Here is a 112,135-nt window from a genome sequence, read left to right as displayed (position 1 = left end):
CTCGAATTCGCCTGGCGCTATCCCTTCGTGCTTGGCGGCGTGTTCGGCGTGCTCGGCGTATGGTTGCGCCGCTGGTTGAGCGAGACGCCAGTCTTCCTGGCCCTGCGCGAACGCCGGACGCCGCCCGTGGCGTTCCCGCTGCGCAGCGTGTTGACCGAGCACCGACGTTCGCTGATCCCGGCGGCGCTGCTGACCTGCGTGCTGACCTCGGCGGTGGTGGTGCTGGTGGTGATTACCCCCACCGTGATGCAGCAGCGCTTTGGCATCGATGCCGGGCGAACTTTCGCCTTGAGCAGCGTCGGGATCGTCTTTCTCAATATCGGCTGCGTGCTGGCCGGACTGCTGGTCGACCGCATCGGCGCTTGGCGCGCGCTGATGCTCTACAGCCTGGTCCTGCCGCTGGGCATTGGCCTCTTGTATGCGAGCCTTATGGGGCAGTGGGGCTGGAGTTGGCTGGCCTACGCGCTGGCGGGTCTGAGCTGCGGCGTGGTGGGCGTGGTGCCGTCGGTGATGGTCGGACTGTTCCCGGCGCAGATCCGCGTGTCCGGGATCTCCTTCACCTACAACCTGGCCTATGCGCTGTGGGCCAGTACCACGCCCTTGGCGTTGATCGCCCTGATGCCGTGGAGCCCCTGGGTGTGCGTAGGCTTCTGCCTGATCATGGGCGTTGTGGGCGCCGTGACCGGTGCCGTCTACGGTCAGCGCGCACCTCTGTGTGTCGAAGAGCGCGCTGTGGGCTACTGAGTCGGGGTCAGGACTTGAAGCGTCCGACCAGGCCGTTGAGCTCTTCCGACAACTGCGACAACCGCCCGGAGTCCGATTGTGCCGAGCTGGCCAGACCCTCGACCAGGCGCGCCTCGTCGTAGATCTGCTGGATATGCCGGTTGATCTCCTCGGCCACGCTGTGCTGTTCCTCGGCTGCGGCGGAAATCTGCAGGTTCTGGTCGCGGATCTCGTTGACCGACAATTGGATGCCCTCGAAGCTGTCGCGCGCGCTTTCGATCGATGACACGCTGGCGCGCGACAGGTCCAGGCAACTGTCCATCTTCTGCGACACTTCTTGAGTCTTGTTGCCCAGCGCGTTGAGCAACTGATCGATTTCACCCGTGGAGTCGGCGGTGCGTTTGGCCAGTGCCCGCACTTCGTCGGCGACCACCGCGAAGCCACGGCCCTGATCGCCAGCGCGGGCGGCCTCGATCGCTGCGTTCAACGCCAGCAGGTTGGTCTGTTCGGCGATGGCGCGGATGGTGCCGAGAATCTGGTTGATGTTGCGGCTGCCTTCTTCGAGTTCGATCATCGCCTGCGACGATTCGCTCAGGCGCGTGCCCAGGCGGTTGACGTTGTCGGTGGTCTGTTCGATCTGCTGCTTGCCCTCGGCCACCCGACGATGTCCGTTCTCCGCAGCGCCCGCCGCACTGCTGCACGAGCGGGCCACTTCGTTGGCGGTGGCGACCATCTCGTTGAAGGCGGTGGAGACCAGTTCCACGGCTTCGCGCTGGCGACCGGCGGCTTCATTCATGCTGCCGGCCAGCTCGCTGTTGGCGCGAGAGGCTTCATGCAAGTTACCGGACGCGGCGCCGATGTGCTGGATCAGCTGGCGGATCGCGGCGAGGAACTTGTTGAACCAGCCGGCCAACTCGGCGGTTTCGTCCTTGCCTTGCACCACCAGGTCGCGGCGCAGGTCGCCCTCACCTTGGGCTATTTGCTGCAGGCCGGTACTCACTTGGCCGATGGGTTTGACGATGACTCGCGAGAACGCGGCGGCGATCAATGCGAAGACCAGCGCCAATACCAGCACGATGACGATCGTGAGGTAGGTCATGGAGGTGGCGGCGCCCATCACTTCGCTGTATTCGATCAGGCCGACGAAGCGCCAGCCGAGCACCGGCGAGGTCCAGACGTTGGCCATGTAGCGCACCCCGTCGATCACCACCTCGGTCGAGCCCTGTTCGGTGGCCGCCAGTTGCGCATAAGGCGCACCGAGGTCCTTGAGCTGCTTGAAACCGTGGCTGGCATCGCGCGGATCGACCAGCACCGTACCGTTCTCGATCAGCATCACATAGCCGCTGTCGCCCAGCTTGATGCTCTTGATCAGCTCGGTGAGATTCTTGAGTGACACGCTGACCACGAACACGCCCTTAGGCTTGCCGGCAGCGTCGTTGAGGGTGCGGGCCGTGCCGACCAGGGCGACGTCATCCTTGTCGTAGTAGTACGCCGCCGTGCGCACGGTCTTGCCCGGTGCAGCCATGGCGGCCTTGTACCAGGGGCGGGTACGGGGGTCATAGCTGGCGAGCTTGGGGTCGTCTGGCCATTTGGCGTAGGTGCCGTCTTCCAGGCCGATGGAGAGGATCGCGGCGGCCGGATGGGTGGTGCCGTAGCGGGCGAAGGCGTCGATGACCTGTTGAGCGGAGGCGGGGAGTGGGCGGCTGGCGGCGTCGGCCGCGGTGTAGTCCTTCAGGGTGCTGACCGAGGTGTAGAAGGGGTCGGTCGCCATCTGCTCGACGTTCTGCAGGGTCCCGTCGAAGAACTGGCGCATGTTGCCGTCGATCTGACGAATTTCACGGGTGCTGCCATCGATGAACTGATCGACGGCCTCGGTGCGAATGTTCAGCACGGAGATGGCGCCGACCAAGGCCACCGGGATAAATGCCACCAGAACGAACGCAATCACCAGCTTATTTTTTATCTTCATCGGGACGAACCATTCGTGGGAAAACACGCAGGGCGTGGCCCGCCGTAACACTGGCCACATGCTATCTACCCTGTTTCGGCGCGTACCTGGCAAAGCTTTAGGGCGATTTAGTGTACAAAAACGTCCTCGATTGTTTTTAGAGCGTTTTCGGCCCGCCAGAAATGAAAAACCCGGCGCAGGCGCCGGGTGTAAGCAATTCGGTGAGGCTCAAGCCTGGCGGATCTTCTCCACTCGGCTTTCCTCCAGCTCCTTGCAGGCCTTCTGGATCATCTGCTCGGTGATCGGAATTTCGCGGCCTTGGGCATCGATGATCGAGCCGCACACCTGATGTTGAGTGTGCTGGGCGTTCTTAACGGTGTCGCTGCTATGTTGCAAGCTCATTTCCTGTCTCCTCTTCAGGTTGCAAGCTCAGACTAAACGCTCGCCGTGACTGACCTGTGACAGTTCCCTCGGTATCACGACACGCACAGTCCAACAGAAAGCACGATAAAGCTCCAGTGCCCCAATTAGATCGATGAGCTATAGGCACTGTGCTCACTCGGCATGCGATCCCACTGAGCCTTCGAGAGTTCCAACAGGATGAACAAGCGGCGTTGCATGCTTTCCACAGGCAACAAAAAACCCGCACGAGGCGGGCTTTTCGAAGGATTTGGTCGGAGAGACAGGATTCGAACCTGCGGCCTTCTCGTCCCGAACGAGACGCGCTACCTGGCTGCGCTACACTCCGATGGGCAAAATCCTACTGCATCGCATTTTTTAACGCAAGCCCTTGTTGTGTAAAGGGCCTTTGCCTCAAAAGCGGTGCGAATCAGAGCTCTTTGACAGTCCGCACCTGGTCTTTGTTGATGCGTGCACGCTTGCCGTCGAGCTGCTCGAATTCATAGAAGCCGGAGTCTTCGTCGTAGGAAGGTTTGTCCACGGCTTGAATCTCGCGGCCATCGTTCAGCGTGATGACGGTGGGCGATGCGCAACCGGCGACGGCAGCCAGGCCCAGGGCAAGCAGGAAGGCGGGGAGGGTCCGTTGGATCATCGTGTGTCTCCATTTCGATGGTGCATGATGTGCCTCTGACGCTGCCTGAGCATGCAAAGTTCCTCGTGGCGTGCAGTGCAAGGACAATCGCGTGGATACCGATCCAGGACGGAGGCGGCCTTGTGCTATAACGGGCGCTTTACTTCCCGCATGACGGATTCCCATGAAAGCCAAGGCAGATACTCCCTTCGTGCCGCTGAACATCGCTGTGCTGACGGTCAGTGACACCCGTGCGTTCGACACCGACACTTCTGGCCAACTGTTCGTCGACCGGCTCACCGCTGCCGGGCACCGGCTGGCTGAGCGTGTGCTGCTCAAGGACGACCTGTACAAGATTCGCGCCCAGGTCGCCACCTGGATTGCCGATGACCTTGTGCAGGTCGTACTGATCACCGGCGGGACCGGCTTCACCGGTCGCGACAGTACGCCGGAAGCCGTCGCGTGCCTGCTGGACAAGCAGGTCGATGGCTTCGGTGAGCTGTTCCGCCAGATATCGGTGCCGGATATCGGCACGTCCACCGTGCAGTCCCGTGCGCTGGCAGGTTTGGCCAACGGTACCCTGGTATGCTGCCTGCCCGGTTCGACCAATGCGGTGCGTACGGGTTGGGACGGCATTCTCGCCGAGCAACTCGACGCCCGTCATCGTCCGTGCAATTTCGTCGCTCACTTGAAGCAGGCACCGGCCTGTGAAAGTCGTGGCTGAGGTGGCTGCGAGCCGGCCCTTGATGCCGGTGGAGCAGGCCTTGGAGCGCCTGCTGGCGCTGGCCGAGGCGGCGCCTATCGAGGAAGTCGAGGAGGTCGCCCTGGGCGAGGCCGAGGGGCGCGTGCTGGCCCAGGCGCTGGTTGCCACCCTTGACTTGCCGCCTTGGCCGAACAGCGCCATGGACGGCTACGCCGTACGCCTGGAGGACCTGCACGATCAGCCTCTGGCGGTCAGCCAACGCATCTTCGCCGGCCATGCGCCGGCGGCTTTGCAAGCGGGCACCTGTGCGCGGATCTTCACCGGGGCACCGCTGCCCGAAGGCGCCGATTGCATAGAGATGCAGGAAAACACCGAGGTGCTCGCAGACGGCCGGGTGCGTTTCCTGCACCCGCTTGTCGCCCAGCAGAACGTGCGGCCCCAAGGCCAGGAAACCCGTGCCGGCGAACAGATCATGGCCGCGGGCACCCGTTTGGGGCCGATCGAGCTGGGTCTGGCTGCGACCCTGGGGCATGCCACGGTTCAGGTGCTTCGACGCCCGCGCGTCGCGGTGTTGTCGACCGGCGACGAACTGGTCGAGCCCGGACTGTCCCTGGGGCCCGGACAGATCTACAACAGCAATCGTCGACTGCTGGTCAGTTGGTTACAGCGCATGGGCTGCCAAGTGATCGACGCCGGGATCCTCGCCGACGATCTGACGCTGACCCGCCAATGCCTGGAGCATCTGGGCGAAGTCGATTTGATCCTCTCCACCGGCGGCGTTTCCGTGGGCGAGGCCGACTACTTGGGCATGGCGCTGCGCGAGGCGGGCGAGCTGGCACTCTGGAAGCTTGCAATCAAGCCTGGCAAGCCGCTGACTTGCGGGCAATGGCGGGGTGTGCCGGTGATCGGACTGCCTGGCAACCCGGCCTCCACCTTGGTCACCTTCGCCTTGCTGGCGCGACCTTACCTGCTGCGTCGGCTTGGCGTCAGCGAGGTGGCACCGTTGCGCTTCTCGGTCCCGGCAGGCTTCGACTGGCCAAAGCCTGGCAGTCGCCGCGAGTATCTACGGGCACGTATCGAGGACGGCCAGGTGTGCCTTTATCCCAACCAGAGCTCTGGCGTGTTGCGCAGTGCAGTCTGGGCACAAGGGCTGGTCGAGGTGCACGAAGGTCGCACCGTGGCCATGGGCGACAGTGTCCCGTTCATCCCTTTCAGCGAATTGCTCGATTAGCGTCCGACCTCAAGCAACTAAACCCATCCGGCAGGGATTAGCGCAGATTCGATCGACGGCGTGCAGCATTCGTCGATCTTCGGTGGTCGAGATTGCAATTGGCGTCTATCGGGAGAGTTTCGGATGCACGGGCACAAGGCGATGTTGATCCTGCACGGCAAGCAGGCGCTGAACGAAGAGGTACGCGAGGCGGTAGGGGCCGTGCGTGAACGTGGCCAGCATCTGGACGTGCGCTTGACCTGGGAAGCCGGCGATGCCCGGCGCCTGGTCGAGGAGGCGTTGAGCGCCGGCTACACGCAAATCGTGGCGGGAGGCGGGGACGGCACCTTGCGCGATATCGCCGAGGCCATTGCCCAATCCGATGGTCAAGCCAGCCTGGTGCTGCTGCCGCTTGGCACCGCCAACGATTTCGCCCGCGCGGCGGGGGTTCCGCTGGAGCCGGCAGCCGCATTGGCATTGCTTCATGTGCCCGCGCGGGCAGTGGACCTTGGGCGTGTCGGCGAGCAAATGTTCCTGAACATGGCCACCGGTGGTTTCGGCAGTCAAGTGACGGCCAGCACCTCGGAGGATCTGAAGAAAGTGCTCGGCGGGGCGGCCTATCTGTTCACCGGTTTGTCACGTTTCAGCGAGCTGCAGGTGGCTTCGGCCACCTTGCACGGCCCGGACTTCCATTGGCAGGGCGAGTTGTTGGCGCTGGCGGTCGGCAATGGTCGTCAGGCGGGCGGAGGTCATGTGCTGTGCCCTGAGGCCCTGGCTGACGATGGACTGCTGGAGGTCGCCATTCTGCCCGCGCCTCAAGCCATGGTTGGGGCACTGCGCGACTTGCTCAGTGGTGAGGAACTGTTCGTGCGGGCGCGGCTGCCTTGGGTGGAGATCGGCCAGGCTGAAGGGCTGGCGCTGAATCTCGACGGCGAACCGTTGAAAGAGGGCAGTCTGCGCTTCGAAGCCGTGCCGGGGGCACTGCGCGTGCACCTGCCCAGCGACTCCCCCTTGCTCAGTCATCCAGGCTGATGATGCCTTCGCGCACGGCGAACAGCACCAGGCCCGCCACATCGTAGATCTGCAGGCGTTTCATGATCTGCGAGCGGTGGGTCTCGACGGTCTTTATCGATAATCCCAACCCGTTGGCGATCTCCCGGGTGGATTTGCCGCGCACGATCAGGCGCAGGATTTCCAATTGCCGGGCCGTCAGGTGGTGCCGGTCGCTGGAAGACGGCCTGCTGCTCTGGGCGCGCAGCAGGGCTTGATTGATCACCGTGTGGGCGATGGCTGGGCTCAGGTAACGTTCGCCGCTGCACAAGGCACCTAAGGCGTGCTCCAGTTCGCTGGCGCTGGTGTCTTTCAGCAGATAGCCGTGTGCGCCGCTTTCCAGCGCGCGCATGATCAAGTCCGGCTCGGTGTGCATCGACAGGATCAGTACTTTGCACGCGCAGCCGCTGTCGCGCAGTTGGGTTAAGGCATCCAGGCCGTTGGTCGAGCGCATGGAAATGTCCAGCAGGACGATGTCCGGGCTCAAGCTTTGTACCCTCTCCAGAAGGTGCTGGCCGTCATCGGCTTCGCCCACCACTTCATACCCGACGAGGTCGGTGACCAGCGCACGCACGCCGGCTCGAATCAGTGAATGATCATCGATCAGCAGCAGCCTAATCATCGCAATGTGCCGTGCTGGCTCGTTCTTCGCGGCGTGCAGGCCAAGGGAACAAGACTTCGATGCGGGTACCTTGACCGGGCTGGCTGATCACCTCCAGGCGGCCTTGCAGCGCGGCTATCCGCTCCTGCATGCCGGCCATGCCGCCGTGGCCGCGCAGCCCTGTGACGTGGGTCGGCTCAAAGCCGATGCCATCGTCCTTGATGGACAGGCGCAGACCTTCAGGCGTGCGCTTTAGGCGAATCAACAGGTTGTGTGCACGGGCGTGGCGCAGCACGTTGGTGACTGCCTCCTGGGTGATGCGAAAAGCTGCCATGGTCACCGCTTCGCCGATACCACCCAGGCGCTGCTGGCATTCCAGGCTCCAATGCACGTCGCTGTTTTCCAGCGCTCGCAGTAGGTGAGCCCGCAAGCTTGCCTCCAGGCCCTGACTGTTCAGTTGTCGCGGATTGAGCAGCGCGGACACATCGCGCACGCTGTCCAAGGTGGTGTCGAGCGTGTCGCGCAAGATGTCGCAGTGCGGGAGCAGCGTGGTCGGCATCCGACGCCGTAGCCAGTCGAGCTGGAGCTTCGCGGCGGTGAGCGACTGCCCGATGTCGTCATGCAGTTCGCGGCTCAGGCGCTGGCGTTCGCCCTCCTGGACTTCGAGCATGCGCTCTGCCAGTTCCTCGGGCTGCAGATGAATCGCGCCCCTGCAGCGGCACAGTTGCCACGCGACGGCGAGCAGGGCGATCAATTGCAGGATGAGCGCCGCCGTCGACAAGCGTTGAGCGCTGGCATAGGCGACCACGCTGGCGATCAAGGAGGCCGCACAGAGCAACGCAGTCGCCGCAGGCAGCCAGGTGACGCGCGGGCGGCAATGCAGAGGAATCTTCAAGCGTGAAAGCATAGATTGGAAAGCCACTGGATAATTGCCGGCGCAGGTCGCGAAACACGCCTTGGCGCTGTGAATGACCTGCTTATTCAATCAACAATGAACACGCTGATTAGTGTGGAACCAGCGTGTGGTGGGTGTTGTTTAGTGCGCATGGTATCACTTCGAATCGATTTGGTCGCGGCTGCTTAGTTGCTCTGAGCCGAGTTAATACGGGGCGCGCAGAGGTTAAGTGAACCCTGGAGAAAATGGCCATGCGCTATTATCTCTACAGAATCAGAAACTTCTTGAATAACTAAGCTAATGCGCTATCACGGCCCTGACATTACTTGACCTATCCAACAAGTTACCGAGTGTTGATGGGGCAACACTTTGACTCGTTAGTGGGAATGGTCTCTTCACTCATTCAGGGAACGCGTTGCCGACGCGGGGGAGGGGCAAGGTTGGTCAAGGGCACTGGCCAAGGCGCCGACGAGCAATTGCTGCTCCGTGCCGTCCAAATGCAGTTGGCCTGTGTGTGGATCGACCAACTCCAGTTGCCAATCCAGCAGATCAAGACACTCCGCCAGCGCCGAAAGCGCGCCAGACGGTAACCGACAACCCTCGCAACTGGGCTGGAGTAACTGCCGCAGCACGGTTGAGTAACAGGATATTTCGCGCATCCCCGATGCGCTCGCGCCTTGGGCCAGGGTGTGCAGACATTCGTCCAGGCAGCGGCAGGCGTCGGGGTCGTTGCCGATCAGTGCCAGATGCTGCAAGCACTCCTGGGCGCGTTTGAGCAAGGCTTGCGCATCTGGCATAAATTCCCGCAACACGGCGGAGTTAGAGGGCCCGCGTTCCATCGTCAGCCTCCGCTGCGCGACGAGCAAGCAGGGGGTAACCACATCCAGATGTTCGCTGACAAAAGCCTGACTCCGTCCATGCACTGAGAATGGCGTCACATTAATGGCTAAAGGATATCGCGAATATCAGGTTGCTCCCGATTGAACCTAAGGGTTTCCCTGATGAGGTGTTTGCGAGGCGGCGCTAGGGCTTTGAAGTAGGTGGCAGCAGTTAAGCATGATGGTAAAGTGATATCAATCGCCGTTCGGGGATTTTGTCGCGTGCATCAAGCTCTGGCCAATTGTGCCGATACAGGTCAGATGCATCCAATATTTTCGCTTCAAAGCCTGGGGGTTGTGCAATGGCTGGCATTCTCGACACGGTAGATCAACGCACGCAATTGGTGGGCGAGAACCGCCTGGAAATCCTCATGTTTCACCTGGCCGGTCGACAGTTGTTCGCGATCAACGTGTTCAAGGTCCAGGAAGTGCTGCAGTTGCCCAAGCTGACGCTCATGCCGCAGCGCCACACCTTCGTATGCGGCGTGGTCAACCTGCGTGGGCAGACCCTGCCGGTGATCGACCTGTCCCAGGCGATCGGCATGCGTCCCCTGCAACCGGGGCCTGACAGCACCATCATCGTCACCGAGTACAACCGCTCGGTGCAGGCGTTTCTGGTCGGCGGCGTGGACCGCATCGTCAACATGAACTGGGAGTCCATCATGCCGCCGCCCACCAGCGCCGGCCGCCAGCATTACCTGACAGCCATCACCAAGGTCGATGACAAGCTGGTCGAGATCATCGACGTGGAAAAGGTTCTGGCCGAGATCGTGCCGTATAGCGCCAAGGTCTCGCGCGACAAACTCGAAGATCCGGTACTGGCCCGTGCTCGTGGTCGCGAAGTGCTGCTGGTCGACGACTCCAGCGTGGCCCTGGCGCAACTGCGCGACACCCTGTCGCAACTGGGGATGAAGCTGCACGTCGCCAGCGACGGTCTCAAGGCGCTGCGCCTGCTCAAAAGCTGGGCCGATGCTGGGGAGGATGTCTGCGAGAAATTGCTGATGATCTTCACCGATGCGGAAATGCCCGAGATGGATGGTTATCGCCTGACCACCGAGATCCGCAACGAACCTCGGCTGCGTGGGCTGTACGTCGTACTGCACACTTCATTGTCGGGTAGTTTCAACGAATCCATGGTGAAGAAAGTAGGTTGCGACAACTTCCTGTCCAAGTTCCAGCCAGACCGGTTGGTGGAAGTGGTGCGCGAGCGCCTGTCGCTCGATCACGCTGCGGTCTGAGCCCTGCACGCGACGTGCAGCGGGTATAAGCTTGGGCTTTGACGAGCGTGAGGCGGTTGGCATGTTTCTGAGTGCGTTGTACCGGTATCCGGTGAAATCAGGCCAGGCGCAGTGCCTGGCCGAATCGGCGCTCGACGCTCTTGGCCTGGACGGCGACCGACGCTGGATGGTGGTCGAGCAGGACACGGGTCGGTTTCTGACCCAGCGCGCCTGGCCGCAGCTTGGGCGGCTCAAGGCCTGCCCCGATGAAGACGGCGCTTTGTTGCTGGAGGCGCTGGGGCATTCGCCGTTGCAGGTGCGGGTGCCGGAAGCCGACGAAAATCTGCGAGGGGTCACTCTGTGGCGCGACACCTTGCGCGTGCCCGACGCTGGAGAGGCCGCCGCACAGTGGCTCAGCCAACTGCTGGACAAGCCCGTGCGCCTGGTGCATTGCCCACGCCAGCGGGCACGCTACTTGCCCAGCGGCTATGGGCTGGACACCGATCGAGCTGCCTTTCCCGACGGTTTTCCCTTTTTGCTGATCGGTCAGTCGTCGCTCGATGAGCTCAATCGACGCATCGGTCGTCCCCTGCAGATGTTGCGTTTTCGCCCTAACCTGGTGGTCGAAGGCGCCGAGCCCTTTGCCGAGGATGGTTGGAAGCGTATCCGTATCGGTGAACTGACCTTTCGCGTACTCAAACCGAGCGTGCGCTGCATCCTGACCACCCTTGACCCGGACACGGGCGAGCGCAGCGCCGATCGGGAGCCGTTGACCACGTTGAAGACATTCCGCGAGCGCGACGGCGATGTGCTGTTCGGGCAGAACCTGGCCGTCGATGGCCGCGGGCGTCTCGAGGTGGGCATGCCGGTGGAGGTGTTGGAGTAGCAGCTTGGGGGAGGCGACGGCAGGCGCTTGTCGCGCCATAATCGGCCCTTAATCGCACCCTGTTGCACTGCGCGTCCCATACCCGGAGATTCCCTTAAATGCATGTTCTGCTCTGCGAGGATGACGATCTGATCGCCAGCGGCATCTGCGCCGGACTGGCGGCTCAGGGGCTGACGATCGATCGGGTGGCCAGCGCCTCGGCGGCGCGGGCATTGCTGCAGGCAGCGCAGTTCGATGTGATGATTCTCGATCTGGGGCTGCCTGACGAAGACGGTCTCAAACTGCTGCGTCGTCTACGTCAGCAGGGCGAATTGCTGCCGGTGCTGGTGCTGACGGCCCGCGACGCCGTCACTGATCGTGTCGAGGGGCTTCAGGCGGGGGCCGATGATTACCTGCTCAAACCGTTCGACCTGCGCGAGCTCGCCGCGCGTCTGCACACCCTGCTGCGGCGCGTGGCCGGGCGTGCGGTCAATGTCATCGAGCATGGACCTTTGTGCTACAACCCCAGCAGCTGCGAAGCGACGCTGGCTGGGCGGCCCGTGGATCTGTCGCGGCGCGAACAGGCGCTGCTCCAGGCGTTTCTGCAGAATCCTGGTCGAGTGCTGTCCGGCGAGCAGCTCAAGGATTGCGTATACGGCTTCAGCGACGAGGTCGAAAGCAACGCTCTCAACGTCCATATCCATCACCTGCGGCGCAAGCTTGGCAACAGCATCGTCGAAACCGTGCGTGGCCTGGGCTACCGTCTCGGTCCAGCGCAGGTCAACGAGGAGCGCGCGCCATGAGCTTGCGCGTGCGCCTGTCACTGATTCTCGGCAGTGCCTTCATCCTGATCTGGATTCTGGCGGCGGCCTGGATGCTGCGCGACTTGCGCCAACAGATGATGTTTTCCCTCGACCAGCGCCTGGTGGCCTCCGCGCGCATGGTGGCGGGACTTGTCGATCAACTGCCTCAGCCGCTGACCGGCAAGGACCGTGAAGCGCACTTTGCCGCCGACCAGTTCAGCGTTCCAGACGGCATGGCCTGCCAGGTCAGCTCCCTGCGTGGTGAGATTCTGGCCAGCAACCATAAGCACGACGGCAGCATGGACGACCAGCGCAGCGGCTTTCGCGATCAGACCATCGATGGCAGTGCCTGGCGTACCTTTACCTACAACCACGGTGATGTGCGTATCACCACGGCCGATAGGCATCAGGAGCGCGAGGCGCTCAATCGCTCGATTTTGCTGGCGGCCTCGGCGCCGGTGTTGATGGCCCTGCTCGGCAGCCTGGGCCTGCTGTGGATCGGTCTAGGCAAGGGTCTGGAGCCGCTCAACCGCATGCGCGATGCCTTGCGCCGGCGCCGCGCCGACAGCGTCGAGCCGCTGCAGGTGGCGGGTATGCCCAGCGAGTTGCAGCCGCTGCTGGAAACCCAGAACCAGTTGTTCCTGCGCATCGCTCAGACGCTGGAGCGCGAGCGGCGTCTGACCGACGATGCCGCGCACGAGCTGCGCAGCCCCCTGACCGCGATCAAGACCCATCTGCAGGTGGCGCGCATGACCGACGGCCAGGTGCGCGAGCAGGCGCTGGAGCATGCCGAGCAAGGCACCGATCGCATGCACCGCACCTTGGAGCAGTTGCTGATGCTGGCGCGGGTCGAGGGCAGCTTGTCGTTCGACGATGGGGTGCAGTGCAGCGCCGAGCAGGTCGCACGCCTGGCGATGCAGGATGCCAGTGGTGGAGATAACCGGCGCATCGCGCTGCATTTGCCGCAGGAAGCGGCGCGCGTTTACCTGGGCATGCCGGCGCCACTGGCAGTAGCGGCATTGCGCAATCTGCTGGATAACGCGCTGCGCCACGGTGGCAGCGAGGCGGTGGAGTTGGAGGTGCAGATGGCCGAAGGCCAGGTGGGGTTCGTGGTGCGCGACCACGGTCCGGGTATCGCCGATGAAGATCTGGAGCATTTGACCGAGCGGTTCTGGCGCAACAGCAAGAGTCTGGGCAGCGGGCTGGGCTTGGCGATCGTGCAGGCGATCGTGCAGCGTTGCGCCGGCAGCTTGAAATTCGACAGTCGCAGCGATGGTCTGCGGGTGTGCCTGCAGGTGCCGGTGCGCGAGCTGACTTGAAGTAAGAAGCGGGCTAAATCCCCGCCTGGCTCAAGCGTTTCACAAGCAATGACTTCCCGGCACTCTCTGCGCTGACAGGCGCGTGACGGGCGTCTCTACTTGCTTGCGAGGGTTCGCCGATGTCGACCGTTTCCCGTCTCGCCCAGGCGCTGCCTGCCTGCGTGCCAGAGACCCTGTATACGTTTCGTGAGTCACCCCTGCTATTGCGTCAACAGCAGCAGGAGTCCAATGCGCGCAGCTATCCGCGGCGTATTCCGCTGGCACTCAAGCGCGCCCGTGGCATCCATGTGGAAGATGTCGAGGGGCGACAGTTCATCGACTGCCTCGCTGGCGCGGGCACCCTGGCATTGGGGCACAACCATCCGGTTGTGGTGGAGGCGATCCAGCGGGTGTTGGCTGACGAGTTACCGCTGCACACCCTTGACCTGACTACGCCGGTCAAGGATCAATTCGTTCAGGACTTGTTCGCTGTGCTGCCGGAGTCCTTGCGGCGGGATGCGAAGATCCAGTTCTGCGGGCCAACGGGCACCGACGCGGTGGAAGCTGCATTGAAGCTGGTGCGCACGGCCACCGGGCGCAGCACTGTGCTCGCTTTCCAGGGTGGCTACCATGGCATGACTCAGGGCGCGTTGAGCCTGATGGGCAGTCTGGGGCCGAAGAAAGCACTGGGGGCGCTACTGAGCAGCGGCGTGCAGTTCATGCCTTATCCGTATGATTACCGATGCCCGTTCGGCCTCGGCGGCGAAGCTGGCGTGCGGGCCAATCTGCATTATCTGGAAAATCTCTTGCTCGACCCCGAGGCGGGTGTGCAGTTGCCTGCTGCGGTCATCCTGGAGGTGGTGCAAGGTGAGGGTGGTGTCATTCCAGCGGACATCGAGTGGTTGCGTGGTGTGCGCCGAATCACCGAAAAAGCCGGAGTGGCGTTGATCGTTGACGAAATCCAGAGCGGCTTTGCCCGCACAGGGCGGATGTTCGCCTTCGAACATGCCGGCATCGTGCCAGACGTGGTCACCCTGTCCAAGGCCATTGGTGGCAGCCTGCCGCTTGCCGTGGTGGTCTACCGTGATTGGCTGGATACCTGGGCCCCGGGCGCTCACGCGGGCACCTTCCGCGGTAATCAGATGGCCATGGCGGCGGGTTCTGCGGTGATCGACTATCTGGTGGAACACCGCTTGGACGAACATGCGCATGCCATGGGGCAGCGGCTGCGCGGCCATTTGCAGCACCTGCAGCGTGATTATCCGCAGTTGGGCGATATCCGTGGGCGGGGTTTGATGCTAGGTGTGGAGTTGGTCGATCCGCAGGGTGCGCGGGATGCGCTCGGTCATCCGCTCGCCTCGCCGGAGCTGGCGCCCAAGGTGCAGCGCGAATGCCTGAGGCGCGGGCTGATTCTTGAGCTCGGCGGTCGGCATGGTGCGGTGGTGCGGTTCCTGCCACCACTGATCATCAGTGCCGAGCAGATCGATGAGGTCGCCGAGCGCTTCGCGCGTGCGGTACAGGCGGCGGTCGCCTCGGACTGAGTGAGCAGCCGTCTGTTCAGTTGGGCGATGGCTTAGAAGAAAGGCACCTTTTCAGGTGCCTTTCTTTATAGGGTGCCTCAGCCGTGCAGCTCTTCTGCTGCGTAGAGGGTGTTCTCCAGCAGGCAGGCGCGGGTCATGGGACCGACGCCGCCTGGAACTGGCGTGATCCATCCTGCACGCGGCAGGGCAGTTTCATACACGACATCGCCGACCAGCTTGCCGGCGTCCTGACGATTGATGCCGACGTCAATGACGATGGCGCCTTCCTTGATCCATTCCCCCTTCACCAAGCCGGGCTTGCCCGCCGCCACCACGACCAGATCGGCGCGGCCGACATGGCCTGCCAGATCCTGCGTGAAGCGGTGGCAGACGGTCACGGTGCAGCCAGCCAGGAGCAGTTCCATGGCCATGGGGCGGCCAACGATGTTCGAGGCACCCACGATCACGGCGTTCATGCCGTAAAGCTCCTGACCGGTGCTGTGCAGCAGGGTCATGATGCCTTTCGGTGTGCACGGGCGCAGCAGTGGAATGCGCTGGGCCAGACGGCCGACGTTATAGGGGTGGAAACCGTCGACATCCTTGTCTGGACGAATGCGCTCGAGCAGCAGCGAAGCGTCCAGGTGAGCAGGCAGTGGCAGTTGCAGCAGAATGCCGTCGACGGCTGGGTCGTCGTTGAGGCGGTCGATCAGATCGGATAGGGCTTGCTGCGTGGTATCGCTGGGCAGGTCGAACGCCTGGGAGATGAAGCCGACTTCTTCACAGTCTTTGCGCTTGTGCGAAACGTAGACTTGGGAGGCCGGATCGGTGCCGACCAGGATCACCGCCAGGCCCGGGGTACGCAGGCCCTGCTGGCGGCGTTGCGCGACACGTTGGGCGATCTGCTGGCGCAGGTTGGCGGCGATCGCCTTGCCATCGATAAGGTGTGCAGTCATAGACGCGTGATTAACCATCGAGAAGGGAACAATAAAGAGGGCGCATTCTCGCACGACCGCAGCCGAGGGCAAAGGCGCGTGGTCGGGCAAATCTTCTAAGCCCTTCAATAATTTAAATTTTTTTGAGAAAGGTGTTGACGCTAATACAAGGTGCCTATTAAGATTCGCCGCACTTGTCGGGCACAGCCTAGCACTGGTTGGTGAAGTCGGGCAGAATGGGTGGTTTTCTGATCGCTTGTTCGGTTTGGCATCAGCTCTTGCGCCCGTAGCTCAGCTGGATAGAGCATCCGCCTTCTAAGCGGATGGTCGCAGGTTCGAGTCCTGCCGGGTGCGCCATTAGGCAGCTTGGGCAAGCAAGTCGGTCTGTAAAGCGATATGGTGGGCGTAGCTCAGTTGGTAGAGCGCTGGATTGTGATTCCAGTTGTCGTGGGTTCGATTCCCATCGTCCACCCCATATTTTGCGAAGGCGCCTTGATGGTAAATCCGGCGCCTTTGTCTTGAGCGTCATGCGGACGTGGTGAAATTGGTAGACACACTGGATTTAGGTTCCAGCGGCGCAAGCTGTAAGAGTTCGAGTCTCTTCGTCCGCACCATGTTTCTCTAAGTTGTACGGTAACACTGCATTCTGGTGGGCGTAGCTCAGTTGGTAGAGCGCTGGATTGTGATTCCAGTTGTCGTGGGTTCGATTCCCATCGTCCACCCCATATTCATTCGAGGGCGCCTTGATCTTGCGATCGGGCGCCTTTGTCGTTTCTGCTCGGGTTGTTGCGGTGCTTGAGGCGTGTCTGTTTTGCCGCTCGCGCGAGTCTACTGGTGGCGCGAGCCTGGAAGCTGATAGATTTCAACCGGTTGAGAAGCGGGTCGTGGCCGGTGGAGGGCTTACCGATGATTGCAAAAGAAGCACGTCAGGCTTTGGCATTGCAGCGCTTCTGCCAAAGCCATCCGCAACTGCTCGAAGAGATTCGTGAGCTTGAGCCGCGCGAGCAGGCGCAGCAAATCGAATGGGCGTTCGAGGACGCGGCTCAGGAGCAGGGTGTCGAGCCCTGGGAGTTGGCGTTGCAACTGATTGCAGAAACGCCGGAGCAGTTGCAGGCCATGCGCCTGGAGACCCATCGCGAGGTCGCAGATGCGCTGGGTATGTCGTGGCAAGAATACTGCGGTTTCAATGACATCGAGCCGTCTTGAGCGACTTTGCGGCCAGCGTCGAGCGAGTGAGTTCCAGGGTGCCTGGGTGATCGCCCTCCAGGCCGCAATTAATGAGGCCTCAAGCGTTTCGTTACAGGTTTATCAAGGAAAACGACCGTCGTAGCGTTCGGTATTCTGGGTGGGGTGACTTCTGGTGTCTGAATCACTAGAATATTCGCCCTTGATTCTGGAGTCGGGCTATCGCCGGCTAACGTCTGTGCAACGAGGAATATCCATGCAAGTTTCTGTTGAAAACACTTCCGCTCTCGAGCGCCGCATGACCATCGCCGTTCCGGCCGAGCGCGTCGAGAACGAAGTCAACAAGCGTCTGCAACAGACTGCCCGTCGTGCCAAGGTCCCGGGCTTCCGTCCAGGCAAGGTTCCGATGAGCGTTATTCGTCAGCGTTACGAAGACGCGGCCCGTCAGGAAGCCTTCGGTGACCTGGTGCAGGCCTCCTTCTACGAAGCCGTGGTCGAGCAGAAGCTCAACCCTGCGGGTTCGCCGGCCGTCGAGCCGAAGTCGTTCGAAAAAGGCAAGGATCTCGAGTTCGTTGCCATCTTCGAAGTATTCCCCGAGTTCACCGTCGCCGGTTTCGAATCGATCAACGTCGAGCGCCTGAGCGCCGAAGTGGCGGATGCCGATCTGGACACCATGCTCGAAGTGCTGCGCAAGCAAAACGTGCGTTTCGAAGCGGTAGAGCGCGCGGCCGAGAAAGACGATCAGGTCAACATCGACTTCGTCGGTAAGATCGATGGCGAAGCCTTCGCGGGCGGCTCGGCCCAAAACACCCCGTTGGTATTGGGCTCCGGTCGTATGATTCCGGGCTTCGAAGACGGCCTGGTCGGCGCCAAAGCCGGCGAAGAGCGCGTGGTCAACGTGACCTTCCCAGAGGATTATCAGAACCTGGACCTGGCCAACAAGGCCGCCGAGTTCACCATCACCGTGAACAGCGTTTCTGCGCCGGTACTGCCTGAGTTGAACGAAGCGTTCTTCGCCCAGTTCGGTATCAAGGAATCGTCCCTGGAAGGTTTCCGCACCGAAGTTCGCAAGAACATGGAGCGCGAACTGCGCCAGGCCATCAAGACCAAGGTCAAGAATCAGGTCATGGATGGTCTGCTGGCCGCCAACCCGGTCGACGTACCGAAGGCGCTGCTGGAAAATGAAGTCAATCGTCTGCGCGTCCAGGCTGTTCAGCAGTTCGGCGGCAACATCAAGCCTGATCAACTGCCAGCCGAGCTGTTCGAAGAGCAAGCCAAGCGTCGCGTGGTGCTGGGCCTGATCGTTGCCGAGGTGGTCAAGCAGTTCGACCTCAAGCCGGACGACGCCAAGGTTCGTGAGATGATCGAGGAGATGGCGTCCGCTTACCAGGAGCCTGAACAGGTCATCGCTTGGTACTACAAGAATGACCAGCAAATGAACGAAGTGCGTTCGGTTGTGCTGGAAGAGCAAGTTGTAGATACTGTCCTGCAGAAAGCGACTGTGACCGACAAGTCGGTCTCGTACGAAGAGGCTGTCAAGCCAGCACAGGCTCCTGCCGAAGCTGAGTGATTTGCTACTTTGTAGGAAACCCCACAAGCCAGCCTTCGGGCTGGCTTGTGCGTTATTAAAGCCATGACTATTTGGGAGTGAGTGCAGGACATGTCCCGCAATTCTTATATTCAGCAGAGCTCTGACATCCAGGCCGCAGGCGGTCTGGTCCCGATGGTTATCGAGCAGTCCGCCCGTGGCGAACGTGCCTACGACATCTACTCGCGCCTGTTGAAGGAGCGTGTGATCTTCCTAGTCGGGCCTGTAGAGGACTACATGGCCAACCTGGTCGTGGCGCAGCTGCTGTTCCTTGAGGCGGAAAACCCCGACAAGGATATCCATCTCTACATCAACTCGCCGGGCGGTTCGGTGACCGCTGGCATGTCGATCTACGACACCATGCAGTTCATCAAGCCCGACGTTTCCACTATCTGCATCGGCCAGGCCTGCAGCATGGGTGCGTTCCTGCTGGCTGCAGGTGCCGCGGGCAAGCGTCATTGCCTGCCCAACTCGCGAGTGATGATTCACCAGCCGCTGGGCGGCTTCCAGGGCCAGGCGACCGATATCGAGATCCATGCCCAGGAAATCCTCAGCATCAAAGCCCGCTTGAACGAGCTGTTGGCTTTCCACACCGGCCAGGATCTGGAAACCATCAAGCGCGATACCGAGCGCGACAACTTCATGAGCGCCTCGCGCGCGGCCGAGTATGGTTTGGTCGACTCGGTCTACGACAAGCGGCAACTGGTGTCCTGAGCCCAGGCGCCAGAGCGGGCGGGCGCCCAAGGCGCCTGCCTGCGGACTTGAAAAAGCCCGCAATTGCCTTCATCTTGTGTTGCAAGCCTACCGGATTGGATCGATCGAATGACTGACACCCGTAACGGCGAGGACAACGGCAAATTGCTCTATTGCTCCTTCTGCGGCAAAAGCCAGCACGAAGTGCGCAAATTGATTGCCGGGCCCTCGGTATTTATCTGCGACGAGTGCGTCGACCTGTGCAATGACATCATCCGCGAGGAGGTGCAGGAAGCCCAGGCCGAAAGCAGCGCGCACAAATTGCCTTCGCCGAAAGAAATCAGCGGCATTCTTGACCAGTATGTGATTGGTCAGGAACGTGCCAAGAAGGTGCTCGCCGTAGCGGTGTACAACCACTACAAGCGCCTCAATCAGCGTGACAAGAAAGGCGACGAAGTCGAGCTGGGCAAGAGCAACATCCTGCTGATCGGCCCGACTGGCTCGGGTAAGACCCTGCTCGCCGAAACCCTCGCTCGCCTGCTGAACGTACCCTTCACCATCGCTGACGCCACCACCCTGACCGAAGCCGGTTATGTCGGTGAGGACGTCGAGAACATCATTCAGAAACTGCTGCAGAAGTGCGACTACGATGTGGACAAGGCCCAGATGGGTATCGTCTACATCGACGAGATCGACAAGATTTCGCGCAAGTCGGACAACCCGTCCATCACCCGTGACGTTTCGGGCGAGGGCGTGCAGCAGGCGCTTTTGAAGCTGATCGAAGGCACCGTCGCCTCCGTACCGCCGCAGGGCGGTCGCAAGCACCCGCAGCAGGAGTTCCTGCAGGTCGATACCCGCAACATCCTGTTCATTTGCGGCGGGGCATTCTCGGGCCTGGAGAAGGTCATCCAGAATCGCTCCACCAAGGGCGGCATCGGCTTTAGCGCGCAAGTGCGCAGCCAGCAGGAAGGCAAGAAGGTGGGTGAGTCGCTGCGCGAGGTCGAGCCGGACGATTTGGTCAAGTTCGGCCTGATCCCTGAGTTCGTGGGTCGCCTGCCGGTATTGGCGACGCTCGACGAACTGGATGAGGCTGCACTGATGCAGATCCTCACCGAGCCGAAGAACGCCTTGACCAAGCAGTACGCCAAGCTGTTCGAGATGGAAAGTGTGGATCTGGAGTTCCGCAGCGACGCGCTCAAGGCCGTTGCCCGCAAGGCGCTGGAGCGCAAGACTGGTGCGCGCGGTCTACGTTCGATCCTCGAAGGCGTTCTGCTCGACACCATGTACGAGATTCCTTCGCAGAAGGAAGTCAGCAAGGTGGTCATCGACGAGAGCGTCATCGAAGGTGCCTCGCAGCCGCTGCTCATCTATGAGAACAGTGAGCCGCAAGCCAAAGCCGCACCTGACGCCTGAGTCGGACGCGGCGTGAGTGAAGTCTGAAGGGGCCTACGGGCCCTTTCTGCTTTTCTGGCGCCAGCGCTTGTATTTTTGCCTACCTACCCCCACATTAGCCCCAAGCACTATTTCCACCGGTTTCCGGCCGACAGGCCGCTGTAGAGGCGAAATCATGAAGACCACTCTCGACTTGCCTCTTTTGCCATTGCGCGATGTCGTCGTTTATCCGCATATGGTTATCCCGCTGTTCGTGGGACGCGAGAAGTCCATCGAAGCACTTGAGGCTGCGATGATGGGTGAAAAGCAGATTCTCCTGCTCGCCCAGAAAAACCCAGCCGATGACGACCCGGGTGAAGATGCCCTGTACCGTGTCGGCACGGTCGCTACTGTCCTGCAATTGCTCAAACTGCCCGATGGCACCGTCAAGGTGCTGGTCGAGGGTGAGCAGCGGGGTGCGGTCGAACGCTTCAGCGAGATCGATGGGCATATTCGTGCCGAGGTCAGCCTGATCGACGAAGTCGAGACGGCGGAGCGTGAGTCCGAAGTCTTCGTACGTACGCTGCTATCGCAGTTCGAGCAGTACGTGCAGTTGGGCAAGAAAGTGCCGGCAGAAGTGTTGTCGTCGCTCAACAGCATCGAAGAGCCTGGACGCCTGGTCGATACCATGGCGGCCCACATGGCATTGAAGATCGAGCAGAAGCAGGAAATCCTCGAGATCATCGAGTTGTCGGCGCGTGTCGAGCATGTACTGGCGCTGCTGGATGCCGAAATCGACCTGTTGCAGGTCGAAAAGCGTATTCGCGGCCGGGTCAAAAAACAGATGGAGCGCAGTCAGCGCGAGTACTACTTGAATGAGCAGATGAAAGCCATTCAGAAGGAGCTTGGCGACGGCGATGAAGGTCACAATGAAATCGAGGAGCTGAAGAAGCGCATCGATGCCGCGGGTCTTCCCAAAGATGCATTCTCCAAGGCTCAAGCCGAGCTGAACAAGCTCAAGCAGATGTCCCCGATGTCTGCCGAGGCCACCGTTGTGCGCTCATACCTCGACTGGCTGGTCCAGGTGCCGTGGAAAGCCCAGAGCAAAGTGCGGCTGGACCTGACCAAGGCCGAAGAGATTCTGGACGCCGACCATTACGGCCTGGAAGAGGTCAAGGAGCGCATTCTCGAATACCTCGCTGTGCAGAAGCGGGTGAAGAAAATTCGCGGACCGGTGCTGTGCCTGGTCGGCCCGCCTGGGGTGGGCAAAACCTCGCTGGCTGAGTCGATCGCCGCTGCCACCAACCGCAAGTTCGTGCGCATGGCGCTGGGTGGCGTACGTGACGAAGCTGAGATTCGCGGACACCGCCGCACCTACATTGGCTCGATGCCGGGTCGTCTGATTCAGAAAATGACCAAGGTGGGCGTGCGCAACCCACTGTTCCTGCTCGACGAAATCGACAAAATGGGCAGCGACATGCGCGGCGATCCTGCTTCCGCGCTGCTCGAAGTGCTCGACCCCGAGCAGAACCACAATTTCAACGATCATTATCTGGAAGTCGATTACGATCTCTCGGATGTGATGTTCCTGTGCACCTCGAACTCAATGAACATCCCGCCGGCGCTGCTCGACCGGATGGAAATCATCCGTCTGCCCGGCTACACCGAGGACGAGAAGATCAACATCGCGGTCAAGTACCTGGTGCCCAAGCAGGTCAAGGCCAATGGTTTGAAGAAGGACGAACTTGAGGTCGATGTTTCGGCGATCCGCGACATCATCCGCTACTACACCCGCGAAGCCGGGGTGCGCGGTCTGGAGCGTCAAATCGCCAAGGTGTGCCGCAAGGTGGTCAAGGAGCACACTGGCCTGAAGCAGGTGAAAGTCAAGGTCACGGGCGATCAACTGGAGCATCTGCTCGGTGTGCGCAAGTTCCGCTACGGCCTGGCCGAAACCCAGGATCAGATCGGCCAAGTCACCGGCCTTGCCTGGACTCAGGTCGGTGGCGAGTTGCTGACCATCGAGGCTGTGGTCATTCCGGGCAAAGGCCAACTGATCAAGACCGGCTCGCTTGGCGATGTCATGGTCGAGTCGATCACCGCCGCGCAGACCGTGGTTCGCAGTCGTGCACGCAGCCTCGGCATCGCTGCCGATTTTCACGAGAAGCACGATGTGCACATTCACATGCCCGAGGGCGCTACGCCCAAGGACGGTCCTAGTGCCGGTATCGGCATGTGCACCGCGTTGGTTTCGGCGCTGACCCAGATTCCAGTGCGTGCCGATGTCGCCATGACTGGCGAGATCACCTTGCGTGGGCAGGTGCTGGCCATCGGTGGATTGAAGGAAAAACTGCTGGCGGCGCATCGCGGTGGGATCAAGACCGTGATCATTCCCGAAGAGAATGTGCGCGATCTCAAGGAGATTCCGGAAAATATCAAACAGGATCTGCAGATCAAACCGGTTAAATGGATTGACGAGGTCCTGCAAATTGCGCTGCAATACGCCCCGGAACCCTTGCCAGATGTGGCTCCGGAGATTGTCGCGAAAGAAGAGAAGCGCGACAGCGATGCCAAGGAAAGAATGAGCACGCACTAGTTCGTATCTCATTGGGGGGTTGATTGACACGCTTTCGTCGCCTCGCGCTGAAGCGCAGCGCCAGTGTCACCGAGCCACCCAATGATCGTTTCATGCGGTTTATTACATACTTAGAAACATACTCATTAGAGAGATAAGGGGACTTAGAGTGAACAAGTCGGAACTGATTGACGCTGTTGCTGCTTCTGCTGATATCCCGAAAGCTGTTGCTGGCCGTGCTCTGGACGCAGTAATCGAGTCCGTGACCAATGCTCTGAAAGAAGGTGACAGTGTGGTCCTGGTTGGCTTCGGCACCTTCGCTGTCAAAGAGCGCGCCGAGCGCACTGGCCGCAACCCGCAAACCGGTAAGCCGATCAAGATCGCAGCTGCCAAGACGCCAGGCTTCAAAGCTGGCAAAGGCCTGAAAGACGCCGTCAACTAAGTCGTCTCTTCAGCCGGATCCGGCCAAGTCGGTTCCGAGCACGTCGCGGCGGGGGCCGCAAACGTTCCCGCCGCCACGTTTGCTAAGAAAAGGCGCATCCTCGGATGCGCCTTTCTTTTATCAGGATTCTACCCACTCTCCGCGGTTGTCGATGCAGTGGTACGACCGTTTTTGGGGGACGCATGCTGCAGAATATCAGGGACAATTCACAGGGTTGGATTGCCAAGACCATCATCGGTCTCATCGTTGTGCTTATGGCACTTACCGGTTTTGAGGCCATCTTCCAGGCTGCCAGTCATAGCCAGGACGCTGCCAAGATCAACGGTCAAACCATCAGTCAGGCCGAACTGAGCCAGGCAGTGGACATGGGCCGCCGTCAAATCATGCAACGGATGGGCAAGGACTTCGACCCGGCAAGGCTGGACGAAAAAGTGCTGCGCGAGGCTGCACTGAAGCAGCTGATAGACCGCAAGCTGTTGCTGCAGGGTGCCGAGGATGCCAAGTTCGCCTTCCCGGAAACCGCGCTGGATCAGCTTATCCTGCAGATGCCACAGTTCCAGGTTGCTGGCGCCTTCAGTGCCGAGCGTTTCGACGGCGAAATTCGTCAGTTGGGCTATAACCGGATGCAGTTCCGCGAGGCGCTCAGCCAGGACATGCTGATCAATCAACTGCGTAACGGCATAGGCGGTAGCAGCTTCGTGACAGATCAGCAGGTCGATGCCTTCGCTCGTCTGGAAAATCAGACCCGCGACATCGCCACCATGACCTTCAAGGCCAACCCGGCAGCGGTGCAGGTGAGCGATGCAGAGATCAAGGCTCACTATGATCAGCACGCAAAGGAATTCATGACGCCCGATCAGGTGGTCATCGATTACATCGAGCTGAAGAAAGCAGCCTTCTTCGACCAGGTCTCGGTCAGCGACGATCAACTCCAGGCTGAATACCAGAAGGAAATCGCTAATCTTGCCGAGCAGCGCGATGCTGCGCATATTCTGATCGAAGTCAACGATAAGACTGACGACGCTCAGGCCAAGGCTCGAATCGAAGAGATCCAACAACGCCTGGCTAAAGGTGAAGATTTCGCCAAGCTAGCCAAGGAGTTCTCTCAGGATCCAGGGTCTGCTGCCAATGGTGGCGATCTGGGGCTGGCCGGCCCCGGTGTGTATGACCCGGCATTCGAAGCGGCGCTGTACAAGCTGAACAAAGATCAGGTATCCGCTCCGGTTCGTACCGAATACGGCTATCACCTGATCAAGCTGCTCGGCATTGAGGCGCCTCAGGTTCCGACCTTTGCCAGCCTCAAGGACAAGCTGACCCACGAGCTGAAAACTCAGCAGGTGGAGCAGAAGTTCGTCGAAGTCACCAAGCAGTTGGAGGACTCTGCCTTCGAAGCCTCGGACCTCGCCCAGCCTGCGCAGGAACTGGGCCTGAAAGTGCATACCTCGGCGCCGTTCGGTCGTGAGGGTGGGGAAGGTATCACTGCCAATCGCGCGGTCATCCAGGCAGCCTTCAGCGAAGAAGTGCTGAATGAAGGCGCCAATAGCAATGGCTTGGAGCTCGATCCGGAAACAGTGGTGGTCGTACGGGTCAAAGAGCACCGCAAACCTGAACAACTGGCCTTGGAAGCGGTGTCGTCCACCATCCGTGAGCATCTGGCCAAGGAGAAAGCCACTGCAGAGCTCAAGGTCAAGGCCGACAAGCTGATCGCCGGGCTGCGCGACGGCTCCATTGTGCCGGGCACCGCGCAGGAGGGTCAGCAATGGAAGGTCCTCGAGGCGGTGACTCGCGACCAGGAAGGCGTAGATCCTACCGAGTTGCAGGCGGCCTTCCGCATGGCCAAGCCTGAGTCCAAGGACAAGTCCGTCTACGCCAGCGTGGTGCTCAAGGATGGCAGCCTTGCGGTGTTGCAACTCAAGGGCGTCAACGAGGGTGCAGCAGCGTCCGAACTGGAGAAGCAGCAAATTCGTCAATACCTGGCCTCGCGCACGGGGCAGGCAGACTTCGCGGCTTATCTGAAACACCTGGAAGACACGGCAGACATCACTCGCTACTGAGGGACGCCTTGCTATTGAAACAGGCCGCTTTAGCGGCCTGTTTCATTTCAATACGCACACGTGTTCGCAGCGCCCTACCGGCAGATCAGCCATTGTGCGGGCCGTTGAGCAACGCTCGTTCAGCGTTTCTGTGCTTCGTGCCCGTCGAGTGTATCGCGCGCGATTTCCCGCCCCAGCGCGATGAGTTCGGGCGCCTTGTAGAACTCGAAAAAACGGCACACCCGCTTGGGCACGTTGATCAGCACGTCTGGTGGATAACCTGCAATCTTGTACTGGGCTAATGAGGTTTGCATGACTTCGAAGCTTTGGTTGATCAGATCGAGTAGGGAAGCAGGTCCGACGTTGTCGATGATGAACGACCCGGTCGCCGACTTGGGCGCCCCTTCACGCTCTGGCGCTGCGGCCGGCTGCCCCTGTTGGTCGGTCGGGTCGCTCAACCATGGGTTGCTCTGGCTCATGCGCTCGGCGACGATTTCCTGCTCGATGCGCATCAACTGCTCCGCAGGCTTGCGCCTGAATGGCATGCGCGAACCCAGCGAACTGATCACTGATTCGAAACGCATCCGAAAAGCCGCCGGGCGTTCGACGACCGGCAACTGATACTGTTTCTGATTGGTAGCGTTGAGGTTGACCGCGATGATCAGGTCGCAGTGACTGGAAACCACAGGCACGATCGGCAGTGGGTTCAAGATGCCGCCATCGACCAGCATGCGATTGCCCTGCATCACTGGGGTGAATAGGCTGGGGATCGCTGCGGACGCACGCATGGCCTGATGCAGGCATCCCTCCTGAAACCAGATTTCCTGCTGGTTTGTCAGATCGGCTGCCACAGCAGTGTAGGGGATACGAAGTTGCTCAATATTCATTTCCCCCACGATCTTGCGGATTTGTCCGAATACCTTGTCACCGCGGATGGCCCCCAGGCGAAAGCTCACGTCGACCAGGCGCAGCACATCCAGATAGTCGAGGCTCTCGATCCAGCGCCGATACTCATCGAGTTTGCCAGCAGCGTAGATACCGCCCACCACTGCGCCCATCGAGCAGCCGGCGATACAGGCGATCTCATAGCCGCGGCGTTCGATTTCCTCGATCACACCAATGTGCGCGTACCCTCGGGCGCCGCCCGAGCCAAGTACCAGTGCGACACGTTTGCTCATAGTTTTCCCCACGAGAGTCGGCGATGATCGCCACAATGCACGCTTTGGCGGTCGGGCTTCAATGGCGCTGTGCGCTGTGTCAGGGTCGACGGGCACTTTTCACCGTGCCGACCGTCGAAACAGCGACTGTTGTCCCTTCTTGAGGTATCACCCGATGAAAGCGTGGATCTTCGTTCCCTTGATGGCGCTGGCGGTAGCCGGTTGTGCAGGCAAAACGGCTTACCGCGACAGTTGCGCGACGCAACTCGATGCCGCCTGGAAAGAGCTCGATCTAGCCAAGGCCGAGGGGTTCGCCGGCACCGTTAGCTACTCCAAGGCGCTGTCCCTTCTGACTGGAGCCAAAACCCAGCAGCAGTTCGAAGCGTTCGAAGGGTGCAGCACCAAAGCCGAGCGTGCGCGCTTCTACATCCGTGAGTCCCGTGCCGGTCGATGACCGAGGAGAGTGGAAATGTCCGCGATGATGGATCATGTGGTTGCCCAGGTGCTGGCCCTGCACGTCCGTCTGCTCGCTTGTCGTGAGCGCCTGGCTGCTGATACCGACAGCGAGCCACTGCATGACCTGCGCACCAGTCTGCGACGCCTGCGCAGCCTGCTGCGGCCCCTGCGTGGCCTGCCTGGGATCGAGCAGCTCGAAGAAGCGGCACGGTCCCTGGGCACGTTGACCACGCCCTTGCGAGACCGCGAAGTGCTTGCTGCGCAGTTGATCGCCAGTGGACACCCCGAGCCTGGCCAGCGGCGACTGCAGGGCAGGGCGGCCACCTTTGCCAGCGTTGCTGCCAGCGCACAATTAAGGCGTGTCCTGGCCATTCTCGATACATTCCCGCTGTTCCTGCGCGCCGCCGATCGCGAAGGTTTGGCCCACGAACTGCGTACCCGGGTCGATAAGCGGCTAGGCAAGCAATGGCGCAAACTCCAGGCCGGCATTGACGACCCGGCGCATGATCGTCATCGCCTGCGTCTGTTGATCAAGCGGGTGCGCTACGGCGATGAGGCTTATCCGCAGTTGCGCCATGCGAAGAAGCCGCTGCAGCGCCTGCTCAAGCAGGCACAGGCGGATCTTGGCGACTGGCATGATCGTCTCCAGTGGCTGCTGCAGGTACGTGAGCATGCCGATTTGGCGCCCTGCGCCGAAATGTGGGAGCTGCAGTTGCAGCAAGCCGAGCGTCATTGCGATGTCACGCTCAAGTCGCTGCGCAAGGCGCTGTCACACCGATAGTCCCTGTAAATGACCGATATGTAGGCTGTCACCGATCTGTGCGCTGGATACTCTGCAGCCTGGTTGCACTACGAACGAACAGGGCTGTGAGCGCCATGAATCTAGATGAACTGCTGGTTGCCGTGCGTAACCACCCCGAGAACCTGAGCATTCCAGCCAGTTGGGGCCAAGGCCGCGCGTGTTTTGGTGGTCTGATGGCGGCTCTGGTGCATGAAACGATGTGTTTGAAAGTCGGCGGTGACAGACCGGTACGGTCGCTGGCCATCACGTTCGTGGGCCCTGCGGTGCCCGAGATGCCGATTCGCTTCGACGCCGAGGTGCTGCGAGAGGGCAAGGCCGTGACCACCGTCCTGGGCAGGGCCGTTCAGGCGGGTCAGGTGGTGACGTTAGTGCAAGGCAGTTTCGGTGAAAGCCGTGCGTCTGAGGTGCAGGTGGGGGCCGGCTCGGCGACGCCTATCAAGCCTCTCGCAGAAGCGACGCCAGAGTTACCCTACATCGCTGGCGTCACTCCGGCGTTCATGCGCCACGTTTCGTTGCGTTGGGCACTGGGTGGTCTGCCATTCAGCGGTAATGACTCACGAGAAATGGGCGGCTGGGTGCGCTTGCGCGATGTGGCGAAGGCGCCTCTGAGCGTCGGACACCTGTTGGCGCTGGTAGACGCCTGGCCGCCCAGCGTGCTGCCAATACTGAGCAAGCCGGCTGCCGGTAGCACGTTGTCATGGACCATTGAATTCGTTCAGCCCATACCCGAGGTCAGCACTTCGGATTGGTGCCAGTACCGAGTCGAGACTGAGCATGCCAGAGACGGCTATGGCCACGCTGCCGCCAGGTTATCCTCGGCTGACGGCAGGTTACTTGCACTGAGTCGTCAAACGGTGACCGTCTTCGCCTGAACGGGCCACGTCAGCGCCGGAGTCTGTGGCGCTCACGCCAGGCGCGCAACCATCCACCTGAAAGCACAAAGCGCGGAAAGGTCACGAACTGTTCGGTCAGCAGACGTCTGAAAGCATCGCTTCTATCGCTGAACGGTTCGGGCTGCTCAGCCTCCAGTCGATGACCCTGACGTTGCATGCCAAGCGCTGCGATCAGCGCAAGAGCGCCCACCGCCAATTGAGTGAGGTCCATCGCGAACAGGCCCGAAAGCAGCAGTAGAAACGCCAGGATGAACAAAGGGACGGCGATCAAGTGCAGCACCAGATTGGCCGGATGGCGGTGGTGATGATGATAGCCGCGCCATTGCCAGGCGGGCAGGTTGGGTAGACGCTTGCTCATGGACATCTCCTCTCGGTCATGTCCAAAGCTTAGTGCGGCCCCTGGATCGGGGCCAATCGATGCCCTTTATGGGGGCTATAGCTTGAGCTGGCCGATGGCTTTGTTCAGCTCGCCGGCCAGCGTTGCCAGCTCGTTGCTGGTGGTAGCCGAGCCCACGGTCTGCTGTACGGTTTGCTCGGTGACGTCGCGGATGCTGACCACCGCCCGGTTCATCTCTTCGGCCACTTGACTCTGCTGCTCTGCAGCCACCGCGATTTGGGTGTTGCTTTCGCGCATTTGAGCCACTGCCTGGGTGATCTCGGCGAGGGCGTCACCCGCTTCACGTGCCTGCTGCACGCAATCGTCGGCTTTGAAGGAACTCTCCTGCATGAAGTCCACTGCATCGCGGGTCCCATCCTGCAGTGCCGAGACCATGGTGGTGATCTCGTCCGTGGAACTTTGTACCCGCTTGGCCAGGTTGCGCACCTCATCGGCGACCACCGCGAAGCCCCGACCCAAGTCCCCCGCCCGCGCTGCTTCGATAGCCGCGTTGAGTGCCAGCAGGTTGGTCTGTTCGGCAATGCTGTGGATCACGCTGACCACACTGTTGATCTTCTGGCTGTCGTCGGCCAGTTGGCGAATCATCTCGGCAGTCTGCTGTACGCCGCTGGACAGGCCAGAGATGGAGTCCTGGACGCGGGTCACCACTGCCTGTCCACTGCCGGCAAGGGTATCGGCGCTCTGCGATAAATCGCGAGTAGCGCCTGCATGCTGGGCAATGTGGTGGACCGTGGCGGACATCTCGTTGATGGCGGTGGCAGCCTGGTCGGTCTCGCTCTGTTGGCCGATCATGCCGTGGCGCACTTCGTTCATGCTGGTCGCCAAGCGTGCGGCACCTGCGTCGAGCTGTGCGGCCGTTCGCGCCACGGTGCTCACCACGCGGTGGTAAGTGGTCTGCATGGCATTGAAGGCACCGGCCATCTGGCCCACCTCGTCGCCGCAGGCCAGCGGCACCCGGGCCGACAGGTCGCCGGTGCGTTCGACATGCAGCATCACGTCCTTGAGCATGTTGAGCTGACTCAGCAGGAAGCGGATGAGCAATTGCGAGGCGCAGAGCATCGCCAGCATGAGGATCAGCACGCACAGCGCATATTGGGTGAAGCGGTCAAAAAATACCTGGCGCAGGCTGGGTGACTGCGCCAGCACGGCAATGTGCTGGTCGCCCAGGCGTAGTACCTGGGCGCCGCGCAGGGGATCGGTGCCGAGCAACCAAGCTGCCGGTAGATCGACCCAGCCTTGCGCCTCGCGCAGTGACTCGAGGGACTGCCCTGCGAACGTAGGGTTTTGGCCGGTTTGCCAAGTGATGATCTGAGCCAGGGGAGGAAGGGGCTGGTTGGCGGGCCATCTGGCCAGCACCTCAGCTTGAGCCAGGGCCTGCGCGTGTGCCGCCTCGGCACGGGCCTGTTGCTCGAGATTGACGGCGTAAAGTACCAGCAGCAAGGTCGTGACAAAGGCCACCGCATTGACGGCCCAAAACTTGTACTTCAAGGAAATATTGCTAAGCCAGGCACCCATGGAAGGTCTTCTCTGAGTTGAGCGGAAACATTATTGGCAAGGTGCCATCATTGTGCGCGCTCGATGAGTCGACTGTCATGATGTGCATCAAGGGAGTTTGAAGAAAGCCTTTGCCGTCGCCGTCGTGTGTTCAGCGCACTGCTCGACGCTCTCGTTACGGTGCATGGCAACCTCGCGCAGTACGTAGGGTAGGTAGGCGGGTTCGTTGCGTCCACTTTTGGGCTTGGGGCGCAGGCTGCGTGGGAGAAGATAGGGCGCGTCGGTTTCCAGCATCAGTCGGCCCTGGGCAATGTCGCCGACCAGCGGATGCAAATGCGTACCACGGCGTTCGTCGCAGATCCAACCTGTGATGCCGATGTGCAGGTCCATGTCCAGATAGGCGAACAAGGCGTCGCGTTCTCCGGTAAAGCAGTGCACCACTGCAGCGCTCAGATGGTCGCGGTAGTCCTTGAGAATGGCCAGCAGACGTTGACTGGCGTCACGTTCGTGCAGAAACACCGGCAACTGCAGTTCAGCTGCCAGCGCTAACTGCGCGTGCAGGGCACTTTCCTGCAGGGGACGAGGAGAGAAGTCGCGGTTGAAATCCAATCCGCATTCACCCACCGCTCGCACGCGTGGCGCTTTCAGCAGTTCGCGCAGACGGCGCTCGCTTTCTCCACTCCAGGTGCTGGCCTCATGGGGGTGGACGCCGGCCGTGGCGAATAGGCACTGACCCTGCGCATCGAGTTGCTGACACAGCTCAAGTGCTTGCTCGCTCACGTCCAGGTTGGTGCCGGTAACCACCATCTGCGCCACGCCGGCCTCACGGGCGCGTTCGATGATTGCCGCTTCATGTTGATGGAAGCTGCTGTTGGTCAGATTGACGCCGATATCGATCAGTTGCATGGTGCTGTCTCATGCTGCGGGACGGCCACGATAGCAAAGTCCGCCATTTCGCGGGAAAACCAAGAACTTCGCACAAGATTGGTGGTCTTTTGCCATCATCTCTTGGCCGTTCCCGGATGTACTTCCCATGCTGCGATTGTTGCTGACGACTCTGCTGTTGCTCGGCCTGCTCAACGTGGTGCCTGCCTTCGCGCGTGAAGCCGGTCCGGTGCAGCACGCGCCAGCTTCTCAGGTTCGTGACCTGCCGCAGATCCGCGCCAGCAAGGTGCTGAGGGTGCTGGTCAATCAGAGCCGTAACAGCTCAGGTGAGGTCAAGGGTGAGCCGGTCGGCGTCGAGTACTACCGCTTGCGAGCACTGGAGCATGCACTCAACGCACGGATGGATGAAGGACAGCGAATAACCTTCAAGGTCGTTCCCAGAGCCAAGGAGCAGCTCATTGGCGCATTGCGTCGCGGCGAAGGCGATTTGGCAGCGCCTGGTGAGCTGCTCGATGCGGCGCTGGTACATGAAGTGGGCGTCAGTGCACCCGTGGTCGATCAGGTAGCACTCGTGCTGGTCGGGCGCAAAGGTGATCGGTCTTTCAGTCGGATCGAACAGTTGTCTGGACGCACGATTGCGTTGACCACAGCCAGTGCGGCGGGACCTGTGATCGAGCAGATCAATCAGCAACTGGCGCTGCGCAAGCGTGCGCCGGTGAGGATCGAGTGGGTAGACCCGACCCTGGCGGTGGAGGATGTGCTGGAAATGGTTCAGGCCGGCATCTATCACCTGACCGTGGTAGAGCGTCCCATTGCCCAACGTTGGGCGCGTGTGATGTCCAAACTGCGGCTAGACACGCGCTTGCACCTTGGCCAGCCACAGGCCATGCGTTGGTATGTGCGCAAGGATGCCACGCAGTTGCTCAGCAGCATCGACCGCTTTCTGGCGAGCTATCGTGCCCCAGATAACCAGGATGCCGCGTTTGAGCGAATCTATCGACGTCAGTACCGCGTCCATGATCCACTGGCTCGGCAAGATCGCCGGCGCTTGGTATCGGTGCGTGCGGTATTGCAGAAGCATGCGGCCGAGCAACAGATCGATTGGCTCAACCTGGCCGCCCTGGCCTTCAAGGAGTCGAGCCTTGACCCCAAGGCGCGTGGCGTGGGTGGTGCTCACGGCCTGATGCAGATCACTCCCTCTGCTGCTCAGCGAGTGGGCGTGAGCGATACCTCGACGGTCGATGGCAATGTTCAGGCGAGCGCGCGCTATCTGGCCATGATTCGTCGCAAGTTCTTTTCCAGCCCCCAACTCAATGAGCGTGAGCGCATGGCCTTTGTACTCGCGGCTTACAACCTTGGTCCCGAGCGGGTTCAGGCCATGCGGGCGCAGGCGCGTCGGCGCGGGCTGAACGCCAATCAGTGGTTTTTTCAGACTGAGCGAATCGCGATGGAGCAGGTGGGGATGGGAACAGTCAACTTCGTCAACAGCGTCAACAAGTACTTCCTGGCATTCAACCGTGAGCGATCGGGACTTGAACAGGGGATAGGGCGGCAATAGGTTCTAATTAATCGATAGGTGGGTTCGGTTATTTGCGGTTTCCGTATCTTTAAAATCGATTAATATCGCGCTCATTCCCCACATCCGTTCAAGGAAACTGCAAGATGAGCCCTACCATCAAAGCCCTCCTTTCCACCCGCGCCGGTTTTGGCGTCAGCTTGTTGCGTGTTCTGATTGGTTTTATATTCATGGCGCACGGCGCACAAAAGCTCTTCGGTTGGTTCGGCGGCTACGGCCTTGAGGGGACCGGCCAGTGGATGGAAAGCATCGGACTGGCACCTGGTTATCTGATGGCCATGCTTTCCGGCAGTGCCGAGTTCTTCGGCGGGCTGGGTTTACTGCTCGGGCTGCTGGCGCGTCCCGCGGCGCTGGTGCTGAGTGCAACGTTGGTCGTGGCAATTTTCACTGTGCACATTAGCAACGGCTTGTTTATGGCCAACAATGGCTATGAGTTCGCGCTTGCGTTGATGGCCGGCACCCTCGCCATTCTCTTAGAAGGCGCCGGTCGGGTGTCGTTGGATCGCCTGATAGCCCGCTGACATATGCCTGCAAACCGTTAACGGCAAACTGCAAGTGAGCAGCCACTTGCAGCTTGCCATCAGACGCTCTAGGATAACGCTTGCGCCGATTTAAACAGCTACTTGCGGGGCGCAGGAAAGGTCTGCAAGGCCATCCGAAATACCGCTAAAGCGCTGGTTCGGTGACGCCTCCCACCGCTGCCCAGCGGGATCTGCGAGGCGGAGAGATACTCCATGAGTTGCCCACGTACCAGCGTCTGCTTGACTCCACTGCCAGCCGATCAGGCCGCACGCACGCCTCGCATCCTTTTAGGTGGTCAGCACCAACCCACACTGCTGCGCAATCTCGATGGATTTTCCCGCCGCAAGGGTCAAGCCCGCGCCTTCCTCATCCAGTTCGCCGAAAACGCCTGCGACCTTGCCCGGTACGCCAGTGACCGCTTTGATCTGGCAGTCATCCAGGCACCGACGGGCGAACACGCTGGCGAAATCATCGGTCACCTTACCCGCATTGCTCGCCAGGGATTGATTACGCGCGGCTGATTCTCTGGCAGATGTCGTGCGCTGTGTTTTTTCGTTAAGCTCCCAGCCCCGCCAGGCCGATGTCGCCTGCGCAGGTAGTCGTGAGGAGAGCGAGCGGTTTGAGCACCAATATCATCACCATCGAAGGCCATGAGGCGCTCAAGAAGGAGCTGGATCATTTGTGGCGCGTCTACCGTCCGGAGATCACGCAGAAGGTGACGTGGGCGGCGTCTTTGGGCGATCGCAGCGAGAACGCTGATTATCAGTACAACAAGAAGCTGCTGCGCGAGATCGATCGTCGGGTCCGCTATCTGCGCAAACGTCTCGAGGACGTCAAAGTGGTGAGTTATTCGCCACAACAGGAGGGGCGCGTGTTCTTTGGCGCCTGGGTCGAGATCGAGAATGACGAGGGGCAGACCCTGGCGTTTCGTATCGTCGGCTACGACGAGATCCATGGCCGCAACGACTATATTTCCATCGATTCGCCCATGGCCCGTGCTTTGCTTAAAAAGGAGGAGGGCGACGAGGTCCGAGTGCATACCCCAACCGGTGATGCGACCTGGTACATCAATCGCATCCACTATGGCGCGACCTGAGCACGCCATGGCGGATGGTGGTCAGGTGTCTCGCAACACGCTCAAGGGTGATGCATTGAGCGCACGCCGGGTGCCGAAGACGCCGGCGGCGCCCACCAGCAGTGCGCCGATCAGTGGCAGCACCAGTAGCCACGGATGCGGTGCCCATTGCAGGTTAAAGGCGTAGCGGTACAGCCCCCAACTGATCAGCTCGCAGCCCAGTGCTGCCAATACACCGCTGGCCGCGCCGAGCAGGCCGAACTCGATGCGCCGGGCCTTGACCAGTAGAGCGCGTCCGGCACCGAGTGCGCGCAGCAGGGCGCCTTGGCGAATGCGCTCGTCCAGAGTGGCCTGTAATCCAGCGAGCAGTACCGTCACACCCGCCGCCAATACGAACAGCAGAACGTACTCTACAGCCAGGGTGACCTGGGCCAGGATGCTGCGCAGTTGCCCCAGCAGTGCATCGACCTGCAGCAGGGTCACGGCCGGGAAGGCGCGTGACAGTGCGACCACTTCAGCATCGTGGCCTGGCGCGAGGTAGAAGCTGGTCAGGTAGGTGGCTGGCAGTCCTTGCAGCGTACCCGGCTGGAAGATCATGTAGAAATTGGGCTGGAAGCTGTCCCAATGTACGGTCCGCAGGCTGGTGACCTGTGCCTGACGCTGCTCGCCCCCGATATCGAAGGTCAACAGGTCGTTAAGTTCCAGGCCCAGGCTGGCAGCTAGATCGGCTTCGACCGACACGCCGGGAGGCCTGTTATCGGGGGGTGATGATTGCCACCAAGTGCCGTCGACTATGGCATTGCCCTGGGGCAGATTGGCGGCCCAAGTCAAGCTCAGATCACGCTGTACGGCCCGCTCCCCAGCAGAGTCCTTGCTCACCCGTTGCTGGACCGATTGCCCGTTGATCTGCGTGAGCCGGCCTGGCATGACGGGATACAACGGGGCGGACGTGGCGTTGAGTTCGCGTAACCGCTGAGTAAACGGCTCGCGGTCGTCCGGCAGAATGTTGAGGGCGAAGTGATTGGGCGCGTTTTTGGGCAACTGGGCCTGCCAGTTGTCGAGGAGCTCCGCGCGCAGCAGTGCGATCAGCGCCATGGCCAGCAGTATCAGGCCGAAGGCGAGTGCCTGTCCGGCGGCGGCCAGCGGGTGACGCAGCAGTTGACCCAGGCCCAGTCGCCAGGCAAGCGGGGCGGCGGACAGCATTCGCCTCAGGCTGCGCAGGGCCAGCAGCAAAAGGCCGGCGAGCAGGGCTGCGGCCACGATCCCGCCGCCGAGCAGGGCGAATGTCAGGATCAGGTCGAGGCTCAGCCGCCACATGATCAGCCCCAGAGCAAACAGTGCGGCGCCGTACACCAGCCAACTGCTGGGCGGGGTGGGTAGCAGGTCGCGGCGAAGGACGCGCAGAGGCGGGACCCGTCCCAGCGCGGCCAAAGGTGGCAGAGCGAAGCCGGCCAGCGCGACCAGTCCGGTGCCGATGCCGGCCAGCGCCGGCGCAAGATTGCCGGAAGGGACCGCACTGGGCAGTAGCCCTTGCAGCAACGCGAACAGCCCAAGTTGTGCCAGCCAGCCCACCCATGCACCGCTCAGCGATGCGACCAGGCCCAACACGGTCAACTGCAGTGAAAAAAGGCCCAGTGCCTGGTGGCGTGACAAGCCCAGGCAGCGAAGCAGGGCACTGGCATCGAGACGGCGAGCGGCGTAGCGGCTGGCTGACAGCGCCACTGCCACGCCGGCCAACAACACCGCCACCAGGCTGGCCATGTTCAAGTAACGCTCGGCGCGACCAAGAGCGCCACCGATCTGACGATTGCCATCACGGGTATCGAGCAATCGCTGGTTGGCGGCTAACTGCTGCTCAATTGCCTGCCGATAGCTTTCCAGCGCTTGGGGCTCGCCGCGCCAGAGGTCGCGATAGGTAACCCGGCTGCCCGGTTGGATCACTCCAGTGGCCTCCAGATCGGCCATGTTCATCAGTACGCGCGGGGTAAGGCTGTAGAAATTGCCGGCACGATCCGGCTCGTACGTGAGCACACGGGTCATGCGCAGGGGTTTCATGCCCACGTCGATGCTATCGCCGAGTGACAGCCCCAGCGCCGTCAACAGGCGCGCTTCTACCCACGCCTCACCCGGCGCAGGGCTACCTCCTGGGCTTTCGCTGCCGTAAGACGTGGCTGCGCTGCGCAGCTCGCCGCGCAACGGGTAGGCCGAGTCGACAGCCTTGATGCTGGAGAGCTGGATGCCTGCGTCGGCGGCCACCACACTGCTGAACTCAACCACGCGGGCGTGCTGAAGACCGCGTGATGTACCCGCGTCGAGTTGCTCGATTCGGATGGGGGAGGAGCCTTGCAGCACCAGGTCGGCTGCGAGGAATTCGCTGGCCCGCAGTTGCATGGCGCTGTTGAGGCGAGCGCCGAAGTAAGCGATGGCGGTGCTGGCTGCTACTGCCACCAGCACCGCCAAGAACAGCACTCGCACTTCGCTCGCGCGAGCATCGCGCAGCAGTTGGCGCAGGGCCAGCGCGCACAAGTGCTTGACCGACAGGCGCGTCATTGAGGCGCCTGCGGCGCGACGAGGCGACCGGCCTCGAGGTGGATCAAGCGGCGGCACCGCTTGGCCAAGCGCTCGTCATGGGTCACCAGGACCAGGGTGGTACCACGCTCGCGGTTCAGCTCGAACAGCAGATCACTGATGCGCTCGCCGGTCTGGCTGTCGAGGTTTCCGGTGGGCTCGTCAGCGAACAGTACCGCCGGATGTGCAGCAAAAGCCCGTGCAATCGCCACCCGTTGCTGTTCACCGCCGGACAGTTGCCGAGGTGTGTGACTCATTCGATGGCCCAGGCCGACCCGATCGAGCAAGGCGCGCGCTTGTTCGCGTGCGTCGCGGCGACCGTCGAGCTCCAGGGGTAGCATCACGTTTTCCAGGGCGTTGAGGCTGTCCAGAAGCTGAAATGACTGGAACACGAAGCCGACATGCTCGGCGCGCACCTGGGCGCACTGGTCCTCGTCCAGTGCGCCGAGGTCGTGGCCGGCCAGCAGTACATTGCCCCCGCTGGGCCGATCAAGACCGGCGAGCAATCCGAGCAGGGTCGACTTGCCGGAGCCGGACGCGCCAACGATCGCCAGGCTGTCCCCTTGGCTGAGATCCAGCGACAGGGGGTGGAGGATGGTAAGGTCGCCTTCCGCGCTGGAGACCACTTTGCTAAGGTTCTGCGCAACGAGAATGCTGGGGCTCATGGAGAATCCAATGCGAATGTGGTGGTTGAGCGCCGGTCTGGCCCTGTGCGGCCTGGCTCAAGGCGCGGCGGCGGGGACGGTGCTGATTGTCGGCGATAGTATCAGCGCAGGTTTTGGCCTGGATACCCGCCAGGGCTGGGTCACGCTGCTGCAGCAGCGCCTGCATGACGAGGGATTCGCTGATCAAGTGGTCAACGCGTCGATCAGTGGTGACACCAGTGCCGGGGGGCAGGCGCGGCTACCGGCGCTGCTTGCGGCGCACAAGCCGGATCTGGTGGTGCTCGAGTTGGGCGGTAACGATGGGCTGCGGGGACAGCCGCCGCAGCAATTGCAACAAAATCTTGCATCAATGATCGATCGCTCGCGGGCCGCGGGTGCCAAGGTGGTATTGCTGGGCATGCGTCTGCCACCCAATTATGGTGTTCGCTATACCTCCGCATTCGCTCAGGTCTATGAGCAGTTGGCTAGCGACAAGAAGGTGCCCTTGGTGCCGTTTTTCCTCGAGGGCGTCGGTGGCGTCCCGGCGTTGATGCAGGCCGACGGTATCCATCCGGCCGAAGGCGCCCAGCAGCGCCTGCTGGACAATGCATGGCCGACGATAAAACCCATGCTCTGACGCTTTCAACGGGGAACGCTTTCGGCTAATGTTGCGCCCCCCGTTTCGAGTGCCCCCGATGCCCCGCCCCGCCTGGTCCCTGTACGCCTATCAACTGATCGAGCCCGACGAGCAATTGGATCTGTTCGCGTGTCAGGAGGTGCGTGTTCATCTCGCCGCGCGTCAACTCGAACTGGGTGCTCCAGCCGACCGCACCTTGTGTGGCGGATTGCTGCCAGCGCAGCCGCGCTGGTCTTCGGTGCAGCGTACGGTCTATCGCGATGAGCGCCTTTGCCCTTTGTGCCGCGCAATCCTCGATGCCCAGCGGCGGGGCACCCGGCCGGTGTGGCCTGAGCTCTGAGTACGCCTTTCATCATTTGTCATTCTTGCGTACCCGGCCGATGCCTCCCCCTCGGCAACAGCCGAGTGTACAATCGAACCTCTTGAACCCTCTGTCGAAGGATTTACCGGATGCTGCCGCGCTTTACCGCCGTCACCCGTTGCCTGTCCCTGGCTGCCCTGCTGATGACCGGTCCCGCCGTCGCGCTGGAATTGCCACTGCCACCGCCCGGAGAAGATGTCGTCGGCCAGGTGCGCACGATCAAGGCCAAGTACGAGGACACCTTCGCCGACATCGGCACCGCCAACGACCTGGGCTACCTGGAAATGATCGCGGCCAACCCCGGCGTCGATCCCTGGCTGCCGGGTGCCGGTACAGAGATCATCCTGCCGACGCGCTATATCCTGCCACCGGGGCCGCGCGAGGGGATCGTTATCAATCTGGCCGAGTACCGCCTTTATTACTACCCTAAAGGGCAGAATGTGGTGTACACCTTCCCGCTGGGTATCGGTCGTGAGGGCTGGGGCTCGCCAGTGGCCAATACCAAGATTACCGCCAAGACGCCCAACCCTACCTGGACCCCGCCAGCCTCCATCCGTGCCGAGCACGCCGCTGACGGGGATATCCTGCCCGCCGTAGTGCCGGCCGGCCCCGACAACCCACTGGGGCCCTTCAAATTCACCCTGGGCCTGCCGGGCTATCTGATTCATGGGTCGAACAAGAAGTTCGGCATCGGTATGCGCACCAGTCATGGCTGCTTCCGCATGCTCAACAACAATGTGGTCTCGCTCTCGGAGATGGTCCCTGTGGGCACGCCGGTGCGCATCATCAACGAACCCTACAAGTTCGGCGTGAGCGGCGGTAAGGTGTACCTGGAGGCGCATACGCCCTTGGACGAGCAGGGCAATCCTTCGGTCGTGGACAAGCACACGGCTGTCATCAATGCATTGCTCAAGCGCGAAGATCTCGCCAACAATCTGCGCATGAACTGGGACATGGTGCGCGACGTGGTCGCCGCCGAAGATGGTATCCCTGTCGAGATCGCTGTACCCGGCACTGGCCAGGGTGGCACCTCGATGGTGTCCGAAATTCCGCCCGAGATTCAGTAGCCGTAGCGATGTCTAGCCAGGCCCGCCTCATGGCGGGCTTTCTTCATCCTGAGCTTCTGTGTCGGCGGATGGACGCGCATAAAAAAGCCGACCCACGAATGGGTCGGCCTCTCAATAATCCGTGAGGACTATTACTTCCGGCTGGCTTTGTCCAGCATACGCAGAGCGCGCTCGTTGGCTTCGTCAGCGGTCTGCTGAGCCTTCTGAGCGGCGGCCAGAGCGTCGTCAGCCTTACGATAGGCTTCGTCAGCACGGGCTTGAGCGCGAGCAGCTGCGTCTTCGGTCGCAGTCAGACGAGCTTCGGTTTCTTTGGATACGCTGCTGCAACCGGTAGCCAGAACTGCGGCCAGAGCCAGAGCAGAGAATTTCAGAACGTTGTTCATCGTGTTCCCCTTCAAGGACTTTCTATTAAATAGCCATCTCTCGGAAAAGAGAAACTGGCCGGCGTACATACTACCCATTACTTGTAGTAAGTAAACTGACTGAGCGCAAGAAGCGTAAAAAAAATGTTGCCAGAAGCCCCGTATGGCAAGCCTTGCGATGAAGTTGACGCTGCTGATCCATCCGCCTCTCAGCGCTGCCTCAAGAAACTTTTCGTTGAACTAAGGGTGACTTGCACGGTCATGCAGCGTCTCAGGTACTAGAGCATCCGGCTGGCAGTTTGGTATTGATCGATGCCCGTCAGGCGATCCTTCTGCGCGCCATTGTTAGTCTGCACGGCTTGAGCAACGGCGCCTTGTCCGCCTACTATCTACCGCATCAGCGACCGCGAACGATTGCCAATGCGTAGTGGTCGAAGTGGCATTGGGTGGCGTCGAGCGCGCTCCGCCGGATAAATCATCGTTCAAGGCCAAGGTCTGCCATAAGGCCTGCGAGGAGTAGTGATGAGTGAAGCGCTGACCATCCACCATGACCAAGTCGGTCATCAGTTCGAGACCAATGTCGACGGTCATCGTGCTTATCTCACCTACATGGATCTGGGCAAGCAGACGCTCGATATTTATCGCACCTTCGTTCCAAACGCGCTGCGCGGACGTGGCATCGCTGCCGCGTTGACGGAGAAAGCGCTGGAGTATGCCGAGCAGATGGGATACACCGTGATCCCCTCATGTTCCTATGTCGAACGCTACATGGAGCGTCAGCAGCGGCATTCCAGCAAGGCCTGATCGGCTTACACCTACGAAAACGCCGGGCAATTGCCCGGCGTTTTCGTAGGTGTTCCGTCACTGCGATGCATCAGCCACGCTGACGTTTTGGCAGTACGTCCTTGAGTTTGGCGTGCATGCTGCGCAGGCTTTTCTCGGTCGCGGCCCAATCGATACAAGCATCGGTCACGGAGACGCCGTACTGGAGATCTTCCAGGTTTTTCGGAATCGCCTGACAGCCCCAGTTCAAATGGCTTTCCACCATCAGGCCGATGATCGACTGGTTGCCCTCGAGGATCTGGTTGGCCACGTTGTCCATGACCAGAGGCTGCAAAGCAGGGTCTTTGTTGGAGTTGGCATGGCTGCAATCGACCATGATATTGGGCTTGATCTTGGCTTTGGCCAGATCCTGCTCGCACAGCGCCACACTGACCGAGTCGTAGTTGGGCTTGCCATTGCCGCCGCGCAGTACCACGTGGCCATAGGCGTTGCCTTTGGTAGTGACGATGGAGACGCCACCTTCCTGGTTGATGCCCAGGAAGCGGTGCGGCTTGGAGACCGACTGCAGGGCATTGATCGCAACGGTGAGGCCGCCGTCCGTGCCGTTCTTGAAGCCAACCGCCGACGACAGTCCAGAGGCCATTTCACGGTGGGTCTGGGATTCAGTGGTGCGCGCGCCGATGGCCGACCAACTGATCAAGTCCTGCAGGTACTGGGGTGAGATCGGGTCCAAGGCTTCGGTGGCGGTGGGCAGGCCCATCTCGGCCAGGTCCAGCAGTAGCTTACGACCGATGTGCAGACCGTCCTGGATCTTGAATGAGTCATCCAGGTACGGGTCGTTGATCAGACCTTTCCAGCCAACAGTGGTACGAGGTTTCTCAAAGTACACGCGCATGACCAGATAGAGCGTGTCGGACACTTCTTCGGCCAGCACTTTGAGGCGCTCGGCATACTCATGGGCAGCCTTGATGTCGTGGATGGAGCATGGGCCGATCACGACGAACAGGCGGTGATCCTTGCCGTCGAGGATGTCGCGTACCACTTCGCGGCCAGCCGTCACGGTCTGCAGGGCCTTGGCGCTGAGCGGGATTTCTTTCTTCAGCTGATCGGGGGTGATCAGGGTCTCGTTGGAGGCAACGTTGAGGTCATCGATCGGTAAATCAGCCATCGTGTTACTCGTCAGGTCACGGGTGCCGGCCGCCAGCAAACCCCGTGCGGCCCAGCAGCAGATTGTTCGCAGCGGGGGGAGCCGAACCTTAGCGCGTTACGTCGGGCGCGACAATGGTCATGGCCCTGTCCAGGAGGATTAACCCTGCCGACGGAGACGCTAGGTATAGTGGCGCGATCAAATGGCGGTCGCTGCCTGCAGGCATGCGGTCGAGCAGACTTCGCCTGGACAGGAGGGCAGCATGGTTTCCCGCACTACACGCATCGGCATCATCGGTAGCGGTGCAATCGGTGGCTTCTATGGATTGATGCTGGCCCGCGCTGGTTTCGATGTGCACTTTCTGTTGCGTAGCGAGTACGCGGTGGTGCAAAAGGATGGGCTGAGTATCGATAGCGCCCTCCATGGAGCACTGCACATGAAGGTGCAGGCCTACGCCTCGGCTGGCGACATGCCGCCCTGTGACTGGCTGCTGGTCGGCGCCAAGGCCACCAGTAATGCCGAGCTGGCGCCGCTGCTCGTCCAGGCCGCAGCACCCGGTGCCCGTGTCGTATTGCTGCAGAACGGACTGGGCGTCGAGGAGCAATTGCGCCCTGCGCTGCGCGACGACATGCATCTGCTCGGCGGGCTGTGCTTCATCTGCGTGAATCGCCAGGCGCCCGGGGTCATTCGCCATCAAGCGCTGGGTGCGATCAACCTGGGCTACCACAGCGGTCCGGATGGCGTTGATGCTGGCGTAATCGCTGCTGAAGGCGCTGGGCTGTTCCGCGCCGCAGGGGTTGATTCGCAGCCGATGGACGACGTTGGCCAGGCGCGCTGGCAGAAATTGGTGTGGAATGTGCCTTACAACGGACTCTCAGTACTGTTGCAAGCCAGCACCAAAGCACTGATGAGCGATCCAGACAGCCGTGAGCTGGTGCGCGCGCTGATGCACGAAGTGGTCATCGGGGCTCAGGCCTGTGGGCAGGTTTTACCTCAGGGCTATGTCGAGCACCTGTTGCGCGTGACCGATCAGATGCCCGAATACTGGCCGAGCATGTACCACGATCATGTTCATCGCAGACCGCTGGAACTGCAGGCGATCTATGCCGAGCCACTGGCCCGTGCGCGGCAGGCCGGTTGTCATTTACTGAGGATCGAATCCCTGTACCAGGCGCTGACGTTCATCGACCGACGTAACCGCGCCGACTGAGCGACTTCCGCAACTCGGCCCGCGACGGCGAGACGCTGCCGCGCAGGCGCTGCTAAGCTCAAGCGTGCTCTGCCCGCCGAGGCAGTCGAGGAGGCCGTATGATCCGCTCCATGCTGTACGCCACCGATCTTGGCGTCTACGCGCCTTTCGTCATGCAGCATGCTCTGGCCCTGGCACGCACGTTCGAGGCGCAGTTGTATGTGATCCACGCTGTCGAGCCGATGGGTCAGTTCGCCGAATCGCTCCTGCAGAGCTACCTCGATGAGCAGACGCTCGAGCGGTTGCACTCCCAGGGAGTGAATACGGTCATGGCCAACATAGAGCAGCGTGTGCTGGAAAGCTTTCGCGACGAGCTGGGCGAGGATGCTGACCTGGCCGTGATCAAGGCTGTGCGCGTGCGTCAGGGTGATCCGGCGCAAGTCATTCTAGAGCAGGCCCAGCGTCTGGCGGTTGACCTGCTGATCTTCGGCAGTCACGCCGAGGGCGCAGGGGTCGACGTGCCGATTGGAAGGACTGCGGTGCGGCTGCTCCAACTATCGCCTGTACCGGTGTATATGGTGCCGTTGGCTCAGCACCTGGGTCGTAGGAAAGGCTGAAACTGGCAGTAGGTCTTTTCCGTCAGACGTAACAAAATAGTTCTAGATTTCTTCATCTGACCACTAATATAGTTATAACTCGTCGCTGCCAGCAGCCGGTGACCTACCGCTGATCCGAGGGAAACCTATGAAGCTTCAACAACTGCGCTACATCTGGGAAGTGGCGCACCATGACCTCAACGTCTCTGCCACTGCGCAGAGTCTTTACACCTCGCAGCCGGGGATCAGCAAGCAGATCCGCCTTCTGGAGGATGAGTTGGGGGTCGAAGTCTTCGCCCGCAGCGGCAAGCACCTGACCCGCGTCACGCCGGCCGGTGAGCGCATCATCACGACTGCCGGTGAAATTCTGCGCAAGGTCGAGAGCATCAAACAGATCGCCCAGGAATTCTCCAACGAGAAGAAGGGTACGCTGTCGATCGCCACCACCCACACCCAGGCGCGCTATGCGTTGCCACCGGTGATCAGCAATTTCATCAAGCAGTACCCTGAAGTGTCCTTGCACATGCACCAGGGCTCGCCGATGCAGATCGCAGAGATGGCGGCCGATGGCACCGTCGATTTCGCCATCGCCACCGAAGCGCTGGAGTTGTTTGGCGATCTGATCATGATGCCCTGCTACAAGTGGAATCGTTGCGTTGTGGTGCCTCAGGGGCACCCGCTTACCAAGCTGCCCAAGCTCACCCTTGAGGCGCTGGCCGAGTACCCCATCGTCACTTATGTGTTTGGTTTCACCGGTCGCTCGAAGCTGGACGAGGCGTTCAATCATCGCGGTCTGACGCCGAAGGTGGTGTTCACGGCGGCTGACGCTGATGTGATCAAAACTTACGTACGCTTGGGCCTGGGCGTGGGTATCGTGGCCAAGATGGCGGTCGATGCGAAGCTTGACAGCGATCTGGTCTGCCTGGACGCCAGCGAGTTGTTCGAAGCCAGCATCACCAAGATTGGCTTCCGTCGCGGCACTTTCCTGCGCGGCTTCATGTGCGACTTCATCGAAAAGTTCGCCCCTCACCTGACCCGCGAGGTGATGGCCAAAGCCATCCAGTGCCACAACAAGCAGGAGCTCGAGGCCCTGTTCGAAGGCGTCGAGCTGCCGGTGCACTAGAACGGTAGCTGCAAGCTATAAGCTTTGAGCTTCAAGAAAGAGCAGGCCGTGTGTGGTCTGCTCTTTTTGCTTGCAGCTTACAGCTTGCAGCTTACAGCTTGCAGCTGTTCAGCCTTTGCTGATCAGGTTGCCCGCATGCAGGCCGCATTCCTTCTGGGTCGATTCCTCCCACCACCAGCGGCCTTCGCGTTCGTGCTGGTTCGGTAGCACCGGGCGGGTGCACGGCTCGCAGCCGATGCTGATGAAGCCGCGTTCGTGGAGGCTGTTGTAGGGCAGTTCAAGCATGCGGATGTAACCCCAGACTTCCTCGCTGGACATCTGAGCCAGGGGGTTGAACTTGTACAAGTTGCGCTCGGCTGTGGAGAAGGCCGAGTCGATTTCCAGTGCTGCCACCTGGCTGCGAGTGCCGGGGCTCTGGTCGCGGCGCTGACCGGTCGCCCAGGCGCTGACGCCCGCCAGCTTGCGGCGCAGAGGTTCGATTTTGCGAATGCCGCAGCATTCGCCGTGGCCGTCCTTGTAGAAACTGAATAGCCCTTTGTCCTTGACGAAGGGGTCGAGCTTGGCGCGATCCGGGCTGAGAATTTCGATCGGCAGGCGGTAATGCTCGCGAACCTGATCGATGAAACGGTAGGTTTCCGGGTGCAAACGGCCGGTGTCCAGGCTGAAGACCTTGACCTGCTTGTTCAGCTTCCACGCCATGTCCACCAGTACCACATCTTCAGCACCGCTGAAGGAGATCCACAGGTCGTCACCGAAATGCTCGAAGGCGAGCTTGAGAATATCCTGGGGGGACTTGCTGGCGTAGGTCGCCGCCAGGGTGGCGACATCGAAGATTTGGCTCATCAGGCGGTTTCCATCGTGTGTATGGCGCTGTGCGCTCGTAGTGGGGCGATGGTAACAAAAAATGGCGTGGCAGACGCTTCCATCTCCGTCTGTCCGACCGCAATCACAGTCCTTGCAGGGTTTGCATCAGCACGCGGACTTTGGCGATGGATTCTTCGTATTCGGCTTCCCAGTTCGAATCGGCTACCACCGCGCCGCCTCCCCAACAACTGACTTGGCCGTCTTTGACCAGCAGGCTGCGGATGGCGATGGAGCTGTCCATTTCGCCACGTACGTCGATGTACAGCAGCGAGCCGCAATACAGCGCCCTTCGGGTCGGTTCCAGCTCGTCAATGATCTGCATGGCGCGGATCTTTGGTGCGCCGGTGATGGAGCCACCGGGGAAGCTGCCGGCGATCAGGTCGAGCGCATCCTTGTCGTCAGCCAGTCGGCCAGTGATGCTGCTGACCAAGTGATGGACATTCGGATAGCTTTCCAGGCTGAACAGCTCCGGTACCTTCACCGAGCCGATCTGGCAAGTGCGCCCTATGTCGTTGCGCAGCAGGTCAACGATCATCAGGTTTTCGGAGCGGTCTTTTTTGCTGGCTTGCAATTCGCGCGCGTTGCGCAGGTCTTCGGCAGGGTCTTCGGCGCGTGGGCGAGTGCCTTTGATCGGCCGGGTTTCGACCTGCCGCTGGCTGACGCGGACGAAGCGCTCGGGCGAGAAGCTCAGTAGTGCGCTATTCGGGGTGAGCTGTTGGAACCCCGAGAAGGGCGTCGGGCAAGCGGCGCGCAGTGCCTGATAGGCATGCCACGCGTCGCCTTGGCAGGGTGCGCGAAAACGCTGGGTCAGGTTGATCTGGTAGCAATCGCCCGCTTGGATGTAGCGCTGCACTTGGTCGAATGCAGCTCGGTAGTGTTCCGGTGCGAGATCGCCCTGCATGGGGGCCAGCAGCCTGAAGGTTTCGACTGAAGGTGACTCTGTTTGCTCGAACAGGTCGATCAGGCGCAGACGTTCAGCGTGTGGGAGTGCCGGGTGAAACATCAGTTGCGAGGTATGCAGCGCATGGTCCGTGATCATCGCCCAGGCATACAGGCCCAGTTGCGCATCGGCTAGTTTGAGGTCGTCCGTGGCCAGCTCGGGCAGGCGCTCCAGCCGTCGGCCGAAGTCATAGCTCAGATAACCGATCAGACCGCCGGCAAAAGGTAGCTCGCTGCCGTCGGGGAGTCTGGCTTCACCCAGTTCGCTCAGTCCCTGGCGCAGTCGATCCAGGAATGCCTGGCCGCTTTCGCCGTCGGCGGCTTGCAGTTGCTGAATGGGCCAGGCACTGAACAGGTCGAAACGCCCACGCTCGGCACTCGGGCGCGCGCTGTCGAGCAGAATGGCGCCCGGAGCCTGACGCAGGCGACCGAAATAATGCCCTGGATCGGGTCGGTAGGGCAGGGGATGAAGGGTGCAGGTCGGCATCGGCATCGGCGGCGCTGAAAAACAAGGAGGGGGATTGTAGGCCGCTGTAGGACGGGTGCCTAGCACCCGCCCTATTGGAGCCAGTACCTCACTGCTGAACGACGTGGCCGAACAGGTTTTGCGCCACATGCACGCGGGTCTCGGCATCTTCGCTGATACCGTCCTTGGCCAAGGCCTCGATGTGCGCCTCGATGGCATGGGTCCGTTGGGTCAGGCCGCAGTCGTTGGCGATCTGAATATTCAAGCCCGGGCGGGCGTTGAGTTCGAGGATCAGTGGACCCTTCTCCTGGTCCAGTACCATGTCCACGCCGATGTAGCCGAGGCCGCACAGTTCATAACAACTGGCCGCCAGCTTCATGAAACCGTCCCAGTTCGGCAATTGCACACCGTCCACCGAGTTGGTGGTGTCCGGATGCTTGCTGATGATGCGGTTCAGCCAGGTGCCCCGAAGGGTGACGCCGGTGGCCAGGTCGACACCCACGCCGATTGCGCCCTGGTGCAGGTTGGCCTTGCCGCCGGATTGCCGAGTAGGCAGGCGAAGCATGGCCATCACCGGATACCCCATCAGCACGATGATGCGGATGTCCGGTACCCCTTCGTAGCTGATGCTCTTGAAGATCTGGTCCGGCGTCACCCGGTACTCGATCAACGCGCGGTCGCGATGCCCGCCCAGCGAGTACAAGCCGGTGAGGATGCTGGAGATCTGATGCTCGATCTCTTCATGGCTGATGATCTTGCCCGACACCGTTCGATAGCGATCCTCGAAGCGGTCGGCGACAACCAATATGCCATCACCCCCTGCGCCTTGGGCGGGTTTGATCACGAAATCGCTGCGACCGCCGATGATCTGGTCGAGCTTGTCGATCTCTTTTTCGGTCTCGATGACGCCGTACATTTCCGGCACGTGAATGCCGGCTGCCAGTGCACGCTCCTTGGTGATGATCTTGTCATCGACGATCGGATACAGATGGCGCTTGTTGTACTTGAGTACATAGTCCGCGTTGCGCCGGTTGATGCCCATGATGCCCCGGGCTTCCAGGGCCTTCCAGGTCTTGATCAGTCCGAACATCAGGCGTCAGCCTTCTTCAGGAATGCCTTGAAGCGCACGAGCTCGGTCAGGCGGTAGCCGCGGTAGCGACCCATCGCCAGCATGAAGCCCACCAGAATCAACAGCACCGCCGGGAAGGTAAATACGAAGTACACCGCTTCCGGCACGGTCATCAGCAGGTGCGCCAGCGAGGCGGCGAACAAGGTGCCGATGGCGACTTTCATCGCATGGCCACCACCGCGTTCTTCCCAGGTGATCGACAGGCGTTCGATGGTCATGGTCAGGATCACCATCGGGAACAGGGCTACCGACAGTCCGCGTTCCAGGCCCAGCTTGTGGCTGAACAGGCTGATGGCGGCGATCAGTACCACCACGAAGGTCAGCACCACCGACAAGCGCGGCAGCATCTGCAGTTTCAGGTGTTCGAGATAGGAGCGCAGCGACAGGCCCAAGGCCGTGATCACCGTGAACAGCACGATGCCGAAGCCCAGCTGCGTCTCGCGGAATGCCAGGGCGATCAGTACGGGGGTGAACGTGCCCAGGGTCTGGATGCCGATCAGGTTGCGCAGCACCAGGATTACCAGCACGCCGATCGGGATCATCACCATGATCATGAAGGTCTGCTGGGTTTGCAGTGGCAAGCCGTACAGGGAGTACTCGAGGAAATCGGCGTCGGTGTTCTCGTCGGTCAGCTTGGCCAGGCGAATGGCATTCATCTCGCTGTTGTTCATGCTGAAGGTGACAGTGGCTTTCTTGCCGCCGTCGACGGTGATCAAGTTGTCATCGCCCGTCCACCACAGCAGGCGATCGGTGGGCAGGCCTTGCTCGCCGGTTTCCGGGTTGAAGTACAGCCAGTCATTGCCGTTGAAGCTGCGCAGCCACAGTTCAGGGCTCTGCGGCGTATCGGCCACCAAGCGCACGGTATGGACCTTTTCCATCGGCACGTGGGCGATCGACAGCAGCAGGTCGATGACCTGGGCCTTTTTCAGCGGCGAGCTGTCACCGGCCAGCAGGAGCTTGGCGTTGTCGTCATTGGGGTTGTTGACGCGCTTGATGGTCTCGCTGACGAAGGTCTCGACGTCGGCCGAATGCTGGCGAATAGGGGCCATGAGCGCTTCGGCGGCGATCTTCTCCGGACCCTCGACGGCCAGGCTGTCGCGGAAAGTCGGGCCTTTGATCTTGGCCTTTTCGGTGCTGTAGCGCTTGGTCAGGACCAGGCGGTAGTAAAGGGTCTGGTTACCGCTGGCGCGACGGGCCGACCAGGTGACCTTGCGGTTGCCGTCAGCGCGGTTGACGCTGACGCCATAGTTGTTGGAGATGAAGCTCTCGTTGAGGCTGACGTAATCACGGTTCAGCGGCGGAACGTACATCTGGATCTTCACCGGGTCCTTGGGACTGGCGACGAACTCGACCTTGGCGTCGATGTTCCACAGATCGTCCGTCTCGTCTTCGGTCACCGGGATGCCGAGGACGAAGATCTGATAGCAAGTGACCGTCACGCCCAGCAACACCAAGATGGTGATCAGGACTTTCAGGTGCAGGGTCAGAGAGCGCATCGGGGTTACTCTACTTTGGGAGCTTCGGTGGCGCAGGCAGGTTTGCCGGCCGCGTATTTGAGGCTAGGGTCGACCAGCGCGTCGAAGTGCTTGAGCGCCTCGGAGCCGATGAGCAGCGGGAACTGGAACGCGCTGCGGTCGGTGAGGTTGACTTCGATGGTGCGCAGGGCCTGACCCATGCAGATGTTCAGTTCGATCACCGGGCGATTGGTGTAGGCCTTGCCCTGGTCGGGATCGTAATCGCTGGCGCGTCGCTTGATCTTGCTGATACGGGCCAGGGGACGTTCGATGGGGTGCTTGTGGGCGGCGTCGATGGCCAGGTAGAAGCGTACCCAGCTCTCCCCGTTGCGCTTGAAGCGCTTGATGTCACGGGCGCTGAGCGACGCGGTCTTGGCGCCGGTGTCCAACTTGGCGGCCACTTCGAGGTCCAGGTCGCCCAGGCGGGCGTATTCGTTCAGGCCGTACACGGTCTTCTCGCCCGCGTGGCCGAGCGCCGGCAGTGCGGCGAGGCAGAACAACAGTGAAGAAAAAATGGGTCTCATAGTCCTGGCGCGGTGCTGTCTGAGTTCGGGGCAGGGCGCGAGCGCCTCGTTCATCTGTCAACAGCATGAAATGATGACAGGCACACTATCCGTGATCCTTCGGGAGCGCGGCATTCTATCACGCCGACGTCTTGACGCCAGCGCGCTGCGATCAGACCGCAGCGTTGGGCGGTAAGTTCTGCGTTGGTAGATTGTCGACAATATGGTTTTCGCCTTTGACTATAAGTCGGTTTGTGGCTAAATTCAGGGTCGTAAGCCTTAAAGGTGTCGACAATAATGCTACAAGCACCCTCAGCCTTTGCCCCGGCTGCCGAGGATGGCGAAACCCTGTCCGAGCATGTGTTTCGCCGCATCCAGGCGGCCATCGTCAAGGGCGACATCGCGCCCGGCAGCAAGATCTCCGAGCCCGAGCTGGCGCGCACCTATGGCATCAGCCGTGGCCCTCTGCGCGAGGCCATCCACCGTCTGGAGGGGCAGCGTCTGCTGGTGCGCATCCCCCATGTCGGTGCGCGGGTGGTCTCGCTCGATCCTGCCGAGCTGGTCGAACTCTATGAAATCCGCGAGTCGCTCGAAGGTATGGCCTGTCGCTTGGCCGCCGAGCGCATGAGCGTGGAGCAGATCGACGAGCTGCGCCGCGTGCTCGATACCCACGAGCGCGACGCAGCCTTCCAGGCAGGGCTGGGTTACTACCAGCAGGAAGGCGATTTCGACTTCCATTATCGGATCATCCAGGGCAGCGGCAACCAGACCTTGGTGAAGATGCTCTGTGGCGAGTTGTATCAACTGGTGCGCATGTACCGTATCCAGTTCTCGGCCACGCCCAACCGGCCGCGCCACGCCTTCGCCGAACACCACCGCATTCTCGATGCCATCGCCGAACGCGATGGTGAACTGGCCGAACTGCTGATGCGTCGCCATATCGCGGCGTCCAAGCGCAACATCGAGCGTCACTACCAAGGCGCCGACAACACTAGTCCACGAGGTGAGTCATGACTGTGAAGAGCACTCCCGGCCAGCGTTTCCGCGATGCGGTCGCCGCCGAACATCCGCTGCAGGTGGTCGGGACCATCAACGCGAACCATGCGCTGCTGGCCAAACGTGCCGGATTCAAGGCCATCTACCTGTCTGGAGGGGGCGTCGCCGCCGGTTCCCTGGGGTTGCCTGACCTGGGCATCACCGGGTTGGACGACGTACTCACCGATGTCCGTCGGATCACCGATGTCTGCGACCTGCCGCTTCTGGTGGATGTGGACACCGGCTTTGGCGCCTCGGCGTTCAACGTGGCTCGCACGGTGCGCTCCATGAGCAAGTTCGGAGCTGCAGCCATTCATATCGAGGACCAGGTCGGCGCCAAGCGCTGCGGTCATCGACCGAACAAGGAAATCGTCTCACAGCAGGAGATGGTCGATCGTATCAAGGCGGCGGTCGATGCCCGGACCGATGACAGCTTCGTGATCATGGCGCGCACCGACGCGCTGGCAGTCGAAGGGCTGAACGCGGCCCTGGACCGCGCTGCGGCCTGTGTCGAGGCGGGCGCCGACATGATCTTCCCCGAGGCCATTACCGAGCTGCAGATGTACAAGACCTTCGCTGGCCGAGTGAAGGCGCCTATCTTGGCCAACATCACTGAGTTCGGCGCTACGCCACTGTTCACCACCGAGGAGTTGGCAGCCGTCGACGTGTCCTTGGTGCTGTATCCGTTGTCGGCATTCCGCGCCATGAACAAGGCGGCCGAGAACGTCTACACCGCGCTGCGCCGTGATGGCACGCAGAAGCAGGTGGTGGACACGATGCAGACGCGTATGGAGCTTTACGATGCCATTGGCTACCACGCGTTCGAGCAGAGCCTCGATGCGTTGTTCGCACAGAAAAAAGGCTGATGACCGAACAGGTCAGGCCCGATTAGCCAGCAAGACTTCATAACAATTTCAAGAAAGGAGAACCATCCCATGGCCGAAGCAAAAGTACTCAGCGGTGCCGGCCTGCGCGGCCAGGTGGCCGGGCAGACCGCGCTGTCGACCGTCGGCCAGGCCGGTGCCGGCCTGACCTACCGTGGCTACGACGTGCGTGATCTGGCAGCAGGTGCCGAATTCGAGGAAGTGGCGTACTTGCTGCTGTATGGCGAGCTGCCGAGCAAGGCCGAGCTCGCCGACTACAAGCACCGACTCAAAGCGCTGCGTGACCTGCCGCAGGCGCTCAAGGAAGTCCTCGAGCGTATCCCGCGCGACGCCCACCCGATGGATGTCATGCGCACGGGCTGTTCGCTGCTCGGCACGCTGGAGCCGGAGCTGACCTTCGATGCTCAGCGCGACAGGACCGACCGTCTGCTGGCGCTGTTCCCGGCAGTCATGTGCTACTGGTATCGCTTCAGTCACCACGGCGTGCGCATCGACTGCAGCAGCGACGAGGACAGCCTGGGTGGTCATTTCCTTTACCTGTTGCACGGCAAGAAGCCCAGCGATCTGCACGTGAAGGTGATGAACGTCTCGCTGATCCTTTACGCCGAGCACGAGTTCAACGCCTCCACCTTCACTGCGCGCGTTTGCGCCTCGACATTGTCCGATCTTTATTCGTGCATCACAGCGGCCATCGGCGCGCTGCGCGGACCGCTGCATGGCGGCGCCAACGAGGCGGCGATGGAGCTGATCGAGCGCTTCCAAAGTCCGCAGGAGGCCAGCGCCGAACTGCTGCGCATGCTTGAGCGCAAGGACAAGATCATGGGCTTCGGCCATGCGATCTACAAGGAGTCCGATCCGCGCAACGAGGTGATCAAGGGCTGGTCGAAACAGCTCGCCGACGAGGTGGGTGATACCGTGCTCTACCCAGTCTCCGAAGCCATCGACAAGACCATGTGGGAGCAGAAGCGGCTTTTCCCCAACGCCGATTTCTACCATGCCTCGGCGTATCACTTCATGGGCATCCCGACCAAGCTGTTCACACCGATCTTCGTCTGTTCGCGGCTGACCGGCTGGGCCGCGCATGTCTTCGAGCAACGGGCGAACAACCGCATCATTCGACCCAGTGCCGAATACACCGGTGTCGAGCAGCGTCAGTTCGTGCCGATCGATCGGCGCTGACTCACCGGTCGTGGGGCTGCCTTGCAGCCCTGTTGCGATCCAAGACCGCTCCCGCAGGGGCGGCGCTGTACCTGTGGGAAGCGGCCTTGGGTCGCGAAAGGGCCGCGCAGCGGCTCCCGATGCCCGGCAATGCTCCTGCTACCGATCACCGTGACGAGCCTGATAACGAAATGAACAGTGCATACCGCAAACTCCTGCCAGGCACCGGCCTGGATTATTTCGACGCTCGCCAGGCGGTCGAGGCGATCACGCCCGGCGCCTACGACCGTCTTCCCTACACCTCGCGCGTACTGGCCGAAAACCTGGTGCGCCGCTGCGACCCCGCGACGCTGAACGCCTCGCTGGCGCAGTTGATCGAGCGCAAGCGCGACCTCGATTTTCCCTGGTACCCGGCACGTGTGGTGTGCCACGACATTCTTGGCCAGACTGCATTGGTAGACCTGGCTGGCCTGCGCGACGCCATCGCCGACATGGGCGGCGATCCTGCACAGGTCAACCCGGTGGTGCCGGTGCAACTGATCGTCGACCACTCGCTGGCCGTGGAGTGCGGCGGCTTCGATCCGCAAGCGTTCGAAAAGAACCGCGCCATCGAGGATCGGCGCAACGAAGATCGTTTCCATTTCATCAACTGGACCAAGCAGGCGTTCAAGAACGTCGATGTGATCCAGCCGGGCAACGGCATCATGCATCAGATCAACCTGGAGAAGATGTCGCCGGTCATTCAAAGCGACCATGGCGTGGCGTTCCCGGATACCTGTGTCGGTACCGACAGCCATACCCCGCATGTCGATGCCCTGGGGGTGATCGCGATCGGTGTGGGCGGTCTCGAAGCCGAGAACGTGATGCTGGGGCGTGCGTCGTGGATGCGCCTGCCGGAAATCGTCGGCGTTGAGCTCACCGGCAAGCTCGACCCAGGCATCACCGCCACCGACCTGGTGCTCGCGCTGACCGAGTTCCTGCGCAAGCAGAAAGTGGTCGGCGCCTACCTCGAGTTCCACGGCGTCGGTGCCCAGGCGCTGACCTTGGGCGACCGCGCGACCATCTCCAACATGGCGCCTGAGTACGGTGCCACGGCGGCCATGTTCGCCATCGACCAGCAGACCCTCGACTACCTGCGTCTGACCGGGCGTGAGGATCGCCAAGTGCAGTTGGTGGAGACTTACGCCAAGGTCGCCGGCCTGTGGGCCGACAGCCTGGCCAAGGCCGAGTACGAGCGCACCCAGAGCTTCGATCTGTCGAGCGTGGTGCGCAACATGGCCGGTCCGTCCAACCCGCATGCCCGCGTGGCCACACGCGACCTGGCAGCCAAGGGCATCGCGGGGGCGTGGGAAGACGTGCCGGGACAGATGCCCGATGGGGCGGTGATCATCGCGGCCATCACCAGTTGCACCAACACCAGCAATCCGCGCAACGTCATCGCCGCCGGTCTGTTGGCGCGCAACGCCAACCGCCTCGGACTGACACGCAAGCCGTGGGTGAAGTCGTCTCTGGCGCCGGGTTCCAAGGCGGTCCAGTTGTACCTCAAGGAGGCGGGCCTGGAGCAGGAACTGGAACAGTTGGGCTTTGGCATCGTCGCTTTCGCCTGCACCACCTGCAACGGCATGTCCGGCGCACTGGACCCGGCGATCCAGCAAGAGATCATCGACCGTGACCTGTACGCCACTGCCGTGCTATCGGGCAATCGCAATTTCGACGGACGCATCCATCCCTACGCCAAGCAAGCGTTCCTGGCCTCGCCACCGCTGGTGGTGGCCTACGCCATTGCCGGGACCATCCGCTTCGATATCGAGAAGGATGTACTCGGCGTCGTCGACGGTCAGCAGATCCGCCTGATGGACCTGTGGCCGAGCGATGAGGAGATCGACGCCGTGGTGCGCGCCTCGGTCAAGCCTGAGCAGTTCCGTCAGGTGTACATCCCCATGTTCACCATCGAGGAGGACACCGGGCCGAAGGTTGCGCCGCTGTATGACTGGCGCCCGATGAGCACCTACATCCGTCGCCCGCCTTACTGGGAGGGGGCCCTGGCCGGTGAGCGCAGCCTGCGCGGCATGCGCCCGCTGGCGGTGTTGCCGGACAACATCACCACCGATCACCTGTCGCCCTCCAACGCCATCATGCTCGACAGCGCTGCCGGCGAGTACCTGGCCAAGATGGGCTTGCCGGAGGAGGACTTCAACTCCTACGCCACGCACCGCGGCGATCACCTGACGGCTCAGCGCGCCACCTTCGCCAACCCGAAGTTGTTCAATGAAATGGTGCGCAGCGAAGACGGGAGCGTGAGGCAGGGTTCGCTGGCGCGCATCGAGCCGGAAGGCAAGGTGACGCGCATGTGGGAAGCGATCGAGACCTACATGCAGCGCAAGCAGCCACTGATCATTGTGGCCGGTGCCGATTATGGCCAAGGCTCCTCGCGCGACTGGGCCGCCAAAGGCGTGCGCCTGGCGGGGGTCGAAGCCATCGTTGCCGAGGGCTTCGAGCGTATTCACCGCACCAACCTGATCGGCATGGGTGTGTTGCCGTTAGAGTTCCATCCTGGAACCACGCGCCTGACCTTGGCTTTGGACGGCAGTGAAACCTATGACGTGCTTGGCGCGCGTACACCGCGCGCGACCTTGACCTTGGTGGTCAACCGACGCGATGGCGAGCGCCTGGAAGTGCCGGTTACCTGTCGACTGGACACCGCCGAGGAAGTGTCGATCTATGAAGCCGGTGGCGTATTGCAGCGCTTTGCCCAGGACTTCCTGGAAGGCAAGGCCTAACCCACCTCTAGCCCCTGTAGGAGGGGAATCGGACATGACACATGCAGCGCAAATCAAAATCGCCGCCACCTACATGCGGGGCGGCACCAGCAAGGGCGTGTTCTTCCGTCTGCAGGATCTTCCCGAGCGTGCTCAGGTGCCTGGGCCTGCGCGCGACGCCTTGCTGTTGCGGGTCATCGGCAGTCCCGACCCGTACGCCAAGCAGATCGATGGTATGGGCGGCGCGACCTCCAGTACCAGCAAGACCGTGATTCTTTCGCCAAGCACACGCCCCGATCACGATGTCGACTATCTGTTCGGTCAGGTGGCCATCGACAAGGCTTTCGTCGATTGGAGCGGCAACTGCGGCAACCTGTCGGCGGCGGTCGGCTCGTTCGCAATCGCCAGCGGTTTGGTGGACTCGACACGTGTACCGCATGACGGCGTCGCCACTGTACGGATCTGGCAGGCCAATATCGGCAAGACCATCATCGCCCATGTGCCGATCAGTGCAGGGCAGGTGCAGGAAACGGGTGATTTCGAGCTGGACGGCGTGACCTTTCCCGCAGCCGAAGTGCAGTTGGCGTTTCTCGATCCCGCCGCGGATGAAGAAGGTGAGGGGGGCGGGGCGATGTTTCCCACGGGTAATCTGATCGACGACCTGGAGGTGCCCGGCATAGGAACCTTCAAGGCGACGCTGATCAACGCCGGGATCCCGACCATCTTCGTCAACGCCGCAGACCTTGGCTATACCGGTACCGAGCTTCAGGAAGCGATCAATGGCGATGCCGAGGCGCTAGCGCGTTTCGAGACGATCCGTGCCCAGGGGGCGGTGCGCATGGGACTGATCAACCACATCGAGCAAGCGGCCGGTCGCCAGCACACGCCAAAGGTCGCCTTCGTGGCGCCCGCCACCGGGTACAACGCTTCCAGCGGCAAGGCAGTGGCTGCCAGCGATATCGACCTGGTGGTGCGGGCGCTGTCGATGGGCAAGCTGCATCACGCGATGATGGGCACCGCTGCGGTGGCCATTGGCACCGCTGCTGCGATCCCGGGCACGCTGGTCAATCTGGCTGCCGGCGGTGGCGAGCGCAGTGCCGTCCGTTTCGGGCATCCCTCCGGCACCTTGCGGGTCGGGGCCGAAGCGCATCAGGTCAATGGTCAATGGATGGTGACCAAGGCCATCATGAGCCGCAGTGCGCGGGTGCTGATGGAAGGGTGGGTGCGGGTCCCGGGAGATAGTTTCTAGGTCATCCAAGCGTCTAGTCCTGAAGGGAGGTCAAAGGTGTAAACCTTCTTCAGGATGGGACACACAAAAAAGCCCGGCACATTGGCCGGGCTTTTTCTTGTCGCTTGCAGCTTCTAGCTTGCCGCTGCCTTAGGCCTGAACCACCGGGATCTGGGCGTTGGCCGCTGCTTCGCGGAACTCGGCGATCTGGTCGAAGCTCAGGTAGCGGTAGACGTCGGCAGCCATGCTGTCGATGTCCTTGGCGTACTGCAGGTACTCCTCGACGGTCGGCAGTTTGCCGAGAATCGAGGCGACTGCCGCCAGCTCCGCCGACGCCAGATAGACGTTGGTGGCATCGCCCAGACGGTTGGGGAAGTTGCGGGTCGAAGTGGACACCACGGTCGAGCCAGTCTGGACGCGTGCCTGGTTACCCATGCACAGCGAGCAACCTGGCATTTCCATGCGTGCGCCGGCCTTGCCGTAGATGCCGTAGTAGCCTTCCTCGGTCAACTGGTGCGCGTCCATCTTGGTGGGCGGCGCCAGCCACAGGCGAGTCGGGATACCGCCCTTGACCTTCTCCAGCAGCTTGCCGGCTGCGCGGAAGTGACCGATGTTGGTCATGCACGAGCCAATGAACACCTCGTCGATCTTCTCGCCCTGGACCTGCGACAGCAGGCGAGCGTCGTCCGGGTCGTTCGGCGCGCAGAGCACAGGCTCCTTGACGTCAGCCAGGTCGATTTCGATGATTTCAGCGTATTCGGCATCGGCGTCGGCCGACAGCAGTTGTGGATTGGCCAACCAGGCCTCCATGGCCTGCGCGCGGCGCTCCATGGTGCGTGCATCACCGTATCCTTCGCTGATCATCCAGCGCAGCAGGGTGATGTTCGACTGCAGGTACTCGGCGATGGCCTTTTCCGGCAGCTTGATGGTGCAACCCGCCGCCGAGCGCTCGGCCGACGCATCGGACAGCTCGAAGGCCTGCTCGACGGTCAGTTCGTCCAAGCCCTCGATCTCCAGGATGCGACCGGAGAAGGCGTTTTTCTTGCCCTTCTTCTCGACGGTCAGCAGACCCTGTTGGATGGCGTAGTAAGGGATGGCATGGACCAGGTCACGCAGGGTGATGCCGGGTTGCAGCTTGCCTTTGAAACGCACCAGGACCGACTCCGGCATGTCCAGCGGCATGACGCCGGTGGCAGCGGCGAAGGCGACCAGGCCGGAACCGGCCGGGAACGAAATGCCGATCGGGAAGCGGGTGTGCGAGTCGCCGCCGGTGCCGACGGTGTCAGGCAGCAGCATGCGGTTCAGCCAGCTGTGGATGATGCCGTCGCCTGGACGCAGGGACACGCCGCCACGGGTGCGGATGAAGTCCGGCAGGGTGTGGTGGGTGGTGACGTCGATCGGCTTTGGATAAGCAGCGGTGTGGCAGAACGACTGCATGACCAGATCGGCGGAGAAGCCCAGGCAAGCCAGGTCCTTCAGCTCGTCGCGGGTCATCGGGCCGGTGGTGTCCTGAGAGCCGACGGTGGTCATCTTCGGTTCGCAGTAAGCGCCCGGGCGAACGCCTTGGCCTTCGGCCAGGCCACAGGCACGACCGACCATCTTCTGCGCCAGGGTGAAGCCCTTGCCGGTGTCGGCAGGCTGCTCGGCTTTCTTGAACAGGTCCGAGGCACCCAGGCCGAGTTCGGCGCGGGCCTTTTCGGTCAGGCCGCGGCCGACGATCAGAGGGATACGGCCGCCGGCGCGGACTTCGTCGAGCAGCACTTCGGTCTTCAGCTCGAAGGTGGTGACCAGTTCACCGCTGTCGTGGCGCTTGACCTCGCCCTTGAATGGGTAAACGTCGATCACGTCGCCCATGTTCAGGTTGGTGCAGTCGAATTCGATCGGCAGAGCGCCGGCGTCTTCCATGGTGTTGTAGAAGATCGGCGCGATCTTGGTGCCGAAGCAGAAGCCGCCAGCGCGCTTGTTCGGCACGTTGGGGATGTCGTCGCCGAAGAACCACAGCACGGAGTTGGTGGCCGATTTACGCGAGGAACCGGTACCGACCACGTCGCCGACGTACGCTACCGGATGGCCTTTGGCGCGGACCGCCTCGATTTGCTTGAGCGGGCCGACGGAGCCGGGTTGTTCTGGCTCGATGCCGTCACGGGCCATCTTCAGCATGGCCAGGGCGTGCAGCGGGATGTCCGGGCGCGACCAGGCATCGGGCGCAGGAGACAGGTCGTCGGTGTTGGTTTCGCCAGGCACCTTGAACACGGTCAGGGTGTACTTGTCGGCGATGGCCGGGCGCGAGGTGAACCACTCGCCAGCAGCCCAGGATTCCAGGACGGCCTTGGCGTGCACGTTACCGGCCTTGGCTTTTTCCGCCACGTCGTGGAAGGCATCGAACATCAGCAGGGTGTGCTTGAGCTGTTCGGCCGCGACGGCGCCCAGTTCGGCGTCATCCAGCAGCGCGACCAGCGTTTCGATGTTGTAGCCGCCTTGCATGGTACCCAGCAGCTCGGTGGCGTGCTTGCGGTCGATCAGGGGCGATTTGGCTTCGCCTTTGGCGATCGCGGACAGAAACGCGGCCTTGACGTAGGCCGCTTCGTCGACGCCTGGCGGAACACGGTTGGTGATCAGGTCTACGAGGAAGGCTTCTTCGCCGGCCGGCGGGTTTTTCAGCAGCTCGACCAGGCCTGCAGTTTGTTCGGCGTTCAGCGGCTGGGGCACGATACCCAGGGCGGCACGCTCTTCGATGTGTTTGCGGTAGGCTTCAAGCACAGTTATTACCCTCATCAGTGGTCCCTAAAGGGAGTCCGGGACGCTCATCCAGCATTCCCCACACCCATGCGCGGTTCACGGCTTTTTGAGCCGTCCAGCCAGGGTCGCAGAGAATCCTTACAGAAGCTGCTTTCAAAGTTTTACGCCTGTAGAACGGAAGGCTGATGAGGGGTTGGCGCGGCCATGCAAGGGGCATGGTCCGGGCCAACGCCGTTCTACCGGATCAACTGTGCTCGTGACGCTTTGAAAACAGCTTCCAACGGACATGGTTGCCTTGAAAAGGCGGGGTGATTCTACGGCAAAAAAAGGCGGAAGGTAAGTTGCCGTCGCTGACTTTAGCCCGTGACCCCGGTTAGACAAAGGGCTAACATGCCCGGGTGTGCCACCCCCAGATCATTGTTTTCTCATGTCCAACCAGTCCATCAAAACGCCCTGTGTCGGTCTTTGCTCTACCGTGTATGGCGATACCGTCTGTCGGGGCTGCAAGCGTTTCCACCATGAAGTGATTCATTGGAACGGATACGACGAAGCGCAGAAGCGGGCTGTCTGGCAGCGACTGGAACAGTTGCTGGTGCAGGTCATGATGGCCAAGCTGGAAATATTCGACAGCGACCTTCTGCGCCAGCAACTGGAGCAGCGCTCAATTCGCTTTGTGCCGCAACAGTCGGTGTATTGCTGGGCCTACCAATTGATCGCTCGCGGTGCCCGCATGATCCGTGATCTGGACGCCTATGGCATGGCCCTGCTGCCTGAGTTCCGCGAATGGGAGCTGCCCCAGTTGCGCGACGCTATCGACCGCGAGTTCTTCCTGCTGTCCGAAGCGCATTACGATCGGTACATAGCCCCCGCCTTCCTCAAACAGACGCAGGGGTAGCGATTTCTACCTGCCTGACGCTGCACACAACCGCCAGGGTAGTGCCTCATCTCGAGGAGGCACCTGTCATGGATTCATTGAAATTCGAGCCACTGATCAGTTTCACCGCCCGCTGCCAGTGGCAATTGGACGAGGCGCCAATGCATTCTGGGCAGTGGGACGAAGACAGCGATTTGCTGCGCCCCTTCTGGGTCGAATTCGATGATTGGAATGGCAACGATGGCTGGTTGATTACCAGCACCGACTACAGCGAAGAGATGATCCAATCATTTCTGATCGACCAGTTGCTGGGCCCCCAGGCACGGCAGCGGCGTTTCTGCGACAGTTTCTGGTTCGGCGTGTATCGCCACGCCACCGGCTTTTTCTATGAGGTCCGGCCCGCCTACGAGGGAGACAATGTGGACTCGTGGCCACTCTTGGACTACTGGCTGAATGTCAGTCGCAACGGCTACTTGGGCTTCTACACGGCCCGCTCACCGGCGGGAAAGTGTGTGACCGAGCAGGCTCGCCTGGAAGTGCGTGATCCCTTTGGTGTTCGTGCCGGGATGACAATGCCAATCGACCCACCGTTCGAGATCGCCACCCCTCTCTACACGCTCACCTGCTCACGTGGAACACCTTTGTGGCATGTCCCCGAACTCGATCCTTCGGACTTGGAGGCTGGCGACGTGCTGACCAACCTGACGCTTCACAGTCCGTGGGGGCGACGCGTCAGGCGGGTTGCGGAAGATGTCGCCTACCTCAACGATCACCAAGGCACGAGCGGACGCTTCAGTTTGGTGATTCAGAACCCCTGTGTGCCCCCACACCCCAAACCCAAGGCCTGACTGCAGGCTCAGTCGCCGGTGTACTCGCAGCCGCTGGTGCAGGTCTCGTGGATGCGCACCTTGGACAGCTCCGGCAGCAACGGCTTGACCTGCTCCCAGATCCACTTGGCGATCACTTCGCTGGTGGGGTTCTCCAGGCCGGGAATGTCGTTCAGGTAGTTATGGTCGAGGCGTTCGTAGATGGGTTTGAAGATCGCCTTGACCTCTGCGAAGTCGCGGATCCAGCCGGTATGCGGGTCGAGTGGGCCGGTCAGGTGCAACGCGACCTTGAACGAATGGCCATGCAGGCGTCCGCACTTGTGGCCGGCGGGAACGTTGGGCAGGCGGTGGGCGGACTCGAAGGTGAACTCTTTGAAAATTTCCACGCTGGCAGAACTCTGTGTGAATCGACAATGCGCGCAGTCTACCAGCATGCTTCCTACAAGGCTTGCAACCGTTCGTGCAGGTGCCCGCTGGCGATCAGTTCGAGTAGCTCATCGCCTAGGCGCTGGCTCTCGGCAATCGCCTTGTACCAGTAACGCTTGCGTGCCGGCGCATCACCGTTGAATCGCTTGAAGTCGCCACGGTCTGGAAGCTTGCCGTAAGGCAGGGTTGCCAGATACTGCGGTGATGGCGTCATCAGCAGCACGTTCTGCAGGCGCGTCGCGTCGCCCCGGCGCCAGGGCAGTGCCTTGTCGAACCAGCCGGGTATCACTTTGTCGGTGAAGTGCGGGTAAAGCACCAGATCGTCGCCGCAGTAGGGCAGGTCCAGGTGATAGTCCAGCAGACCGCCGTCGCGATAGGTGCCAGTGCCAGCGCCGGGAATGTCTCGTACCCCCTCCATCACCATGGGGATGGAGCCGGAAGCGAGCAGGGCTTGGCGCAGGTTGTCCAGGTGCAGCGGCAGGCAGCGTGACGGGAAGTCGGTGAGCGCATCCAGTGGAGGCGCGCAGCGGCCGTCGTGAAGGATCACCCGTTCGAAATGCCGAGCCAGGCGTGAACGGCCTATCAGATTGCTGGCGATGACTGAGGACAATCCCGCGCCGAGTGTCGCCCTACCGTCAAATGCCAACGCTCCATGGCTTTTGACAGCCAGAATGTTCAGCCGGTAGTTGGGGTTGGCAAGGATCTCGCTGTCCCGGCCTTGCAGTAAGTCGTCGAGCATGCGCTGGCAGCTCTGGGTCACTTGCGCCGGAGTCACGCCCCTGGCGAAGTCCTGTTCGGTGTACAGCTCGCCCAGGCGGCGCAGGCCGGCAATGGGGTCGTTCAGGCAGGCGCTGGCGAAGCGCCAAGCGCCTATCGAGGCGCCGATCAGCGAGCGCTGGCGCGGCGCGGAAGGTAGCAAATGGCCGAAGATCGCCAGGTCCAGGCCCTGGATGCCCAAGGGTTTGGGGCCTCCTGCGGCGCCAGGCAGTGTGCCGATATCGCCAGCGCGCAGGCCGCGTTCGCGAATGTGTACCAAGGCGCGTCTGCCCGCTTTGAAGGTCAGGGCGGGGTACTTGATATGGATGGCGCTCATGGCAGTCTCTAGTCGGGCAGGCACGCATTATAGGCAAGTCACCTGGGTGTGTGCCGAAGTGCTGGATAACGGCGCTATCATGTCGCCCGTTATTTTCAGGTTGAGTTAAGGGCTAATGATTAATCTCAATGCCGTAGACAACTCGTAAAGTTCGATGGAGAAACATCATGAAAACCCTGACTGCTCTGTTCGCCGCCGCTGCTCTGACTTTCGGCACCACTGCCGCGTTCGCCAAGGATGTCCAGCCCGACCAAGTGGTCAAGCTGGTCAACGAAAAGACCATCAAGTCGCTGGATGAACTCAAGGCGGCTGCGGTGGCCAAACATCCCGGCTCAACCGTTACCGACAGCGAGCTCGAAGAGGAATATGGCCGTTACATCTACAAGGTCGAACTGCGTGATGCGCAGAACGTCGAATGGGACGTGGACCTGGATGCCAAAACCGGCGAAGTTCTGAAGGATGCGCGAGACAGCTGATGGACACCTTGCCGCGAGCAGTGCCTTGCCTGGCCTTGGCACTGCTGGTCGCCTGCCCACTGGCAAGTGCCCGAGACCTGGATCAGGATGAGGCCCTGGCGTTGCGCCAGCAGGGCGTTATCCTGCCGCTCGAACAACTGCTCGAAGCCGCCCTGGGGCGTCACCCCGGGGCGCGCTTGTTGGAGGCCGAGCTTGAGGAAAAACATGATCGCTACGAATACGAGGTCGAACTCCTGACCCCGAATGGCGTGGTTCGCGAGATCAAGTACGACGCCCGCACTGGGGTCTTGATCAAAGACGAGGAAGACGACTGAATGCGCCTGTTGCTTGTCGAAGACAACGTCCCGCTGGCCGATGAGCTCACGGCCAGCCTGCAGCGCCAGGGTTACGCCGTGGATTGGCTGGCCGATGGTCGCGACGCGGTGTTTCAGGGGCAGAGCGAGCCCTATGACCTGATCATCCTCGACCTCGGTCTGCCTGGCCTGCCCGGGCTCGAAGTGCTCGAGCAATGGCGCGCTGCCGCCCTCGCTGTGCCAGTTCTCATCCTCACAGCCCGTGGCTCGTGGGCCGAGCGTATCGAAGGGCTCAAAGCAGGGGCCGATGACTATTTGAGCAAGCCTTTTCATCCGGAAGAGTTACAGTTGCGCATCCAGGCGCTGCTGCGCCGTGCTCGCGGCCTGGCCAACCAGCCGCGGCTGGAGGCTGCCGGCCTGCATCTGGATGAGGGGCGGCAATGCGTTACACGCGACGGCGTCGACATCCAGTTGACCGCTGCCGAGTTCCGTTTGCTGCGGTATTTCATGCTGCACCCGCGTCAGGTGCTTTCGAAAAGCCATCTGGCCGAACATCTCTACGACGGCGAGACCGAACGCGACTCCAACGTGCTTGAGGTGCATGTCAATCACTTGCGACGCAAGCTGGGTCGTACTGTGATCGAGACGCGCCGGGGTCAGGGCTATGTGTACGCCGGGAGTGCCGGCGGGTGAAGTCGATCCAGGCGCGCCTGAGCCTTGGTCTGGTGGTGGTGCTGGTGGTGGTCGGCGTGGCGGTGGCGCAGGTGACCCTTTGGCTTTTCGAGGCGGGCCTGCAACGTTACCTTGAAGCTGGATTGCGCAAGGAAAGCGAAAACTTGCTGGTGGCGCTCGTGCATGGGCCGCGCGGCTTGCAGCTGGACGAGCGACGAGTGTCGGCGGCGTACCACCGGCCGTTTTCAGGCTACTACTTTCGTATCGACTTCGCCCAAGGTACCTGGCGTTCACGCTCGCTCTGGGATCTGGACATGCCCAAGCCGGAGCGGCCAGGCCTGGATGATGGACATGAGCTGGGGCCCGAAGGCCAGCAACTGCTGGTCTATCGCGGCGATTACCGGCGTCTTGGCCAGCAGGTATCGATCAGTGTCGCGCAGGACTATTCACCTGTAAGTGCAGCGTTCAGGCGCCTGCAGCAGGTAGGTCTGGGCATGGGCGTGGTGGCCTTGGCGCTGATCCTGATCCTGCAGCGCATCACCATCACCCGCGCGCTGCGCCCCCTGGAGCGTGCCCGCCAGCAGATCGCCCAGTTACAGCAGGGTCAGCGTTCGCAACTCGATGCCGAGGTGCCAAGCGAACTGCAGCCGCTGGTGGAGCAGATCAACCATTTGCTCGCACACACCGAAGACAGCCTGCGCCGCTCGCGGAACGCCTTGGGCAATCTCGGACATGCCCTGAAAACGCCCTTGGCGGTTCTGTTGAGTCTGGCCGGGAGCGAGCGCCTGCGCGACACGCCTCAGCTCCAGTCGCAACTGCGCGAACAGCTGGAGCAGATCCAGCAACGTCTGACGCGAGAGCTCAACCGCGCGCGGTTGGCCGGCGATGCTTTGCCTGGTGCCCGGTTCGATTGCGATGCTGAACTCCCAAGTCTTCTGTCGACCTTGAGCATGATTCACGGCACCGGGCTTGCGATCGAGCAGGACGTTCCAGCGCGTTTGCAACTGCCATGGGACCGTGAAGATTTGCTGGAACTGCTGGGTAACTTGCTGGACAACGCCTGCAAGTGGGCGGACAGTCAGGTTCGCCTGTCGATCCGGTCAACGCCGCAAGGTTATAGGCTTTGGGTGGACGATGATGGTCCAGGTATTCCTGACCAGTCTCGACAGCAAGTGCTCGAACGCGGCTCTCGCCTGGACGAGCAAGTGGCGGGGCACGGGCTGGGCTTGGGTATCGTTCGCGACATTGTCGAGGCTTGGCAGGGCCAGATCGAGCTTCAGGAAAGCCCGCTGGGAGGCCTACGCGTCGATATCCGCTTACCGCGCAAGGGCCGCTGATCAACAGCAAGCTGTTCGTCGTTGCCTGCCCACCGCTATGCTTCAACCTGTCCATGCCCGAGCTTTGCCCACATGACCTTGCTGCCGCTCCAGCTTAGCGCTGCCCGCGATGCCGACCGCGATTTCGCTCGCGACTTGACCCGCCGAGCCATGCTTCCCTATTACCAGCAATTCGACCTGCTCTGGGTTGAGGACGCCTTCGATCAGGCCTGGGAATGGCGCGAGCAATGGCTGATTACCTCGGGCGGACAGGTGATCGGTTTCTGCAGTTTGAGCCAGGATAGCCAGGCACTCTTCATTCGCGAACTGCACCTGTTGCCTGAGTTTCGTGGTCAGGGCGTAGGTAAATGGGTCCTCGGTCAGTTGGCCTGTTGGGCGCAGCAACGCCGTATGCCACTGCTGCGCCTGATGGTCTCCAGCACCAACCCTGCTCGGCGACTCTACGCAGCTACCGGTTTTGTTGAAATGGGCGAGGATGCCTGTTTCGTTCGAATGCAGCGCTGGGTCGACAGATCTGCCGCCAGCACCACGTGAGAGTGTTTCTGGAGGGCTGAGAGGATCGGCTCGGACGGGTGGTAGGTGCTCGGCTTGTGTTCATTGGATCCAATGTGCATAGTGCGACCTTGGCACCGAGCTGAGCGCCCGTGGCTGCCTGCATCCCAGGGATGTCGGATGAGTCGATAAGGACATCAAATGAAAGGTTTTGGACTGCGGTTAAGGGAAGAGCGTGAACGGCTGGGCATGACCCAGCGGGTATTCGGCGACATTGGCGGGGTCGAGCCCAACGCGCAAGGCAAGTATGAGAGCGGGGAGCGTACTCCGCGGATCGACTATCTGGCCGCAGTAGCCAGTAAGGGCGTCGATGCGCTCTATGTATTGACGGGTACGCGCACACTCGCGCCGTTGGAGTGCTTGAGTGCCGAAGAGAGCCGACTGCTGCGCGGCCTCAGGCAGTTGATGCCGGCCGATCGCGCCGCCGTCTGGCACTTGCTCGGTCGCCTAGTTGCGGACGGCCATTTGCAGGGGAGCGGCCTGCAGCGCAGAGGAGAGGGTCAGACTTATCTGCATGACGCGTTGCGCTAGGTTTGCGGTGAAATTTTTTGTTAAGGTGGCCGGATCCAATCGCCCCACTACGAGGTGTCTGCTTGATTAGGGTACTGGTGGTCGATGACCACGATCTGGTGCGTACCGGCATCACCCGTATGCTGGCTGATATCGATGGCCTGCAGGTGGTGGGCGAAGCGGACTCTGGTGAGGCAGCCCTCAAGCTGGCCCGCGAACTCAAGCCGGATGTAGTGCTGATGGACGTCAAGATGCCTGGCATCGGTGGCCTTGAGGCAACACGCAAGCTGTTGCGCAGCGATCCGGACAGCAAGGTGGTGGCGGTCACCGTCTGTGAAGAGGATCCGTTTCCTACGCGCCTGCTTCAGGCCGGGGCAGCAGGTTATCTGACCAAAGGCGCCGGGCTCGACGAAATGGTCCAGGCCATTCGCCTGGCCTTCGCGGGACAGCGCTACATCAGCCCGCAGATCGCCCAGCAACTGGCGCTGAAATCGTTCCAGCCGCAGGGCTCGCCGTTCGATGCGCTGTCGGAGCGGGAAATTCAGATCGCGCTGATGATCGTCGGCTGTCAAAAAGTGCAGGTCATCTCTGACAAGTTGTGTCTGTCCCCCAAGACCGTCAATACTTACCGTTATCGGATCTTCGAAAAACTCTCGGTCACCAGCGACGTCGAACTGACATTGCTGGCCGTTCGCCACGGTATGGTTGACGCAAGTCTGTAATCCCTCATGTCCCAACTCTTTGATGCCAGCGCGTTCCTGGCGACCTGCAGTGGTCGCCCGGGCGTGTACCGAATGTTCGACGCCGAGTCGCGGCTGCTCTATGTGGGTAAGGCGAAAAACCTCAAGAAACGTCTGGCCAGCTATTTCCGCAAAGCTGGCCTAGCGCCGAAGACGGCTGCCCTGGTGGCGCGCATTGCCCAAGTCGAAACCACCATCACTGCAAACGAAACTGCAGCGCTTCTGCTGGAGCAGACGCTGATCAAGGAATGGCGTCCGCCCTACAACATCCTGCTGCGCGACGATAAGTCCTATCCCTATGTGTTTTTGTCCGATGGCGAGTTTCCGCGCCTGGGCATTCACCGGGGTGCCAAGAAGGCCAAGGGCCGCTACTTTGGGCCCTATCCCAGTGCTGGGGCGATCCGCGAAAGCCTGGGTCTGTTGCAGAAGGCCTTTTCGGTGCGCCAGTGCGAGGACAGTTACTACGCCAACCGAACTCGCCCCTGCTTGCAGTACCAGATCAAGCGTTGCAAGGCGCCGTGCGTGGGTTTGGTCGAGCCCGGTGACTATGCCGAAGACGTGCGCCATTCGGTAATGTTCCTCGAGGGCCGCAGCCAGCAATTGGGCAACGAGCTCAACGCCGAGATGGAGCAGGCCGCTATGGCACTGAACTTCGAGAAGGCTGCCGAGTTGCGTGATCAGATCGCGCTGTTGCGCCGCGTTCAGGACCAGCAGCATATGGAAGGCGGTTCAGGCGATGTCGACGTGGTCGCCGCCTTCGTCAACCCGGGCGGCGCCTGCGTCCATCTGATCAGTGTGCGCGGCGGGCGGGTGTTGGGCAGCAAGAATTTCTTCCCGCAGGTGGGTATCGAGGAGGAAGTTTCAGAAGTGATGGCCGCGTTCCTGTCGCAGTACTACGTCGGCAACGCCGAGCGCGAACTGCCCAGCGAACTGATCGTCAACGTGGTGCATGAGGACTTCGAAGCAATCATCGAAGCGGTGCAGAGCCTGCGAGGCCGTGAGCTGAGCATCAGCCATCGGGTTCGTGGCACGCGTGCGCGCTGGCAGCAGTTGGCGGTCACCAATGCTGAGCAAGCGCTCAATGCCCGTTTGGCGAACCGTCAGCACATGGCCGCGCGCTTCGAAGCGCTGGCGCAGGTGCTGGACCTGCCGGAGGTGCCGCAACGCCTGGAGTGCTACGACATCAGCCATTCCAGTGGCGAAGCGACTGTGGCGTCTTGCGTGGTATTTGGTCCCGAGGGCCCGATCAAGTCTGACTACCGCCGTTTCAACATCGAAGGTGTGACGGCCGGCGACGACTATGCCGCGATGCAGCAGGCCCTGACTCGCCGCTTCGGGCGCATCAAGGACGGGGAGGGTAAGCTGCCGGATGTACTGCTGGTCGATGGTGGCAAGGGTCAGTTGAATATGGCGCGAGAGGTCATGCAGTCATTGGCCTTCACCGACCTCACCCTGCTCGGGGTGGCCAAGGGCGTGACCCGCAAGGCCGGTTTCGAAACGCTGTATCTCAACGATGCAGCCCACGAGTTCACCCTCAAGGGCGACTCGCCGGCGCTGCACCTGATCCAGCAAATTCGCGACGAGGCTCACCGCTTTGCCATCACCGGTCACCGTGCGCGACGCGGCAAGGCTCGCCGAACGTCCAGCCTGGAGGATGTGGCTGGGGTCGGCCCCAAGCGCCGTCGCGACCTGCTGAAACATTTCGGCGGCCTGCAAGAGCTGAACCGGGCAAGTGCCGATGAGATCGCCAAGGCGCCCGGCATCAGTAAAAAGCTTGCCGAGTCGATTTATGCCAGCCTGCATAGCGAGTAGAATGCCGGGCTCAACCTGCAGCCAGTCGTATCGATGAATATTCCAAACCTGCTCACCGTTCTACGCGTCCTGCTCATTCCGATCTTCATCCTGCTCTTCTACGTGCCTTATCACTGGAGTTACGTAGCGGCCAGCAGTGTGTTCGCGATTGCTGCTGCGACCGACTGGCTCGACGGCTATCTGGCGCGTCGACTGCAACAGAGCACGCCTTTCGGTGCGTTCCTGGATCCTGTGGCAGACAAGCTGATGGTCGCCGTCGCCTTGGTGCTGCTGGTGCAGGTGCATGCCAACTTCTGGCTGACGCTGCCAGCGGCCATCATCATCGGTCGCGAGATCGTGGTCTCGGCGCTACGCGAGTGGATGGCCGAATTGGGCGCAAGGGCGCACGTGGCGGTGTCCAACCTCGGCAAGTGGAAGACTGCTGCGCAAATGCTGGCGCTGGTGATCCTTCTGGGCAATCCGCCAATACTGACCTTCTGGGTCGCGTTGGGCTACGCGTTGCTGCTGGTGTCGGCAGGATTGACGCTGGTGTCGATGGTGCACTACCTGCTGGCGGCGTGGCCGCACTTGCGCGAAGGCTCGGAGCAGAAGTAAAAGTTTTTTTGAATCAAGGGGTTGACCTTCGCTGGCAGCTCGTTAGAATGGCGCCTATCACGACGCGGGAATAGCTCAGTTGGTAGAGCACGACCTTGCCAAGGTCGGGGTCGCGAGTTCGAGTCTCGTTTCCCGCTCCATTTATAGATCTACAGATTTCCATGGAAGTCTGTAAGTCGTTGAAATTAGACGCTTCGGCGTCTTTTTTCGTTCCAGTCAAAGCCACTCCGATCCATGGGCATCCAGACTTTTTTAGTCCAGAAATTAGTCCATGAAATCCGGACTTCCACCGTGGCGGTTTGTTGCTGGGAAGGAGCGTCGAGCGTTACGAGCATCTAGCCCTGAATTTCATGTTCAGGAGCTCGTACATGGCACTCTCAGATGCAACCGTCCGCCAGGCCAAGGCCACTGGCAAGGACTACACTCTCGGCGATAGCGATGGTCTTTCACTCGGCGTGAGCGGAGCTGGCGGCAAATCGTGGCATTTCCGCTACTCATGGGCTGGCAAGCAAAAGCGCATGTCCCTCGGTACCTATCCCGAAGTCGGTCTGCGTCAGGCACGCTCGCTGCGCGACGAAGCGCGGCGGCTGATCGCCCAGGGCACCAACCCCTGCACGCATCGCCGGCATCAACGCCATACCCACAACCTTGCAGAGCAGAACACCTTCCAGGCGATGTACGCGCTTTGGCTTGAGCACCGCAGTCGTGTGCTCAAGAAGGGCCGGCAGAGCACGCTGGAGCAGATCGAGCGCATCTTCAACAACGACGTGTTGCCAGCCTTGGGCAAATCTTCGATCTACGCCATCAAGCGGCACGATTTGCTGGATGTGTTGGCCAGGATTGAGCTGCGTCGAGCCTATACCGTGGCCGAGAAGGTCAGGACCTGGTTCATGCAGCTGTTTCGCTTTGCACTGGTTAAGGCACCGGGCTGGAGCTGAACCCGGCCTCGGACCTTGATGTGGTGGCAGCGCCCAAACCGCCTGTAACCCACAATCCATTCCTGCGCCTTCCTGAGCTGGCTGACTTGCAGCGCGCCATTGCCGGGTATGGCGGTGCCTTGCAGACCCGTCTTGGCCTGCGCCTGCTGCTATTGACGGGCGTGCGCACCGGCGAACTGCGGCTTGCCACGCCGGACCAGTTCGACTTGCAGCAGGGAGTGTGGACGATCCCACCCGAGGTGGTGAAGCAGCTGCAGCTGGAAATGCGCAAGGAGGGACGCCGGGCGCAGGAGATTCCCCCCTACATCGTGCCGTTGTCCGAGCAGGCCAAGGACATCGTGCGGCAGTTGCTGCAGGAGGTGCGGCCAGCGCAGAAGTACCTGTTTGCCCATCGCTACGATCTCAATGATCGGATGAGCGAAAATACCCTCAACAATGCCTTGCACCGCTTGGGCTATACCGGTCTGCTGACCGGGCATGGGATGCGCGGGACGCTGTCCACGGCGCTGCATGAAATCGGCTATCCGAAGGCCTGGATCGATGCCCAGCTCTCGCATGCGGACCCTGACAAGGTCAGTGCTGCGTACAACCACGCTGAATATGTGAAGCAGCGGCGCCGAATGATGCAGGACTGGGCCGATCGGCTCGATCTGTGCGTAGAGGGCAACATCGAGGCAGCGACCAGACAGTTGACCGTCTATCTGGATGGTCTGGCGGTGGAAAGTGGGTTTCGTGCGGCTAGACATGTCGCGATGCCAGAGCCGCGAGCGGTCGCCTTCGGCACACTGTGAAGCAGCGAACCGCGGGGGCTCTTATCAAAGCAGCCCCTGCGGGAGGTGGTGGTTGATCAGATGATCAATAGAACGATATTGAGAATGATGCCTGCTACTGCGATAGCCGCAGTGGTCATATCCGAGATTGGTTCGCTACGAAACGTGGCGAGTTCTCGCTTGAATTCAGCGCGCAGCTGATCCGCCTCTCAGCGCGTGATGCCTTGCTCGAAAATCGATTGGTTCCACTGGGATAGGGCGAGTGAGCAGCAACCTCCGAAAGGAAGGTTGCTGCTTGGTGATCAAGGATCGTGAGGCTCACAGATACTTCAGGACTGCGATCAGAATACCGGTGCTCGCGGAGAGCATCATGCCAGTGCGCAGCAGCAACTTGTTTTCCTGCTGAGCCAGTTGGGCTAGAAGCTCGCCGCGAAGGGCGGCCAGATCTGCTTTGGTTACCAGGAGCGTCGTCAAATCTGCCTCCAGAGCTTCTATGACAGCAGTGGCTTTGGACTCTGGAACGTTGATTGCGATCAGCGCTTGATACAGAGCCAGTTCCGTTTTCATGATAGGGCCTCCAAAAAGAGAAAGGCCCTCCCTCGACGGATGGGCTCGTCGAGGGTGTGGATTGCAGTGCTTCCATCGATCTGAGGGTCGATTGATCGCGGGAGCGGAAGCGATGCGATCAGGGCTGGATCTGTGCAGTGAACCACTGCACCGCCACCTTGAAGATCCAGATGGCCTGGGCGTGTGCTAAATGCATCAGCGTCACAGGCAGAACATTCAACCGCGCAGGCTACCTGTGTCAACGCATGAAAGTGTTTCGCGACACTTCGTATTGTCGTATCAGGTGACGGGCGGCACGGTTTGTTCTGGATCGGGCTCCGGTGGTAGCAGTTGCAGGTAAGGGTTGTTGAAGGCGATATCGCCCATCAGATCCTTGGGATCCTTGAGCAGATAGCCGTGCAGACGCCTCGATCTGCGGGGGCCAGTGACTTGGCAGGTCCAGATGTTCAAGCCGTTCGGCTGCTTGCGATGAGCGCGCTGGCGCTCGAACTGGCGCTGCAGCCATTCCCAATCCTGTTGCTGATCTTGCTTGGCCAAGCTCGCAATATCGGGGTGTACGCGACAGTAGCGCTGGAGGATGCTCGGGGTAGCCAGGTACAGGGTGTCCGCCACCGTGTGGACCAGGGCTTTCGCGTCATTGACGATCAGCCGATGCGAGCGGATGCCCTGTTCCAGCCACTGCAAGAAGGCTTGGCCGGTGGAGATATCTTCTGCGCCAGCTCCCGGGAGCGGTGCCTCATCGAGAAACACCGGCAGGAAGTCCATCAGGGCTTCCTCAGGGGCGGTGGGCGTGGACGGTGATTCAACTTGAACGGGTGGTTCTGCCTCACCAGGGGGCGGAGCTTCGTCAGACAGCGGATCGACTGTGACAGTCCCCGCGAAGGGCGCCGGGCGCTCGTCGCTGCCCCAGATCAACGCCGGCGAGAGCTTCAGGAAGGTCAAACTTTGCGACCAGCCACTGTCACTGGTGACAGTCGCTTTCCATATGGCTTTAAAACATTGAACACGGCGGTGTTGCGCTCCGGTATGCCTTCGATGCCGTGCTTCAACAGGTGAGCGCGCAATTTGTCGGAAACAGTCTTGCTTACCAGCCTGAGGGCGTCATCGGTGAGCCAAGCATCCGAGGCCTGAGGCTGGTTGAGCTTGAGCTCTTCCCTGAGCAGGTAGCGCAGCCGCAGCCGACCATCGGGTGCATGCAAGAGCAGAGTGTTCAACTGGCCTTGTGCGTCATTCGAAACCACCAGGTCCAGGCCCTTGATGGCGGTCCTGCAGATCAGTTGGGACGGCCGGCTCTCGTTGTAGGCCAGCAGCTCGTAACAGCCGGCCGGTGCCCGAGCGGGGAGGGTATAGTAGCTGGACAGAATGGGCTGCACATCCAGGTCCAGCAGCAGAACCCGCAGCCCTGCATCGGCGGCCAAGCCGCCGAGATTGGCAGCGGTGGTGGTCTTACCCACCCCGCCTTTGGTCGAGACGATCGCAGTCACGTGCATGACGGCGGCCCTCAGTCGCGCGGTGAAACGCGGTCGATCAGCCAGCGCTCGACCTCCAGCGAATCCCAACCGACCGCACGCACACCGAGCTTGATGGGCTTGGGGAACTTGCCCTGAGCGATCAGCGCATAGATGTGCGCACGCTTGAACCCGGTCTTGCGCTCCACGTCGGGGCGGCGAAGGATGCGGTGTTCGGTGTCGAGCACCAGTGCCTGGATGGGCTGGGTCATCATTGACTCTCCTGGACGTCCGTTGACGTCGATTGAGGATGTGCCCGCATTCGGCGCTTGCCGCAGCGACTGCGCAGCAAACAATGCGGAACACGCACTCACCGGATTGATGACCGCGCCGTGCTCACAAGACGTTCAGCAGAAATCCCCTACAACCTATCCCGTGGTCTTCTGGCATGGATGCGTCGCAATCCAGCGACGAACGCCTATGCAGCGCTTGGCGTGAAACGGCGGCAAGACGAAAGACGTTTGAGCGATGCCCAAAAAAGGGCGGCTCAACGAGCAGATACAAATTGTCTGAAACAGACGCAACAAGTCTTAGTCGCAAAGCATTGAGTTAGAGGACCTGCAGCTCAGCGGCCTACACGAAGTTGTCGCATGAGGTTTCGCTTCCGATGCTGAGTTTGTCTGCTGCAGACCGATCGGGTCCGCGCACGGCGAACCATTAGCGCGGTGCGGCCGCTATCCGTCGTGCGCGATGGATAAAGCGCGACAGGGGCGTGTCGGGTTCGTACGCCGCGTAGAGCAGGTGCGTTGATAGCCGAACGGGCTCACCGGCCAGTGGGCGCAGTACGATGTCTTCAGTGGCGTGCGCCTTCAACTGAGCGGCACAGCTCAATCCCACGGCGTACCCTGCGGCTACCAAGGAGATCAGCATTTCTTGGCTGGAGGCATGTGCGGCCACGGTGATTGCCGACTCCGTGCCGGTCAGCAACGACATGACCTGCTGATGCAACCCGGATTGCAGATCGGGATGGAACAGCACCAGGGGGCAGGCTTTCAGCTCGGCCACGGGCACGTGCTTGTGAACCAGCAAGGGATGACGGGGAGGGAGGGCAACCATCAGTTCGGTCTGCCACAGCGTTTCGCTGCAAATCCCATGTGGCTCGCCTGGGACACAGGCAAAGCCGACATCGAACAGATTGTGCTGCAGGCCTTTGAGCTGTTCGCCCAGGGGGACCTCGCACAGCTGCAGGTGGATATCGGGCTCTTCCTCACGGCAGCAGGCCAAAAGCGCCGCCAGACGCTTGGGCAGGATGCCGTCGGACAGGGCGATGCGCAGTGTCGCACGTGAACCGGCTGCGGCGGCCAGCGTGTTGCTTCGTGCTTGATCGACCAGCCTGAAGATGCGCGGGGCAGATTCTGCCAGGGCCTTGCCTGCGGGCGTCAGGCAAGTGCCGATACCGGCGCCGCGTTCGAACAGCGTTACGCCCAGATCGTGTTCCAGGTCTCGGATGATGCGGGATAGTGGGGACTGTTCGATGTGCAAGCGATCGGCTGCACGGGTGAAGTGGCGTTCTTCGGCTACGGCAAGGAAGCATTGCAGTTGGCGCAGGTTCATTGCGAAACCCAAGCGGTCATCGGCTGAGGCCCGAAGGCGAAGAGTAAGCAGTCTTGGTGGCCAGGGAGGCTGTAATCATGGGCGATCCAATTTTTTGTTCCACTCAGCTTGGCATTGTTGGGCGTGTGCCCTCAATGCCAAGGGACCTCCATTTCTCACAGGGTCGCAAGACCTGCGGAGCGTTCGGTGTCCGGACGTGTAGAGATATCGCTTTGGCAAGGACAGTCAAGGGCGTGGAAGTCGCCGCGATACGACTCTGCCTTGGGTTCAGTGTTGCTGGAGTTCGCGCCGTAGTTCATACAAGCCTTGCTGAAAAATCACATGGGTAGTGTTTGTCAACAATGAGGTCTTGCTCGCTAATGTGAGTTAGTTCATGTGTCCTATTGACTGTTTTGGGGAATGGTGTAGCTCTATTGAATTTGTCGGAAGTTTCCGATTTTGTGTCGACTTATGGAAATATTTAGCCTTCTGTGCATGTTGGTAATTTTTGTTCGCGAGGATTTTTCTACTGATATAGATCAATGCGCTGATGATGCTTTGGTTGCTTTATTGGAGTGAAATTGTTGGCATCCTGGCGTTTTACTCCGGATATTTATTGTCTTTTTGCGCATGATTTGTAGGAAGTTTCTCTGTTTTTTAAAGAAGCTGGCGCAGCGCGAAAAGATGGGGCACGGTTATAGGGAAAGCACTCCCGTGCAGTGCTTTCGGTCAAACGGTCGTGCGCGATAGCTCGACCGGCTCTGATCAATTTTGTTGGGGGTCCGATGGTGCTCATTTGAGGCGCTGGTTCCCGCTAGGAATCCAGTTCGCAGGAGGTGATATGGCTTCAAACAGCTTTCAGAATGAAGTGCCGAAGGCACGTGTCAATATCAAGCTTGATCTGCACACAGGTGGTGCCCAGCGCAAGGTGGAGCTTCCGCTTAAGCTCATGCTGATGGGGGACTACAGCAACGGCAAGGAACAGCGCCCGCTGTCAGAGCGGCCGAAGGTAAATATCAACAAGAATAATTTTGATAGTGTGCTGTCCGACCTCTCTCCGAGTCTCAAGCTTATTGTTGAAGATACGTTATCGGGCGACGGTGGCGAGACACCGGTCGAACTGGGCTTTCAGCGTATGAAGGACTTCGAGCCAGAGCAGGTTGCTCGACAGATTCCTCAGTTGCGTGCGCTGTTGGCGATGCGAAATCTGTTGCGCGAGTTGAAGGCCAATCTTCTAGATAACGCGACGTTCCGGGCAGAGCTGGAGCGGATACTTAAAGATGAGGCGCTGAGTGATGAGCTGCGTAAGGAGCTAGCCGCCCTTGCACCTCAAGACGAGCGCTAGAAAACCATCATCACGATTGACGGGAAGCCAAAAATGTCCGAAGAACAATCTTCTGCGCAATCGCGTGGCGCCACTGTGCAGGTGGAAGAAAACCATAGTGTCTATCACGCGTTATTCGAAAGAATAAACCTTGAACCACTTGACCAAATGGGAAGCATTGAGTCATTCCAAAGTGTGGAGGTGCTATCGGAGGCGACGGCTAATGAGCGCGTTACTGCATCGGTACGTGTTTTCCTAGACCGGCTCAAGCAAGTCTCCCCGAAGGTAGAACGGCTGGACAGGGCGTTGCTGGATGAGCACATTGCTTCAATTGATGCCCAGATCAGCAGTCAGCTAGACGCGGTCATGCATCACCCGGATTTTCAGCGTGTCGAGTCAATCTGGCGCGGTGCGAAGTCGTTGATTGACCAAACGGACTTCCGTCAAAACGTCCGAATCGAGCTGCTTGATATCAGTCAGGAGCATCTGGCGCAGGACTTTGAGGACGCGCCTGAGATCTCGCAAAGCGGTTTGTATCTGCATACCTATACTCAGGAATACGATACGCCTGGCGGTGAGCCCATCGCGGCGGCGGTTTCGAATTACGAGTTTGGGCGAGAGCCGCAAGACATTGCATTGTTGCGGAATGTCTCGAAAGTGGCAGCTGCATCGCATATGCCATTCTTGTACTCGGTTGGTCCGGAATTTTTCGGAAAGAACACCATGGAAGAAGTGGCCGCGATCAAGGATCTCGGTAGTCACATGGATCGGGCTGAGTATATTAAGTGGAACAGCTTCAGGCAAACTGACGATGCCCGTTATACGGGCGGGATGACACCGCGCACATTGGGGCGTCTTCCCTATGGGGCTGCTACGAACCCTGTGCGATCTTTCAACTATGAGGAGCGAGTCAAGGGGCCGGACCACAGCAAGTATTTGTGGATAAGTGCAACGTTCGCGTTCGCGGCCAACATGGTCAAGAGCTTCATCGCTAATGGATGGTGCGTGCAGATCCGAGGGCCGCAGTCCGGTGGCGCTGTTACAAACCTGCCGATCCATTTGTACGACATGGGGACAGGTAGCCAGGTCAAGATCCCTTCGGAAGTGATGATCCCGGAGACCCGAGAGTTTGAGTTTGCCAATCTGGGCTTGATTCCGCTCTCATATTACAAGAATCGTGACTACGCATGTTTCTTCTCGGCCAACTCAGCGCACAAGCCGGCCATCTATGACACGGCGGAGGCCACAGCGAATAGCCGCATCAATTCGCGTCTGCCCTATGTGTTCCTGCTTTCACGCATTGCGCATTATCTGAAACTGATCCAGCGAGAGAATATTGGTACAACCAAAGACCGTAGGTTGCTGGAGCTGGAACTCAATAGGTGGGTCAGTGGCTTGGTCACCGAGATGACCGATCCAGGCGATGACTTGCAAGCCTCTCACCCGCTGAGACAGGCAAAAGTGGTTGTCGAAGATATTGATGACAACCCGGGCTTCTTCAGGGTCAAGTTATTTGCTGTGCCGCATTTCCAAGTGGAGGGTATGGACATCAACCTATCACTGGTTTCGCAGATGCCCAAAGCAAAATCTTGATTGCGGTTGCAGGAGTATATGACGTGAAAATCGATCGGCCTTTATGGGCGTCCGGAGTGGTGTTGTCTGCGCAGCAATTTCAGCAGCAGGCCCGCTTTGAATCGTGGACAAATCATAGTATTGCCTCACTGGCCCTGGTTCACCCTTGGGGCATCCGCCATGTGGCGTTTGATGCAGAGGCGCTGAGGTTGGGCAAGCTGATGGCCACTCGGCTTCAGTTGTGCCTGCCAGACGGTACTTTGATTGACACCGATCGGTTGGATCGACTGCCCAGTGCCCTGGAGCTCTCTCGGGTATTGTCCGGCGATGTCCAGACGGCAACGGTTGTGCTCGCTTTGCCACTGGAACAGGCCAATGGTAACAACTGCCTGTTTGAGGGTGGTAGCGCTGAGCGGCCCATCAGATATCACCAGGTATGGCGTGATACCAAGGATCTCTACACCGGTGAAATGCAGTCAATCAGCGTGCTCGAACATGCGCTGAGCTTGCGTCTGGCGGATAACGATAATGCGGATTACTTGACCTGCCCGGTGGCTCGTTTGCTGTGTGATGGCAAGGATGGGTGGGCAATTGATGATACCTACATCCCACCGTTGTTGAGGTTTGATGCTCATGCTGGGTTGTTACTTCAACTCGACAACTTGTTGACCCAGCTGTCCGCCAAGCGTGAGCGTTTGATGGGGATGCGCCGGGAGAGCAACCAGCGCATGGCGGACTTTGCTGTTGCGGATGTCACGTTGTTCTGGTTGCTCAACGCACTGAACACCTACCAGCCTGTGTTGGCAGACCTGAAAGCGCAGCCTGCTCGGCATCCGGAACAGGTGTATCAAGAGTTGGTGAAGCTTGCAGGTGGTCTGCTGACCTTCTCGTTAGACCAGCACATAGAGGACATACCTGCCTACCAGCATGCAGATCTCGAGGCTGTTTTCCCGCCGTTGATGCGTACCCTTTCGACGTTGCTGGAGGCGAGCCTGCCGTCCCGTGTGCTGGCCTTGATCCTGGAGGCGCGCAGCGCAAATCGCTGGCAGGTTTCTCTGAGCGATCCACGTCTGCTTGAGCCGGATGGTGCTGACTTCTATCTCTCGGTTCGCTGCCGGCTTCCGGCCGTTCAAATTCAAAGCCAGTTCCCCCGGCTGTGCAAGATCGGCTCTCCCGATGACGTGGACCATCTCGTCAATGCGGCGCTCGATGGCGTTCCTCTGAAACCTTTGAGCCATGTACCGGCGGCAATACCGCTACGGCTGGAGAATCAGTACTTCGCACTCGACCTCAGTCATGAAAAGGGGCGTGCCATGCTGGTTGATGGGGTCTGTGCGCTCTATGTCCCGAGTGTGTTCCAGGAGGTCAAGCTCGAATTATTCGCGGTACTTCGCTCATGAACCGTATGGCACAGAAGAGCGCCCCATCCAAGGTGGATATCGATGCGTTGCTGCAGGACACCTATCTGCTGGTCGTCGAACTGCGACACGGTACCGAGGCGCACAGTAGTCCGGAGCTTTGGTCACGTTGCGTAGCTGATGTCGAGCATGTGCGAGCCACGCTACAGGACGGTGGCCTTGATCGCCGTAGCATCGATCTGATCAGTCATGCGCAATGTGCCCTGCTGGACGAGACGGTGCTTGCTTGCGCCGAGGGGCAGGCCCATGAGGATTGGGCGATGGAGACCTTGCAGGCAAAGTTCTTCAGCAGCCACCAGGCGGGTGAGTCGCTCTACGAAGATATGCGCGCTGTGCTACGTGAAGCAGCCGTGCACCCTCATGTACTCACGGTCTTTCAGCGGGTGCTGATGCTTGGTTTCCTCGGCCGCTATCGAGATGCCAACCACCCAGAGCGGCAGCAGTTGTTGACTGCCATCTCTGCTGAGGTGCCACCTCTGGTCCCAAGCCAGTCGCTGGTCATCCCGCTAGACACTGGTCCACGGATACCGATCTGGGGATGGCTGCGCGCTCCTCTGGTTCACATCGTGATGGCCGCTGCCCTGTTGGTAGGCGCCTGGTGGGGGCTTGATAACGCGTTAGGTGAAGCAGTGGCCTCACTCTTGCCGGTGCAGGAATGAGCGTAATGCCGCAGATACACAAGCAAGGGCTTTGGCTATGGGCCGGTGCGCTGTCCTTGTTGTTGATTGCCACGTTGCCGCTGGCTGTAGAGCTGCAAGCCATCGCTGTTCTGGTAGTCGCTGCTTTGGTGGTGTTGGGTTGGCGCCGGATTTCGCGTGCTGCAAAACGTACACAGCTGCAGTGGTGCAGTGGTGTCAGCCTGCCTGCCGGATCGTACCGTCATCCCATGGTTATAGTGGTCGGCGATGGATTGCCCGAACTGTTTGAGGCCTCGTCTGCTGAGCATTTGGCGCCACGGGTAACAGGTGAGGGATGTTATGTGCCAGTGCCCGATCTTTTGAAGTTGTCCGCAACTGTAGCCGATCTCTTGCTGGAGCGGCCGTCGTGGGACGGGCAGCTCAGTGTCATGTGGCTTGTCAACCCCAGTGCCCATACTGACGGCGCAGTGCTTGCGAACCAGATACACAGCTTGTGCCACCAGGTTGCGATAGTGCGCAAGCGAGGTATACCGCTTCGGCTGCTGATTGTGGGCTACTTCCCGAGCGCAATTGGGGCGTCGCCCTGGTTCAGCTGGGAGGCTGAAGCATCGCCTGTGCGAGTTCGTGAGGCGGGTGAGTGCCTGACACTTTCCGAATGGCAGTGCAGGGGCACAGAACCAGGAATCCAAGCCGATCGACTGCGAGCCACAGTGCAGTTGAACGCAGCCGTTGGTTGGCTGAACGAAGCGTGCTTGTCCGAAATGGGCAGGCGTGATTCTCACGCAGAAATCGCAACTGCGTTCGCCGTTGCGGTTGCATTTGTTCCCAGGTCTGAGGGGGCGCGTGACAGCAACCTCTGGCACCGTTGGCTGCAGGAGCGGACAGGCCTTTCCTTCAGTGGTGTGGCTAATCATGCCAACGCGCCATTGCCCTTTCCCGATACGCTCCTCCATTTGCTGCCCGGCAGGGCTCAACACAGTCGGCGAAGCGGGGCCGTGGTGATTGGGGTCTGGTTGTTCGTGCTGACGGCTTGCGTCGCACTGATCAGCTCTGCCAGGCAAAACACACTCCTGATACGCCAGGTCACCGATGACTTGCGACGCTACAGCACTGTTTCGCTGAGCTCCGATGCGGACAAAGTGTCGCAGCGCCAGGAGGCACTGATGGTGCTTCGCCAGGATGCGCAGCGTCTGGATCACTACTACCGCCAGGGGGAGCCGTGGTCACTCGGTATCGGGCTGTATCAAGGCGAAAGATTACGTCCTTCACTGCTGGCTGCGATCAACGGCCACCGCATCCCGGCACTGCCTCAAGGCGTGCCTGACAAGCCTCGCACGGTTCGCCTGGACAGCTTGTCGCTGTTCAACAGTGGCAGCGCGCAGTTGAAGCCAGCGTCGACCAAGTTCCTGGTGAATGCGTTTGCAGGCATCAAGGCCCAGCCAGGTTGGTTGATCGTGATCACGGGCCACACCGATGCGACGGGCAGTGACGAACAGAACCTGCGCTTGTCACGAGCACGCGCCGCAGCAGTTCACGACTGGATTCAACACATGGGTGACATACCCAGCAACTGCTTCGCAGTGCAGGGCTTGGGGGCGAGTGAGCCCGTTGCAAGCAATGACACGGAACAAGGACGGTCGGCTAATCGCCGAGTTGAAATTCGCCTGGTGCCGGAGGCGGGGGCTTGTCAGCCCTCGACTACGGCCTCGGGATTGCAACCCTTGTCGCACTCCGCGACTCCCAACGCTTGAATGAGGAACTTCTAAATGGCTATTCCTGTTTATCTGTGGCTGAAAGACGATGGCGGAGCCGATATCAAAGGCTCGGTGGATGTAAAGGGTCGTGAGGGTAGTGTTGAAGTGGTCGGTCAAGATCATGATCTCTATATCCCCACTGATAACAATACTGGCAAATTAACCGGGACGCGCATCCATACGCCTTTTGTTTTCACCAAGGAGATAGACGCGTCCTCTCCTTATCTCTATAAGGCCGTGACTACTGGGCAGACGCTTAAAGAGGCGGAGTTCAAATGGTACAAGATCAATGATGCTGGGCAGGAAGTGGAGTATTTCAACACCAAACTGGAAAACGTCAAGGTCGTGAAAGTTGCACCAAAAATGCACGACGTCAAAGATCCAGCGAAAGAAAAGCACAATCACTTGGAATTGGTCGAGCTGCGCTACGAAAAGATCACCTGGGCATTCAAGGATGGGAACATCATCCATTCGGACTCTTGGAATGAACGCCCTAGCGCCTCTGCGGCAGGGTAAGTCCTGGTTGTCAGCCCTGGCTGGTTGACTGGTTCCAGTGTCTTGGGTTGAGCGTCCGTGCGCGGGCGTTCAGCCAAATACACCTCAGAGATTCAGACGCGCTCGCATTTGTGGCGACATGCTGAACATTGACGACAAGGATGCCCTGTATGGCGCACGATCCTACACGCTTGCTTCGCCGGCTCAACTCATATTGTACCCAGGCACTCACGGCGGCGGCATCTTTATGCCAGGCACGTGGGCACAGTCATATCACTGTTGAACATTGGCTGTTGAAGTTGTTTGAGCAAGGTGAAGGCGATCTCGTGGTCATCGCCCGCCGTTACGAGTGGGATATGGATGCCATCTGGGAGGGACTGCTTGATCACTTCAATACATTGCCGCGCAGCGTTCTCAGCAAACCTCAGCTGAGCGGTGAAGTGCAGCAACTGATCACCAATGCCTGGTTGCTGGCATCGTTGAATCGCGACTGTACGCAATTGCGATCCGTTCATTTGCTGGAGGCGCTATTTGAAACGCCAACCTTGCTGAAATGTTCAACCGCTTGGCCTCTGTCGAGCATCGCTACAGTGCAATCGAAGCAAATGGAAGCGCTGCTTGAATTCAATTCGGAAGAAGGTCAACCGAAGCAGGCATCACTGTTCGAGTCAGAAGTGTCAGATGAGTCCAAGGCCGTAGTCGCCTCACGTGGTGATGCGGCATTGCTCGCTATTCTGGACCAGTTTAGCCATGACGTGACTGCCAAGGCCGCAGCAGGGCAGATTGACCCGGTGTTCGGCCGTGACGATGAGATTCGCCAGGTGATCGATGTACTGAGCCGTCGGCGCAAGAACAACCCCATTCTGGTAGGCGACCCGGGTGTCGGAAAAACCGCACTGGTCGAGGGGCTGGCTTTACGCATCGCCAGCGGCGATGTGCCCGATAGCTTGAAGCCCGTGTGTATTCGTACGCTGGACCTGGGGTTGCTACAAGCGGGCGCAGGTGTCAAAGGTGAGTTTGAGCAACGGCTGAAAAACGTGATCGATGCCGTTCAGCGGTCGGAAACTCCGGTGCTGCTCTTCATTGATGAAGCGCACACCCTGATCGGCGCGGGCAATCAGGCAGGGGGCGCAGATGCGGCGAACTTGCTGAAGCCTGCCTTGGCACGTGGGGAGCTTCGCACCATCGCTGCCACCACCTGGAGTGAATACAAGCAGTACTTCGAGCGCGATGCTGCGCTGGAACGCCGCTTCCAGATGATCAAGGTCGATGAGCCAAATGATGCCAATGCCTGTGTGATGCTGCGAGGGCTCAAAGCGCGGTATGCCAGCTATCACGGTGTGCATGTTCAAGACGCTGCGGTGCAGGCCGCAGTCAGCTTGTCTCGCCGCTTTTTGACGGGGCGCCGTTTACCCGACAAAGCTGTAGATCTGATCGATACCGCCTGTGCGCGGGTACGCATGAGCTTGGACTGCGAACCTCAGGCTCTGGTCCAGCTGAAGTCGCAGAAGATGGCCTTCACGGCAGAGCGGATGGCGCTGGAAGACGACGCACAGCTTACCGGTAATTCGGATGAGCGTCGCTTGGCGAAGATCACTGCTCAACTGGTGCAACTGGAGAGTCAGCAAGGCGCGTTGGAGCTGCAGTACCAGCAAGAGCTTGATCTCACCCATCAACTGCTCAACGCTCGCCAGGCCGAGCAGGTCGATACAGCTCTCTGCGCTCGGCTTCAAGCACAACTCAGCTACGTGCAGGGGAGCCGGCCACTGCTGTCACTCGACGTGTGCGCACGCAGTGTCGCTGAAGTGATCGCCGACTGGACGGGCGTGCCTCTGGGCAGCTTGCTGAAGGATGAACATGCCAGCTTGTTGAACCTGGAAGAGCAGTTGGCCGAGCGTGTTGTTGGTCAAGACCCCGCGCTGCTTGCTCTTGCCCAACGACTGCGCGCCGCCCGAACGGGCCTCACTGACGACAAATCACCGATGGGCGTGTTCCTGCTGGTCGGGACCAGTGGTATCGGCAAGACGGAGACGGCCCATGCATTAGCCAGCAGTCTGTTCGGTGGCGAGAAGTCATTGATCACGCTCAACATGTCTGAATACCAGGAGGCGCACACCGTCAGCCAACTCAAGGGGTCGCCGCCGGGTTATGTGGGCTACGGCCAGGGTGGCGTACTCACCGAAGCTGTTCGCCAGCGTCCCTATAGCGTCGTGTTGCTGGATGAAGTCGAGAAGGCCCACCGTGATGTGCTCAACCTGTTCTATCAGGTATTCGATCGCGGTTTCATGCGAGACGGTGAAGGCCGAGAGATCGATTTCCGCAACACGGTCATCTTGATGACTTCCAACCTGGGTAGTGACCTGCTGCAAGGCAGTGTCGAGCGGCAGCCAGACATTGAGGACGCGGTACTGCACGAACTACTGCGTCCCGTGCTGCGCGAACACTTCCAGCCTGCGCTGTTGGCGCGCTTCCAGACCTTGATCTTCCGCCCGCTGGGGAGCGATGCACTCAAGCGCATAGTCGCCATCAAGCTTGATCAAGTGGCCAAACGCTTGCTACGCCATTACGGCCTGCAATGTGAGGTTGATGACTCGCTCTACGAAGCGCTGGTCGCCGCCTGCCTTTTGCCCGATACCGGCGCTCGCAATATCGATAGCTTGCTTAACCAGCAGATCCTGCCGGTCCTCAGCCAACAGTTGCTGCAGCGCCAAGCCCTCGGTCAGCCAACACAAGCTGTGACGCTCGGGTACTGCGAAGACGCTGGTATCAGTTTGAGCTTTTCGGATGAACACGATACAGCGCTGCTGGCTACAGAGGGGGCTTGATCATGGCGAAGCCAACAATGGGTTCCACCCATAACCAGTACCAGCTTGAAGTTGAAGGCCTTGCCGCCGAGCTCGATGTGCTGTCGTTCAAAGGTGAAGAGTGGCTCAGCCAGCCGTTCAAGTACACCGTCGAATTCACCTCCCCTGAGCAGGATATCGACGTTGGGAAAATCCTGGGGAAGGATGCCAGTTTCCATCTGGGCAAGTCTGCACTGACCGCACAACTTCCAATGCCTGACGGCGCCTCACGCACAGTGCATGGCGTGATGACCGGCTTCAAGCGTGTCTCCGACTCCCGGGATGGAGCACGCTACGAAGTCACCCTTGAAGCGCACCTGGCATTGGTCGGGCGTGGCAAACAGTACCGAATCTATCAGCATCAATCGGTACCGGAAATTGTCGAAAGCATTTTGCGCAGTCGCCATCAGCTGGAAGGGCAGCACTTCGTGTTCGACCTGGCGCGTGAATACCCCAAGCGTGAACAGGTCATGCAGTACGGCGAGAGCGATCTGGCCTTCATCAGCCGTCTGCTGGCGGAAGTCGGCATCTGGTATCGCTTCACTCACAACGATCGGCTGTACATTGATGTCGTCGAGTTTCACGACCATCAACGGCACTACCAGTTTGGCGTCAAGTTGCCGCATCGGCCTCTGTCGGGTTTGACCAGCAATGGGCAGGACGGCGTGTGGGCGCTGCAGGTTGAGCATCAGGTCGTGGAGCAGCACATCAACGTGCGTGCCTACCACCACCGGGACGGGGCTGCGTTCCTGGATGGTGAGGTTGATCACAGCCGCGGTGACACCACTACGTACGGCGAAGGCTATCACTATGGCGAACCCTATACCGCGCTGGGTGACGCAATTGACCAAGACGAGGACCTGCTCAGCGAAAGCGGCTACTTCTACGCACGCCTGAATCATGAACGCTTTCTCAACGACAAGACCCGTTGCAACGGTGTCAGCAGCAGCGTGACGCTGGCCCCAGGTCAAGTGCTGACGGTCTCTGACGGGGCGCCGCAGGTCTTCGAGCCTGGCGTGGTCATCACCCATCTGACCGTCGAGGCAGCACGCGACCGTAGCTTGGAAGCCAAGTTCGACGCAATTCCCTACTCGGAGACGATAGGCTTTCGGCCAAGATTGCTGGGCAAGCCACAGATTGCCGGAACGGTGCCGGCGCGGGTCACGAGTACGCAAAAGAACGATCCTTACGGCCATATCGACATGGAGGGGCGCTACCGGGTCAACTTTCTGTTCGACCGGGACACCTGGCGAGCAGGCGAGGAGAGCGTCTGGCTACGACTGGCACGGCCTTACGCGGGTGACACCCATGGCCTGCACCTGCCGCTGATCTGCGGGACCGAAGTGGCGGTGGCGTTCGAGCAAGGCGACCCGGACCGTCCCTACATCGCCCATGCCTTACACGACAGTGAACATCCCGACCACGTGACGCTGCGCAACTACAAGCGCAATGTGCTGCGGACCCCGGCCAATAACAAGTTCCGCCTGGACGATACGCGTGGGCAGGAGCACATCAAGCTCAGTACCGAGCACAGCGGCAAGAGCCAGCTCAATCTGGGGCATATGGTTGACGCTGAGCGCAAACCCCGAGGGGCGGGGGCGGAACTACGCACCGATGGGCATGTCGCCATGCGCGGTGGCAGCGGCATCTTCATCAGTGCCGATACGCAGCCAGGGGCCAAGGTGCACATGCTCGAAATGGCTGCTGCCCTGGAGCGCCTGGACCAGGCCAAAGAGCAGTTGAAAGGGCTTTCGGATGACGCTCAGGCGTGCAAGGTGGAGCCTGCGGATGTGCAGGCCCAGCTGGACCTGCTTAAGCAAGATCTGGAACAGCTCAAATCCTCGGTCGTGCTACTGAGCGCCCCTCAGGGGATCTCGCTAACCAGTGGCGGCCATCTTCAGCTGGCAGCGCAAAAGAACCTGATGCTCAACGCCGGTGGTGAGGCAGATGTCAGCGTGGTCAAACGCTTGTTTGTTGGGATAGGGCAGGGACTGAGTCTATTCGTGCGCAAATTGGGCATCAAGCTCATTGCCAACCAAGGGCCAGTCAGTATCCAGGCGCAAAACGATACCTTGTCGCTAATTGCACGGCATGGTCTAGAAATTTCTAGTACCGAAGATGAAATCCGGATCACGGCGAAGAAGAAGATTACGCTCAATGCGGGTGGGAGTTATATCGCGATAGATGCGTGCAGTATTGAGTCTGGGACGGAAGGCGATTGCCTAATCAATACCTGCGGGTTTTCCTGAAGGACAATCTCGAAGCCATGCAGGCTGACAAGCAAGGTCGGTCGTTGATTCGCAGCGATGTGATTGAGCAGTTGGAGCAGGCAGATCGTATCCGCGAAACGTTCTTTGATCAGCGCGGCAACCTGAGCGTGCAGTTCAGTATCGAGCCGCTGGGGCTCAGCGCGAACCAGCGCACCAGTCTGCTTGACCTCGATGGTCAGTTGATTTCTTACACCCATGGTCCGCGCCAGATCATCGGTATCATCTGGCCTAATACCCTGGGGCAGCATGTGCGTAGCAACCTGACTTTGCTTAGGCAGAACGGCAACAGTAGCAGCCTGGAATACCGCGGGCCGTGGTCGATGTTCCGCTTGCTCAGTCGTGGCTCGCTCAATGGGCGCACGGCGACCAGCGTGGACTTGAGCTTCCGCACCGGCGACGGCGTGATGCGCTATCGACTCAACGCCGAGAAGGCTTTCAACCCCATCACGCAAGAGCCTTTTAAAGGTTTTAAATTGCCACGCGGATTGTTGCAGCAGTCGTCCAATCTGGAGCCAACCGCGCGGGCCCGGCTATAAGCGGGGCCAATCTGAAGTAAGTTGAGGGCGGCGTTTCGGCGCCATTATCCTAGGCAGATTCAATGTGCGGTATGCCGCTGATGATTATTAGCATTCAAGGTAGCGTCACCTATATGAGTGACTGCTCATGGTACCCATGCAGGTGACCCGCACATTAGGCGTCTTTATTCATTTCAGCCTCTTCTAGACTACGACTGGCCTATCCACGCCTGTCGTGCGAGCTCATCCAGGACTTCAGTACACTTGAACGCCAAATAGCTATTGTCGAGCAGCCGAACGCCATGAACTGCACGAAACAGTCAGCCCTGGAAGCGATCAGCGAGGTGCTGTTCGCTTCGCTCGCAACCTCGTTCAAGCCTTTATGTGGTGCGCTCGAAGAGCGGCTGGCGAGGCGTCCTGACCAATCCTGGTTGTGCCTCAGGCATCGGGTCCAATGTCATGTGGGCGCTCCTTGCCGCACGCCATCTACCACAGCCGAGGTTCAGTGATGTCTGCACCACTGTTCGTCTCGCTGGACGGTCCCAAGGGTGTCGGCAAGACCACCTTGCTCGAAGCCATCGCTCGTGCGCTACGGCTCGAGGGTCACAAGGTAGTACGACTCAGCGAGCGTAATCACGATCCATTCCGGGCGCAGACCATGGCGCTCGTCAATGCGTTCGCCAGAGCGCCTTGTGTGGAACTGGAGCTGCGTATCTGTGAGCAACTGGCGGACAGCCGTGCCTGGATTTCACGTCACGTGCTGCCCAACCAGTTGCCCGGCAGCATCATCCTGATGGACCGCTGGTACGCCTCAGATGCGGCATTCCGGCGCACTGTTTCTTTCGCGGACATTCAGCGGCTGAATCTTGAACGCGGTGTCCAAGTGCCGGATCTGCAAGTAGCCGTAATCACTCGCTCGGGGCTGTCGTGGGCCAGGGCGCAGGCACGCCGCGGCGGTCTGCGCAGCACCGTGCTGCAGAGCGCTCAGGACCATGCAGCTTGCACCGATGCTTTCGAGCAGGCAATGGCCGGCCAGGGCTGGCTGGTGTGTCGCAACGAGGGAGCACTGGAGGTCGCCACCGCGCAGGTAGTGGCCGGAGTGCGGGAGCGTTTGAAGGCAAGGGCTGACGGCTGATTGAGGTGTTCTTGCGGCGCCTGCTGACCCCTGCCATCAGCGGCCGCACGTGTCGCTGACTTCAGAACCTTGGTGATGGATCAGTGAGGCTCGATGCAACTGCTGCGCCGCCCACATGACGAAACCGGCTTTGCGGTAGAGCTCTTGAGGGGAGATGACCCAACGGGGGCGTAGGACCGTCAGGCTGCTGTGGGTGCCCTCAAGATGTGACGGCTGGACCCAGCCATGACGCAAACCACTGGCTTGCAGGGCAGCCCACAGCTCAGGTGCTGTCAAGAATGCGTCGACCGTCCACAGTAGCGGCAGTTCATGGGTTTCGACGTATCCCGGAATCGGGTTGCTGCTGGCGAACGCGTCCAGGCATGCCAGTTCTTCCGGCCCCAGGTTTGAGTGCAACTGCGAAGTTGGGCTGGTGAAGAGATAGAATTCGAAACCCAGAAGATGAACGAGCTTGGGCATGCCCTCCAGCAATGGCCGAAGATTGCCCGCGCTTGCCCAGCGCGCCGCAGCTGTCTCTAACATCATGCCTCCCTGCTGGATAATTCCGTTAGTTTCACACCCTGCACAGCGTGGAAACCTCAAACGTTGCTAGCCTGCCGTATTTACGGTGTGAATGTATAGTCATTGATGATTGGCGGTCATCAAAAGCGTGACCCTGTATACCGGTGGGCTGGCTAAACCGTTGTAGCCCTACGTCGTTCGCCGATCGGTAGTTCCGAATCATTTTGTAGAGGAGGCAGCATGAAGCAACTGTTGCTGATTGGCATAGGCCCCGGCGATCCTCGTCAGATCACGTTCGAGGCGGTCGATGCGATGCGGCGTGCGACTGTCTTTTTCATGATTGAGAAAGGCGGCGACAAGGAAGAGTTGGCGCGAATGCGCAAGGACGTTCTGGCGCGTTACCTTCCACATGACGGCTATCGAATCGTGCGTGTGACGGACCCGTGTCGAGACGGCAGTGCGCAAGATTACATCGGCGGAGTGCAGGATTGGCACCGGGCACGGGCGAATTTGTATCGCCAAGTGATTGAGCATGAACTCCACGAAGGCGATATTGGCGCGTTCCTGCTGTGGGGAGAACCTACGCTGTATGACAGTACCCTACGCGTCCTGGATCTGGTGCGCGAGCAGGGGATGGTGCTGAAGCTGGAGGTGATTCCCGGTATCAGCAGTGTGCAGGCGCTCGCCGCACGTCATTGCTTGACGCTCAATCGCATCGGAGAGCCGTTGACGGTACTGCCGGCCCGCCGTTTGGCCGAGCTGGAGACAATCGGTAATGTGGTAGTCATGCTTGATGGCCACGCCACTTTCGCCGAACTGAGTGACCCAAATCTGACGATCTATTGGGGGGCATATCTGGGAACGGCGGACGAGATTCTGGTGTCTGGGCCGCTCATGGAAGTGAAAGCGCAGATCGTTGCGCTACGGTTGGAGGCGCGAAGGCGCAAAGGCTGGATCATGGATACCTACCTGTTGCGCCGTGAGGGGTGAAGCTGGGTACCGGTCGAGGGGGCTCAGGGCGTACCGAGAATGCTGACCACTTTGTCGCGTAACTGGTCGATACTGAATGGCTTGCCGATCAAGTGCATGCCCTCCGGAACGTCCACGGTTTCCGCATAACCGCTGGCGAACAGAACCGGCAGCGAGGGCCGGATCTCGCGTGCTAGACAGGCCAATTCATCGCCACGCATATCGGGTAAACCGACGTCCGTCATCATTAACGCCAGCGGCTGGGTTTTGTCCTTGAGGATCGCCAAGGCTTTGGTGGCATTTTCCGCCTCGACCGCCTTATAGCCCAGTTCGTCGAGCACATCGACCATCAGCATACGAACGATGTCGTCGTCTTCGACTACCAGAAGGTGCATGTATTGAATCCTGTTGCAGGGAGAGGTAGTAACTCTGTGTCTGTTACCAGCACAGAAGTTCCCTCAGAATAGCGGGCCTTGCAATTGGATGGAACGATTCTATGGGGTTGCCTTCAAATACTGGCTAAATGCCCCGATCCAGTAGCGCTCACAGTGCTTAATGACCGTGGCAGCACTGGATGCAAAGGTCAGCGACGGCCGCCGTGCTAGTAGTGTCGTCCACCTACTCTTCAATGGATTCTTCGTTCGGGCGTTATCAGATGATTCAAGCAGCCTCCATGGATCAACGCAGCTTCCGCAGACTGCTGAGCCGCAATATCGGCCTGCCGTTAGGTGTCGGGCTGCTGGGCGCCGTGGCCTTCGTCGCGGTAATCAACTACCTGCTATCGGCCATGCAGTGGGTGGAGCACACCGACCGGGTGATCGGGAATGCCAATGAAACGGTCAAGCTCTCGATCGACATGGAAACCGGCATGCGCGGCTTCCTGATTACGGGTGATGAGCGTTTTCTCGATCCCTACGAGGTGGCCAAGCCGCAGATTTTCGGCAGCCTGGAGAATCTGCGCGAAATGGTCGGTGACAATCTCCCGCAGGTCGATCGCATCAATCGTCTGACGGGCCTGCAACGCGCTTGGAACGATTTCGGCAGCGAACTGATCACCCTGCGCCGCCAGAGCGGTGACTTCCAGGGTGCGATCGGTGGCGGTCGCGGCAAGCGCATCACTGACCAGATCCGCAAGGAATTCGAGGACTTCATCGCAACCGAGCAGCAACTGCGCCAGACCCGTACCGAGCAGGTCAGCACCGTCACAGTTACGGCCATTACCGCGTTCGTGCTGTTCATCGTCGGCCTCAGCGGGTTGCTGGCCTATCTCGGGCGCCGCGATCTGCTGGCGCTGTCCGACAGCTATGTCGGCAACCTCAAGGCTCAACAGCGTGCCGCCGAGCGTTTGGAGCACCAGGCGTGGCTACGTAACGGGCAACAGCAATTGTCGCAGCAAGTACTGGGTCAGCTGACGCTGACGGCTCTGGGCGACAACGTCTTGCGCTTCTTCGCCAGCTACCTGGGCAGCGTGGTGGGCGCACTCTACGTGCGCGATGCCCATGGCCAATTGGTGCGCGTCGCTACCTACGGCTTGGATGCCGAGCAACAGAAACGTAGCCAGACCCTGGGAGAGCACGAAGGCCTTCTGGCGCAGAGCGTGCGTGAGCGGCGACTGATCCGGCTGGACGATCTGCCCGCGGACTACTATCGCCTGAGTTCCGGCCTGGGCAGCGGCTTGCCGCGCAGTGCTTTGTTGATTCCTTCGAGCGATGAAGGTGAGGTCAATGGCGTGCTTGAGTTGGGCTTCCTGCGCCCGTTGCTGGACCGCGATGGCGAATTGCTCGAGCGCATTGCCGATAACTTGGGCATGTCCATCGAGAGCGCGCGCTATCGTCAGCGACTGCAAGAGGTACTTGCCGAGACGCAGCAGTTGAACGAAGAGTTGCAGGTCCAGCAAGAGGAGCTCAAGACCGCCAACGAAGAGCTCGAGGAGCAGTCTCGTGTGCTCAAGGAATCCCAGGCCTATCTGGAGACCCAGCAGGCCGAACTGGAACAGACCAACGAGCAACTGGCCGAGCGCACGGTGGCCCTGGACCGCAAGAACAGCGAACTCAACAGTGCCCAGCAGGAACTGCAGGCCCGCGCCGAGGACCTGCAGCGTTCGAGCCGCTACAAGTCCGAGTTCCTCGCCAACATGTCTCATGAGCTGCGTACGCCGCTCAATAGCTCGCTGATCCTGGCCAAGTTGCTGGCCGAGAACGGCGAAGGCAATCTTACCCAGGAGCAGATCAAATTCGCCGAGTCCATCTACTCAGCCGGCAACGATCTGCTCAACCTCATCAACGACATCCTCGATATCGCCAAGGTCGAGGCAGGCAAGCTTGAGGTGCGACCGGAGACCACCCAGGTGGTGCGCCTGGTCGAAGGCTTACGCGGCATGTTCCAGCCGCTGGCCGACGACAAGCAACTGGGCTTCGAGGTGTCGCTCGAGTCGCAGGTGCCGAGCACGCTGTTCACCGACCGCCAGCGCCTGGAGCAGATTCTCAAGAACCTGTTGTCCAATGCCATCAAGTTCACCGATCGAGGTCAGGTCAGCCTGAGCATCAGCCATCGGCCTGACACGGGTATCGTTTTCACCGTACGTGACAGCGGGATCGGCATCCCCGCCGATCAGCAGGAGGCCATCTTCGGTGCCTTCCACCAAGTCGATGGCACCAGCAATCGTCGCTTTGGCGGTACCGGCCTGGGGCTATCGATCTCGCGAGACCTGGCACACCTGTTGGGTGGGCAGATCACGGTGCAGAGCAGTGACGGTCAGGGCAGCATCTTCAGTCTGACCATTCCTGAGCGCTATGAGTCGGCGGATGAGCAGGGAGAGGTTCAGAGCTCTCGACCGACACTCGATCGCCTGCCACCCATCGTGCGGGCCACGCCGGTGTCTCAGCCTACAGTGATGACTCCGAGTTTCGCCGATGACCGTGCACAGGCGCCGTTCACGGGTCGCTGCATCCTGGTGATCGAGGACGAGCCCAATTTTGCCCGTATTCTTTACGATCTGGCTCACGAGCTGGGCTACAACTGTCTGGTCGCCCATGCTGCTGACGACGGTTTCGCCCTGGCCGCCCAGTACTTGCCCGATGCCGTGCTGTTGGACATGCGTCTGCCCGACCACTCCGGATTGACCGTGCTGCAGCGTCTTAAAGAGCAGGCCAGTACCCGTCACATCCCTGTGCACATCATCTCGGTGGAAGATCGCGTCGAAGCAGCCATGCACATGGGTGCGGTGGGTTATGCGGTCAAGCCGACAAGCCGTGAAGAACTCAAGGAGGTCTTCGGGCGCCTCGAAGACAAACTCACGCAGAAGCTCAAGCGCATTCTGCTGGTGGAGGATGACGATCTTCAGCGTGAAAGCATTGCGCGTCTGATCGGCGATGACGACATCGAGATCACCGCGGTAGCCATGGCTCAGGACGCGCTGGAGCTGCTGCGCGAAAACATCTACGACTGCATGATCATCGACCTCAAGCTGCCCGACATGCTGGGCAACGAGTTGCTAAAGCGCATGACCGCCGATGACATCCGCAGCTTCCCTCCAGTGATCGTTTATACGGGCCGTAACCTGACTCGCGAGGAAGAGACCGACCTGCTCAAGTATTCGCGCTCGATCATCATCAAAGGCGCCCGCTCGCCGGAGCGTCTGCTCGATGAGGTGACGCTGTTCCTGCACAAGGTCGAGTCGCAGTTGTCCCACGAACGCCAGCGCATGCTCAAGACGGCCCGCAGCCGTGACAAGGTGTTCGAGGGACGCAAAATCTTGCTGGTGGACGACGATGTACGCAACATCTTCGCCCTTACCAGTGCACTGGAGCACAAAGGCGCCATCGTCGAGATAGGCCGTAATGGTCGTGAAGCCCTTGAGCGGCTTGACCAACATAGCGACATCGATCTGGTGTTGATGGATGTGATGATGCCGGAAATGGATGGCTACGAAGCCACCCGGTTGATCCGCCAGCAACCTCGTTGGCGCAAGCTGCCGATCATTGCGGTGACTGCCAAGGCCATGAAAGACGACCAGCACCGCTGCTTGCAGGCCGGCGCCAATGACTACCTGGCCAAGCCAATCGACTTGGACCGTTTGTTCTCCCTGATCCGCGTCTGGCTGCCGCAACTGGAGCGAATTTGATTAGCGAGCGCAACACCGATATCGAAATTCGTCTGCTGATCGAGGCCATCTACCTCAAGTACAGCTACGACTTCAGGAATTACTCCGGTGCCTCGATCAAGCGCCGAATTCTTCATGCCTTGCGTCAATTCGACTGCCGTACCGTTACGGCCTTGCAGGAACGCGTGTTGCACGATCCTGGCATGTTCATGCAGTTGCTGCAGTTCCTGACGATTCCGGTCAGCGAAATGTTTCGTGATCCTGGCCATTTCCTGGCGTTGCGCCAGGAGGTGGTGCCATTATTGCGAACCTGGCCGTCGCTGAAAATCTGGATCGCCGGATGCAGCACGGGTGAAGAGGTCTACTCCATGGCGATCCTGCTGCGCGAGGAAGGGTTGCTGGAACGCACCATCATCTATGCAACCGACATCAATCCCAGCTCGCTGGACAAAGCCAAGCAGGGTATCTATTCGATGCAGAGCCTGCGCGAATACGAAGAAAACTACCGCAAGGCCGGGGGGCGTCGCGACTTTTCCGACTACTACACGTCGGCCTACGGCAATGCCATCATGGACAGCAGCTTGCGAGACAACGTCACCTTTGCCGACCATAGCTTGGCTACCGACAGCGTGTTTTCCGAAACCCAACTGGTGTCCTGCCGGAATGTGCTGATCTACTTCAACAAAGATCTGCAGGACCGTGCGCTGGGTCTGTTCCACGAGTCGCTGTGCCACCGGGGGTTCCTGTTCCTTGGCAGCAAAGAGTCGGTTGACTTCTCGACGTACGGTGATCGCTTCGAGCCTTTGGTGCGGCCCGAGCGGATCTACCGAAAAGCATGATGGGCGTTCGCGCGGTGGTAATCGGCGCTTCGGCGGGTGGCGTTGCGGCGCTATTCGAGGTGCTTGGCGCTCTGCCGATAGATTTTCAGCCGCCGGTGCTCTGCGTGTTGCATCTGCCGGCGGATCGTCACAGCCAGTTGGCCGAGGTGTTGCAGCGGCGCTTGCGTCGGTCCGTACGTGAGGCCTGTGACAAGGAGCCCATCGAGGTGGGAGGCATCTACGTGGCAGGGCCGGCCTATCATCTGTCGGTGGAACGTGACCTGAGCTTATCGCTGAGCCAGGAGGCGCCGGTGCATTTCTCTCGGCCTGCAATCGATGTGTTATTTCATTCGGCCGCCGATGCCTACGGCGAAGCGCTGCTTGGCGTGTTGCTCACCGGTGCCAACGAAGACGGCGCCGAGGGATTGGCCTATATCAAGAAATGCGGAGGTCGGACGCTGGTTCAGGATCCCCGCGAAGCACAGGTCGCGTTAATGCCCGAGGCTGCTCTGGCCCTGCATCGGCCCGATCATATTCTTTCTCTGAGCGGTATCGGGCAGTTGCTCGCCACCCTGGAAACCAGCACATGCTAAGCCACATCATCGCCAAACTGCTGATCGTCGACGATCTGCCGGAAAACCTGCTGGCCCTCGATGCTCTTCTGCAAGGTGAGGATCGCGAGGTGCACCGCGCTCAGTCGGCCGAGCAGGCTCTTTCTCTGCTGCTCGAGCACGACTTCGCCCTGGCTATTCTCGATGTGCAGATGCCGGGTATGGACGGTTTCGAGTTGGCCGAGCTGATGCGCGGTATGGAGAAGACCAAGAACATCCCGATTGTGTTCGTCAGCGCCGCCGGTCGCGAACTGAACTACGCCTTCAAAGGCTATGAAAGCGGTGCGGTCGATTTCCTGCACAAACCGTTGGATACCCAGGCGGTTAAAAGCAAGGTGTCGGTCTTCGTCGATCTGTACAGGCAGCGCCAAGTGCTCGGCCGCCAGTTACAAGCGCTGGAGCGCAGCCGTCAGGAGCAGGAGCAGTTGCTGGCGCAGTTGCAGGTGGCTCGCGGTGAGCTCGAGCGGGCAGTGCAAATGCGCGACGACTTCATGTCGATCGTTTCCCATGAAGTTCGCACGCCGCTCAATGGCCTGATTCTGGAAACGCAATTGCGCAAGATGCACTTGGCTCGAGGCAACTTGGCGGCATTCAGCGAGACGCACTTGCAGGCCATGGTCGAGCGTGATGAGCGGCAGATCAACAGCCTGATCCGCCTGATTGAAGACATGCTGGATGTTTCGCGGATCCGTACCGGTAAATTGTCGATCAGGCCACGCGCTGTGGATCTGGCCAAGCTGGTCGAGGGGTTGGTCGAGCGCTTCGCTGCTCAGGCCGCAGCGTTGGACACCTCCATTGAACTGACCCGTTGCGAGCCCTTGCAAGGTGAGTGGGACGAATTTCGGATTGAGCAAGTGCTGGCCAATCTGTTGTCCAACGCTTTGCGTTATGGCGAACGGCGTCCAGTGCAGGTGAGAGTTTTCGAGCAATGTGGCATGGCTTGCGTGCAGGTTCAGGATCACGGCATCGGCATCAGCGCTGCCAACCAGCAGCGCATCTTTCACCAGTTCGAACGGGTATCTGCTCAGCAGGCCAGTGGTGGATTGGGCCTTGGGCTGTTCATTTCAGAACAGATTGTTCACGCCCATGGCGGGCGGATCCGGGTCGACAGCGAGGAGGGTAGGGGCTCCACATTCAGTATCCTGCTGCCACTGGCGACTGTCGGCCAACAAAGTGACCAGACCCAGGCAACCTCTGCGTGACCCTGGGGTCAGATAGCCAACTTTTGAAATTCAAGGCATTGTCATGAGCGAAGACGCACAAGATGTAGTACTGGTAGTGGAAGATGAACCGCTGATCCGGATGATCCTGCGCGACTACCTGGCAGGGCAGGGCTACCACGTGCTGGTGGCGGAAGATGGGGCAGAAGCTTTCGCCATTCTAGCTAGCAAGCCGCATTTGGACCTGATGGTCACCGATTTCCGATTGCCGGGTGGCATTTCCGGTGTGGAGATCGCTGAGCCTGCGCTTAAACTGCGGCCGGATCTGAAAGTGATCTTCATCAGCGGCTACCCAGCCGAGATTCTTGAATCGGGCAGCCCTATTGCACGCAAGGCGCCGATTCTGGCGAAGCCTTTCGACCTTGATACCTTGCACGAGCAGATCCAGGCCTTGCTCAAGTGACGTGTCTGCAAGACTGTGACTGCAAACGTTCAAGCAAAGTAGTCAGCTCATCAATGAGCATTGGGTATGCGTGCTCAGTGGCTGCGATTGCTGCCGCTGCTGACCTCTTCAGGCACCGCATCGCCCGCCATGCGCTTGCGGAACAATGCTGCCCGCGCCAGCAACAATGTCGTCACCGGTACAGTGATTGACAGTACGATGGGGATTAACCAGGCGTGCAGTACGGGCCCGTGCTTGAGCTCGGAGAAGTACAGGATCGATGCCAGGCTCACGCACCAGGCACCAAGAGTCGACGCCAGTGCCGGTGGGTGCATACGTTGAAAGTAGTCTTTGAGTCGCACCAGCCCGATTGCCCCGAGCAAGGCGAACAGACTGCCCGTCAGTAGCAGTGCGGCGGTGACCAACTCTAGCCAGAATGGCAACTCAACGGTCTGGATCATTCGATCACCTCCCCGCGTAGCAGAAACTTGGCCAGGGCGAATGACCCGACGAAGCCAAACAGTGCGATCAGCATGGCGCCTTCGAAGTAGGTGTCACTGCCATATCGGATGCCCAACACCAACATCATCAGCATCGCCAGGATGTACAGGTAGTCCAGCGCCAGCACTCGGTCTTGTGCCGAGGGGCCGCGAAACACCCTGATCAATGCCAGCGCCATGGCGATGACGAAGATGAACAGGCTGGCGAGGATGGCATTGGCAAGTAGGCCAGTCATTCGAAGATCTCCATCAGCGGACGTTCGTAAGTGTGTTTGAAATGCGCGATGAAGGTCTCTTCGTCGTCAAGGTCAAACACATGTAGCAACAGCACGCTGCGGTCCAGGGCCAACTCCGACCAGACTGTTCCAGGAACCACCGTGGTTATCATCGACAAGGCGGCCAACCCGTGAGCATCGCGAAGTGCCAAAGGGATATGCACGAACGACGAGCGAGGAGGATGGTTGCGCGCCCGTAGCACGCCCCAGGCCACCTGCAGGTTCGATAAAATCACGTCCAGGCCGACGCGAGCGATTAGGCGGATGACCGTCCAGGGGCGGCGCACGTGTGCATGCTGGGGGCGCAGCGGCGCCATTAGCAGGGGCGCAAGAATACCTAGCGCTGCAGCAAGCAGCAGATTGCCGGGACTGATCGAAATGTTCAGGGCCAGCCACAGTACGAACAGCGAAAGGGACAGCAGCGGGGCGGGGAATAGTCGCTTCATGGCTGTACCTGCGAGAGCGTGGTCGGGCCGGGCAGGGTGCGCGTCGACAAGACTGCCTGGATGTAGGTATCCGGGGCCTGCAGGCCAGCGGCGGTATCCTGCGTATACCGCAGTAGGGGCTCGGCCTGGACGCTGATTAGGATGCACAAGCCCAGCAATAGCACGATCGGCATACATTCGTAGCGACGCAGCAGAGGAGAGGCCGGCTCTTCGGGTTTCCAGAACCGTTGGATACCGACTCGGCCGAAGGCGATCAACGACGCCATCCCGGAGAGCAAGAGTAATGCCACCAGGCACCAGCCCGCCGCCGACAATGGCTGTTCTGGCGCAGCGCCAAGGCCCAGTGGGTTGAACAGCGCACTGATCAGATTGAGCTTTCCGATGAAGCCAGACAGTGGCGGCATACCAATGATCAGCAGCGCACAGGCGATAAAGCTCAGACCGAGGAAGGCCATGGTCCACGGGATGATCTGTCCGATGACGGCTTTCTGCTCATCGTCCAAGTTGATGCCCTTGGGCGGATGCAGAGACTCGAGCAGGGGGGGGATGGCATCTTCCTCGTCATCCAGGGGCGCCTCGTTGGCCGAGCGCGAACGCTCAATCAGTTCGGCGAGCAGGAACAAGGCGCACAGTGCAAGAGTGGAACTGACCAGATAGAACAACGCTGCGCCAGTGAGAACCGGCTGGCCGAAGCCGACCGCTGCCAACAGAGTGCCGGCCGAGACCAGAATGCTGAGTGCCGCCAAGCGCTCCAGACGCTGCGCAGCCAGAATGGAGACCACTGCCACAGCCAGGGTTACCAATCCTCCATAGACCAGCCATTGCCCACCAAAGTGTGCCGAGGCGCCGGCCTGTTCGGAGAACAGCAGTGTCCACAAGCGCAGTAAGGCATACAGTCCAACCTTGGTCATGATAGCGAACAGCGCCGCCACCGGTGCGCTGGCCGAGGCATAGGCCGGCACCAGCCAGAAATTCAACGGCCAGACCCCGGCCTTGACCAAGAAGGCCATGGCCAAGATCGCAGCACCGGCGTGTAGCAGGCCGCGATCGGCCTCGGCCACCAGAGGAACTTTCAATGCCAGATCGGCCATGTTCAGCGTGCCGGTCACGCCGTAGAGCATGGCGGCCCCGACCAGGAACAGAGAAGAAGCGAACAAATTTATGGCGACGTAATGCAGGCCGGCCTTGACTCGAGCCCTGCCCGAGCCATGCAGCAACAGGCCGTAGGACGCCGCCAGCAGGACTTCGAAAAATACGAACAGGTTAAACAGATCGGCCGTGAGGAAGGCGCCGTACAGCCCCATCAGTTGGATCTGGAACAGAGCGTGGAAGCTGGCCCCGGCAGCATCCCAACGGGCACGCGCGAACAGCAGTGCACTGACGCCGATCACTCCGGTGAGCGTCAGCATCAGCGCCGATAAATGATCGACTACCAGTACGATCCCAAACGGCGCTGGCCAGTTGCCCGGCAGGTACACGCCGATGGATTCGGCCTGCCCCTGATTTCGTACCCACAGCAGCAGCGTGATGGCGACCCCCAGGCCGATCAAGCTGGACAGCAGGTTGAGCCGGCCCTTGAACTGGCGGTGTTTCTCGCCGATCAGCAGCATGATCGCGGCAGTCACCAACGGCAGTAGAATGGGGGCTACGATCAATTGATTCATCCCACTCATTCCCCACGCTCCCGGCCGTCGACGTGGTCGGTACCTGTAAGACCCCGCGAGGCCAGGAGCACCACCAGAAACAAGGCCGTCATGGCGAAACTGATGACGATGGCGGTGAGTACCAGGGCCTGTGGTAGCGGATCGGTATAGTTCAGCAGATCCTGTGGCACGCCATCCTTGATGATCGGTTCCTTACCGATGAACAGGCTGCCCATGCTGAAGATGAACAGGTTCACGCCATAGGACAGCAAGCACAGCCCCATGATCACCTGATAGGTGCGTGGACGCAGTACCAGCCACACACCGGAGGCAGTCAGTACGCCGATTGCGACTGCGATGACTTCTTCCATCAGGCGGCTCCTGCTTGGCTGGATTTCTGGTTGCCCGGGCGGTAGGCGCGTACCGACTGGTGCGCCAGAGCAGTGAGGATCAGGAGGGTCGAGCCGACCACCACTGTGTACACGCCGACGTCGAAGAACAGGGCGCTGGCCACGTGGATATCTCCAAGCAAAGGCAGGTGCAGGTGCGCGGTATGGGTGGTGAGGAATGGATAACCGAGGAACATGGCGCCGATACCGGTGAGAGTGGCGCACAGTAATCCGGTGCCCATCCAGCGCAGTGGACGCAGGCTCATCTGCGCTTCGACCCACTGGGTGCCGGCCACCATGTACTGAAGAATGAAGGCCACGGACATCACCAAACCAGCGACGAAGCCTCCTCCAGGTTGGTTGTGACCGCGCATGAACAGGTACATCGACACCAGGAGGGCGATGGGCAGCAGTAATCGCACCAGCACTGCTGGGACCATCATGAAGCCCAGCGCGGTATCGGCAACCTGTCGCGGGTTCACCAGGTCGGTGACCAGGTCCGGGGCCAGGTGGCGCTGCTGTGCTGGCAGTTGCATGCTTTCTTTTGGCGGGCGGAAGCGACGCAGCAGGGCGAAGACAGTCAGCGCGACGGCCACCAGTACGGTGATTTCGCCGAGGGTGTCGAAACCGCGGAAATCGACCAGCATCACATTGACGACATTGGTGCCTCCGCCTTCTGGCAAGGCGCGACTGAGGTAGAACGAAGAAATGTTATTGGGGGTGGCACGCGTCAGCATTGCATACGACAGCAGCGCCATGCCGCCACCGACCAGGACCGCCAGCAGCAGATCGCGCAGACGTCGTACCCGCGCTCGCTCGCGGCTGCCGGGCAGTGGCGTGACGCCTTCGATCCTGCGTGGTAACCAGCGCAGGCCTAGCAGAATCAGAACGGTGGTCACGACTTCGACCACCAATTGGGTGAGCGCCAAGTCGGGTGCCGAGAACCAGACGAAGGTGATACAGGTCATCAGCCCGCACACGCTGACCATGATCAGTGCGGCCAGCCTGTGGTACTTGGCCTGCCAGGCGGCGCCGATCGCGCAGGCGATCGCGATCAGCCACATCACTACGAATACGCCGGAACCCGGGATCTTCGGCCGGTCGCCCCAGCTGATGCCGCTGTAGAGCATCGGTGATAGACCGGCAATGAACGCGGCTGCCACCAGCATGAACAGTTGTGTCTGCAGGCGGCGACTTGTCAACAGGGCCTCGGCGCGTCGGGCGATCAGCATCAGGCGTACCAGGCCATGTTCGAACAGGCGCTTGCCGTTGAAGCGTTCGATCAGCGGCGGGTAAGGGAAGCGGCCCCGGCGCAGTTGCTTACGCAGCAGCAGGTACAGCACCACACCGCCACACATGGCGATCAGGCTCATGATCATCGGTGCGTTCCAGCCATGCCAGATTGCCAAGCTGTACTCTGGCAGCGTTCCGCCCACCACCGGCAGCGCCGCAGCAGCCAGTAACGGGCCGACAGATTGGGCGGGAAAGATGCCGACTACCAGGCAGGTCAGCACCAACAGCTCGACCGGTGCACGCATCCAGCGTGGCGGCTCGTGCGGAGTATGTGGCAGGTCCTGCGCAGTGGGCCCGAAGAAAACGTCGACGGTGAAGCGCAACGCATAGGCCACACTGAAGGTTCCGGCCAGAGTCGCGATCACTGGCAAGGCTATTTCGACCCAGGCTGATGAGGTGATGAACACGGTTTCAGCGAAGAACATTTCCTTGGAAATGAAGCCGTTCATCAGCGGCACGCCTGCCATGGATGCGCTGGCGACCATGGCCAGAGTGGCGGTGTACGGCACCAGGCGGATCAGACCGCTGAGGCGTCGGATGTCTCGGGTGCCGCTTTCATGGTCGATGATGCCAGCGGCCATGAACAGCGATGCCTTGAATGTGGCGTGATTGAGTATATGGAAGACCGCTGCTACCGCTGCCAGCGGGCTGTTCAGTCCCAATAGCAAGGTGATCAGACCCAGGTGGCTGATGGTCGAATAGGCCAGCAAACCCTTGAGATCGTTCTGAAACATGGCGGCGAACGCACCGAGTAACAAAGTGCAGGCACCGGCACCGCCGACGATCCAGAACCATTCCTCGGTGCCTGCCAGTGTTGGCCAAAGCCGAGCCATCAGGAACACTCCTGCCTTGACCATGGTCGCGGAGTGCAGGTATGCCGAAACTGGCGTGGGCGCAGCCATTGCGTGCGGCAGCCAGAACTGGAAGGGGAATTGCGCACTTTTGCTCAAGGCGCCCAGGAGGATCAACGGTAGCAGCACCGGATAGAGCGCATGCTGGCGCACGGCATCGCCGGCAGCCAGTACCTTGTCCAGGTCGTAGCTGCCGACCACATGTCCGAGCAATAGCGCCCCGACCAGCAGGCAGAGCCCGCCTGCGCCGGTGACCATTAACGCCATGTAGGCGCCACGGCGGGCGTCGGCGCGGTGGTGCCAGTAGCCAATCAGCAGGAAGGAGAACAGGCTGGTGAGCTCCCAGAAGAACACCAGTTGAATAAGGTTGCCGGAAATGACCAAGCCGAGCATGGCACCCATGAAGGCCAGGAAGAAGGCAAAGAAGCGTGGCACCGGATCCTGGGGCGACATGTAGTAGCGCGCATACAGAGACACCAGGGTGCCGATGCCCAGCACCAGCAGCGAAAACAGCCAGGCAAAGCCGTCCATGCGCAGCACCAGGTTCAAGCCTAGGCTCGGCAACCACAGAAATTCTTCGCGAATCACGCCGCCATGCGCGACCTGCGGATACAGCAGCGCCACCTGGACAGTGCCGACCAGGGCTACGAGTCCGGCAAGGATGGACTCGGCATTACGCGCATTGTGCGGCAGGACGGCTGCCAGGCAACTGCCGATGAACGGCAGAAGCAATAGCACTATCAATGACATAGCGTTCTAATCTGCGAAGGTTGGTCAAGGATCATACGTGCGCAGGTGGTGGATCACCAACACGCAAGCTGTGGCAGAATCCTACAAAAGCGTGGTGACAAGCAGTTTTTTTATAACAGTTTTTTTCAGAGCATAGTCATTGGGCGAGAGTTCAACGCCCGCTCTCGCCTGCATTGTTCGGTGAGAGCGCCGAGGTATCGTCCGGCACGGTGCTCCTGCGCCGGACCTTCAGTTCGCTGATAACGACCGCTGTCACGATCAATGCGCCACCCAACAGCGCCAAGCCCGGTAGGCGTTCTCCGGCAAGACGACCGACAATCCCTGCCCAGACCGGCTCGCCGGCGTAGATCAAGGTAGCCCGGGTGGGCGATACCGACTTCTGCGCCCAATTCATCGCGACTTGGATGACTGCACTCATGGCGCCCAGGCCAATGGCGCTGATAAGCAGTAGCCAGGAAAAATCAGGCAAGCGCTCCTGAGTTGGAATAGTCATCAGAAATGACAGCACAGAAGCGGTCGCCAGTTGCACCACGGTCACTCGGCGCACGTCCACCTTACCGGCATAGCGGCTGATCAGGATGATTTCACCGGCGATCGCCACCGCGCTGATCAGCGTCACCAGTTCACCTTCGCTCATGTGCAAAGTGCCGCCCTCAGGGCCTGCCAACAACATCAGGCCAACGAAGGCCAAGACGATTCCGAGGCTGGGCATCAAGCCAGGCCGCCGCCCTAGTACCAGCCACTGCAGCAAGGGCACGAAAGGCACGTACAGCGCGGTGATGAAGGCTGACTGACTGCTGCTGATGCTTTGCAGGCCCATGGTTTGAAGTCCGTAACCGAGCATGATCGAGGCGCCAATCACTACCCCGGCTTTCAATTCGGTGAATGTCAGTCCTGGCAATGCGCGCATCGAGACCAGCCCGACGAACAGCGCCGCTGCGGCAAACCGCAGTCCGACGAAGTACATCGGCCCACTGACGCTCATGACGTTGTGGACGATCAGGAAGGTTCCGCCCCACAGCATGGTAATGAACACCAGCACCATCTCAGCTTTGCTCAGGCGGAAATAGATGTAAGGCCGTGGACGGCAGTTGGGCTGGCTCATGATCTTGCGCACTCGTGGAGGGCGGCGCACAATCGCCGCAAAGTGCGCAGTATACTGCGCAGCCCCTTCTGGTGAGCAATATAGTGCACAGAGATTCTTCCCACCGCGCTTCGGTGTTGCAATACGTCAGCCAGAACATCCGCCGCTTGCGCACTGAGCAACGCTATAGCCAGACTCTTTTGGCAGAGCGCTCGGGCGTCAGCCGACGGATGCTAGTGGCCATCGAAGCTGGCGAAAAGAATGTGAGCTTGACCACCCTTGACCTGATCGCCGAAGCCTTGGGCGTAGCGTTCAGTACGCTTATCCAGGCACCCGAACAGCGTGATTCGGCACGCATCAACCAACTGGCCTGGGCTGGGCAGCACCCCGAGAGTCGTGCTGTATTGCTGGGTAGCAGTTCGGCACGGCGTGAAGTGGAATTGTGGGAGTGGACCCTGGGGCCAGGCGAGTACTATGCCAGTGAGGCCGATGCTGAAGGCTGGAGTGAGCAGATCTATGTCTGCTCAGGTTGCCTGACCGTGGTGATCGAGGGGGGCGAAGTGCGCCTGCAAGCAGGCGACTTCTACATCTTCCAAAGCAATTGCCGTTATGCCTACCGTAACGACGGCGACCAACCCACTCGCTTCGTGCGCAACGTAGTGATTTGAGCGCAGTGCTTTACGCCTCGGCGAGCAGTGAGGCGGTGTCTTGTACGCGAGCGAACGCAAATGCCAGGGCGGCCATGGCTGCGCCATGCACTTGCTCAGCCGGTATGCTGTGCTCGGCGAAGGTAAGTCCTAGCGTTGCGCAGGCGTCGTGTGCCACTGTCACTTGGTATCCGTGGTCTGCTGCGGCGCGGGTGGCCGAGTCGATGCACATATGGCTCATGGCTCCGACAATGGTTATCGCCTTTACCGCCTGCTCATCCAGCACTTTCTTGAGCTCAGTGTCACGAAAGGCGTTGACCTGATGCTTGAGCACTACCACCTCATCGGCGGTGGGTAGCACCTTTACATGGATTTGCGCGCCGTGCGATCCAGGCGTGAAGAACGGCGCGTCAGCCGACTCGAACTCGTGGCGTACATGCACCACCAGGTCACCGCGTTCGCGAGCCTTGGTCAGCAGGCGCGCGGCGTTGTCGGCCGCCGCTTCGATGCCGTCCAAGGTCCATTTGCCGCCGGGGAAGTAATCGTTCTGGATATCGATGAGAATAAGGGCCTCTTTAGCCATGTCGGGAGTCTCCGGTGAAGTGTGCTGAGAGTGCGATGAGGTTAGCCCGAGATGGAGCCGGCCGGGATTGGCGCGACCGACAGATTGAAGGCAAAAACTGACATGGGGTCTGAAGTGGAAGTAGGCGTGTTGATCTACCCGGATGTGCAGATCGCGGCGGTACACGGCTTGACGGATCTGTTCGCAGTCGCCAACAGGGTGGCTGGAGAGATGGGCGATATTCAGTTGTCGAGGATCCGCGTCACTCACTGGCAGCTCGATGGCTTCGGCAGATTGGCCCCTGTGTATGACAGTCACCCGGGAGCGGGCCATGCGCTCAACGTGTTGGTGATCCCGCCCAGTCTTGGTGGCGCGCCTCCCTCGGAGCTGCTTGAGCGTCATTGTCCGCACCTGTGTGACTGGCACGGACGCGGTGCGGTGCTGGCCTCAGTATGCATTGGTGTGTTCTTCCTCGCCGCCAGCGGGGTGCTGGATCGGCGTCCGGCGAGCACTCACCAAAACTACGTGCACGCTTTGCTCGAGCGCTACCCCGAGGTCCGCGCTGACGCCAATGTGCCCCTACTGGACGACGGCGACGTCGTGACCTCGGCGGGCTTGATGGCTTGGACCGGGCTGGGACTGCGATTGCTCGAGCGTTTTCTTGGCGCCACGCTTGCCTTTGAGACTGCCCGCTACCTTTCGCTGGAGCCGCTGCCAAGCGCAGTCGCGGGAGCACTGTTCGTCCCTCGCCTGGACCATGGTGATGAGGCTGTGCTCAAAGTGCAGCATTGGTTGCAGGGCGGTGCGGTGCAACACGCAAGTGTGAGCAGCATGGCGGTATGCGCCGGTTTAGAGGAGCGCACCTTCCTTCGCCGATTCCGTGCTGCGACTGGATTACGTCCTACTCATTATTGTCAGCAGATCCGGGTGGGACGTGCTTGTCGCTTGTTGGAGTTTACCAGGCGTAACGTGGACCAGATCGCCTGGGAGGTGGGATACCAGGATCCTGGCGCGTTTCGCAAGGTGTTCCAGGCCGCCACAGGTTTTATACCCAGTGACTATCGACGACGTTTCGCCCCGACCGTTTGATCGAGCCGCGCTGGCATAACTGACGGCAGCACCGGCATCTGGCTCCGATTGCAGGACATGGCCTGCTGTTCCATTATCCAGCGTCTGAAACCGTCGACGATATTGCCGCAGGAGAGTGCATGAGCCGTTCCCCAACCCCCCAGGATTCCGTTCCTTCGCGTCTGGCACGTGTTCGTCGGGTGCTGGCCAGAGAAGGCGTCGATGCCTTGTTGGTGCCTTCTGCCGATCCTCATTTGTCGGAATACCTGCCTGAGCATTGGCAAGGCCGTCAGTGGCTTTCTGGATTTCAGGGGTCGGTGGGAACGCTGGTGGTCACGGCGGAGTTCGCCGGTCTATGGGTCGATAGCCGCTATTGGGAACAAGCCGCAGTGGAGCTGTCAGGCAGTGGCATCGAACTGATGAAGCTGCAGGGAGGTGGGCCCGGCGCACTCGATTGGCTGGGTGCGCATACCGTCAGTGGCGGGGTGGTTGCAGTCGATGGCGCGGTGATGTCCCTGACCTCCGCCCGTCAACTGGAAGAGCGTCTGAAAGTACGTCACGCGAAATTGCTCACCCATCTGGACGTGTTTGAAGAGGTGTGGAGTGCGCGTCCGGCGTTACCTGGCAATCGTGTCTATGAACACTTGGCGCCCTATGCCACGCGTGCGCGCGCTGACAAGCTCGCAGCGTTGCGCTGCACAATGGCCGAGAAGGATGCTGATTGGCATTTCATTGCCACCTTGGATGATATCGCTTGGCTGTTCAATCTGCGGGGTAGCGATGTTTCCTACAACCCGGTGTTTGTGGCGTTTGCCTTGATCGGTGGTGACCGAGCGACGCTTTTCGTTGCGCAGGAAAAAATCGATGCCAGCCTGCGTCAGACACTCGCTGCCGATGGTGTCGAGGTGCAGGATTACAGTGAAATCCATCGAGCACTGGCCGCGATCGAAACTGATCACCGTCTTTTGTTTGATCCGGCACGTGTGACCTGTGGTCTTCTGGCGTCTGTCGATGAACGCGTTACGTGGATCGAGAGCCTCAACCCGACGACTTTGAGTAAGTCGCGCAAAAGCGAGGCCGAACTGATGCATATCCGTAAGGTAATGGAACAGGATGGTGCAGCCTTGTGCGAGTTCTTCGCCTGGTTCGAAATGACTCTGGGACAGGAGGTCATCACCGAACTGTCGGTGGATGAGCACTTGAGTGCAGCGCGGGCGCGACGGCCTGACTTCGTCTCGTTGAGCTTCTCGACCATTGCTGCGTTCAATGCCAATGGCGCAATGCCGCACTATCGCGCGACTGCCCAGTCCCATGCGGTGATCGAGGGTGATGGCTTGCTGCTCATCGACTCGGGCGGACAGTACTTTGGGGGGACTACCGACATCACCCGCATGGTGCCGATCGGTACGCCCAGCGAGGCGCAGAAGACGGACTGTACGCGCGTGCTCAAAGGCATGATCGCACTATCACGCGCGAAGTTTCCGCGAGGGATTCTCTCGCCGATGCTCGACGCCATCGCCAGGGCACCGCTGTGGGTTGATCAAGTCGATTACGGGCATGGCACAGGGCATGGGGTAGGCTACTTCATGAATGTGCACGAGGGGCCGCAGGTGATTGCCTATCAAGCCTCCGCCAGTCCGCAGACAGCGATGCAGGAGGGCATGATCAGTTCCATCGAGCCGGGTACCTACAGGCCTGGTGAGTGGGGCGTACGGATCGAAAACCTGGTGGTCAATCGCGAAGCAGGGCGAAGTGTCTTCGGCGAGTTTCTGGCGTTCGAAACGTTGACCCTGTGCCCGATCGATACACGTTGCCTGATACCAGAGTTACTGGACGCTTCAGAACGGCATTGGCTCAATCAGTATCACCAGGCAGTGCGCCAGCGTCTTGCGCCTCTACTTGAGGGTGATGCCCTTGCGTGGCTGGAGCGCCGGACCCAGCCTCTATGAGAGAGTTGAAAGAAGGGCAGCGAACGCTGCCCTTCTTTACTTGCAGATCACGATCATGCTGCGACTGGTATAGCCGGCCGGATTGATTCCGAACACATAATCGCCAGGCTCCTCCTCACTGTCGCTGGAGCGAGCGATGACTTTGTACCCTTTGCTGCTGCAAGAGGCTTGAGCGTTGGCGTAGCACTTGTCCCAAGAGGAAGAGAGGCCCGAGCAATTGATGTGGATGCCTTTCTTTCCTCGTTTCACCTCGGTCTTGGCGGTAGCGGCGCACCCAGCAATGGCCACGATGGCCAGGATGAGAAAAATACGTTTCATTCCTGTCCTTATCAGGGCGTTTACAGGTGTAGGCCCTTTCAGTGGTGACTGCGTTCTTCCTGAAACTCCCTGCTTCCGTGCCCAGCTTAGTAGATCGTCTGAAAATGATGATTCTTCGACAGCTTAAACAGCCTGACAGACCGGTACAAGGCTGAAGAAGGTCCAATGAAAGTATTTCTCAGATCAATCGACTGCAACAGGTGGAGGGTTCTCCTTGCGCATGGAAAGGGTTGCGCCCACAGAGGCCGTGATGATCGCCAGAATTGCGAGCCATTGAGTCAAGCTCAGCACTTCACCGAGAAATAGCAATCCGGACAGCGCTCCGAAGACTGGCTCAATGCTCATCAAGGTGCCGAAGGTGCGAGCTGGCATGCGGGTGAGTGCGACCATCTCCAGGCTGTAGGGTAGGGCGGTAGAAAGCACCGCCACGCCCAGGGCTATCGGAATTAGCCCAGGTGTCAGCAAGGCGCTGCCTGCGTGTGCAATCCCAATGGGGGCGATGAACAGGGCTGCGATCAACACGCCAAGGGCTGCGGTCTGGATGCCATTTTCAGCGCCTGCGCGTTGCCCATATAAAATGTACAGCGCCCAGCACACGCCCGCCCCCAATGCGTACGCAGCGCCTGTGAGGTCTAAGGCAGCGCTAGTTTGTCCGGTCGGCATCAGCAAGAGCAAGCCGGCGATCGCCAACGCGATCCAGAGAAAATCGAGTGCGCGGCGCGAGGCGAAGATCGCTACCGCCAACGGTCCCGTGAATTCCAAGGCCACAGCGATGCCTAGCGGTACGCTACGCAGAGACATATAGAAGAGGAAGTTCATGCCGCCCAAGGCCAACCCGTAAATGATGACGCTGCGCAGAGTGCTAGCGTTGAGCTTGGCGCGCCATGGCCGCAGTAGGGCTAGCATGATGATGCTGGCAAAGATCAGGCGCAATGCTGTAGTGCCTTGGGCACCTACGATTGGAAACATGCTTTTAGCTAAGGAGGCGCCTGACTGGATCGAGGCCATGGCGATTAGCAGCAGGCCAATGGGGAAAAGCGTGGTGGCCAAGCCGCGGGAGGTATTGTTCATTGGGTAGGACAGTCCAGAAAGGAAGCGATTCAGTTGCGCACTATATTGCGCAATTGGTCGCTGGGTATGCAACTGGGTCATGGTTGGCTTGTCGGTGAGGCTTGATTTATAGGGCGCAGGGGGCGGCACTTGATGGCCTTGATTACCGTTGCACCAATCAACTATTTGAATTTATTTGAAATTAAGCCTTGACCGCTGTTCAGATCCCCTTATAATGCGCCCCACTTCCGCAGCAAACGGAATGCGAAACTCCTTGATAATCAACGAGTTAAGCGAGTTCGGTGTGGTGCGAAGGGCTTCGATCCTCGGGTTGAAAGCGGTGAAAAAGGCAGTTGACAGCATCGTTTGGTGCTGTATGATTCGCCTCCCGCTACGAGCGATCGCAGCGAGTCAAGTGTTTGAAGCTAAACGAGTTTCTCGGTAAAAACTTCAAAATAAACGCTTGACACGAAGTAAGGCTGCTGTAGAATGCGCGGCCTCGGTTGAGACGAAACGCTCTTAGCCAAACGCTCTTTAACAAATAGAATCAAGCAATTCGTGTGGGTGCTTGTGAGTACGGACTGATCGTCGCCTAGATTATCAGCATCACAAGTGGCCATGCGAGAAATCACATAGTCATTTGAGATTGCTGAGCCAAGTTTAGGGTTTCTTAAAAACCCAAGCAGTATTGAACTGAAGAGTTTGATCATGG

The 112,135-nt window shown here is 60.3% G+C and carries 103 protein-coding genes, 6 tRNA genes and 6 pseudogenes (1 of these 115 cut by a window edge); 72 read left to right on the top strand and 43 right to left on the bottom strand.

The features are described from left to right. Positions 1-744, top strand: the 3' portion of a protein-coding gene (locus Q6A47_RS18280; protein ID WP_116887916.1) for an MFS transporter. Its footprint begins 567 nt before the window's first position; the window shows 744 of its 1,311 coding nt (coding positions 568-1,311); the start codon falls outside the window, past its left edge; the stop codon is at positions 742-744. A 7-nt stretch (positions 745-751) separates the two neighbouring features. On the opposite strand, the gene Q6A47_RS23085 is transcribed toward Q6A47_RS18280, so the two are convergent. The 5 genes and pseudogenes from Q6A47_RS23085 to Q6A47_RS18260 all read right to left on the bottom strand — a co-directional run bounded on the left by Q6A47_RS23085 (position 752) and on the right by Q6A47_RS18260 (position 3,722). Then, positions 752-1,456 (bottom strand): methyl-accepting chemotaxis protein, encoded by a 705-nt coding sequence (locus Q6A47_RS23085; RefSeq protein WP_369811552.1) that lies wholly within the window; start codon positions 1,454-1,456, stop codon positions 752-754. 198 nt (positions 1,457-1,654) lie between these two features. Next, positions 1,655-2,692: pseudogene (locus Q6A47_RS23080) on the bottom strand (cache domain-containing protein); the annotation flags it as partial. 207 nt (positions 2,693-2,899) lie between these two features. Continuing rightward, the gene (locus Q6A47_RS18270) at positions 2,900-3,073 is read right to left on the bottom strand and encodes a PA1571 family protein (protein ID WP_162889501.1); all 174 of its coding nucleotides are present in this window, start codon (positions 3,071-3,073) and stop codon (positions 2,900-2,902) included. A gap of 269 nt (positions 3,074-3,342) precedes the next feature. Further along, positions 3,343-3,419, bottom strand: a tRNA-Pro gene (locus tag Q6A47_RS18265). Positions 3,420-3,500: 81 nt separating this feature from the next. After that, complete coding sequence (locus tag Q6A47_RS18260; protein ID WP_029613518.1) at positions 3,501-3,722, bottom strand: YgdI/YgdR family lipoprotein; 222 nt, start codon at positions 3,720-3,722, stop codon at positions 3,501-3,503. Between the two features lie 163 nt (positions 3,723-3,885). Between Q6A47_RS18260 and moaB the strand changes: the two genes are divergently transcribed. The 3 genes from moaB to yegS all read left to right on the top strand — a co-directional run bounded on the left by moaB (position 3,886) and on the right by yegS (position 6,646). Continuing rightward, positions 3,886-4,425, top strand: a complete 540-nt coding sequence (moaB, locus tag Q6A47_RS18255; RefSeq protein WP_029613519.1) for a molybdenum cofactor biosynthesis protein B — start codon at positions 3,886-3,888, stop codon at positions 4,423-4,425. Then, entirely contained in the window at positions 4,409-5,635 is a 1,227-nt protein-coding gene (locus Q6A47_RS18250; RefSeq protein WP_304485011.1) for a molybdopterin molybdotransferase MoeA, read from the top strand. Before moaB ends, Q6A47_RS18250 begins: the two co-directional genes overlap by 17 nt. 123 nt (positions 5,636-5,758) lie before the next feature. Beyond that, the gene (yegS, locus tag Q6A47_RS18245) at positions 5,759-6,646 is read left to right on the top strand and encodes a lipid kinase YegS (protein ID WP_304485010.1); all 888 of its coding nucleotides are present in this window, start codon (positions 5,759-5,761) and stop codon (positions 6,644-6,646) included. Here yegS and Q6A47_RS18240 read toward each other — a convergent pair. From Q6A47_RS18240 to Q6A47_RS18230, 3 genes are all read right to left on the bottom strand, one after another. Beyond that, positions 6,630-7,286, bottom strand: a complete 657-nt coding sequence (locus tag Q6A47_RS18240) for a response regulator (protein WP_039576545.1) — start codon at positions 7,284-7,286, stop codon at positions 6,630-6,632. The genes yegS and Q6A47_RS18240 overlap by 17 nt on opposite strands. Then, the gene (locus tag Q6A47_RS18235) at positions 7,279-8,172 is read right to left on the bottom strand and encodes a sensor histidine kinase (protein ID WP_039576547.1); all 894 of its coding nucleotides are present in this window, start codon (positions 8,170-8,172) and stop codon (positions 7,279-7,281) included. The genes Q6A47_RS18240 and Q6A47_RS18235 overlap by 8 nt, the downstream gene beginning before the upstream one ends. A gap of 383 nt (positions 8,173-8,555) precedes the next feature. After that, the gene (locus Q6A47_RS18230; protein ID WP_080754715.1) at positions 8,556-8,999 is read right to left on the bottom strand and encodes a hypothetical protein; all 444 of its coding nucleotides are present in this window, start codon (positions 8,997-8,999) and stop codon (positions 8,556-8,558) included. A gap of 341 nt (positions 9,000-9,340) precedes the next feature. On the opposite strand from Q6A47_RS18230, the gene Q6A47_RS18225 reads away from it, so the two are divergent. The 5 genes from Q6A47_RS18225 to Q6A47_RS18205 all read left to right on the top strand — a co-directional run bounded on the left by Q6A47_RS18225 (position 9,341) and on the right by Q6A47_RS18205 (position 14,762). Continuing rightward, on the top strand, positions 9,341-10,276 hold the full coding sequence (locus Q6A47_RS18225; RefSeq protein ID WP_304485009.1) for a chemotaxis protein CheV: 936 nt from the start codon (positions 9,341-9,343) through the stop codon (positions 10,274-10,276). A gap of 61 nt (positions 10,277-10,337) precedes the next feature. Beyond that, the gene (locus Q6A47_RS18220) at positions 10,338-11,141 is read left to right on the top strand and encodes an MOSC domain-containing protein (RefSeq protein WP_304485008.1); all 804 of its coding nucleotides are present in this window, start codon (positions 10,338-10,340) and stop codon (positions 11,139-11,141) included. Positions 11,142-11,239: 98 nt separating this feature from the next. Then, positions 11,240-11,923, top strand: coding sequence for a response regulator transcription factor (locus Q6A47_RS18215; RefSeq protein ID WP_039576556.1), 684 nt, complete (start codon positions 11,240-11,242; stop codon positions 11,921-11,923). Then, positions 11,920-13,242: an ATP-binding protein gene (locus tag Q6A47_RS18210; RefSeq protein WP_304485007.1), complete on the top strand. Its 1,323-nt coding sequence runs from the start codon at positions 11,920-11,922 to the stop codon at positions 13,240-13,242. The genes Q6A47_RS18215 and Q6A47_RS18210 overlap by 4 nt, the downstream gene beginning before the upstream one ends. Positions 13,243-13,361: 119 nt before the next feature. Next, positions 13,362-14,762 (top strand): aspartate aminotransferase family protein, encoded by a 1,401-nt coding sequence (locus tag Q6A47_RS18205; protein ID WP_304485006.1) that lies wholly within the window; start codon positions 13,362-13,364, stop codon positions 14,760-14,762. 77 nt (positions 14,763-14,839) lie between these two features. Here Q6A47_RS18205 and folD read toward each other — a convergent pair whose 3' ends face one another. Further along, a complete protein-coding gene (gene folD, locus Q6A47_RS18200; RefSeq protein ID WP_304485005.1) occupies positions 14,840-15,694 on the bottom strand; it encodes a bifunctional methylenetetrahydrofolate dehydrogenase/methenyltetrahydrofolate cyclohydrolase FolD in 855 nt (284 codons plus the stop codon). Positions 15,695-15,953: 259 nt separating this feature from the next. On the opposite strand from folD, the gene Q6A47_RS18195 reads away from it, so the two are divergent. The 11 genes from Q6A47_RS18195 to Q6A47_RS18145 all read left to right on the top strand — a co-directional run bounded on the left by Q6A47_RS18195 (position 15,954) and on the right by Q6A47_RS18145 (position 25,578). Continuing rightward, a tRNA-Arg gene (locus Q6A47_RS18195) sits at positions 15,954-16,030 on the top strand. Positions 16,031-16,072: 42 nt separating this feature from the next. Then, positions 16,073-16,148, top strand: a tRNA-His gene (locus Q6A47_RS18190). Positions 16,149-16,202: 54 nt separating this feature from the next. Then, positions 16,203-16,287, top strand: a tRNA-Leu gene (locus Q6A47_RS18185). Between the two features lie 35 nt (positions 16,288-16,322). Beyond that, positions 16,323-16,398, top strand: a tRNA-His gene (locus tag Q6A47_RS18180). Positions 16,399-16,579: 181 nt separating this feature from the next. After that, complete coding sequence (locus tag Q6A47_RS18175; protein ID WP_304485004.1) at positions 16,580-16,879, top strand: DUF6388 family protein; 300 nt, start codon at positions 16,580-16,582, stop codon at positions 16,877-16,879. Positions 16,880-17,114: 235 nt separating this feature from the next. Then, entirely contained in the window at positions 17,115-18,428 is a 1,314-nt protein-coding gene (gene tig, locus Q6A47_RS18170; RefSeq protein WP_039576571.1) for a trigger factor, read from the top strand. Between the two features lie 90 nt (positions 18,429-18,518). Further along, entirely contained in the window at positions 18,519-19,160 is a 642-nt protein-coding gene (clpP, locus tag Q6A47_RS18165) for an ATP-dependent Clp endopeptidase proteolytic subunit ClpP (RefSeq protein ID WP_029613529.1), read from the top strand. 108 nt (positions 19,161-19,268) lie between these two features. Then, complete coding sequence (gene clpX / locus Q6A47_RS18160) at positions 19,269-20,552, top strand: ATP-dependent Clp protease ATP-binding subunit ClpX (RefSeq protein WP_304485003.1); 1,284 nt, start codon at positions 19,269-19,271, stop codon at positions 20,550-20,552. A gap of 154 nt (positions 20,553-20,706) precedes the next feature. Continuing rightward, positions 20,707-23,103 carry an endopeptidase La gene (lon, locus tag Q6A47_RS18155; protein WP_304485002.1) on the top strand — a complete coding sequence of 799 codons (2,397 nt, stop codon included), beginning with the start codon at positions 20,707-20,709 and terminating at the stop codon, positions 23,101-23,103. A gap of 148 nt (positions 23,104-23,251) precedes the next feature. Beyond that, complete coding sequence (locus Q6A47_RS18150; RefSeq protein WP_029613532.1) at positions 23,252-23,524, top strand: HU family DNA-binding protein; 273 nt, start codon at positions 23,252-23,254, stop codon at positions 23,522-23,524. A gap of 182 nt (positions 23,525-23,706) precedes the next feature. After that, complete coding sequence (locus Q6A47_RS18145; protein ID WP_039576578.1) at positions 23,707-25,578, top strand: SurA N-terminal domain-containing protein; 1,872 nt, start codon at positions 23,707-23,709, stop codon at positions 25,576-25,578. Positions 25,579-25,697: 119 nt separating this feature from the next. On the opposite strand, the gene Q6A47_RS18140 is transcribed toward Q6A47_RS18145, so the two are convergent. Beyond that, on the bottom strand, positions 25,698-26,735 hold the full coding sequence (locus tag Q6A47_RS18140; protein WP_039576581.1) for a patatin-like phospholipase family protein: 1,038 nt from the start codon (positions 26,733-26,735) through the stop codon (positions 25,698-25,700). A gap of 154 nt (positions 26,736-26,889) precedes the next feature. Between Q6A47_RS18140 and Q6A47_RS18135 the strand changes: the two genes are divergently transcribed. From Q6A47_RS18135 to Q6A47_RS18125, 3 genes are all read left to right on the top strand, one after another. Next, positions 26,890-27,168 (top strand): hypothetical protein, encoded by a 279-nt coding sequence (locus Q6A47_RS18135; protein WP_029613534.1) that lies wholly within the window; start codon positions 26,890-26,892, stop codon positions 27,166-27,168. Positions 27,169-27,183: 15 nt separating this feature from the next. Further along, the gene (locus Q6A47_RS18130; protein WP_304485001.1) at positions 27,184-27,951 is read left to right on the top strand and encodes a CHAD domain-containing protein; all 768 of its coding nucleotides are present in this window, start codon (positions 27,184-27,186) and stop codon (positions 27,949-27,951) included. A 95-nt stretch (positions 27,952-28,046) separates the two neighbouring features. Then, entirely contained in the window at positions 28,047-28,844 is a 798-nt protein-coding gene (locus tag Q6A47_RS18125) for an acyl-CoA thioesterase (protein ID WP_304485000.1), read from the top strand. Between the two features lie 10 nt (positions 28,845-28,854). Here Q6A47_RS18125 and Q6A47_RS18120 read toward each other — a convergent pair whose 3' ends face one another. From Q6A47_RS18120 to Q6A47_RS18110, 3 genes are all read right to left on the bottom strand, one after another. Beyond that, the gene (locus Q6A47_RS18120) at positions 28,855-29,223 is read right to left on the bottom strand and encodes an Mpo1-like protein (RefSeq protein WP_039576585.1); all 369 of its coding nucleotides are present in this window, start codon (positions 29,221-29,223) and stop codon (positions 28,855-28,857) included. A 75-nt stretch (positions 29,224-29,298) separates the two neighbouring features. Further along, a complete protein-coding gene (locus Q6A47_RS18115) occupies positions 29,299-30,777 on the bottom strand; it encodes a methyl-accepting chemotaxis protein (RefSeq protein WP_304484999.1) in 1,479 nt (492 codons plus the stop codon). Positions 30,778-30,864: 87 nt separating this feature from the next. Continuing rightward, the gene (locus Q6A47_RS18110) at positions 30,865-31,662 is read right to left on the bottom strand and encodes a TatD family hydrolase (RefSeq protein WP_304484998.1); all 798 of its coding nucleotides are present in this window, start codon (positions 31,660-31,662) and stop codon (positions 30,865-30,867) included. A gap of 127 nt (positions 31,663-31,789) precedes the next feature. On the opposite strand from Q6A47_RS18110, the gene Q6A47_RS18105 reads away from it, so the two are divergent. From Q6A47_RS18105 to greB, 4 genes are all read left to right on the top strand, one after another. Continuing rightward, a complete protein-coding gene (locus tag Q6A47_RS18105) occupies positions 31,790-33,199 on the top strand; it encodes an MltF family protein (RefSeq protein WP_304484997.1) in 1,410 nt (469 codons plus the stop codon). Between the two features lie 104 nt (positions 33,200-33,303). Then, a complete protein-coding gene (locus Q6A47_RS18100) occupies positions 33,304-33,738 on the top strand; it encodes a DoxX family protein (RefSeq protein ID WP_304484996.1) in 435 nt (144 codons plus the stop codon). 213 nt (positions 33,739-33,951) lie between these two features. Then, on the top strand, positions 33,952-34,260 hold the full coding sequence (locus Q6A47_RS18095; protein WP_116887927.1) for a hypothetical protein: 309 nt from the start codon (positions 33,952-33,954) through the stop codon (positions 34,258-34,260). Positions 34,261-34,358: 98 nt separating this feature from the next. Continuing rightward, positions 34,359-34,835 (top strand): transcription elongation factor GreB, encoded by a 477-nt coding sequence (greB, locus tag Q6A47_RS18090; RefSeq protein ID WP_039576595.1) that lies wholly within the window; start codon positions 34,359-34,361, stop codon positions 34,833-34,835. Positions 34,836-34,856: 21 nt separating this feature from the next. On the opposite strand, the gene Q6A47_RS18085 is transcribed toward greB, so the two are convergent. Both Q6A47_RS18085 and Q6A47_RS18080 read right to left on the bottom strand, forming a co-directional pair. Beyond that, positions 34,857-37,364 (bottom strand): ABC transporter permease, encoded by a 2,508-nt coding sequence (locus Q6A47_RS18085; RefSeq protein ID WP_304484995.1) that lies wholly within the window; start codon positions 37,362-37,364, stop codon positions 34,857-34,859. Beyond that, a complete protein-coding gene (locus tag Q6A47_RS18080; protein ID WP_304484994.1) occupies positions 37,361-38,047 on the bottom strand; it encodes an ABC transporter ATP-binding protein in 687 nt (228 codons plus the stop codon). Before Q6A47_RS18080 ends, Q6A47_RS18085 begins: the two co-directional genes overlap by 4 nt. Before the next feature lie 10 nt (positions 38,048-38,057). Between Q6A47_RS18080 and Q6A47_RS18075 the strand changes: the two genes are divergently transcribed. From Q6A47_RS18075 to Q6A47_RS18065, 3 genes are all read left to right on the top strand, one after another. Next, entirely contained in the window at positions 38,058-38,663 is a 606-nt protein-coding gene (locus Q6A47_RS18075; RefSeq protein WP_039576599.1) for an arylesterase, read from the top strand. 58 nt (positions 38,664-38,721) lie between these two features. Next, positions 38,722-39,003 (top strand): hypothetical protein, encoded by a 282-nt coding sequence (locus Q6A47_RS18070; protein WP_039576600.1) that lies wholly within the window; start codon positions 38,722-38,724, stop codon positions 39,001-39,003. 110 nt (positions 39,004-39,113) lie between these two features. Beyond that, positions 39,114-40,091, top strand: coding sequence for a L,D-transpeptidase family protein (locus tag Q6A47_RS18065; RefSeq protein WP_039576602.1), 978 nt, complete (start codon positions 39,114-39,116; stop codon positions 40,089-40,091). A gap of 131 nt (positions 40,092-40,222) precedes the next feature. On the opposite strand, the gene oprI is transcribed toward Q6A47_RS18065, so the two are convergent. Then, on the bottom strand, positions 40,223-40,474 hold the full coding sequence (oprI, locus tag Q6A47_RS18060; RefSeq protein WP_003259780.1) for an outer membrane lipoprotei OprI: 252 nt from the start codon (positions 40,472-40,474) through the stop codon (positions 40,223-40,225). A 501-nt stretch (positions 40,475-40,975) separates the two neighbouring features. On the opposite strand from oprI, the gene Q6A47_RS18055 reads away from it, so the two are divergent. Beyond that, positions 40,976-41,257, top strand: coding sequence for a GNAT family N-acetyltransferase (locus Q6A47_RS18055; protein ID WP_029613543.1), 282 nt, complete (start codon positions 40,976-40,978; stop codon positions 41,255-41,257). Positions 41,258-41,327: 70 nt separating this feature from the next. Here the strand turns inward: Q6A47_RS18055 and Q6A47_RS18050 are convergent, their stop codons facing one another. Then, positions 41,328-42,404: a 3-deoxy-7-phosphoheptulonate synthase gene (locus Q6A47_RS18050; RefSeq protein WP_039576648.1), complete on the bottom strand. Its 1,077-nt coding sequence runs from the start codon at positions 42,402-42,404 to the stop codon at positions 41,328-41,330. A 241-nt stretch (positions 42,405-42,645) separates the two neighbouring features. Here Q6A47_RS18050 and Q6A47_RS18045 point away from each other — a divergent pair, with 241 nt between their 5' ends. From Q6A47_RS18045 to cysB, 3 genes are all read left to right on the top strand, one after another. Further along, complete coding sequence (locus Q6A47_RS18045) at positions 42,646-43,593, top strand: putative 2-dehydropantoate 2-reductase (protein ID WP_304484993.1); 948 nt, start codon at positions 42,646-42,648, stop codon at positions 43,591-43,593. Between the two features lie 98 nt (positions 43,594-43,691). Then, the gene (locus tag Q6A47_RS18040) at positions 43,692-44,189 is read left to right on the top strand and encodes a universal stress protein (protein ID WP_029613546.1); all 498 of its coding nucleotides are present in this window, start codon (positions 43,692-43,694) and stop codon (positions 44,187-44,189) included. A 127-nt stretch (positions 44,190-44,316) separates the two neighbouring features. Continuing rightward, the gene (gene cysB / locus Q6A47_RS18035) at positions 44,317-45,291 is read left to right on the top strand and encodes an HTH-type transcriptional regulator CysB (protein WP_029613547.1); all 975 of its coding nucleotides are present in this window, start codon (positions 44,317-44,319) and stop codon (positions 45,289-45,291) included. A 108-nt stretch (positions 45,292-45,399) separates the two neighbouring features. Here the strand turns inward: cysB and Q6A47_RS18030 are convergent, their stop codons facing one another. From Q6A47_RS18030 to rloA, 5 genes are all read right to left on the bottom strand, one after another. Beyond that, on the bottom strand, positions 45,400-46,134 hold the full coding sequence (locus Q6A47_RS18030) for a phosphoadenylyl-sulfate reductase (RefSeq protein WP_304484992.1): 735 nt from the start codon (positions 46,132-46,134) through the stop codon (positions 45,400-45,402). A gap of 103 nt (positions 46,135-46,237) precedes the next feature. Continuing rightward, entirely contained in the window at positions 46,238-47,581 is a 1,344-nt protein-coding gene (gene pabB / locus Q6A47_RS18025; RefSeq protein ID WP_304484991.1) for an aminodeoxychorismate synthase component I, read from the bottom strand. Between the two features lie 88 nt (positions 47,582-47,669). Further along, entirely contained in the window at positions 47,670-48,650 is a 981-nt protein-coding gene (locus Q6A47_RS18020; RefSeq protein ID WP_029613549.1) for an alpha-L-glutamate ligase-like protein, read from the bottom strand. Continuing rightward, positions 48,650-50,185, bottom strand: a complete 1,536-nt coding sequence (gene rloB, locus Q6A47_RS18015; RefSeq protein WP_304484990.1) for an osmotic stress tolerance membrane protein RloB — start codon at positions 50,183-50,185, stop codon at positions 48,650-48,652. The genes Q6A47_RS18020 and rloB overlap by 1 nt, the downstream gene beginning before the upstream one ends. A 5-nt stretch (positions 50,186-50,190) precedes the next feature. Next, positions 50,191-50,727, bottom strand: a complete 537-nt coding sequence (gene rloA, locus Q6A47_RS18010; protein ID WP_029613551.1) for a retropepsin-like aspartic peptidase RloA — start codon at positions 50,725-50,727, stop codon at positions 50,191-50,193. A gap of 276 nt (positions 50,728-51,003) precedes the next feature. On the opposite strand from rloA, the gene Q6A47_RS18005 reads away from it, so the two are divergent. The 5 genes from Q6A47_RS18005 (at position 51,004) to prpF (ending at position 57,791) form a co-directional block, all read left to right on the top strand. After that, positions 51,004-51,720, top strand: coding sequence for a GntR family transcriptional regulator (locus Q6A47_RS18005; protein ID WP_304484989.1), 717 nt, complete (start codon positions 51,004-51,006; stop codon positions 51,718-51,720). Then, positions 51,717-52,607, top strand: a complete 891-nt coding sequence (prpB, locus tag Q6A47_RS18000) for a methylisocitrate lyase (RefSeq protein ID WP_304484988.1) — start codon at positions 51,717-51,719, stop codon at positions 52,605-52,607. The genes Q6A47_RS18005 and prpB overlap by 4 nt, the downstream gene beginning before the upstream one ends. A gap of 69 nt (positions 52,608-52,676) precedes the next feature. Then, a complete protein-coding gene (gene prpC, locus Q6A47_RS17995) occupies positions 52,677-53,804 on the top strand; it encodes a bifunctional 2-methylcitrate synthase/citrate synthase (RefSeq protein ID WP_039576671.1) in 1,128 nt (375 codons plus the stop codon). A gap of 170 nt (positions 53,805-53,974) precedes the next feature. After that, positions 53,975-56,563: a Fe/S-dependent 2-methylisocitrate dehydratase AcnD gene (gene acnD, locus Q6A47_RS17990; RefSeq protein ID WP_304484987.1), complete on the top strand. Its 2,589-nt coding sequence runs from the start codon at positions 53,975-53,977 to the stop codon at positions 56,561-56,563. 34 nt (positions 56,564-56,597) lie between these two features. Then, entirely contained in the window at positions 56,598-57,791 is a 1,194-nt protein-coding gene (prpF, locus tag Q6A47_RS17985) for a 2-methylaconitate cis-trans isomerase PrpF (protein WP_304484986.1), read from the top strand. A 129-nt stretch (positions 57,792-57,920) separates the two neighbouring features. Here prpF and acnB read toward each other — a convergent pair whose 3' ends face one another. After that, positions 57,921-60,530 (bottom strand): bifunctional aconitate hydratase 2/2-methylisocitrate dehydratase, encoded by a 2,610-nt coding sequence (gene acnB / locus Q6A47_RS17980; protein WP_304485015.1) that lies wholly within the window; start codon positions 60,528-60,530, stop codon positions 57,921-57,923. Between the two features lie 406 nt (positions 60,531-60,936). Here acnB and Q6A47_RS17975 point away from each other — a divergent pair, with 406 nt between their 5' ends. Both Q6A47_RS17975 and Q6A47_RS17970 read left to right on the top strand, forming a co-directional pair. Further along, a complete protein-coding gene (locus Q6A47_RS17975) occupies positions 60,937-61,404 on the top strand; it encodes a DUF1289 domain-containing protein (protein WP_037027936.1) in 468 nt (155 codons plus the stop codon). Between the two features lie 68 nt (positions 61,405-61,472). Further along, on the top strand, positions 61,473-62,231 hold the full coding sequence (locus Q6A47_RS17970) for a hypothetical protein (protein ID WP_304484985.1): 759 nt from the start codon (positions 61,473-61,475) through the stop codon (positions 62,229-62,231). Between the two features lie 8 nt (positions 62,232-62,239). Here the strand turns inward: Q6A47_RS17970 and queD are convergent, their stop codons facing one another. Together queD and Q6A47_RS17960 are read right to left on the bottom strand one after the other, a co-directional pair. After that, positions 62,240-62,596 (bottom strand): 6-carboxytetrahydropterin synthase QueD, encoded by a 357-nt coding sequence (gene queD / locus Q6A47_RS17965; RefSeq protein ID WP_039576684.1) that lies wholly within the window; start codon positions 62,594-62,596, stop codon positions 62,240-62,242. Positions 62,597-62,649: 53 nt separating this feature from the next. Then, on the bottom strand, positions 62,650-63,729 hold the full coding sequence (locus tag Q6A47_RS17960) for a patatin-like phospholipase domain-containing protein (protein ID WP_304484984.1): 1,080 nt from the start codon (positions 63,727-63,729) through the stop codon (positions 62,650-62,652). A 167-nt stretch (positions 63,730-63,896) separates the two neighbouring features. Between Q6A47_RS17960 and Q6A47_RS17955 the strand changes: the two genes are divergently transcribed. From Q6A47_RS17955 to Q6A47_RS17905, 11 genes and pseudogenes are all read left to right on the top strand, one after another. Further along, positions 63,897-64,205, top strand: coding sequence for a PepSY domain-containing protein (locus Q6A47_RS17955; RefSeq protein ID WP_029613557.1), 309 nt, complete (start codon positions 63,897-63,899; stop codon positions 64,203-64,205). Then, on the top strand, positions 64,205-64,519 hold the full coding sequence (locus tag Q6A47_RS17950; RefSeq protein ID WP_304484983.1) for a PepSY domain-containing protein: 315 nt from the start codon (positions 64,205-64,207) through the stop codon (positions 64,517-64,519). Before Q6A47_RS17955 ends, Q6A47_RS17950 begins: the two co-directional genes overlap by 1 nt. Then, a complete protein-coding gene (locus Q6A47_RS17945) occupies positions 64,520-65,191 on the top strand; it encodes a response regulator transcription factor (protein WP_029613559.1) in 672 nt (223 codons plus the stop codon). After that, the gene (locus tag Q6A47_RS17940; RefSeq protein ID WP_304484982.1) at positions 65,188-66,507 is read left to right on the top strand and encodes a sensor histidine kinase; all 1,320 of its coding nucleotides are present in this window, start codon (positions 65,188-65,190) and stop codon (positions 66,505-66,507) included. Before Q6A47_RS17945 ends, Q6A47_RS17940 begins: the two co-directional genes overlap by 4 nt. Positions 66,508-66,588: 81 nt before the next feature. Continuing rightward, a complete protein-coding gene (locus tag Q6A47_RS17935; RefSeq protein WP_304485014.1) occupies positions 66,589-67,041 on the top strand; it encodes a GNAT family N-acetyltransferase in 453 nt (150 codons plus the stop codon). Between the two features lie 159 nt (positions 67,042-67,200). After that, the gene (locus tag Q6A47_RS17930; protein ID WP_029613560.1) at positions 67,201-67,590 is read left to right on the top strand and encodes a helix-turn-helix domain-containing protein; all 390 of its coding nucleotides are present in this window, start codon (positions 67,201-67,203) and stop codon (positions 67,588-67,590) included. Between the two features lie 62 nt (positions 67,591-67,652). After that, positions 67,653-68,291: a response regulator transcription factor GacA gene (gene gacA / locus Q6A47_RS17925; protein WP_039576693.1), complete on the top strand. Its 639-nt coding sequence runs from the start codon at positions 67,653-67,655 to the stop codon at positions 68,289-68,291. A 6-nt stretch (positions 68,292-68,297) separates the two neighbouring features. Continuing rightward, on the top strand, positions 68,298-70,121 hold the full coding sequence (uvrC, locus tag Q6A47_RS17920; RefSeq protein ID WP_304484981.1) for an excinuclease ABC subunit UvrC: 1,824 nt from the start codon (positions 68,298-68,300) through the stop codon (positions 70,119-70,121). Positions 70,122-70,154: 33 nt separating this feature from the next. After that, complete coding sequence (pgsA, locus tag Q6A47_RS17915; RefSeq protein ID WP_304484980.1) at positions 70,155-70,715, top strand: CDP-diacylglycerol--glycerol-3-phosphate 3-phosphatidyltransferase; 561 nt, start codon at positions 70,155-70,157, stop codon at positions 70,713-70,715. Between the two features lie 64 nt (positions 70,716-70,779). Continuing rightward, a tRNA-Gly gene (locus tag Q6A47_RS17910) sits at positions 70,780-70,855 on the top strand. A gap of 228 nt (positions 70,856-71,083) precedes the next feature. Continuing rightward, positions 71,084-72,366, top strand: a pseudogene (locus Q6A47_RS17905) (tyrosine-type recombinase/integrase); the annotation flags it as partial. 375 nt (positions 72,367-72,741) lie between these two features. Here Q6A47_RS17905 and Q6A47_RS17900 read toward each other — a convergent pair. From Q6A47_RS17900 to Q6A47_RS17880, 5 genes are all read right to left on the bottom strand, one after another. Continuing rightward, a complete protein-coding gene (locus tag Q6A47_RS17900) occupies positions 72,742-72,990 on the bottom strand; it encodes a hypothetical protein (RefSeq protein WP_304484979.1) in 249 nt (82 codons plus the stop codon). Positions 72,991-73,269: 279 nt separating this feature from the next. Further along, positions 73,270-73,932: a conjugal transfer nickase/helicase domain-containing protein gene (locus tag Q6A47_RS17895; RefSeq protein WP_304484978.1), complete on the bottom strand. Its 663-nt coding sequence runs from the start codon at positions 73,930-73,932 to the stop codon at positions 73,270-73,272. Next, positions 73,929-74,480: a ParA family protein gene (locus Q6A47_RS17890; RefSeq protein WP_304484977.1), complete on the bottom strand. Its 552-nt coding sequence runs from the start codon at positions 74,478-74,480 to the stop codon at positions 73,929-73,931. Before Q6A47_RS17890 ends, Q6A47_RS17895 begins: the two co-directional genes overlap by 4 nt. An 11-nt stretch (positions 74,481-74,491) precedes the next feature. Further along, positions 74,492-74,710, bottom strand: a complete 219-nt coding sequence (locus Q6A47_RS17885; protein ID WP_128610366.1) for an AlpA family transcriptional regulator — start codon at positions 74,708-74,710, stop codon at positions 74,492-74,494. A 445-nt stretch (positions 74,711-75,155) separates the two neighbouring features. Further along, a complete protein-coding gene (locus tag Q6A47_RS17880; protein ID WP_304484976.1) occupies positions 75,156-76,052 on the bottom strand; it encodes a LysR family transcriptional regulator in 897 nt (298 codons plus the stop codon). 820 nt (positions 76,053-76,872) lie between these two features. Here Q6A47_RS17880 and tssB point away from each other — a divergent pair. The 10 genes and pseudogenes from tssB to Q6A47_RS17830 all read left to right on the top strand — a co-directional run bounded on the left by tssB (position 76,873) and on the right by Q6A47_RS17830 (position 89,995). After that, entirely contained in the window at positions 76,873-77,376 is a 504-nt protein-coding gene (gene tssB / locus Q6A47_RS17875; RefSeq protein WP_304484975.1) for a type VI secretion system contractile sheath small subunit, read from the top strand. A 33-nt stretch (positions 77,377-77,409) separates the two neighbouring features. Beyond that, positions 77,410-78,948 (top strand): type VI secretion system contractile sheath large subunit, encoded by a 1,539-nt coding sequence (gene tssC / locus Q6A47_RS17870; protein ID WP_304484974.1) that lies wholly within the window; start codon positions 77,410-77,412, stop codon positions 78,946-78,948. A gap of 23 nt (positions 78,949-78,971) precedes the next feature. Continuing rightward, the gene (tssK, locus tag Q6A47_RS17865) at positions 78,972-80,327 is read left to right on the top strand and encodes a type VI secretion system baseplate subunit TssK (protein ID WP_304484973.1); all 1,356 of its coding nucleotides are present in this window, start codon (positions 78,972-78,974) and stop codon (positions 80,325-80,327) included. Then, positions 80,324-81,004, top strand: a complete 681-nt coding sequence (gene tssL, locus Q6A47_RS17860; protein WP_304484972.1) for a type VI secretion system protein TssL, short form — start codon at positions 80,324-80,326, stop codon at positions 81,002-81,004. The genes tssK and tssL overlap by 4 nt, the downstream gene beginning before the upstream one ends. A gap of 5 nt (positions 81,005-81,009) precedes the next feature. Beyond that, on the top strand, positions 81,010-82,734 hold the full coding sequence (locus Q6A47_RS17855; RefSeq protein WP_304484971.1) for an OmpA family protein: 1,725 nt from the start codon (positions 81,010-81,012) through the stop codon (positions 82,732-82,734). Positions 82,735-82,749: 15 nt separating this feature from the next. Continuing rightward, a complete protein-coding gene (locus tag Q6A47_RS17850) occupies positions 82,750-83,253 on the top strand; it encodes an Hcp family type VI secretion system effector (RefSeq protein ID WP_304484970.1) in 504 nt (167 codons plus the stop codon). Positions 83,254-83,402: 149 nt separating this feature from the next. Continuing rightward, positions 83,403-86,057 carry a type VI secretion system ATPase TssH gene (gene tssH, locus Q6A47_RS17845; RefSeq protein ID WP_304484969.1) on the top strand — a complete coding sequence of 885 codons (2,655 nt, stop codon included), beginning with the start codon at positions 83,403-83,405 and terminating at the stop codon, positions 86,055-86,057. A 2-nt stretch (positions 86,058-86,059) separates the two neighbouring features. Further along, positions 86,060-88,324, top strand: a complete 2,265-nt coding sequence (locus tag Q6A47_RS17840) for a type VI secretion system Vgr family protein (RefSeq protein ID WP_304484968.1) — start codon at positions 86,060-86,062, stop codon at positions 88,322-88,324. Beyond that, a pseudogene (locus Q6A47_RS17835) lies at positions 88,300-88,881 on the top strand (type VI secretion IcmF C-terminal domain-containing protein); the annotation flags it as partial. The gene Q6A47_RS17840 and the pseudogene Q6A47_RS17835, both read left to right, overlap by 25 nt. Before the next feature lie 487 nt (positions 88,882-89,368). Then, the gene (locus Q6A47_RS17830) at positions 89,369-89,995 is read left to right on the top strand and encodes a dTMP kinase (RefSeq protein WP_304484967.1); all 627 of its coding nucleotides are present in this window, start codon (positions 89,369-89,371) and stop codon (positions 89,993-89,995) included. A gap of 36 nt (positions 89,996-90,031) precedes the next feature. On the opposite strand, the gene Q6A47_RS17825 is transcribed toward Q6A47_RS17830, so the two are convergent. After that, positions 90,032-90,454 carry an autoinducer binding domain-containing protein gene (locus Q6A47_RS17825; RefSeq protein WP_304484966.1) on the bottom strand — a complete coding sequence of 141 codons (423 nt, stop codon included), beginning with the start codon at positions 90,452-90,454 and terminating at the stop codon, positions 90,032-90,034. A 282-nt stretch (positions 90,455-90,736) separates the two neighbouring features. On the opposite strand from Q6A47_RS17825, the gene cobF reads away from it, so the two are divergent. Then, the gene (gene cobF / locus Q6A47_RS17820; RefSeq protein WP_304484965.1) at positions 90,737-91,486 is read left to right on the top strand and encodes a precorrin-6A synthase (deacetylating); all 750 of its coding nucleotides are present in this window, start codon (positions 90,737-90,739) and stop codon (positions 91,484-91,486) included. Positions 91,487-91,509: 23 nt separating this feature from the next. Here cobF and Q6A47_RS17815 read toward each other — a convergent pair whose 3' ends face one another. Then, positions 91,510-91,860: a response regulator gene (locus Q6A47_RS17815; protein WP_029612727.1), complete on the bottom strand. Its 351-nt coding sequence runs from the start codon at positions 91,858-91,860 to the stop codon at positions 91,510-91,512. A 260-nt stretch (positions 91,861-92,120) separates the two neighbouring features. Here Q6A47_RS17815 and Q6A47_RS23075 point away from each other — a divergent pair. The 6 genes and pseudogenes from Q6A47_RS23075 to Q6A47_RS17790 all read left to right on the top strand — a co-directional run. After that, positions 92,121-94,259, top strand: a pseudogene (locus Q6A47_RS23075) (CHASE3 domain-containing protein); the annotation flags it as partial. A gap of 105 nt (positions 94,260-94,364) precedes the next feature. Beyond that, a pseudogene (locus Q6A47_RS23070) lies at positions 94,365-95,588 on the top strand (response regulator); the annotation flags it as partial. Continuing rightward, a complete protein-coding gene (locus tag Q6A47_RS17805) occupies positions 95,585-96,406 on the top strand; it encodes a CheR family methyltransferase (RefSeq protein ID WP_304484964.1) in 822 nt (273 codons plus the stop codon). The pseudogene Q6A47_RS23070 and the gene Q6A47_RS17805, both read left to right, overlap by 4 nt. Beyond that, on the top strand, positions 96,403-96,978 hold the full coding sequence (locus Q6A47_RS17800) for a chemotaxis protein CheB (protein WP_029612724.1): 576 nt from the start codon (positions 96,403-96,405) through the stop codon (positions 96,976-96,978). Before Q6A47_RS17805 ends, Q6A47_RS17800 begins: the two co-directional genes overlap by 4 nt. After that, on the top strand, positions 96,972-98,198 hold the full coding sequence (locus Q6A47_RS17795; protein WP_039576764.1) for a hybrid sensor histidine kinase/response regulator: 1,227 nt from the start codon (positions 96,972-96,974) through the stop codon (positions 98,196-98,198). The genes Q6A47_RS17800 and Q6A47_RS17795 overlap by 7 nt, the downstream gene beginning before the upstream one ends. A 43-nt stretch (positions 98,199-98,241) precedes the next feature. Next, positions 98,242-98,619, top strand: a complete 378-nt coding sequence (locus tag Q6A47_RS17790; RefSeq protein WP_029612722.1) for a response regulator — start codon at positions 98,242-98,244, stop codon at positions 98,617-98,619. 74 nt (positions 98,620-98,693) lie between these two features. Here Q6A47_RS17790 and Q6A47_RS17785 read toward each other — a convergent pair whose 3' ends face one another. The 7 genes from Q6A47_RS17785 to Q6A47_RS17755 all read right to left on the bottom strand — a co-directional run bounded on the left by Q6A47_RS17785 (position 98,694) and on the right by Q6A47_RS17755 (position 105,850). Then, complete coding sequence (locus Q6A47_RS17785; protein ID WP_029612721.1) at positions 98,694-99,059, bottom strand: Na+/H+ antiporter subunit G; 366 nt, start codon at positions 99,057-99,059, stop codon at positions 98,694-98,696. Next, positions 99,056-99,334 carry a K+/H+ antiporter subunit F gene (locus Q6A47_RS17780; protein ID WP_029612720.1) on the bottom strand — a complete coding sequence of 93 codons (279 nt, stop codon included), beginning with the start codon at positions 99,332-99,334 and terminating at the stop codon, positions 99,056-99,058. The genes Q6A47_RS17785 and Q6A47_RS17780 overlap by 4 nt, the downstream gene beginning before the upstream one ends. Further along, positions 99,331-99,819: a Na+/H+ antiporter subunit E gene (locus tag Q6A47_RS17775; RefSeq protein WP_304484963.1), complete on the bottom strand. Its 489-nt coding sequence runs from the start codon at positions 99,817-99,819 to the stop codon at positions 99,331-99,333. The genes Q6A47_RS17780 and Q6A47_RS17775 overlap by 4 nt, the downstream gene beginning before the upstream one ends. Continuing rightward, positions 99,816-101,492: a monovalent cation/H+ antiporter subunit D gene (locus Q6A47_RS17770; protein ID WP_304484962.1), complete on the bottom strand. Its 1,677-nt coding sequence runs from the start codon at positions 101,490-101,492 to the stop codon at positions 99,816-99,818. The genes Q6A47_RS17775 and Q6A47_RS17770 overlap by 4 nt, the downstream gene beginning before the upstream one ends. After that, positions 101,489-101,833, bottom strand: a complete 345-nt coding sequence (locus Q6A47_RS17765; protein WP_029612715.1) for a Na+/H+ antiporter subunit C — start codon at positions 101,831-101,833, stop codon at positions 101,489-101,491. The genes Q6A47_RS17770 and Q6A47_RS17765 overlap by 4 nt, the downstream gene beginning before the upstream one ends. Further along, a complete protein-coding gene (locus Q6A47_RS17760) occupies positions 101,833-104,745 on the bottom strand; it encodes a monovalent cation/H+ antiporter subunit A (RefSeq protein ID WP_304484961.1) in 2,913 nt (970 codons plus the stop codon). The genes Q6A47_RS17765 and Q6A47_RS17760 overlap by 1 nt, the downstream gene beginning before the upstream one ends. 151 nt (positions 104,746-104,896) lie before the next feature. Next, on the bottom strand, positions 104,897-105,850 hold the full coding sequence (locus tag Q6A47_RS17755; protein WP_039576775.1) for a DMT family transporter: 954 nt from the start codon (positions 105,848-105,850) through the stop codon (positions 104,897-104,899). 83 nt (positions 105,851-105,933) lie between these two features. On the opposite strand from Q6A47_RS17755, the gene Q6A47_RS17750 reads away from it, so the two are divergent. After that, on the top strand, positions 105,934-106,497 hold the full coding sequence (locus Q6A47_RS17750; protein ID WP_029612711.1) for a helix-turn-helix domain-containing protein: 564 nt from the start codon (positions 105,934-105,936) through the stop codon (positions 106,495-106,497). 10 nt (positions 106,498-106,507) lie between these two features. Here Q6A47_RS17750 and Q6A47_RS17745 read toward each other — a convergent pair whose 3' ends face one another. Beyond that, complete coding sequence (locus tag Q6A47_RS17745) at positions 106,508-107,059, bottom strand: cysteine hydrolase family protein (protein WP_304484960.1); 552 nt, start codon at positions 107,057-107,059, stop codon at positions 106,508-106,510. 84 nt (positions 107,060-107,143) lie between these two features. Here Q6A47_RS17745 and Q6A47_RS17740 point away from each other — a divergent pair, with 84 nt between their 5' ends. Next, a complete protein-coding gene (locus Q6A47_RS17740; RefSeq protein ID WP_304485013.1) occupies positions 107,144-108,127 on the top strand; it encodes a GlxA family transcriptional regulator in 984 nt (327 codons plus the stop codon). Positions 108,128-108,246: 119 nt separating this feature from the next. Continuing rightward, on the top strand, positions 108,247-110,055 hold the full coding sequence (locus Q6A47_RS17735) for an aminopeptidase P family protein (RefSeq protein WP_304484959.1): 1,809 nt from the start codon (positions 108,247-108,249) through the stop codon (positions 110,053-110,055). 36 nt (positions 110,056-110,091) lie between these two features. On the opposite strand, the gene Q6A47_RS17730 is transcribed toward Q6A47_RS17735, so the two are convergent. The 3 genes and pseudogenes from Q6A47_RS17730 to Q6A47_RS17720 form a co-directional block, all read right to left on the bottom strand. Further along, positions 110,092-110,373 carry a hypothetical protein gene (locus tag Q6A47_RS17730; protein ID WP_029612706.1) on the bottom strand — a complete coding sequence of 94 codons (282 nt, stop codon included), beginning with the start codon at positions 110,371-110,373 and terminating at the stop codon, positions 110,092-110,094. Between the two features lie 183 nt (positions 110,374-110,556). Further along, complete coding sequence (gene rhtA, locus Q6A47_RS17725; RefSeq protein ID WP_304485012.1) at positions 110,557-111,444, bottom strand: threonine/homoserine exporter RhtA; 888 nt, start codon at positions 111,442-111,444, stop codon at positions 110,557-110,559. A gap of 404 nt (positions 111,445-111,848) precedes the next feature. Next, a pseudogene (locus Q6A47_RS17720) lies at positions 111,849-112,135 on the bottom strand (hypothetical protein); the annotation flags it as partial.

Source organism: Pseudomonas boreofloridensis (assembly GCF_030580795.1).
GTDB lineage: Bacteria > Pseudomonadota > Gammaproteobacteria > Pseudomonadales > Pseudomonadaceae > Aquipseudomonas > Aquipseudomonas boreofloridensis.
The sequence above is the reverse complement of the archived record's forward strand: the minus strand, read 5'-3'. Positions and strand labels throughout refer to the sequence as shown.

Excerpts from the sequence above, each read along its gene's own strand:
- lon (WP_304485002.1), top strand. The coding sequence starts at position 20,707 with ATGAAGACCACTCTCGACTTGCCTCTTTTGCCATTGCGCGATGTCGTC.
- moaB (WP_029613519.1), top strand. The coding sequence starts at position 3,886 with ATGAAAGCCAAGGCAGATACTCCCTTCGTGCCGCTGAACATCGCTGTG.
- Q6A47_RS23085 (WP_369811552.1), bottom strand. The coding sequence starts at position 1,456 with ATGGTCGCCACCGCCAACGAAGTGGCCCGCTCGTGCAGCAGTGCGGCG.
- Q6A47_RS17795 (WP_039576764.1), top strand. The coding sequence starts at position 96,972 with ATGCTAAGCCACATCATCGCCAAACTGCTGATCGTCGACGATCTGCCG.
- Q6A47_RS18055 (WP_029613543.1), top strand. The coding sequence starts at position 40,976 with ATGAGTGAAGCGCTGACCATCCACCATGACCAAGTCGGTCATCAGTTC.
- Q6A47_RS17950 (WP_304484983.1), top strand. The coding sequence starts at position 64,205 with ATGGACACCTTGCCGCGAGCAGTGCCTTGCCTGGCCTTGGCACTGCTG.
- Q6A47_RS18045 (WP_304484993.1), top strand. The coding sequence starts at position 42,646 with ATGGTTTCCCGCACTACACGCATCGGCATCATCGGTAGCGGTGCAATC.
- rhtA (WP_304485012.1), bottom strand. The coding sequence starts at position 111,444 with ATGAACAATACCTCCCGCGGCTTGGCCACCACGCTTTTCCCCATTGGC.
- prpF (WP_304484986.1), top strand. The coding sequence starts at position 56,598 with ATGACACATGCAGCGCAAATCAAAATCGCCGCCACCTACATGCGGGGC.
- prpB (WP_304484988.1), top strand. The coding sequence starts at position 51,717 with ATGACTGTGAAGAGCACTCCCGGCCAGCGTTTCCGCGATGCGGTCGCC.
- Q6A47_RS18005 (WP_304484989.1), top strand. The coding sequence starts at position 51,004 with ATGCTACAAGCACCCTCAGCCTTTGCCCCGGCTGCCGAGGATGGCGAA.
- oprI (WP_003259780.1), bottom strand. The coding sequence starts at position 40,474 with ATGAACAACGTTCTGAAATTCTCTGCTCTGGCTCTGGCCGCAGTTCTG.
- Q6A47_RS17770 (WP_304484962.1), bottom strand. The coding sequence starts at position 101,492 with ATGAGTGGGATGAATCAATTGATCGTAGCCCCCATTCTACTGCCGTTG.
- Q6A47_RS18120 (WP_039576585.1), bottom strand. The coding sequence starts at position 29,223 with ATGAGCAAGCGTCTACCCAACCTGCCCGCCTGGCAATGGCGCGGCTAT.
- yegS (WP_304485010.1), top strand. The coding sequence starts at position 5,759 with ATGCACGGGCACAAGGCGATGTTGATCCTGCACGGCAAGCAGGCGCTG.
- Q6A47_RS17745 (WP_304484960.1), bottom strand. The coding sequence starts at position 107,059 with ATGGCTAAAGAGGCCCTTATTCTCATCGATATCCAGAACGATTACTTC.
- Q6A47_RS18205 (WP_304485006.1), top strand. The coding sequence starts at position 13,362 with ATGTCGACCGTTTCCCGTCTCGCCCAGGCGCTGCCTGCCTGCGTGCCA.
- Q6A47_RS17890 (WP_304484977.1), bottom strand. The coding sequence starts at position 74,480 with ATGCACGTGACTGCGATCGTCTCGACCAAAGGCGGGGTGGGTAAGACC.
- Q6A47_RS17830 (WP_304484967.1), top strand. The coding sequence starts at position 89,369 with ATGTCTGCACCACTGTTCGTCTCGCTGGACGGTCCCAAGGGTGTCGGC.
- folD (WP_304485005.1), bottom strand. The coding sequence starts at position 15,694 with ATGACTGCACACCTTATCGATGGCAAGGCGATCGCCGCCAACCTGCGC.
- Q6A47_RS17975 (WP_037027936.1), top strand. The coding sequence starts at position 60,937 with ATGTCCAACCAGTCCATCAAAACGCCCTGTGTCGGTCTTTGCTCTACC.
- Q6A47_RS18235 (WP_039576547.1), bottom strand. The coding sequence starts at position 8,172 with ATGCTTTCACGCTTGAAGATTCCTCTGCATTGCCGCCCGCGCGTCACC.
- Q6A47_RS18230 (WP_080754715.1), bottom strand. The coding sequence starts at position 8,999 with ATGGAACGCGGGCCCTCTAACTCCGCCGTGTTGCGGGAATTTATGCCA.
- Q6A47_RS17765 (WP_029612715.1), bottom strand. The coding sequence starts at position 101,833 with ATGGAAGAAGTCATCGCAGTCGCAATCGGCGTACTGACTGCCTCCGGT.
- clpP (WP_029613529.1), top strand. The coding sequence starts at position 18,519 with ATGTCCCGCAATTCTTATATTCAGCAGAGCTCTGACATCCAGGCCGCA.
- Q6A47_RS18125 (WP_304485000.1), top strand. The coding sequence starts at position 28,047 with ATGAATCTAGATGAACTGCTGGTTGCCGTGCGTAACCACCCCGAGAAC.
- Q6A47_RS18260 (WP_029613518.1), bottom strand. The coding sequence starts at position 3,722 with ATGATCCAACGGACCCTCCCCGCCTTCCTGCTTGCCCTGGGCCTGGCT.
- Q6A47_RS17785 (WP_029612721.1), bottom strand. The coding sequence starts at position 99,059 with ATGATCCAGACCGTTGAGTTGCCATTCTGGCTAGAGTTGGTCACCGCC.
- Q6A47_RS18030 (WP_304484992.1), bottom strand. The coding sequence starts at position 46,134 with ATGAGCCAAATCTTCGATGTCGCCACCCTGGCGGCGACCTACGCCAGC.
- pgsA (WP_304484980.1), top strand. The coding sequence starts at position 70,155 with ATGAATATTCCAAACCTGCTCACCGTTCTACGCGTCCTGCTCATTCCG.
- Q6A47_RS17800 (WP_029612724.1), top strand. The coding sequence starts at position 96,403 with ATGATGGGCGTTCGCGCGGTGGTAATCGGCGCTTCGGCGGGTGGCGTT.
- rloA (WP_029613551.1), bottom strand. The coding sequence starts at position 50,727 with ATGAGACCCATTTTTTCTTCACTGTTGTTCTGCCTCGCCGCACTGCCG.
- Q6A47_RS17885 (WP_128610366.1), bottom strand. The coding sequence starts at position 74,710 with ATGACCCAGCCCATCCAGGCACTGGTGCTCGACACCGAACACCGCATC.
- Q6A47_RS17730 (WP_029612706.1), bottom strand. The coding sequence starts at position 110,373 with ATGAAACGTATTTTTCTCATCCTGGCCATCGTGGCCATTGCTGGGTGC.
- Q6A47_RS17850 (WP_304484970.1), top strand. The coding sequence starts at position 82,750 with ATGGCTATTCCTGTTTATCTGTGGCTGAAAGACGATGGCGGAGCCGAT.
- Q6A47_RS17955 (WP_029613557.1), top strand. The coding sequence starts at position 63,897 with ATGAAAACCCTGACTGCTCTGTTCGCCGCCGCTGCTCTGACTTTCGGC.
- Q6A47_RS18225 (WP_304485009.1), top strand. The coding sequence starts at position 9,341 with ATGGCTGGCATTCTCGACACGGTAGATCAACGCACGCAATTGGTGGGC.
- Q6A47_RS18050 (WP_039576648.1), bottom strand. The coding sequence starts at position 42,404 with ATGGCTGATTTACCGATCGATGACCTCAACGTTGCCTCCAACGAGACC.
- tssC (WP_304484974.1), top strand. The coding sequence starts at position 77,410 with ATGTCCGAAGAACAATCTTCTGCGCAATCGCGTGGCGCCACTGTGCAG.
- Q6A47_RS17790 (WP_029612722.1), top strand. The coding sequence starts at position 98,242 with ATGAGCGAAGACGCACAAGATGTAGTACTGGTAGTGGAAGATGAACCG.
- Q6A47_RS18040 (WP_029613546.1), top strand. The coding sequence starts at position 43,692 with ATGATCCGCTCCATGCTGTACGCCACCGATCTTGGCGTCTACGCGCCT.
- Q6A47_RS17735 (WP_304484959.1), top strand. The coding sequence starts at position 108,247 with ATGAGCCGTTCCCCAACCCCCCAGGATTCCGTTCCTTCGCGTCTGGCA.
- Q6A47_RS17960 (WP_304484984.1), bottom strand. The coding sequence starts at position 63,729 with ATGAGCGCCATCCATATCAAGTACCCCGCCCTGACCTTCAAAGCGGGC.
- Q6A47_RS18240 (WP_039576545.1), bottom strand. The coding sequence starts at position 7,286 with ATGATTAGGCTGCTGCTGATCGATGATCATTCACTGATTCGAGCCGGC.
- Q6A47_RS18085 (WP_304484995.1), bottom strand. The coding sequence starts at position 37,364 with ATGACGCGCCTGTCGGTCAAGCACTTGTGCGCGCTGGCCCTGCGCCAA.
- Q6A47_RS18070 (WP_039576600.1), top strand. The coding sequence starts at position 38,722 with ATGCCCCGCCCCGCCTGGTCCCTGTACGCCTATCAACTGATCGAGCCC.
- Q6A47_RS18140 (WP_039576581.1), bottom strand. The coding sequence starts at position 26,735 with ATGAGCAAACGTGTCGCACTGGTACTTGGCTCGGGCGGCGCCCGAGGG.
- rloB (WP_304484990.1), bottom strand. The coding sequence starts at position 50,185 with ATGCGCTCTCTGACCCTGCACCTGAAAGTCCTGATCACCATCTTGGTG.
- Q6A47_RS17825 (WP_304484966.1), bottom strand. The coding sequence starts at position 90,454 with ATGCCCAAGCTCGTTCATCTTCTGGGTTTCGAATTCTATCTCTTCACC.
- Q6A47_RS17880 (WP_304484976.1), bottom strand. The coding sequence starts at position 76,052 with ATGAACCTGCGCCAACTGCAATGCTTCCTTGCCGTAGCCGAAGAACGC.
- tig (WP_039576571.1), top strand. The coding sequence starts at position 17,115 with ATGCAAGTTTCTGTTGAAAACACTTCCGCTCTCGAGCGCCGCATGACC.
- clpX (WP_304485003.1), top strand. The coding sequence starts at position 19,269 with ATGACTGACACCCGTAACGGCGAGGACAACGGCAAATTGCTCTATTGC.
- uvrC (WP_304484981.1), top strand. The coding sequence starts at position 68,298 with ATGTCCCAACTCTTTGATGCCAGCGCGTTCCTGGCGACCTGCAGTGGT.
- Q6A47_RS17815 (WP_029612727.1), bottom strand. The coding sequence starts at position 91,860 with ATGCACCTTCTGGTAGTCGAAGACGACGACATCGTTCGTATGCTGATG.
- Q6A47_RS17755 (WP_039576775.1), bottom strand. The coding sequence starts at position 105,850 with ATGAGCCAGCCCAACTGCCGTCCACGGCCTTACATCTATTTCCGCCTG.
- Q6A47_RS18065 (WP_039576602.1), top strand. The coding sequence starts at position 39,114 with ATGCTGCCGCGCTTTACCGCCGTCACCCGTTGCCTGTCCCTGGCTGCC.
- acnD (WP_304484987.1), top strand. The coding sequence starts at position 53,975 with ATGAACAGTGCATACCGCAAACTCCTGCCAGGCACCGGCCTGGATTAT.
- Q6A47_RS17855 (WP_304484971.1), top strand. The coding sequence starts at position 81,010 with ATGCCGCAGATACACAAGCAAGGGCTTTGGCTATGGGCCGGTGCGCTG.
- Q6A47_RS17760 (WP_304484961.1), bottom strand. The coding sequence starts at position 104,745 with ATGTCATTGATAGTGCTATTGCTTCTGCCGTTCATCGGCAGTTGCCTG.
- Q6A47_RS18115 (WP_304484999.1), bottom strand. The coding sequence starts at position 30,777 with ATGGGTGCCTGGCTTAGCAATATTTCCTTGAAGTACAAGTTTTGGGCC.
- tssL (WP_304484972.1), top strand. The coding sequence starts at position 80,324 with ATGAACCGTATGGCACAGAAGAGCGCCCCATCCAAGGTGGATATCGAT.
- Q6A47_RS17945 (WP_029613559.1), top strand. The coding sequence starts at position 64,520 with ATGCGCCTGTTGCTTGTCGAAGACAACGTCCCGCTGGCCGATGAGCTC.
- Q6A47_RS17840 (WP_304484968.1), top strand. The coding sequence starts at position 86,060 with ATGGCGAAGCCAACAATGGGTTCCACCCATAACCAGTACCAGCTTGAA.
- Q6A47_RS18110 (WP_304484998.1), bottom strand. The coding sequence starts at position 31,662 with ATGCAACTGATCGATATCGGCGTCAATCTGACCAACAGCAGCTTCCAT.
- prpC (WP_039576671.1), top strand. The coding sequence starts at position 52,677 with ATGGCCGAAGCAAAAGTACTCAGCGGTGCCGGCCTGCGCGGCCAGGTG.
- Q6A47_RS17930 (WP_029613560.1), top strand. The coding sequence starts at position 67,201 with ATGAAAGGTTTTGGACTGCGGTTAAGGGAAGAGCGTGAACGGCTGGGC.
- Q6A47_RS18220 (WP_304485008.1), top strand. The coding sequence starts at position 10,338 with ATGTTTCTGAGTGCGTTGTACCGGTATCCGGTGAAATCAGGCCAGGCG.
- Q6A47_RS18020 (WP_029613549.1), bottom strand. The coding sequence starts at position 48,650 with ATGTTCGGACTGATCAAGACCTGGAAGGCCCTGGAAGCCCGGGGCATC.
- Q6A47_RS18105 (WP_304484997.1), top strand. The coding sequence starts at position 31,790 with ATGCTGCGATTGTTGCTGACGACTCTGCTGTTGCTCGGCCTGCTCAAC.
- Q6A47_RS18270 (WP_162889501.1), bottom strand. The coding sequence starts at position 3,073 with ATGAGCTTGCAACATAGCAGCGACACCGTTAAGAACGCCCAGCACACT.
- pabB (WP_304484991.1), bottom strand. The coding sequence starts at position 47,581 with ATGCCGACCTGCACCCTTCATCCCCTGCCCTACCGACCCGATCCAGGG.
- Q6A47_RS18095 (WP_116887927.1), top strand. The coding sequence starts at position 33,952 with ATGAGTTGCCCACGTACCAGCGTCTGCTTGACTCCACTGCCAGCCGAT.
- Q6A47_RS18080 (WP_304484994.1), bottom strand. The coding sequence starts at position 38,047 with ATGAGCCCCAGCATTCTCGTTGCGCAGAACCTTAGCAAAGTGGTCTCC.
- Q6A47_RS18100 (WP_304484996.1), top strand. The coding sequence starts at position 33,304 with ATGAGCCCTACCATCAAAGCCCTCCTTTCCACCCGCGCCGGTTTTGGC.
- Q6A47_RS18075 (WP_039576599.1), top strand. The coding sequence starts at position 38,058 with ATGCGAATGTGGTGGTTGAGCGCCGGTCTGGCCCTGTGCGGCCTGGCT.
- cysB (WP_029613547.1), top strand. The coding sequence starts at position 44,317 with ATGAAGCTTCAACAACTGCGCTACATCTGGGAAGTGGCGCACCATGAC.
- tssB (WP_304484975.1), top strand. The coding sequence starts at position 76,873 with ATGGCTTCAAACAGCTTTCAGAATGAAGTGCCGAAGGCACGTGTCAAT.
- Q6A47_RS18210 (WP_304485007.1), top strand. The coding sequence starts at position 11,920 with ATGAGCTTGCGCGTGCGCCTGTCACTGATTCTCGGCAGTGCCTTCATC.
- Q6A47_RS18175 (WP_304485004.1), top strand. The coding sequence starts at position 16,580 with ATGATTGCAAAAGAAGCACGTCAGGCTTTGGCATTGCAGCGCTTCTGC.
- Q6A47_RS18130 (WP_304485001.1), top strand. The coding sequence starts at position 27,184 with ATGTCCGCGATGATGGATCATGTGGTTGCCCAGGTGCTGGCCCTGCAC.
- Q6A47_RS18215 (WP_039576556.1), top strand. The coding sequence starts at position 11,240 with ATGCATGTTCTGCTCTGCGAGGATGACGATCTGATCGCCAGCGGCATC.
- cobF (WP_304484965.1), top strand. The coding sequence starts at position 90,737 with ATGAAGCAACTGTTGCTGATTGGCATAGGCCCCGGCGATCCTCGTCAG.
- Q6A47_RS17780 (WP_029612720.1), bottom strand. The coding sequence starts at position 99,334 with ATGACTGGCCTACTTGCCAATGCCATCCTCGCCAGCCTGTTCATCTTC.
- Q6A47_RS17970 (WP_304484985.1), top strand. The coding sequence starts at position 61,473 with ATGGATTCATTGAAATTCGAGCCACTGATCAGTTTCACCGCCCGCTGC.
- Q6A47_RS17775 (WP_304484963.1), bottom strand. The coding sequence starts at position 99,819 with ATGAAGCGACTATTCCCCGCCCCGCTGCTGTCCCTTTCGCTGTTCGTA.
- Q6A47_RS18145 (WP_039576578.1), top strand. The coding sequence starts at position 23,707 with ATGCTGCAGAATATCAGGGACAATTCACAGGGTTGGATTGCCAAGACC.
- Q6A47_RS18135 (WP_029613534.1), top strand. The coding sequence starts at position 26,890 with ATGAAAGCGTGGATCTTCGTTCCCTTGATGGCGCTGGCGGTAGCCGGT.
- Q6A47_RS17900 (WP_304484979.1), bottom strand. The coding sequence starts at position 72,990 with ATGAAAACGGAACTGGCTCTGTATCAAGCGCTGATCGCAATCAACGTT.
- tssH (WP_304484969.1), top strand. The coding sequence starts at position 83,403 with ATGGCGCACGATCCTACACGCTTGCTTCGCCGGCTCAACTCATATTGT.